General features: G+C 67.2%; 98 protein-coding genes and 1 pseudogene (2 of these 99 cut by a window edge). 55 read left to right on the top strand and 44 right to left on the bottom strand.

Annotated elements, in window-relative coordinates; genetic code table 11:
- The 7 genes in view from ACT86A_RS16155 to ACT86A_RS16125 are tightly spaced (at most 24 nt apart) and all read right to left on the bottom strand, a layout consistent with a single transcriptional unit that may run on beyond the window.
- Nucleotides 1–602, bottom strand: partial view of an aldo/keto reductase gene (locus ACT86A_RS16155; RefSeq protein WP_445092953.1) — the 5' portion only. 430 nt of this gene lie to the left of the window's left edge; 602 of the gene's 1032 nt are visible here — the first part of the coding sequence; the start codon lies at nt 600–602; its stop codon lies off the left edge, out of view.
- A gap of 24 nt (nt 603–626) precedes the next feature.
- Nucleotides 627–1892 (bottom strand): acyl-CoA dehydrogenase family protein, encoded by a 1266-nt coding sequence (locus tag ACT86A_RS16150; protein ID WP_445092952.1) that lies wholly within the window; start codon nt 1890–1892, stop codon nt 627–629.
- Nucleotides 1889–3190, bottom strand: coding sequence for an acyl-CoA dehydrogenase family protein (locus ACT86A_RS16145; RefSeq protein ID WP_445092951.1), 1302 nt, complete (start codon nt 3188–3190; stop codon nt 1889–1891). The genes ACT86A_RS16150 and ACT86A_RS16145 overlap by 4 nt, the downstream gene beginning before the upstream one ends.
- Nucleotides 3187–4854, bottom strand: a complete 1668-nt coding sequence (locus ACT86A_RS16140) for a dipeptide ABC transporter ATP-binding protein (protein ID WP_445092950.1) — start codon at nt 4852–4854, stop codon at nt 3187–3189. The genes ACT86A_RS16145 and ACT86A_RS16140 overlap by 4 nt, the downstream gene beginning before the upstream one ends.
- Nucleotides 4851–5735 carry an ABC transporter permease gene (locus ACT86A_RS16135; protein ID WP_445092949.1) on the bottom strand — a complete coding sequence of 295 codons (885 nt, stop codon included), beginning with the start codon at nt 5733–5735 and terminating at the stop codon, nt 4851–4853. Before ACT86A_RS16135 ends, ACT86A_RS16140 begins: the two co-directional genes overlap by 4 nt.
- Nucleotides 5732–6757, bottom strand: a complete 1026-nt coding sequence (locus tag ACT86A_RS16130) for an ABC transporter permease (protein ID WP_445092948.1) — start codon at nt 6755–6757, stop codon at nt 5732–5734. Before ACT86A_RS16130 ends, ACT86A_RS16135 begins: the two co-directional genes overlap by 4 nt.
- A 10-nt stretch (nt 6758–6767) precedes the next feature.
- Nucleotides 6768–8402 carry an ABC transporter substrate-binding protein gene (locus ACT86A_RS16125; RefSeq protein WP_445092947.1) on the bottom strand — a complete coding sequence of 545 codons (1635 nt, stop codon included), beginning with the start codon at nt 8400–8402 and terminating at the stop codon, nt 6768–6770.
- Nucleotides 8403–8701: 299 nt separating this feature from the next.
- On the opposite strand from ACT86A_RS16125, the gene ACT86A_RS16120 reads away from it, so the two are divergent.
- The 3 genes from ACT86A_RS16120 (at nt 8702) to ACT86A_RS16110 (ending at nt 12588) form a co-directional block, all read left to right on the top strand.
- On the top strand, nt 8702–9634 hold the full coding sequence (locus ACT86A_RS16120) for a LysR family transcriptional regulator (protein ID WP_445092946.1): 933 nt from the start codon (nt 8702–8704) through the stop codon (nt 9632–9634).
- 270 nt (nt 9635–9904) lie between these two features.
- A complete protein-coding gene (locus ACT86A_RS16115; protein ID WP_445092945.1) occupies nt 9905–11245 on the top strand; it encodes an LLM class flavin-dependent oxidoreductase in 1341 nt (446 codons plus the stop codon).
- Nucleotides 11245–12588 (top strand): NtaA/DmoA family FMN-dependent monooxygenase, encoded by a 1344-nt coding sequence (locus ACT86A_RS16110; RefSeq protein WP_445092944.1) that lies wholly within the window; start codon nt 11245–11247, stop codon nt 12586–12588. Before ACT86A_RS16115 ends, ACT86A_RS16110 begins: the two co-directional genes overlap by 1 nt.
- Before the next feature lie 216 nt (nt 12589–12804).
- Here ACT86A_RS16110 and ACT86A_RS16105 read toward each other — a convergent pair whose 3' ends face one another.
- Nucleotides 12805–13128 carry a DUF6191 domain-containing protein gene (locus ACT86A_RS16105; RefSeq protein ID WP_445092943.1) on the bottom strand — a complete coding sequence of 108 codons (324 nt, stop codon included), beginning with the start codon at nt 13126–13128 and terminating at the stop codon, nt 12805–12807.
- A gap of 500 nt (nt 13129–13628) precedes the next feature.
- Between ACT86A_RS16105 and ACT86A_RS16100 the strand changes: the two genes are divergently transcribed.
- The 3 genes from ACT86A_RS16100 (at nt 13629) to ACT86A_RS16090 (ending at nt 19694) form a co-directional block, all read left to right on the top strand.
- Nucleotides 13629–14393, top strand: coding sequence for a rhomboid-like protein (locus tag ACT86A_RS16100; RefSeq protein ID WP_445092942.1), 765 nt, complete (start codon nt 13629–13631; stop codon nt 14391–14393).
- Nucleotides 14394–14529: 136 nt separating this feature from the next.
- Entirely contained in the window at nt 14530–16548 is a 2019-nt protein-coding gene (locus ACT86A_RS16095; protein WP_445092994.1) for an ArnT family glycosyltransferase, read from the top strand.
- 365 nt (nt 16549–16913) lie between these two features.
- A complete protein-coding gene (locus ACT86A_RS16090) occupies nt 16914–19694 on the top strand; it encodes an aminotransferase class I/II-fold pyridoxal phosphate-dependent enzyme (protein WP_445092941.1) in 2781 nt (926 codons plus the stop codon).
- 57 nt (nt 19695–19751) lie between these two features.
- Here ACT86A_RS16090 and ACT86A_RS16085 read toward each other — a convergent pair whose 3' ends face one another.
- On the bottom strand, nt 19752–20360 hold the full coding sequence (locus ACT86A_RS16085; protein WP_445092940.1) for a HutD/Ves family protein: 609 nt from the start codon (nt 20358–20360) through the stop codon (nt 19752–19754).
- A 241-nt stretch (nt 20361–20601) separates the two neighbouring features.
- Here ACT86A_RS16085 and ACT86A_RS16080 point away from each other — a divergent pair, with 241 nt between their 5' ends.
- The 4 genes from ACT86A_RS16080 (at nt 20602) to ACT86A_RS16065 (ending at nt 23649) form a co-directional block, all read left to right on the top strand.
- The gene (locus ACT86A_RS16080) at nt 20602–21027 is read left to right on the top strand and encodes a hypothetical protein (protein ID WP_445092939.1); all 426 of its coding nucleotides are present in this window, start codon (nt 20602–20604) and stop codon (nt 21025–21027) included.
- Nucleotides 21028–21262: 235 nt separating this feature from the next.
- Nucleotides 21263–21562, top strand: a complete 300-nt coding sequence (locus ACT86A_RS16075; RefSeq protein WP_445092938.1) for a hypothetical protein — start codon at nt 21263–21265, stop codon at nt 21560–21562.
- A gap of 240 nt (nt 21563–21802) precedes the next feature.
- On the top strand, nt 21803–22693 hold the full coding sequence (locus tag ACT86A_RS16070; RefSeq protein WP_445092937.1) for a class I SAM-dependent methyltransferase: 891 nt from the start codon (nt 21803–21805) through the stop codon (nt 22691–22693).
- A gap of 203 nt (nt 22694–22896) precedes the next feature.
- Complete coding sequence (locus tag ACT86A_RS16065; protein ID WP_445092936.1) at nt 22897–23649, top strand: dienelactone hydrolase family protein; 753 nt, start codon at nt 22897–22899, stop codon at nt 23647–23649.
- Between the two features lie 281 nt (nt 23650–23930).
- Here the strand turns inward: ACT86A_RS16065 and ACT86A_RS16060 are convergent, their stop codons facing one another.
- Genes ACT86A_RS16060 through ACT86A_RS16050 form a run of 3 tightly spaced genes read right to left on the bottom strand, consistent with a single transcriptional unit; the run spans nt 23931 to nt 27235 of the window.
- Nucleotides 23931–25064, bottom strand: coding sequence for a hypothetical protein (locus ACT86A_RS16060; protein ID WP_445092935.1), 1134 nt, complete (start codon nt 25062–25064; stop codon nt 23931–23933).
- Entirely contained in the window at nt 25061–25648 is a 588-nt protein-coding gene (locus ACT86A_RS16055) for a hypothetical protein (protein WP_445092934.1), read from the bottom strand. Before ACT86A_RS16055 ends, ACT86A_RS16060 begins: the two co-directional genes overlap by 4 nt.
- A 9-nt stretch (nt 25649–25657) precedes the next feature.
- Nucleotides 25658–27235 carry a vWA domain-containing protein gene (locus tag ACT86A_RS16050; protein ID WP_445092933.1) on the bottom strand — a complete coding sequence of 526 codons (1578 nt, stop codon included), beginning with the start codon at nt 27233–27235 and terminating at the stop codon, nt 25658–25660.
- 343 nt (nt 27236–27578) lie between these two features.
- Between ACT86A_RS16050 and ACT86A_RS16045 the strand changes: the two genes are divergently transcribed.
- The gene (locus ACT86A_RS16045) at nt 27579–28415 is read left to right on the top strand and encodes a YybH family protein (protein ID WP_445092932.1); all 837 of its coding nucleotides are present in this window, start codon (nt 27579–27581) and stop codon (nt 28413–28415) included.
- Between the two features lie 165 nt (nt 28416–28580).
- On the opposite strand, the gene ACT86A_RS16040 is transcribed toward ACT86A_RS16045, so the two are convergent.
- Both ACT86A_RS16040 and ACT86A_RS16035 read right to left on the bottom strand, forming a co-directional pair.
- Nucleotides 28581–29954 carry a hypothetical protein gene (locus ACT86A_RS16040; protein WP_445092931.1) on the bottom strand — a complete coding sequence of 458 codons (1374 nt, stop codon included), beginning with the start codon at nt 29952–29954 and terminating at the stop codon, nt 28581–28583.
- A 189-nt stretch (nt 29955–30143) separates the two neighbouring features.
- Entirely contained in the window at nt 30144–31580 is a 1437-nt protein-coding gene (locus ACT86A_RS16035; protein ID WP_445092930.1) for an alpha/beta hydrolase, read from the bottom strand.
- Nucleotides 31581–31970: 390 nt separating this feature from the next.
- Between ACT86A_RS16035 and ACT86A_RS16030 the strand changes: the two genes are divergently transcribed.
- Together ACT86A_RS16030 and ACT86A_RS16025 are read left to right on the top strand one after the other, a co-directional pair.
- On the top strand, nt 31971–33623 hold the full coding sequence (locus tag ACT86A_RS16030; protein WP_445092929.1) for a S8 family peptidase: 1653 nt from the start codon (nt 31971–31973) through the stop codon (nt 33621–33623).
- A gap of 367 nt (nt 33624–33990) precedes the next feature.
- Nucleotides 33991–34341, top strand: coding sequence for a hypothetical protein (locus ACT86A_RS16025; protein ID WP_445092928.1), 351 nt, complete (start codon nt 33991–33993; stop codon nt 34339–34341).
- A gap of 132 nt (nt 34342–34473) precedes the next feature.
- On the opposite strand, the gene ACT86A_RS16020 is transcribed toward ACT86A_RS16025, so the two are convergent.
- Together ACT86A_RS16020 and ACT86A_RS16015 are read right to left on the bottom strand one after the other, a co-directional pair.
- The gene (locus ACT86A_RS16020; RefSeq protein ID WP_445092927.1) at nt 34474–36123 is read right to left on the bottom strand and encodes an MDR family MFS transporter; all 1650 of its coding nucleotides are present in this window, start codon (nt 36121–36123) and stop codon (nt 34474–34476) included.
- A complete protein-coding gene (locus ACT86A_RS16015) occupies nt 36116–36613 on the bottom strand; it encodes a MarR family winged helix-turn-helix transcriptional regulator (RefSeq protein WP_445092926.1) in 498 nt (165 codons plus the stop codon). The genes ACT86A_RS16020 and ACT86A_RS16015 overlap by 8 nt, the downstream gene beginning before the upstream one ends.
- A gap of 400 nt (nt 36614–37013) precedes the next feature.
- Here ACT86A_RS16015 and ACT86A_RS16010 point away from each other — a divergent pair, with 400 nt between their 5' ends.
- The gene (locus tag ACT86A_RS16010) at nt 37014–38618 is read left to right on the top strand and encodes a carboxylesterase/lipase family protein (RefSeq protein ID WP_445092925.1); all 1605 of its coding nucleotides are present in this window, start codon (nt 37014–37016) and stop codon (nt 38616–38618) included.
- Between the two features lies 1 nt (nt 38619).
- Here the strand turns inward: ACT86A_RS16010 and ACT86A_RS16005 are convergent, their stop codons facing one another.
- Nucleotides 38620–39030 carry a hypothetical protein gene (locus tag ACT86A_RS16005; RefSeq protein ID WP_445092924.1) on the bottom strand — a complete coding sequence of 137 codons (411 nt, stop codon included), beginning with the start codon at nt 39028–39030 and terminating at the stop codon, nt 38620–38622.
- 48 nt (nt 39031–39078) lie between these two features.
- Entirely contained in the window at nt 39079–39591 is a 513-nt protein-coding gene (locus ACT86A_RS16000; RefSeq protein ID WP_445092923.1) for a DUF2231 domain-containing protein, read from the bottom strand.
- 287 nt (nt 39592–39878) lie between these two features.
- Here ACT86A_RS16000 and ACT86A_RS15995 point away from each other — a divergent pair, with 287 nt between their 5' ends.
- The 3 genes from ACT86A_RS15995 (at nt 39879) to ACT86A_RS15985 (ending at nt 42924) form a co-directional block, all read left to right on the top strand.
- The gene (locus ACT86A_RS15995) at nt 39879–40565 is read left to right on the top strand and encodes a PAS and ANTAR domain-containing protein (protein WP_445092922.1); all 687 of its coding nucleotides are present in this window, start codon (nt 39879–39881) and stop codon (nt 40563–40565) included.
- Between the two features lie 523 nt (nt 40566–41088).
- Nucleotides 41089–41358, top strand: a complete 270-nt coding sequence (locus ACT86A_RS15990; RefSeq protein ID WP_445092921.1) for a hypothetical protein — start codon at nt 41089–41091, stop codon at nt 41356–41358.
- Between the two features lie 27 nt (nt 41359–41385).
- Complete coding sequence (locus ACT86A_RS15985) at nt 41386–42924, top strand: DHA2 family efflux MFS transporter permease subunit (protein WP_445092920.1); 1539 nt, start codon at nt 41386–41388, stop codon at nt 42922–42924.
- A 308-nt stretch (nt 42925–43232) separates the two neighbouring features.
- On the opposite strand, the gene ACT86A_RS15980 is transcribed toward ACT86A_RS15985, so the two are convergent.
- Complete coding sequence (locus tag ACT86A_RS15980; RefSeq protein WP_445092919.1) at nt 43233–43664, bottom strand: type II toxin-antitoxin system Rv0910 family toxin; 432 nt, start codon at nt 43662–43664, stop codon at nt 43233–43235.
- Nucleotides 43665–44192: 528 nt separating this feature from the next.
- Here ACT86A_RS15980 and ACT86A_RS15975 point away from each other — a divergent pair.
- The 11 genes from ACT86A_RS15975 (at nt 44193) to ACT86A_RS15925 (ending at nt 57106) form a co-directional block, all read left to right on the top strand.
- The gene (locus ACT86A_RS15975; protein ID WP_445092918.1) at nt 44193–45563 is read left to right on the top strand and encodes an ATP-binding protein; all 1371 of its coding nucleotides are present in this window, start codon (nt 44193–44195) and stop codon (nt 45561–45563) included.
- Nucleotides 45563–45988 (top strand): roadblock/LC7 domain-containing protein, encoded by a 426-nt coding sequence (locus tag ACT86A_RS15970; RefSeq protein ID WP_445092917.1) that lies wholly within the window; start codon nt 45563–45565, stop codon nt 45986–45988. Before ACT86A_RS15975 ends, ACT86A_RS15970 begins: the two co-directional genes overlap by 1 nt.
- Before the next feature lie 73 nt (nt 45989–46061).
- Nucleotides 46062–46412 carry a DUF742 domain-containing protein gene (locus tag ACT86A_RS15965; protein ID WP_445092916.1) on the top strand — a complete coding sequence of 117 codons (351 nt, stop codon included), beginning with the start codon at nt 46062–46064 and terminating at the stop codon, nt 46410–46412.
- Nucleotides 46387–46992, top strand: coding sequence for a GTP-binding protein (locus ACT86A_RS15960; RefSeq protein ID WP_445092915.1), 606 nt, complete (start codon nt 46387–46389; stop codon nt 46990–46992). The genes ACT86A_RS15965 and ACT86A_RS15960 overlap by 26 nt, the downstream gene beginning before the upstream one ends.
- A 35-nt stretch (nt 46993–47027) precedes the next feature.
- Nucleotides 47028–48263: a cytochrome P450 gene (locus tag ACT86A_RS15955; RefSeq protein WP_445092993.1), complete on the top strand. Its 1236-nt coding sequence runs from the start codon at nt 47028–47030 to the stop codon at nt 48261–48263.
- Nucleotides 48264–48275: 12 nt separating this feature from the next.
- A complete protein-coding gene (locus ACT86A_RS15950) occupies nt 48276–49505 on the top strand; it encodes a cytochrome P450 family protein (RefSeq protein WP_445092914.1) in 1230 nt (409 codons plus the stop codon).
- A 414-nt stretch (nt 49506–49919) separates the two neighbouring features.
- Complete coding sequence (locus ACT86A_RS15945) at nt 49920–50420, top strand: flavin reductase family protein (protein ID WP_445092913.1); 501 nt, start codon at nt 49920–49922, stop codon at nt 50418–50420.
- A gap of 255 nt (nt 50421–50675) precedes the next feature.
- On the top strand, nt 50676–52919 hold the full coding sequence (locus ACT86A_RS15940; RefSeq protein WP_445092912.1) for a hypothetical protein: 2244 nt from the start codon (nt 50676–50678) through the stop codon (nt 52917–52919).
- A 437-nt stretch (nt 52920–53356) separates the two neighbouring features.
- On the top strand, nt 53357–54538 hold the full coding sequence (locus tag ACT86A_RS15935; RefSeq protein WP_445092911.1) for a sugar ABC transporter substrate-binding protein: 1182 nt from the start codon (nt 53357–53359) through the stop codon (nt 54536–54538).
- Entirely contained in the window at nt 54531–56084 is a 1554-nt protein-coding gene (locus ACT86A_RS15930; protein WP_445092910.1) for a sugar ABC transporter ATP-binding protein, read from the top strand. The genes ACT86A_RS15935 and ACT86A_RS15930 overlap by 8 nt, the downstream gene beginning before the upstream one ends.
- Nucleotides 56081–57106 (top strand): ABC transporter permease, encoded by a 1026-nt coding sequence (locus ACT86A_RS15925; protein ID WP_445092909.1) that lies wholly within the window; start codon nt 56081–56083, stop codon nt 57104–57106. The genes ACT86A_RS15930 and ACT86A_RS15925 overlap by 4 nt, the downstream gene beginning before the upstream one ends.
- Before the next feature lie 238 nt (nt 57107–57344).
- Here the strand turns inward: ACT86A_RS15925 and ACT86A_RS15920 are convergent, their stop codons facing one another.
- Together ACT86A_RS15920 and ACT86A_RS15915 are read right to left on the bottom strand one after the other, a co-directional pair.
- Nucleotides 57345–58535, bottom strand: coding sequence for a phosphotransferase (locus tag ACT86A_RS15920; protein WP_445092908.1), 1191 nt, complete (start codon nt 58533–58535; stop codon nt 57345–57347).
- Between the two features lie 239 nt (nt 58536–58774).
- Nucleotides 58775–59707 carry an AraC family transcriptional regulator gene (locus ACT86A_RS15915; RefSeq protein ID WP_445092907.1) on the bottom strand — a complete coding sequence of 311 codons (933 nt, stop codon included), beginning with the start codon at nt 59705–59707 and terminating at the stop codon, nt 58775–58777.
- A gap of 382 nt (nt 59708–60089) precedes the next feature.
- On the opposite strand from ACT86A_RS15915, the gene ACT86A_RS15910 reads away from it, so the two are divergent.
- Together ACT86A_RS15910 and ACT86A_RS15905 are read left to right on the top strand one after the other, a co-directional pair.
- Nucleotides 60090–61346, top strand: coding sequence for a cytochrome P450 family protein (locus ACT86A_RS15910; RefSeq protein WP_445092906.1), 1257 nt, complete (start codon nt 60090–60092; stop codon nt 61344–61346).
- A 217-nt stretch (nt 61347–61563) separates the two neighbouring features.
- Nucleotides 61564–62031 (top strand): PaaI family thioesterase, encoded by a 468-nt coding sequence (locus tag ACT86A_RS15905; RefSeq protein ID WP_445092905.1) that lies wholly within the window; start codon nt 61564–61566, stop codon nt 62029–62031.
- A 56-nt stretch (nt 62032–62087) separates the two neighbouring features.
- On the opposite strand, the gene ACT86A_RS15900 is transcribed toward ACT86A_RS15905, so the two are convergent.
- Genes ACT86A_RS15900 through ACT86A_RS15875 form a run of 6 tightly spaced genes read right to left on the bottom strand, consistent with a single transcriptional unit; the run spans nt 62088 to nt 67097 of the window.
- A complete protein-coding gene (locus ACT86A_RS15900) occupies nt 62088–62930 on the bottom strand; it encodes an acyl-ACP desaturase (RefSeq protein WP_445092904.1) in 843 nt (280 codons plus the stop codon).
- Nucleotides 62931–62945: 15 nt separating this feature from the next.
- Nucleotides 62946–63794, bottom strand: a complete 849-nt coding sequence (locus ACT86A_RS15895) for an SAM-dependent methyltransferase (RefSeq protein ID WP_445092903.1) — start codon at nt 63792–63794, stop codon at nt 62946–62948.
- Nucleotides 63791–64057 (bottom strand): acyl carrier protein, encoded by a 267-nt coding sequence (locus ACT86A_RS15890; RefSeq protein WP_445092902.1) that lies wholly within the window; start codon nt 64055–64057, stop codon nt 63791–63793. Before ACT86A_RS15890 ends, ACT86A_RS15895 begins: the two co-directional genes overlap by 4 nt.
- A complete protein-coding gene (locus ACT86A_RS15885) occupies nt 64054–64629 on the bottom strand; it encodes a PaaI family thioesterase (protein ID WP_445092901.1) in 576 nt (191 codons plus the stop codon). Before ACT86A_RS15885 ends, ACT86A_RS15890 begins: the two co-directional genes overlap by 4 nt.
- A 4-nt stretch (nt 64630–64633) precedes the next feature.
- The gene (locus tag ACT86A_RS15880) at nt 64634–65422 is read right to left on the bottom strand and encodes a ferritin-like domain-containing protein (protein WP_445092900.1); all 789 of its coding nucleotides are present in this window, start codon (nt 65420–65422) and stop codon (nt 64634–64636) included.
- Nucleotides 65409–67097 carry an AMP-binding protein gene (locus ACT86A_RS15875; protein WP_445092899.1) on the bottom strand — a complete coding sequence of 563 codons (1689 nt, stop codon included), beginning with the start codon at nt 67095–67097 and terminating at the stop codon, nt 65409–65411. The genes ACT86A_RS15880 and ACT86A_RS15875 overlap by 14 nt, the downstream gene beginning before the upstream one ends.
- A gap of 241 nt (nt 67098–67338) precedes the next feature.
- Between ACT86A_RS15875 and ACT86A_RS15870 the strand changes: the two genes are divergently transcribed.
- The 4 genes from ACT86A_RS15870 (at nt 67339) to ACT86A_RS15855 (ending at nt 72607) form a co-directional block, all read left to right on the top strand.
- Nucleotides 67339–68577: a cytochrome P450 gene (locus tag ACT86A_RS15870; protein ID WP_445092898.1), complete on the top strand. Its 1239-nt coding sequence runs from the start codon at nt 67339–67341 to the stop codon at nt 68575–68577.
- A 52-nt stretch (nt 68578–68629) separates the two neighbouring features.
- Complete coding sequence (locus ACT86A_RS15865) at nt 68630–69853, top strand: cytochrome P450 (RefSeq protein WP_445092897.1); 1224 nt, start codon at nt 68630–68632, stop codon at nt 69851–69853.
- Complete coding sequence (locus ACT86A_RS15860) at nt 69850–71259, top strand: FAD-dependent oxidoreductase (protein ID WP_445092896.1); 1410 nt, start codon at nt 69850–69852, stop codon at nt 71257–71259. The genes ACT86A_RS15865 and ACT86A_RS15860 overlap by 4 nt, the downstream gene beginning before the upstream one ends.
- Nucleotides 71260–71338: 79 nt before the next feature.
- Nucleotides 71339–72607: a cytochrome P450 gene (locus ACT86A_RS15855; RefSeq protein WP_445092895.1), complete on the top strand. Its 1269-nt coding sequence runs from the start codon at nt 71339–71341 to the stop codon at nt 72605–72607.
- A gap of 75 nt (nt 72608–72682) precedes the next feature.
- Here the strand turns inward: ACT86A_RS15855 and ACT86A_RS15850 are convergent, their stop codons facing one another.
- On the bottom strand, nt 72683–73201 hold the full coding sequence (locus ACT86A_RS15850; RefSeq protein ID WP_445092894.1) for an OmpA family protein: 519 nt from the start codon (nt 73199–73201) through the stop codon (nt 72683–72685).
- A gap of 376 nt (nt 73202–73577) precedes the next feature.
- Between ACT86A_RS15850 and ACT86A_RS15845 the strand changes: the two genes are divergently transcribed.
- Entirely contained in the window at nt 73578–74153 is a 576-nt protein-coding gene (locus ACT86A_RS15845; RefSeq protein WP_445092893.1) for a potassium channel family protein, read from the top strand.
- Between the two features lie 38 nt (nt 74154–74191).
- On the opposite strand, the gene ACT86A_RS15840 is transcribed toward ACT86A_RS15845, so the two are convergent.
- Together ACT86A_RS15840 and ACT86A_RS15835 are read right to left on the bottom strand one after the other, a co-directional pair.
- On the bottom strand, nt 74192–74590 hold the full coding sequence (locus tag ACT86A_RS15840; RefSeq protein ID WP_445092892.1) for an NUDIX hydrolase: 399 nt from the start codon (nt 74588–74590) through the stop codon (nt 74192–74194).
- Nucleotides 74591–75046: 456 nt separating this feature from the next.
- Entirely contained in the window at nt 75047–75463 is a 417-nt protein-coding gene (locus tag ACT86A_RS15835; protein ID WP_445092891.1) for a hypothetical protein, read from the bottom strand.
- A 174-nt stretch (nt 75464–75637) separates the two neighbouring features.
- On the opposite strand from ACT86A_RS15835, the gene ACT86A_RS15830 reads away from it, so the two are divergent.
- Both ACT86A_RS15830 and ACT86A_RS15825 read left to right on the top strand, forming a co-directional pair.
- Nucleotides 75638–76045: a TIGR03668 family PPOX class F420-dependent oxidoreductase gene (locus ACT86A_RS15830; RefSeq protein WP_445092992.1), complete on the top strand. Its 408-nt coding sequence runs from the start codon at nt 75638–75640 to the stop codon at nt 76043–76045.
- Between the two features lie 218 nt (nt 76046–76263).
- Nucleotides 76264–76695, top strand: a complete 432-nt coding sequence (locus ACT86A_RS15825) for a nitroreductase family deazaflavin-dependent oxidoreductase (protein ID WP_445092890.1) — start codon at nt 76264–76266, stop codon at nt 76693–76695.
- A gap of 41 nt (nt 76696–76736) precedes the next feature.
- Here ACT86A_RS15825 and ACT86A_RS15820 read toward each other — a convergent pair whose 3' ends face one another.
- From ACT86A_RS15820 to ACT86A_RS15805, 4 genes and pseudogenes are all read right to left on the bottom strand, one after another.
- Nucleotides 76737–78134, bottom strand: coding sequence for an amidase (locus tag ACT86A_RS15820; RefSeq protein ID WP_445092889.1), 1398 nt, complete (start codon nt 78132–78134; stop codon nt 76737–76739).
- 193 nt (nt 78135–78327) lie between these two features.
- Nucleotides 78328–79779 (bottom strand): amino acid permease, encoded by a 1452-nt coding sequence (locus ACT86A_RS15815; RefSeq protein WP_445092888.1) that lies wholly within the window; start codon nt 79777–79779, stop codon nt 78328–78330.
- 70 nt (nt 79780–79849) lie between these two features.
- Complete coding sequence (locus ACT86A_RS15810) at nt 79850–80806, bottom strand: proline dehydrogenase family protein (RefSeq protein WP_445092887.1); 957 nt, start codon at nt 80804–80806, stop codon at nt 79850–79852.
- Nucleotides 80806–81087: pseudogene (locus ACT86A_RS15805) on the bottom strand (L-glutamate gamma-semialdehyde dehydrogenase); the annotation flags it as partial. The pseudogene ACT86A_RS15805 and the gene ACT86A_RS15810, both read right to left, overlap by 1 nt.
- A 339-nt stretch (nt 81088–81426) precedes the next feature.
- Between ACT86A_RS15805 and ACT86A_RS15800 the strand changes: the two are divergent.
- Nucleotides 81427–82713 (top strand): PucR family transcriptional regulator, encoded by a 1287-nt coding sequence (locus tag ACT86A_RS15800; protein ID WP_445092886.1) that lies wholly within the window; start codon nt 81427–81429, stop codon nt 82711–82713.
- 125 nt (nt 82714–82838) lie between these two features.
- On the opposite strand, the gene ACT86A_RS15795 is transcribed toward ACT86A_RS15800, so the two are convergent.
- The gene (locus ACT86A_RS15795; protein ID WP_445092885.1) at nt 82839–84257 is read right to left on the bottom strand and encodes a hypothetical protein; all 1419 of its coding nucleotides are present in this window, start codon (nt 84255–84257) and stop codon (nt 82839–82841) included.
- A gap of 111 nt (nt 84258–84368) precedes the next feature.
- Complete coding sequence (locus tag ACT86A_RS15790) at nt 84369–84872, bottom strand: DUF7144 family membrane protein (protein ID WP_445092884.1); 504 nt, start codon at nt 84870–84872, stop codon at nt 84369–84371.
- 409 nt (nt 84873–85281) lie between these two features.
- Here ACT86A_RS15790 and ACT86A_RS15785 point away from each other — a divergent pair, with 409 nt between their 5' ends.
- The 17 genes from ACT86A_RS15785 (at nt 85282) to ACT86A_RS15705 (ending at nt 108320) form a co-directional block, all read left to right on the top strand.
- Nucleotides 85282–86751, top strand: coding sequence for a DUF2252 domain-containing protein (locus tag ACT86A_RS15785; RefSeq protein ID WP_445092883.1), 1470 nt, complete (start codon nt 85282–85284; stop codon nt 86749–86751).
- Between the two features lie 3 nt (nt 86752–86754).
- Nucleotides 86755–88380 (top strand): MFS transporter, encoded by a 1626-nt coding sequence (locus tag ACT86A_RS15780; protein ID WP_445092882.1) that lies wholly within the window; start codon nt 86755–86757, stop codon nt 88378–88380.
- Between the two features lie 255 nt (nt 88381–88635).
- The gene (locus ACT86A_RS15775) at nt 88636–89568 is read left to right on the top strand and encodes a LysR family transcriptional regulator (RefSeq protein WP_445092881.1); all 933 of its coding nucleotides are present in this window, start codon (nt 88636–88638) and stop codon (nt 89566–89568) included.
- 88 nt (nt 89569–89656) lie between these two features.
- Nucleotides 89657–91348, top strand: a complete 1692-nt coding sequence (locus tag ACT86A_RS15770; protein ID WP_445092880.1) for an AMP-dependent synthetase/ligase — start codon at nt 89657–89659, stop codon at nt 91346–91348.
- 104 nt (nt 91349–91452) lie between these two features.
- On the top strand, nt 91453–92703 hold the full coding sequence (locus ACT86A_RS15765; RefSeq protein WP_445092879.1) for an NAD(P)/FAD-dependent oxidoreductase: 1251 nt from the start codon (nt 91453–91455) through the stop codon (nt 92701–92703).
- On the top strand, nt 92700–93305 hold the full coding sequence (locus ACT86A_RS15760; RefSeq protein ID WP_445092878.1) for an SGNH/GDSL hydrolase family protein: 606 nt from the start codon (nt 92700–92702) through the stop codon (nt 93303–93305). The genes ACT86A_RS15765 and ACT86A_RS15760 overlap by 4 nt, the downstream gene beginning before the upstream one ends.
- Nucleotides 93306–93333: 28 nt before the next feature.
- On the top strand, nt 93334–99696 hold the full coding sequence (locus tag ACT86A_RS15755; protein WP_445092877.1) for an SDR family NAD(P)-dependent oxidoreductase: 6363 nt from the start codon (nt 93334–93336) through the stop codon (nt 99694–99696).
- Nucleotides 99693–101759, top strand: a complete 2067-nt coding sequence (locus ACT86A_RS15750; protein WP_445092876.1) for a beta-hydroxydecanoyl-ACP dehydratase — start codon at nt 99693–99695, stop codon at nt 101757–101759. Before ACT86A_RS15755 ends, ACT86A_RS15750 begins: the two co-directional genes overlap by 4 nt.
- The gene (locus tag ACT86A_RS15745) at nt 101759–103327 is read left to right on the top strand and encodes a PfaD family polyunsaturated fatty acid/polyketide biosynthesis protein (RefSeq protein WP_445092875.1); all 1569 of its coding nucleotides are present in this window, start codon (nt 101759–101761) and stop codon (nt 103325–103327) included. The genes ACT86A_RS15750 and ACT86A_RS15745 overlap by 1 nt, the downstream gene beginning before the upstream one ends.
- A gap of 13 nt (nt 103328–103340) precedes the next feature.
- Nucleotides 103341–103619, top strand: a complete 279-nt coding sequence (locus ACT86A_RS15740; RefSeq protein WP_445092874.1) for a hypothetical protein — start codon at nt 103341–103343, stop codon at nt 103617–103619.
- Nucleotides 103620–103745: 126 nt separating this feature from the next.
- Complete coding sequence (locus ACT86A_RS15735; RefSeq protein ID WP_445092873.1) at nt 103746–104069, top strand: DUF6412 domain-containing protein; 324 nt, start codon at nt 103746–103748, stop codon at nt 104067–104069.
- Between the two features lie 126 nt (nt 104070–104195).
- Nucleotides 104196–105149 (top strand): membrane protein insertase YidC, encoded by a 954-nt coding sequence (gene yidC / locus ACT86A_RS15730; protein ID WP_445092872.1) that lies wholly within the window; start codon nt 104196–104198, stop codon nt 105147–105149.
- Nucleotides 105150–105701: 552 nt separating this feature from the next.
- On the top strand, nt 105702–106070 hold the full coding sequence (locus tag ACT86A_RS15725) for an NUDIX hydrolase (protein ID WP_445092871.1): 369 nt from the start codon (nt 105702–105704) through the stop codon (nt 106068–106070).
- A gap of 213 nt (nt 106071–106283) precedes the next feature.
- Nucleotides 106284–106520, top strand: a complete 237-nt coding sequence (locus ACT86A_RS15720; RefSeq protein WP_445092870.1) for a hypothetical protein — start codon at nt 106284–106286, stop codon at nt 106518–106520.
- A 96-nt stretch (nt 106521–106616) separates the two neighbouring features.
- Nucleotides 106617–106787 carry a hypothetical protein gene (locus ACT86A_RS15715; RefSeq protein ID WP_445092869.1) on the top strand — a complete coding sequence of 57 codons (171 nt, stop codon included), beginning with the start codon at nt 106617–106619 and terminating at the stop codon, nt 106785–106787.
- Nucleotides 106784–107665 (top strand): phosphotransferase enzyme family protein, encoded by an 882-nt coding sequence (locus ACT86A_RS15710; RefSeq protein ID WP_445092868.1) that lies wholly within the window; start codon nt 106784–106786, stop codon nt 107663–107665. The genes ACT86A_RS15715 and ACT86A_RS15710 overlap by 4 nt, the downstream gene beginning before the upstream one ends.
- Before the next feature lie 157 nt (nt 107666–107822).
- Nucleotides 107823–108320: a hypothetical protein gene (locus ACT86A_RS15705; protein WP_445092867.1), complete on the top strand. Its 498-nt coding sequence runs from the start codon at nt 107823–107825 to the stop codon at nt 108318–108320.
- Nucleotides 108321–108353: 33 nt separating this feature from the next.
- Here the strand turns inward: ACT86A_RS15705 and ACT86A_RS15700 are convergent, their stop codons facing one another.
- The 8 genes in view from ACT86A_RS15700 to ACT86A_RS15665 are tightly spaced (at most 35 nt apart) and all read right to left on the bottom strand, a layout consistent with a single transcriptional unit that may run on beyond the window.
- Nucleotides 108354–109166 (bottom strand): carbohydrate ABC transporter permease, encoded by an 813-nt coding sequence (locus ACT86A_RS15700; protein WP_445092866.1) that lies wholly within the window; start codon nt 109164–109166, stop codon nt 108354–108356.
- Nucleotides 109156–110106: a carbohydrate ABC transporter permease gene (locus ACT86A_RS15695; RefSeq protein WP_445092865.1), complete on the bottom strand. Its 951-nt coding sequence runs from the start codon at nt 110104–110106 to the stop codon at nt 109156–109158. The genes ACT86A_RS15700 and ACT86A_RS15695 overlap by 11 nt, the downstream gene beginning before the upstream one ends.
- 4 nt (nt 110107–110110) lie before the next feature.
- Nucleotides 110111–110968 (bottom strand): metallophosphoesterase, encoded by an 858-nt coding sequence (locus ACT86A_RS15690; protein ID WP_445092864.1) that lies wholly within the window; start codon nt 110966–110968, stop codon nt 110111–110113.
- Complete coding sequence (locus ACT86A_RS15685) at nt 110965–112338, bottom strand: ABC transporter substrate-binding protein (protein WP_445092863.1); 1374 nt, start codon at nt 112336–112338, stop codon at nt 110965–110967. The genes ACT86A_RS15690 and ACT86A_RS15685 overlap by 4 nt, the downstream gene beginning before the upstream one ends.
- Nucleotides 112339–112373: 35 nt before the next feature.
- Nucleotides 112374–113507: an ABC transporter ATP-binding protein gene (locus ACT86A_RS15680; RefSeq protein ID WP_445092862.1), complete on the bottom strand. Its 1134-nt coding sequence runs from the start codon at nt 113505–113507 to the stop codon at nt 112374–112376.
- A gap of 9 nt (nt 113508–113516) precedes the next feature.
- On the bottom strand, nt 113517–114410 hold the full coding sequence (locus ACT86A_RS15675; RefSeq protein ID WP_445092861.1) for an alpha/beta hydrolase family protein: 894 nt from the start codon (nt 114408–114410) through the stop codon (nt 113517–113519).
- Nucleotides 114407–114931 carry a YiiD C-terminal domain-containing protein gene (locus ACT86A_RS15670; RefSeq protein WP_445092860.1) on the bottom strand — a complete coding sequence of 175 codons (525 nt, stop codon included), beginning with the start codon at nt 114929–114931 and terminating at the stop codon, nt 114407–114409. The genes ACT86A_RS15675 and ACT86A_RS15670 overlap by 4 nt, the downstream gene beginning before the upstream one ends.
- 10 nt (nt 114932–114941) lie before the next feature.
- A protein-coding gene (locus ACT86A_RS15665; protein ID WP_445092859.1) for an acyl-CoA dehydrogenase family protein crosses the window boundary here: on the bottom strand, nt 114942–115343 show its final stretch. Its footprint extends 759 nt past the window's final position; only the last 402 of its 1161 coding nucleotides appear in the window; its start codon lies beyond the right edge, outside the window; the stop codon is at nt 114942–114944.

The following is a 115343-nucleotide window of genomic DNA, read 5'->3' as shown; positions in this document are numbered from 1 at the left end:
GCCTGATGGATGAGTAGTGGCACACCGGCCGCGCGCAGCTGCTCGGCGACCTCGTGGGTGCGATCGGGCAGGTAGTTGGAGATACCGATGTAGAGCGCCTTGCCCTGCTGCACCGCGCTGACCAGAGCGCCGACGGTCTCCTCCAGTGGAGTGTCGAGGTCGGGGCTGTGGTGGTAGAAGATGTCGACGTAGTCGGTGCCGAGGTCGCGCAGGCTGTGGTCGAGGGAGGCCAGGATGGACTTACGGGAGCCGCCGCGCAGGTAGGGGCTCGGGCCGATCGGATTGCCCGCCTTGGTGGACAGGATGATCTCGTCCCGGTAAGGGCCGAGGTCCTTGGCGAGCACGCGGCCGAAATTCTTCTGCGCCGCGCGGTGCGGGGGACCGTAGCGGTCGGCATTGTCGAAATGGGTGATGCCCAGATCGAAGGCGCGCAGGATGATCTCGCGCTGCGTCTGGAACGGGTAGTCGGTGCCGAACTTCTGCCACAGACCGAAGGAAAAGGCGGGCAGGTCGAGACCGGAGTTACCGGTGCGGCGGTAGGGGATCTTCTCGTAGCGTCCCTCCGCGGCGGTGTAGGTCAGGTCGTAGGCGCCGTAGCTCATCAGGTGCTTCTTTCTCTCGTCGGTTCAGAACAGGCCGGTGGTCGGGGGCTGCTCGCCCGTCAGGTGGAACGCGCCGGCGACGGCTTGCTTCCACTGGCGGGGATTGTGATTGGCCGCGGTGCGCGCATTGCGCCAGTGCCGGTCGAAGCCGAGGCCGCGGTCGGTGATCGACCCGCCGCCCACGTCGAAGACGAGTCCGGCCGCGGTCAAGGCGGATTCGATGGCGATCACGCCCGCCTGGGCGATCTCGACAGCGGCCGCGGCGGCCGCTGTCGTGGCATCCGCGCCGGTGCGCCCGCGTACGTCCTCGAGGGTTTCGGCGGCCAGCAACACTACCGCCCGCGCGGCGAGCGCACGGGCGGCGATCTCGCCGACGGTCTGGCGGACGTAGGGGTCCTCGACGCTGCTGGTCGCGCTGCTGTGCTTGATCGGGCGGGCCTTCTCGCGCACGAATGTGACCGCGTCGTCGCGCGCCCGCGCCGCGATCCCCGCTTGGATAGCGGCCAGATATAGCTGGGCGAAGGAGCCCTGCCACGGGTTGTCGGGTTCGGTCTCCGGCGCCGGGATGACCTCGTCGGCCGATACCCGCACGCCGGTGAACCGGGTGGTGCCGCTGGCGGTGAGACGCTGGCCGACCGCGTCGAAGTCATCGAGCCGCTGCACTCCGGCGCGATCCAACGGCACCGTGAACCGCAGGATCTCATCGTCCTCGGTGCGCGCCTGGGTCGAGAACCAGTGCGCGTAGAGGCCGCCGGTCGAGTAGTACTTCGCGCCGTCGATCACCCAGTCCTCGCCGTCGCGGCGGGCGGTGGCAGTGACCTCGCCGCTGGCTGCGCCGGTGCGCTCGTTGGAGGTGCCCGCGAACAGTTCCCGATTGCGCAGTCGCTGCAGGATCAGCGCCCGGTGCGGCAGGTCCGGCCTGCTCGCCACCTGGTTCGCGGTCAAAAAGCTGGCCCGGAGTGCCTGCGCCACACTGGAATCGGCGCGGGCGATCTCGATCACCAGCTCGGTGACCTCGCGCAGCGAGCCGCCTGCCCCGCCGTCGGCCACCGCGATACCGGTCAGCGTGACGCCGGCCTCCGCGAGCGCGCGCACGTCGGCGAAGGCGTAATCGCGCGTCTGCTCGCGCACTCGCGCGGTGTCGCCCAGCCTGCGCAGGATCGGCGCCGTCGCGGACCTGATCCCGGCCACGGTGACCGCCGCAGCCGTGTCGGGCTGCTCGATGCTGTTGTCGGTAGGCGATCGATCGTGATTCACGTCGCCGGACCGATCGAGGTGTGCGGTGGTCATCGCGCGCCGTCCGAGGGCGCGTCGGCGGTGCGCGTCGCGCCGGCGTCCGCCGGGCCGGTGTCGGTGTGGGAGGGTCGCTGACGGTAGTAGCCGGGCACCGGGATGTTGCCGTTGAGCACGAAGTCGCCGAGGACGCGCGGCTTGTAGACCACCGGATTGTGAGAGGCCAGGGTGCGGGCATTGCGCCAGTGCCGGTCCAGGTGGACGCTGTTGCGCACCGTGGAGGAACCGCCGGCGTCGAAAGCCCGTGTCGCGGCATCGAGTACGGCTTCGATGATGGCGATCTGGGCGGCCGAGGTGTCGAGGTAGGCGCGGGCGTAGGCGGCTTCGTCACCGGCGCGGTGAGCGGCCTCGAGCTGTTCGGCGGCGTGGCGCAGCAGTGTCTCGGCGGTGAGCCTGCGCGTCTCCAGGGTGCCGATGACGGACAGGATGTCGGGGTCCTCGGTGGCGGTCTGGGTGAGGGCGTGCAGACTCGTGCGGGTCCGGGCGCGCACGATCGCCGCGGTCTCGGCGACGATGCTGCGGGCGATTCCGGTGAGGTTGGCCAGGTGCACGATCTGGACGAAGGAATCCAGGCCGCGCAACGACTCCTTATGGCGGCCGACGTCGCCGTGCTCCGCGACGGGTACGTCCACGAAATAAGTGGTGCCGCTACCGGTCTGGCGCTGACCGATCCCGTCCCAGTCGTCGGCATGGGTGACGCCGGGGTGGCGGGCCGGAATCACCACGAAGCGGCGGTTGCCGTCGTCGTCGGCGACGGCCGTGCGGATGAAGTCGGCGAATCGCGCGCCGGTGGAGTAGAACTTCGTGCCCGAGACCACGCGCGTCCCGTCGGCACCGATGTGCTCTCGCGTGGTGATCGCTCCCCAGCGGCCGGACTCGCCCTCGGCGGGCGCGGCCGCGGCGACCAGCGCCGCGGGTTCGGACTGCGCGTTGCCGAACACCGCGCCTTCGCCGATGCGCCGGAACCAGTGCTCGCGCACCACGGGGTCGGTTTCGGCGCGCAGGATCTCGGTGGTGGTGAAGTGACCGCGCCAGATCTGCGGGATGTTGGAGTCGGCCTGGCCGGCCTCGGCGAGCACGGCGACCAGCGTCGGCAGATCGACGTCGAAACCGCCGAACTCCACCGGCACCCGCAACCGGCCGAAACCGGCGTCGGCCAGCGACCGGATCAGCTCGTCGGGGTGCTCGAAGCTGAGATCGCGCTCGCCGGTGCCCGGCGCGAACTCGGCCAGGACCGCCCGGATGCGGGCCAGCGCCTCGTCCAGGGACGCGGGGGCAGTGGTGGTAGTGGTCATGACAGTCCTCCGATGAGGTCGCGGCCGGCGATCGCGTCGAGCAGTCGAACGGTGTAATCGTCGGTGGGAGAAGAGAAGACCTGATCCACGGTGCCCTGTTCGACGATGCGGCCCTGCCGCATCACCGCCACGCGATCGGAGATCGCCCGCACCACGGCCAGATCGTGGGAAATGAAGAGGTAGGTCAAGCCTCGGTCCTGCTGCAGGCCGCGCAGTAGATCCAGGATCTGCGCCGCGACCGAGACGTCCAGCGCCGAGATGGGCTCGTCCAGCACGATCACCTTCGGCTCCACCACCAGTGCCCGGGCGATCGCCACCCGCTGACGCTGCCCGCCGGACAGTTCCCGCGGATGACGGTCGACGAAATCGGCGGGCAGCGCCGCCGCCTCGAGGGCAGCCACCACCCGATCCCGGTTCGGCCTGCCACGACGGATGCCGCGCCGCGGTTCGAACGAGCGCAGCGGCTCGTCCACCACGTCGTACACGCCGAAACGCGGATCGAACGAGGAATACGGGTTCTGATACACGATCTGTACGTCGCGGCGCAGCGGCCGGAACTCCCGGCGACCCAGCCGGGTGATATCGGTCCCGAGCAGCTGAACCCGCCCCGAATCCGCCTCGGTGAGCCCGGTCAGCACCCGCGCGGTCGTCGACTTGCCGCTGCCGGATTCGCCGACGATGGAAAAGGTTTCGCCGCGCCGCACCCGGAACGAGATATCGTCCACGGCGGGCACGCCACCGTAGTCCTTGCGTAACTGCTCGACGTCGATGACGGTCTCGTTCGTGACCGCGACCGGCGGACGGTCGCGCACCCACGGCCGCCGCGACGGCACACTGTCGAGCAGGCGCCGGGTATAGGCGTGCCGGGGCGCGGCGACCAGTTGCGCGGTCGGCCCGAATTCGACCAGCCTGCCCTGGTACAGCACCCCGATCAGATCGGAGCGGTCGGCGGCCACACCGAGATCGTGGGTCACCAGCACCACGCTGGTCCCGGTGCGCTTGCGGACCTCGTCGAGCAGGTCGAGCACCTGCTTCTGCACCGTCGCGTCCAGCGCCGAGGTCGGTTCGTCCGCGATGATCAGCTCCGGCTCCGCCGCGACGGCGGCGGCGATGAGCACGCGCTGACGCATGCCGCCGGACAGCTCGTGCGGATACTGCCGGTAGCGGCGCTCGGTATCGGTGAAGCCGACCAGTTCGAACAGTTCGTGGACCCGCTGGCGGCGGGCTTCGGTATCGAGGTCGGTGTGCAGGCGCAGAACATCCTCGACCTGGTGGCCCACGCGCCGAACGGGATCGAGCGACACCGTCGGATCCTGTGGGATGAGACTGATCGCCCGGCCGCGGACCGACCGCCAGCCTTTGGCACTGAGCTCGGTGAGGACCTGGCCGCGGAAGGTGATGGTGCCACCGGTCACCGACCCGTTGGCAGGCAGCAGCCCGAGTACCGCGTGCGCGGTGGTGGACTTGCCGGAGCCGGACTCGCCGACCAGGGCCAGCACCTGGCCTGCGGGCACCTCGAAGGAGACGCCGTGCACAGCCGGGACGAGCCGGTCACGCACTCGGTATCCGACCTCGAGGTCGGCGACCGTCAACACCGGCAAGGCGACGGATTGCACTGCCGGACTTTCTGTTGCTGGACTGTCTGTTTCAAAAGCGACGCTCATGCGGAGGTGCTCCTGGTGAGGTGACGGGACAGGCGATTGGTCGCCAGCACCACCGCGACGAGGGTGAGACCCGGCCACAGCGTCAGCCAGCCGCGGGTGGCGATGTAGTTGCGGCCGTCGGACACCAGACGGCCCCACTCCGGGTCGGGCGGTTGTGCGCCGAGACCGAGGAAACTCAGCGAGGCGATCCAGATGATCGCGATGCCGAACTGCACGGTGATCAGCGCGACCGTCGGCCCGATCGAATTGGGGATCACGTGCCGCCGCAGGATGGCGGCCGTCGACGCGCCGCTGGTGGTGGCCGCTTCGACGTAGGTACTGGTGCGGGCCTTGACCACTTCCGAACGGAGCAGCCGGGCGAAGGTCGCCGCCGAACTCAGCCCGACGGCGATACCGGCCTGCCAGACACCGAAGCCGAGGAGCACCACGATGGTGATCGCGAGCAGGAAACCGGGGATCGACAGCACCACGTCGATGAGCCGCATGACCAGGCTGTCGGGGAACCCGGCGAACCAGCCCGCCACCGCACCGAGCAGCGAACCGACGAACACGCCGACCAGCACGGCGATGGCCGAGCCGAGCAGCGAGGCACGCGCGCCGTAAACGATCCGGGCGTGCAGATCCCGGCCGAGGTGGTCGGTGCCGAACCAGTGTTCGGCCGACGGGGGTTTCAGCTTCTGCGCCGGATTCACCGCCAGCGGATCGAAACTTGTGAACAGCTGCGGAACGATCGCCCACAGCAGCACTGTGCCGACGACCACCGCCGCCAGCACCACACTCCAGTTCTTGCGGGTCCAGTGCAACGCGGACAACGTATTTCGGCTTTCGCCCGGCGGATCGGTCGGTGTGGTAACCGATTCGGGAATTTCGACCGCCGTCATGGCATCACCACCTCCGCAGGCAGGCGCCGCGGCACGGGCGCGACGATCTTCTTGCGGTGCACTACGCGGGAGCCGGTGACCCGGCGCGTGCGCCCGTCCACGAGCACCCGCGGATCGATGAACGGATAGGCCAGGTCGACCGCCAGATTCACCAGCGCGTAAGCCGCCGTCGACAGCAGCACCACCCCTTGGACAATCGGCAGGTCCTGGGTGTCGACCGCGACCACGGTCAGCTGGCCGATGCCCTGACGTGCGTACACCGATTCGGTCACGATCGAACTGGCGATGAGCTCACCGAATGCCAGGCCGAGCAGCGTGAGCACCGGCAGGGAGGAGTTGCGCAGCACGTCCTTGCGGAAGATGTAGCCCTCACCCGCACCCTTGGCCGCCACCACGTGCACGAACGGCCGCTGCCGGGTGGTGCGCACCGAGGTGGCGAACACCTGGGCCATCGGCGCGGCCACGATCAGCCCCAGGGTCGCCGCGGGTGCGAGGAGCGCGACCAGCGTGCCGTTGTCGACCGAGGGGATCAGGTGCCAGCGAAACGAAAGATATTGCAGCGCCAGGACACCCACCACGAAGGTCGGGACCGAGGCGAACAGGGCCGGCGCGGAATCGAACACCCCGCGCAGCCACGCCCACGGCGCGTAGTTGGCGGCGACCGCGACGATCCCGGCGAACACCAGTCCGAATACCAGCGCCAGGACGGTCAACGTCCACGTCGAGGGCAGGGCGTCGGCGACCGCCTGCGTCACCGGCTTTCCGGTGGTGAGTGAGAAGCCGAGGTCACCGTGCAGCAGCGCCCACAGCGCGCGCAGGTACTGCTCCCACACCGGCCGGTCGAGCCCGTAGAACTCGAGCAACTGCCGACCGGCCTCCGGCGTGATCTGCGCTTCCGGGTTCTGGATCCGGTTGGTCACCGAATCACCCGGCAGTGCACTGAGCAACAGGAACGACAGGGTGTAGGCGGCCCAGAGGACCAGTACCGCCTGCAGCAGCCGCCGTAAGACATAGTTACGCATCTGCCCGTCCCTACTTGGTGATCCAGGTGTCGTAGAGCCAGGTGCGGGCCGTGGACTCGGTGCTGAACCCGTGCACGGTCGGCGCCAGGCCGAAGACCTGGGTCTCGTCGTAGAGCGGAATCGCGTAGCCCTCGCCGAACACGCGGTCCTCGATCGCCTGCACCGCCTTGGCGCGCGCGGCCGGATCGAACTCGAAGGCCTGTGCGCGCACCAGATTGTCGAGGGTCTGGTCGGGGGCGGGTGCGAAGAACTCGTTCTGCGCGGTGCTGTCGAACGCGGTACGCAGCACATCGGCCTCGGCACGCGAGGTCTGGTTCTGCACCAGGGACCAGTTGTCGGGGCGGTTGTTGCGCAGCGAGTCGTACTCGGTCTGCGACACGCTGCGGATCACCACGTCGACGCCCGCCTTCTTCCACTGCGATTGCAGCAGCTCCAGCACCGGCTGCGACACCTGGTAGACCGGGGCCACCCACACGTCGAACTGGAGGCGCTTGCCGTCCTTGACCCGGATGCCGTCGTTGCCCTTCTTCCAGCCCGCGCCCTCGAGCAGCGAATTCGCCTTGGCCAGGTCGTAGTTCAGGTACCTGCGCGCGTCACCGCGGGATGGGGTGCCGTCGACCAGGATGGACGTCGGGATCGGGTAGCTGGGCGAGAGGACCGTCTTGTTGATCTCGGCGCGGTCGGTGGCGGCCTGCAGCGCGAGGCGAACGTCTTTCTCCCGGATCGGAGAATTCGAATCCAATTGCGCCGACAGCTTGTTCGTCTGTCCCTGAACCGGGAAGGCCACGATGCGGCCGCCGTTTGCGGTCACCGTTTCCTCGTCGTCGGGGGTGATGTTGCGGGAGATGTGCGCCTCACCCGACTGCAGTGCCCCCACGCGGGTGCCCGCCTCGTGCACCGTCTTGAACACGACCCGCTCGAGATAGGCCTTGCCTTGGTGAGCCGATCCTTCCGGCGCCCAGTTGTAATCCTCACGGCGGGTGAGGGTGATGCCGTTGTTGCCGTCGACCGACTCCACGACGAACGGACCCGATCCGATCCAGTTCTTCACTTGCCCTTGCCCGTTGAGATCCTTCTCCAGAAACGGCTTGGCCAGGATGGAACCGACCCGATAGAACGAGGCCACCTGGAGGAAGCCGGCATTGGGCTTGGTGAAGGCGACCTCGATGGTCAGCGGGTCGATCACTGTCGCGGCCTGGTAGTCGGAGAAGAACCGGTCCGGCGGGATGCCGAGGGTCTTGTCGCCGAGGGCGTGCTGGTCGTAGTTGGCCTTCACGATCGCCGCGTCGACCGGGTCGCCGTTGCTGAAGGTCACCCCTTTGCGCAGCCGGAAGGTGTACTTCAGCTTGTCGGGGCTGATCTCCCATGACTCGGCCAGCCAGGGCTTGATCTGCCCGGTCTTGGGATCTTGCCAGGTGAGGCGATCGGCGAGGTTGTTGGCGACCTGGCTGTTGGACCAGATCGAATTCGTCGGCAGCCAGGCGGTGTACTCGATCGGGTCGTAGAACCGGAGTGTGCCGCCGAACACGGGGTCGCCTGCTGCTTCTCCTGGCGCCGCCGCGCCACCGCAGGCGGCGAGCGCCGACGCGAGGGCGATGGCCACGGTGCCGGACGCCAGGAGCCTGCGGAATCGGATATTCCTCATTGCGGTGGTGGATCTTTCGTCGAAGCGGATGGTGACGGGTGTACTCCGGAGATTAGGTCCGCAACCGTCGCATTCCGCGATTTCGGATCGCCAAGAATGACTACACCGATATTGAAGTTTGTCTTAACAATCAGAGCGTTCGGAGGTGCACACAAACTGAACGTGCTCGACACGCCCGCGGGTCTCGACCCGCACCCGCATGTGGCCGTCGCCCGATCGGCACAGCGGAACTGCACAGAATCGCGCTGATCGTAAGGATTTCCTGGAATGTCGTCAGTGGCGAGTATGGGGATATCGGGATGCCAACCGATCGAAGCGAGGAATTCATGTACGACATTCGACGTCTGGTCCTGTTGCGTGATCTCGCGGAGCGAACCACCATGACCGCGGTGTCGGAATTGCATGGAATCACCACCTCGGCGGTGTCGCAACAGTTGCGCATCCTGGAGGAGGAAGTGGGCACCGTGCTCACCCGGCGCGAAGGCCGGGTGCTGCGCCTGACCCACGCGGGCCGGGTGCTGGTGGACTACACCTCGCGTGTCATCGCCGCCCTCGAGGAGGCCGAGAGCGCGGTGGCCGCGACCGCGGAGGCGATCACCGGGGTACTCACCCTGGCCACCTTCCGTACCGCGCAGACCCGCCTTGCGCTGCCCGCCGCCGCGAAGCTGATGAACGAGCATCCCGGTCTGCGGGTGCGGGTGGTGGACCTGAGGCCAGTGGATTCGGTGCCCGCGGTGCGCCAGCAGGAGGTCGATATCGCGATCACCTACTCGTATTCGTTCCGGGCTCGCGACCTGCCGCTCGGGCTGTCCTCGGAGTTCCTCTTCGATGATCCGCTGGTGTTGCTGGCCCCGCCGGGCCTGCGGGAACGGGCACGTCAGTATGGCTTGGCCGCGGTGCGCGATGCGGACTGGATCACCGCTCGCGACGGGGCGCCGTCGATCGTGTCGGTGCTGTATGCCTGCCGCCAAGCCGGTTTCGCCCCGCGTATCGAGCACCGCAGCGGCAGCTTCGCCGGGATGGCCGAGATCGTCGACCACGGGCTCGGTGTCGCGGTGGTACCGCAGATGTCGGTTCCGCCGGAGTACCGGCATTTGATCGCCTGCACCGTCACCGACGGGTCGCGGCAAGTCGGCGTGACCTACCGGCAGGCCGCGCTGGAACGGCCGGCCATCGGTGCGGCCATCCGCGCGCTGCGCGGCATCGCCGCACCCGAGCAATTGGCGTCATAGTCGTGGGCGACGTTCGGCAATGCGGGCCGCTCCGATACTGAATCGCGAATTTCTCGATAACCCCTGCACCATGCCCAGGACGCCTTTGTAGGCGGATTCCGGTGGGCGGCACAGATATACGTCCGATCGCTGACGTCGGTCGTGACGCGACCAGGAAAGTGACACCCGAATGACCACCGTGACACCAGCACAGACCGTGCCCGCCCCGGATGAGGTCGCATTCGCCGACACGCCGGCGTCGAGCGCGGGCCGCGCCGAGGAGCAACAGCCATGAACCGGCGACAGGTGCATCTCAACGTCAACATTCTCAACGCGGGAGTATTCGGCGGATCGTGGCGCTTCCCCGGCACCGATCCGGCGGCTTCTTTCACGCTCGACCACTACGTGCGCATCGCGCAGCGCGCCGAGGCGGCCACCTTCGACGCGATCTTCCTCGCCGACGGCCCCGCCATCCGGGAGGACATCCGATACCGGCCGTTCAACAGCCTCGAACCGACCGTCATCCTGGCCGCCGTCGCCGCGGCCACCGAACGCATCGGACTCATCGCCACCCTCTCGTCGAGCTACAACGACCCCTACGACGTGGCCCGCCGCTTCGCCTCGCTCGACCTGCTCAGCGGCGGTCGCACCGGCTGGAACGTCGTCACCACGGCGGGCGCCGACGCCGCCCGCAATTTCGGTTTCGACGCCGAACCGGCGCACGACGCCCGCTACGAACGCGCCGCCGAATTCGTCGAGGTGGTGCGCACGCTCTGGAACAGCTGGGAGCCCGGCGCTTTGATCGGTGACAAGGCCACCCACCGTTTCGCCGACCCGGCGCGTATCCACCGGGCCGATCACCGCGGCCCGCATTTCGACGTGGCGGGCCCGCTGAACGTGCCGCGCTCGCCGCAGGGCGAACCGGTGGTCGTGCAGGCGGGCGCGTCGAAGGACGGCCGAACACTGGCCGCCCGGGTCGGCGAGGTGATCTTCACCGCCGCCCAAACCGAGGACGAGGCGGGGGAGTACTACCGCGACGTCAAGGTCCGCGCCGCCGGATACGGTCGCCGTGCCGAGGACATCCTGGTGCTACCCGGCCTGTCCACGGTGATCGGCTCCACCGAGGCCGAAGCCGCGCAACGCAGGGAACTGCTCGCCGAACTGGTGCCCCCGGAGTACGCGCTCGACCGGTTGGCGAGCCAGCTCGGCGTCGATCGCGACAACCTGACCCTCGACGGTCCGCTGCCGTGGCACCTGCTCGCTGACCCCGACGAAGCAGGCGGCTCGCAGACGTTCTACAAGATCGCGCTCGGCCTGGCGCACCGCGAGAACCTGACCGTGCGGCAACTGCTGCGCAGGCTGGGTGGCGGCGCGGGCCACCGGATCGTCACCGGCACACCGGAACAGATCGCCGACGCGATCATCGACTGGGTCGACAAGGGCATCGCCGACGGTTTCAACCTGATGCCCGATGTGCTGCCCGGCGGTTTCGACGACTTCGTCGACGGCGTCGTGCCGATCCTGCGCGAGCGCGGGGTGTTCCGCACCGATTACGAGGCGACCACCCTGCGCGGTCACCTCGGACTGCCCATCCCCGGCTACCGGGGAACCGCCGCGGAAGGGGCTGCCTGATGGCACGCAGACTGCATTTCCTCGTCAATGTCGGCAGCGCCGGCTACCACCCGGCCGCCTGGCTCGAACCGGCCTTGCCCGCCGACGCGTTCATCCAGCTGTCGCACTATCAGCGAGTGGCCGTCGAGGCCGAACGCGGCGCCCTCGACGGGCTGCTGTTCCCCGACATCCCGGTGCAGCAGCCGGGGATCGCCCGCGCGCCCGCGGCCACCCTCGACCCGATCCTGCTCACCTCGGCGCTGGCCGTGTCGACCGAGCGCATCGGACTGATCCCCACCGCGACGACCTCGCTGAACCTGCCGTACAACCTGGCCCGAAGAATCCTGTCGCTCGACCACGTCAGCGGCGGCAGAGCGGGCTGGAACGTCGTCACCACCTTCGAGCCCGCCGCGGCACGCAACTTCGGCATCCGTGAACTACCCGAGCGCGACGAACGCTACCGGCGGGCGGGCGAGTATGTCGGCCTCACCGAGAAGCTTTGGGACAGCTGGGAATCCGATGCGGTGATCGGTGACCAGGCACTCGGCCGGTTCGCCGATGCCGACCGTGTGCACGCGGTCGAGCATCGCGGCGAGTTCTACTCGGTGGCGGGACCGCTGAACGTGCCGCGCTCGCCGCAAGGCCGCCCGGTCCTGGTGCAGGCCGGCGCCTCCCCACAGGGCCGCGCGTTCGCCGCCGCGCACGCCGAGGCGATCTACACGACCCAGCTGAGTCTGTCCGCCTCGCGTTCGTTCTCCGCCGAGATCCGCTCGGCCGCAGCGGCTTTCGGCCGCGACAAGGACGCGATCCGGATTCTGCCCGGGCTGGTCCCGGTGATCGGCGCGACCGAGGCCGAAGCCAGGGCACGCTTCGATGAGTTGCAGGGCCGCCTGCACCCCGACAGCGCGCCGGCGCGCCAGCTCGCCCGCTGGCTCGGCTACCCCGACGTGGAACTCGACCTCGACTCGCCGCTGCCACACCGGCTCACCACGCTGCCCGAAGGCCGGATCGGCCCGCAGGGCTTCTTCGCCGCGATCACCGGATACGCCCTCGAGACCGGACACACTGTGCGGCAACTGCTCACCGAATTCCTCGGCGGGCACCGCCTGGTGATCGGCACTCCGGTGACGGTGGCCGACCACATCGAGCTGTGGTTCCGCACCGGCGGCATCGACGGCTTCACTATCACCCCCGCCGTGCTGCCCGGTTATCTCACCGACTTCGTCGACCAAGTGGTGCCCGAGCTGCGCAAGCGCGGACTGTTCCGCCACGAGTACGAGCACACCACCCTGCGCGGTCACCTCGGGCTGCCCGAGCCCGCGAATTCCTTTGCCCGCGAGCCCGTCTCCGCTACCGGAATGTAGGCCGGTGCGCTGCCCTCGAGGGGGCTCGGCGTACGGCGTGATTCCCTACGGGGCGACGCCCACGCCGAGACCGCCGGCCCCGACGCTGAGCCCGCTGTCTCCGGAGTAGTTGCTCCCATCGCTGGAGTCCTGAGTCTTTCCGGTGCCGGCCCCGGGGTTGTTCGTCGATCCAGCGGCGTCGCCGCTGTCCTCGGTGGTCACCTTGCTGCCGACTCCCTATGGACGGCGGTGTCCGTCACCGGTCGCCGGCTCGGTCGGTGCGCTCTGTATCTGGATGACGCCGCGGTCGGTGTCGATGACGAACGGTGCGCCATCGGCGTTTTCGGTGCGGCGGGTCATCTGCATGCGATGTTGCTCTTCGACCAGGTGGCGGTTCGAGGGGTTGATCAAGGTTTGGGCGGCATTGAACAGTCCCGCGCCACCATTACCTCCACCCATGCGGCGCCAATGGATCCAGCCGCGGTTCTCGGCCCATACCGCCACTCGATCGAGCGCGACGAAGACTCCGACTATTCCGGCCAATCCAAGCCAAAAGCCCATTTCCGCTCCCTGACATTCCCCGATTTCGCCGCGCCCTGGCGTTCAGCGCAACATGGCCGATGCGGGCTTCCACGACACGATCCGCCCCATCCGCAGTATAGATCCTTGATAAGTCCGTGATCGATGAAAGCTATTGCGGCGGTGTCGATCAGCAGCTCTCAGCTTTCTCCCAGCCGGTGCGCAGGTTCTTTGCAGTGGCGGGGCCGATGGTTGTCGGTATGAGGAGCTTGCCGGCCACCACCGATCACCGTTTTCGTCCGATCGGTGCCGCTGCCGGGATCGCGCGGCGCGCAGCGACCGCCCGCTTCACCGACGCCCAGCATCGGATTCGGCGCTGCGGTCACCAGCGGGTCGTTGCGGCTGCCGCACCGGTGGCCGCCCACGGCCTCGCGTCACATCGAGTCGGCGGTGCTGATCGTGGCACACTTGGTGGTCACTGTCAGCCGCTTCGTCGCCTTCCGGTGGGTCCGCACCCACCCCCCGAACCGATGAGGGTCACCTTGCGCCGGATCCGAAACTACTTCGCCGCCGCCCCGGCCACACTGATCTACCTGTTCACCATCCTGGTGACCTGGTGGACGCTGCGCGGCGCCGACCAGAGGGTCGGCCACCGGCTCATCGTCAGCGCGTCGACCAACCTGCACAATCTGCGCACCGAACCGATGCAAGTGCTCGTGACCTCCGCGTTCTGGCTGGATCCTGGCAGCAATCCCACCGTGGCCGTTGTCGAATTCCTGGTGCTGATGGTCGCGGCCGAGCGCTGGCTCGGCACCCCGCGCTGGATCGCGACTTTCGCGCTCGGACACATCGGCGCGACCCTCATCGTCGCGACCGGAATCGCTTACGCCGCCGACCGCCACCTGTTGACGACCCGCGAGATCGCCCACGCCACCGACGTCGGATACAGCTACGGCTTCATGGCAGTGGCCGCGATCTTCGCCTACCGTTTCCGCGGAATCGTGCGCCTCGCCTGGGCCACCACACTTGCCGTAATCCTGGGCATCGCAGCCTGGCGGGGACAGACTTTCACCGACTACGGCCACCTCACCGCAATGACGCTCGGCCTGGCCGCCTACCCCGCCGCGAGACTGATCGCCACCGGATGGCGCCGCATCCGAATCATTCGCCGGTACTCCGCTCACGCTCGGCCGCACGTTGTCGCTACCGTTGGTACGGAATGGGCAACGCCGGCGCAGACGGTCCGAGCCGCTCCCTCGACGGTCGAGCCCGATATCGACCGCGGCGCCGGCGGCATCCCCGTCTAGAGCTCAGCGGTTGTCACAGCAACCTCACCGCTTGCTCACAGGTTGCCTTGGAGTCCGGCGTGCTGAATGGGTCATCGTGACCACATCACTCATGGACACCTCATCGGTGCTACCGCCGCAGTCCGCGGCCCCTCGCATGCCCGATAGATTCGCCGGCACCGCCGCTGAACGTGCCGGTCTGGTCGTGCTGCTGATCGCGACAGCGGTGCTGTATCTGTGGAACATCACTGTCAATGGCATGGGCAACCAGTTCTACGCCGGCGCCGCCTGGGCCGGTTCGAAGAACTGGGAGGCCCTGCTGTTCGGCTCCCTGGATCCCGCCAACTTCATCACGGTCGACAAGCCGCCGGTGTCGCAGTGGGTGATGGGTCTGTCCGGCCGCATCTTCGGCTTCTCGAGCGCCAGCATGCTGATCCCCGAGGCGCTGATGGCTGTGGCCGCGGTGGCGCTGCTGTACGGTGCGGTCCGGCGGGTGACGCGCAGTGGCTATCCGGCCCTGTTCGCCGCTGCCGCGCTGGCGTTGACGCCGGTCGCCGCACTGATGTTCCGTTTCAACAACCCGGACGCGGTCATGGTCCTGCTCATGATGGCGGCCGCCTATGCGACCGTGCGGGCCATCGAACGCGCGTCGACCACCTGGATTCTGCTGGCCGGCACGGCGCTGGGCTTCGCCTTCCTGGCGAAGATGCTCGAGGGTCTGCTGGTGCTGCCTGCACTGGGTCTGGCCTATCTCGTGGCCGCGCCCAATCCGCTGCGCAACCGCATAGTGCAACTGTTCGGCGCACTGCTCGCGATGGTGTTGTCCAGCGGTTGGTACGTGCTGGTCACCGTGCTGTGGCCGGCGTCGAGTCACCCGTATCTGGCCGGATCGACGAACAACAACTTCATGAACCTGGTGCTGGGCTACAACGGCTTTGCGCGGGTGCTCGGCCGCAATCACGGTGGCGGCGCGGGCGGACCGGCGCACGGTCCGGCCACGGCGCCGAATGCGGCGGCCGGAGCCCCGCAGATGCCGGCGGGCGGGCGCGGTGGATTCGGCGACCAGGTTCGAGGGGTGGAACGCCTGTTCACCGGCGAGTTCGGGTTCGAGATCGGCTGGCTGCTGCCCGCCGCGCTGTTGGCTGTGGTGCTGGTGCTCGTCTCCCGCGGCCGGGCGCCGCGCACCGACCTCGTGCGGGCGGCCGCGATTGTCTTCGGCGGCTGGATCATCATCGCCGGCGGTCTGCTCAGCTTTATGAAAAGCATGGTGCACCCGTATTACTGCCTGTCGATCGCTCCGGCCGTGGCCGGAATGCTTGCGGTCGGGGTCCATGAGATGTGGACCAAGCGGCACACGATCTTCGGCCGCTTCGGTCTGGCTGCCCTGGTGGCGGTCACCGGGGTGTGGAGTTTCGTGTTGCTGCACCGCAACAGCGGTTGGCATCCCGACCTGCGCTGGGCGATTGTGGCGGTGACAATCGTGGCGGCGATGCTGGTTGCGCTGCCGTGGACGCACCGCACGCATGCGCGGCTGGCGGCCGGCGTGCTGACGGTGGGCCTGATCGGCAGTCTGTCGGGTACAGCGGCCTATTCCTTCGCCACTATCGGCACCGCGCACTCGGGCGGCGGGCCGACGGTGGGACCGGCACGAGCGGCGGGCCCCGGTGGCCCCGGCGGCTTCGGACAGAACCAGGCCAACCCGCAGCTGGCGGCGCTGCTGAAGGCGACCAACTCGACGTGGGCCGCGGCGATCAACGGCTCGTCCGCCGCGGCCGGGCTGGAGTTGCAGAGCGACAAGGCGGTCATGGCCATCGGCGGCTTCTCGGGCAGCGATCCGACACCGACGCTGGCGCAGTTCCAGACCGACGTGCAGGACGGCAGGGTCAGCTACTACATCGTCCAGAACAACGGTCGCGACCGTGGTGCGAACAATGGCCAGACGAACGGTGGCGACCCGGGCGCGAACAACCGCCATGATCCAGCAACGGCACCGATTCCCGGCAGCGGGCAGCCGAACCCGCAACAAGGCGACGCCGATCCCACCGACGCTCCCGGCGGCCCAGGCGGCTTCGGCCGCAACCAGCACACCGACATCACCGACTGGGTGACCGCCCATTTCGCTCCCGAGCAGGTCGGCAACGCGACGGTTTACCACCTGACCGGCTATCACGGATAACCCTCCGGCCCGGCGGGCATTCGATTCGGTTGCCCGCCGGGCCTTTTCGGTGTCCTGGCGACGACACGGCCGATGACTCGCCACCGGAAAACCTTGGTTGCGAAGTCGGCCGAGTGCTGGAGCTTCACGGCGGCAGAGCAGGGCGAACGCAGGCAGGGTGACTGTGGTGAGTGATCGAGCGGCCCGGAGCGGGTCAGGCTCTGCGCACAAGCCGCGGATTCACCCTCCGAAGGGAAACAACATGTCCGTTGGCTAGGAATGTGATCGGCCGCGGGGCAGAATAGTTGCAGGATGATTGCTCGAGGGTGTGATCTGTCGCGTTCGACAGGTCACTTCGCCACTGATCGAGGGGCGAAACTGACGACATGCACCGAGACGGCGAGCGCCCGAAAGGGCTCAGTGTTTCCGCGCTGGCGGCGGTAGCCAATCCGTCGTACTCGCGAATCGACACCTGGAATCTGCTCGACGACGCGTGCCGCCGGCTCGCCGAGGTCAACCAGGCGGGGCTGGACACCACCCACGAAGCCGCCCAGGTTCGGCGCCTGCTCGATCGTCTCGGCGCCTACGAGCGGTACTGGCTGTACCCGGGCGCGGAAAGGCTCGCGGCGCTGCGCGGATATCTCGCCGATCTGGCGACGGTGCGGCTCACCGAGGAAGTGTCGCTGGCCGTACGCCTGCTCTCCGAGTACGGCGACCGCGCCGCTGTGTTCGACCTATCCGCGCCGTTGGCCGATCAGGAACTCGTCGCGCGGGCCAAACAGCAGCAGTTCTACACCGTTCTGCTCGGTGACGACTCCCCACCCGAGGCTCCCGAGGGCCTGGCGGAGAGTTTGCGGGCGCTGCGCGACCCCTCGGATGACGTGCAGTTCGAGCTGCTCGTCGTGGCCAGCATCGAGGACGCCATCACCGCCGTAGCGTTGAACGGCGAGATCCAGGCGGCGATCATCCGGCACGACCTGCCGCTTCGTTCCCGCGACCGGGTGCCCTTGATGACCACGTTGCTCGGCGCCAACGACGACGTGGTCGTGACCGACCGCACCGACGACTGGATCGAATGCGGCGAGTGGATCAGGAAGCTGCGGCCGCATATCGACCTGTATCTGCTCACCGACGAGTCGATCGCCGCGGAGACCGCGGACGAGCCCGACGTCTACGATCGCACGTTCTATCGGCTCAACGACGTCACCGACCTGTACAGCACGGTGCTCGCCGGCGTCCGGAGCCGGTTCGCCACCCCGTTCTTCGATGCCCTGCGTGCCTATGCGGCCGCACCGGTCGGCCAATTCCACGCCCTTCCCGTCGCGCGTGGCGCCAGCATCTTCAACTCCAAGTCGCTGCAGGACATGGGCGAATTCTATGGCCGCAACATCTTCATGGCGGAGACGTCGTCCACCTCCGGCGGGCTGGACTCACTGCTGGACCCCCAGGGCACGATCAGGGCGGCGATGGACAAAGCCGCCCGGACGTGGTGTGCCGATCAGACCTACTTCGTGACCAATGGAACATCCACCGCGAACAAGATTGTCGTGCAGGCCCTGACCCGGCCGGGCGACATCGTTCTGATCGACCGCAATTGCCATAAGTCGCACCACTACGGCCTGGTGCTCGCCGGTGCGTACCCGATGTACCTGGACGCCTACCCGCTCGAGCCGTTCGCGATCTACGGAGCCGTGTCCCTGCACACCATCAAGAAGGCGCTGCTGGACCTCGAGGCGGCGGGACAATTGGACCGGGTGCGCATGCTGCTGCTGACCAACTGCACCTTCGACGGTATCGTCTACAACCCCCGGCGCGTGATGGAGGAGGTCCTGGCGATCAAGCCGGACATCTGCTTCCTGTGGGACGAGGCGTGGTACGCGTTCGCCACCGCGGTGCCGTGGGCACGGCAGCGGACCGCGATGGTTGCCGCTCAGCAACTCGAATCGGCGTTGTCGTCGCCCGGATACGCCGAGCAGTACCGCAGGTGGCGTGCGTCGATGCAAGGAGTCGACCGTGCCGGGTGGAGCGACCGCCGGCTGCTTCCCGACCCCGAGCGTGCGCGGGTACGCGTGTACGCGACGCATTCCACGCACAAGTCGCTGTCAGCGCTTCGGCAGGCGTCGATGATCCATATCCGCGACCAGGACTTCAAAGCTCTCGTCCGCGAGGCGTTCGCGGAGGCGTTCCTGACCCATACCTCGACCTCGCCGAACCAGCAACTGCTGGCCTCGCTGGACTTGGCGCGTCGGCAGGTCGACATCGAGGGCTTCCAGCTGGTCCGGCAGGTCTACGACATGGCGCTGGTGTTCCGGCACCGCGTCCGCAAAGACCGGCTGATCGGCAAGTGGTTCCGCATCCTCGACGAGGCGGACCTGGTGCCCGACGAGTTCCGGCCCTCCGAAGTCACCTCGTACCGGCAGGTCAGGCAAGGTGGCCTGGCGGAGTGGAACGAGGCGTGGCGGTCGGATCAGTTCGTGCTCGACCCGACCCGGGTCACCCTGTTCCTCGGCAAGACCGGGATGAACGGGTACGAGTTCCGCGAGAAGATCCTGATGGACCGGTTCGGCATCCAGATCAACAAGACCTCGATCAACAGTGTGCTGCTGATCTTCACGATCGGCGTCACCTGGTCGAGCGTGCACTACCTGCTCGACGTGCTGCGTCGAGTGGCAACCGACTTCGAGAGCAGCCGCGGCGGCGACGGCAAGGCCGATCGCGCCCTGCACAAGCGCCGGGTCGACGAGATCACCAAGGAGCTGCCGGCGCTGCCCGACTTCAGCGAGTTCGACAGCGCGTTTCGTCCCGACGGCGCCAGCTCGTTCGGTGACATGCGATCGGCCTTCTACGCCGGGTACGAGGAGGCCGACCGCGAACATGTCCTGCTCGGCGACGCCGGGCGCCGGCTCGCCAAGGGAAAGCCCCTTGTGTCCGCCACCTTCGTGGTCCCTTATCCGCCCGGCTTCCCGGTGCTGGTCCCGGGGCAGGTGATTTCGACGGAGATCCTGTATTTCCTGGCCGAGGTCGACGTCAAGGAAATTCACGGTTACAACCCCGACCTCGGGTTGTCGGTCTTTACCGAGGCCGCGCTCGCGCGGCTGAACGGAGCTCGGCACGCAAGTGCCGCGGTGTTCGCAGGTGTAGATACCGCATCGAGTTCCCGATTTTGACCGGGCAGTTGCCGGCCTGGACCGCGCGGCCGGGGTCGGCGGCATCGGACGGCCGGGTCAGGTCTCTAATTCTGTTGTGGCGCTGCCGATCAGGGCTGTGGTGTCATCGAGTGCGGTGATCCGCGCGATGACGAGCCGCGCGCAACCACTGAATGTTTTCTCTCCGCCGCCAGGCCAGAGGAAGCAATCACCGGGTCCGGCCGGTTGCTCGTCGAGATATCCCGCACCGGCGGCCAGAAACAGCGCTGTCATCGAATCCGGGCTCGTACGTACGATATGCCGGTCGGCGACCTGGAGTGCATCCACTTCGGCCTTTGCGGAGTCTCTGTCGACCATCACATTGAATGCTTCGGTGGGACCCGTGACCTCGCAGAACGGAACCTGTTCGCCATGGAATGCGAATGGATGGCAGGGAAGCAGATGCTGCGAGGTGTCGGCGAATCGCAGCGTGACCGGATGTTGCCCCACTACGGTGAAGACACGGCCGATTCCCGGAAGTGGTGAAAATTGCGCATTCGCGCTCAGCTCGGCGACACTGAGGCGCCAGGTGGGCAGGCCGCTGTCCGCGATTGTGCCCCTGGCTATCTCTCCGGTGACGCCACTGCCGTTCACCCATGGTGTGATACGCCGATCGGAGGCGTGCACCGTGAATACCGTGTTGGGCAATTGATGTCCTTTGGAGTGCGAATCTTCCGACAAAGACTACTGCGGGTTCATCCGAGACTGGACCGCAGGCCCCAGAGCGTGCCCGAGTAAGCGATGTTATCGGTCATCATTTCGACGCTGACGAAAGACCGCCGTCGAGGCGTACCCGCCGCAACCGGTGAGCGGCGTTCGCGGCCACCTGGTGACCGATTCATGGCAGCCGCATGAGATCCCGCCCACGTCCTGAGGAAAGATGTTGGCTATGACCGCATCTCGACTGTTTCGTTCCTTGGTGGGTGCCGTGCCAGCGGTGCTCGCCGCCGTCAGTTTCACCGCAGCCGGAGGGGTTGCGACTGCACAGGCCGCGCCCGGTATTCCTTCGGTCCCCGGTGCCGTGCAGCGACTGCAGCTCCCAGCCGGCCAGAACCACACGGAGACCAGTGGCACCGTCGCCCAGGGCAAGTCCGACAGCTACTCCATCGCCACAGCGCCGGGGCAGCGTCTGAGCTTCGACGTCGCCTCCTCGAGCGGCAATGCCCGCGTCTCGGTGGCCCCGCTGATCGGGCCGCAGGTCGCCAACGAGGTCCCGCACGCCGATCTCGTCGCCGACGGCAACGACTACCAGATCGTCATCTCCTCCGCCGACGGCAGGCCGGTCGGCTACACCCTGACGATCACCGCCGTCTGACGCTCGATCAGTCCCGTTTCTTCCGCCGGCCTGATGGCTCCGCGCCTTCAGGCCGGCGCGTGGCCGAGCAGATGCGGTCGTTTCGCTGCCGGCCTGCGTCGTCGGGCGTACGCTCTCCGGTGCGGTATGCACGTTCTCTCCTGAGCAACCACGCAGTTTCTGCTCGATTCCGCTCGGACTCCAGGTCCGGGTGGTTACCGATCCAGATCGCACGGAACCAGGAAAGGAGATCGTCATGAAAGCCACACGCATTGCCCGGTGGGGCCTGCTCCCGTTGGTTGTTGCAGCGGCCGGTCTGCTGACCCCGGCAACCGTCTCCGCGCAGGAGATGTGGACCTACACCTGTCAGGAATCCGGGATCCTGTCCGAGGGCACGCTCGCGGCGCTGGACTGCACGGCATCGAACGGTGCACCCGAAACGGGTGAGATCACGCAACCGTTTCTCGTGCAGTCCCGCAACCAAGTGACCTGCATGGGTGGCGGGACATCACGGGCGTCGCTCCCCGACTTCGTGCGAGGGACCGGATGCCAATAGGCCGGATCCGGCCTGCGGGCGGCGGATCACCGGCTGACCGGTCACCGGTCGCCGTCGCGGAGATCGCTTCGGCACGGTCGCGCATTCCCGAACGCGCAACGCCGTGACCACGTCCCGGACCGTGTCTCGCGGGAATCGCATGCCCGCGGGACACGGTCGTGCGTTGCGATCGCGGTGACCCCATCGGATAGCGCCCGAAATGACGGCGACAACGCGACCAGATCGGTAGGTGTTTCGATGATGCGAGCTGAGGGAGACGCGTGGGACATCGTCAGCAGCGTGGGCCTCACCGCGCTGGGAGTCGCGCTCTTCCGGGCGTTGGAGGCGAACCTGCCCGATCCGCTGATCCGGGACGATTTCGCGCCGCTGTTCGTCCAGGCGTCCGGGGAACCGCATTTCACCCGGTTGTTGGCCGATCCCTCCGTGCTGGCCGGGACGCCGTTGCTGCCCGGATTCATGGGTATCCGGACGAAGTTCTTCGACGAGTTCTTCTCCTCGGCTGCCGGGGATGGCGTGCGGCAAGCCGTCATTGTCGCCGCCGGCTTGGACGCGCGGGCGTACCGTCTCGACTGGCCGGCGGGCACCACGGTGTTCGAGATCGACCAGCCGAAAGTCTTGGATTTCAAGGAGCAGGTCCTCGCCGAACACGGTGCGCGGCCGAAAGCCGACCGCCGGACGGTGGCGGTGGATTTGCGCGAGGATTGGCCGGCCGCCTTGCGAAAGGCGGGCTTCGACCCCGGCAGGCCCACCGCATGGTCGGCGGAGGGTTTGTTGCCGTATCTTCCGGGCGCGGCGCAGGACGCCTTGTTCGAGCAGATCAACCAGCTGTCGGCACCCGGTAGCCACCTCGCGGTGGAGAGCTTCGTGGCCGGAACCGACGTCGAACGTTTCGCGAGTCTGGAGGCGAAATATTTCGACAAGAGCTGGTTCGGCGGTATCGACCCCACCGAGCTGTTCTACGACGACAAACGCGCCGATCCGGCGCCATGGCTGGCGGAAACCGGCTGGGCGGTGCAGGCGTTCAGCCCAGCCGAACTGGGCCGAACCTACGGCCGACCACACCTGGACCTGCCGGACGAACTCGCCGAACTGTGGGAACAACCGAGATATCTGATCGCAGTGCGGCGGTAACGCCACGATGGTCTCCGTAGGGCGCGCTTGTCGTCCGTCGACATGAAGCCACCTCGGAGCCTCCCGGCGTTCGGCTGAGTTGATCGGCACTGGTACGGTTCGTACCGATTTGCCCAGTGGCCGTAGGTCATTGCCGGGTTGATCTTTGATCGGCCCTGGTAGCGGCTGTGCCCTGACCTCAGCCCAAGGAAGGATGATCCGCCATGCCTATCAAGACGCTGCAAATTCCCACCGCGGACGGCCAGGCCGACGCTTTCGCCGCATTCCCCGACGGTGGTGGACGGTACCCGGCGGTACTGATGTACCCGGACGCCTTCGGTGTGCGGCGGGTGTTGCGGGAGATGGCCGGCGAACTGGCCGGACACGGGTACTACGTGCTCGTCCCCAACGTCTTTTACCGGCACGGCCCGGCGCCGGTGATGGAAATTCCCGAACACATCTCAGAAGAGGTCCGGCCCGCCGTCTTCGGGCAGCTGATGCCCCTGATCAAAGCGCACACCGTCGAATGTGCCCTGCGCGACGCCGACGCCTACCTCGAGTTCCTCACCAGCCAGCCCGAAGTCAGCGCCGGACCGGTCGGCGTGATGGGCTACTGCATGGGCGCAGGATTGGCGATGCGCACCGCGACGGCCTACCCCGACAAGGTGGCCGCCGTCGCCGGATTCCATCCCAGCCCCCTGGTCACGGACGCGCCCGACAGCCCGCACCGCCTGTTCCCCAAGCTCACCGCGCAAGTCCACCTCGGCCTCGCGGAAGGCGACATCACGTCCGACGACGACATCACCCAGCTCAACCAGGCCCTGGATGGTGCCGGAGTCGGCTACAGCACCGAGGTATACCCCGGCACCACCCACGGCTTCACCATGTCCGACACCGATGCCTTCGACGCCTCCGCGCTGCAGCGTCACTGGGATCGCGTGCTCCCCCTTTTCGCTCGCACGCTGACCAACAGCTGAGGCTCCGGCTCGGAAACCGAACCTGAAGTACACGCCTCCCCGGAGCCTTCGGCTCGCCCGCCCGCCGCAACGTAGCGGCCGGGACCTGGTGACCGTGGGCCCCGGGAAGGTTCGCGGCGCCATCGACGTCAGCGAACCGGCGTGGGCGGGGTGACTGCGGCGAAGTGCCATGGCCGCAACGATCGGATTACCGAACCACAGCCCTTCCCCGTGGCTACTACCGCCGTGTGGGCAACGTCGTGGCCGGATTCGAGTCAGCCGAGTACCTCGAGGTGGTGCCGTCAGGTGCACCGATTGTCCCGCACACACGCGAGCAGGAGCTGGGTGATGTCGGCTCGCGGCGGCGTCGTGGAGCGCGGCTGGGGGGCCAGCGGGATCTGCGTGAAGTCGGCGGCATGCGCCGCGCCGAGTTGAGTGGCGGAGCGGAAACCGTAGCGGTTCCACGCGATCGCCTGGATTTTCGGATCCTGTAGGGCCGTGATCAGCTGATGAGCGGGAGCGGTGAGGGCGAGGATCGGATTGCTGTTGAAGATGGTCGGATCCGGATACAGCATCCGGGCATTCGCCAGCAGCGCCTCGGTGGCAGGACGGTTGTCGCGGTAGTCGACCAGTTGCCGCAGGATCTGGCTTTCGTATCCGGCGTAGAGCGTGGCCGCTCCTTGGATGAGCCACTCCCGGAAACCGCCGTCGGAGCTGTCGGACTGCAAGCCCTGCGCGTCGTAGAGTTCGCGTACGGCCGGCAGACCGGATCTGGCCTCGACCAGGGTGGGCGGTTGAAAGACGTCGTTCGAGGCGATGACCGTCAATTCCAGTTGCAGCAGGGTGAATCCGGAGTTCGACGATTTCGGGTCCGTGCTCGTGATGCGGATGGGACCGGCCAGGTCACGCGCTCCCAGCGATGGCCACTTCTGCTTGGGTAGCACGAAATCCAGCAGCAAGCGCTTGAAATCGACGATGTAGTAGGAATTGTCGCGCTGCGCCACGATTCCTGCGCGGACGAGCGCGTCGGTGGCTGCCACGCCGGCGTAGATCACCTCCGGAGTTTCCAGCACCGATTCGGCGCGATAGTCCGGGAAGTCACCGGTGTTGTGCGCTGCTTCGAACACGCTGCGTGCGCTCGCCGAGGACGGCCACAAGCAGTCGATCTTCTGATTGCGCAGCTGGTCGGTGGGCAGCTGTACCAAGTCATAGGAGCCGCGCTTGTCGAAGCGCACCTCGAGCCCGTAATCATCGCGCAGGATGGCGCGGACGTCGGCATCGGCCATGAGCGCGGACTTCTCGGAGCCACCGAGACAGGTGAGCGCTCGGACCGCGACCGGGGTCTCGTCCGCCTTGCGTATCACCACGACACCCACGGCGATGGCGATCACGGCGACCATGATCGCGAGGATGGCAGGGAGACGGGATCTGTTCATAGCTCCTCGCTCGAGGGCAGCTGCGGGGGATTCATGAGTTCCAGGTGCGCCAGGTCCCGGAAGAAGGACTCGAGGTTCGCCTCGCCGGCCTGTTCGGCACCGTGCGCGGCGAAGGTTTCGAATCCGGCGAGTACGCGGCGGCTACGAGCCAGCAACGCCTCGGCATCACGGTAGGACGAGCGGTGGTCCTGGATTTCCAGGTACCGCCGTAGCGCCGACTCCACACTCGCCAGATACTCGAGCAGCTTGTGCGCGGTCATGGACAGGTTTGCGGGATCGACCGTCCCGGTACGCTGCAGCAGGCGCGGAATGATGTCGCACGCCCGCAGCAGCGAGGCGCGGGTCTCGGCATCGCTGACGCGGGCTGCCAGCACCGCCACCCGCCGGTTGGTTTTCGATACTCGTCGCGCCAGTCGGCTGCCCTTGGTGGCGACGGAAACCTGCTGTCCGGCAAGAGCGGTGAGCACGGCCGCCCCCGCCGCCACCAGCATCGCGCCGATCGGTGAGCCGATCACGGCATAGAGACCGAGGAAGGCGGACACGAGTACGACCAGCGCCGCGATCAACGCGGCATTACCCGGCACCGCCGGCTCCTACCGGTATCCGGCGGCCTGGCGTAGCGCCGCGACCATATCGTCGGTGGTCAGATACGACCCGCCGGTGCGCTCGGCGATCGCCCGGAGCGCGTCGTCCTTGACGGCAGAACCGAATCCGATGGCCACGACCGGGATGCCGGTGCGGGCGATGTCATCGAGGCCGTTGCCGCCCTCGGTGTCGGCGCCGTCGGTCATGAGTACGACAAGTCGCTTGCGATCCGGGTCGGCCGAGCCGGTGAACTGTTTCGCCGCGGCACTCAGGCAGCGATAGATGCCGGTATTGCCATTCGGGTCTCGCGCGCGAATGGTGTTGCGCAAGGACTGCAAGTCCGATGCCGCATTGCCACTGGTCCACTGCGTGGTGGCGGCGGTGTTGCTGAACAGCAGCACCGCGGTCCGGTCCCGGGGACCGGTCTGCAGCAGATACTTCTTGGACTGCGCCGGATCGAACAGCAGATCCGCGGCTCGCTGCACCCCGGTCCAGCCGCCGTTGTCGGCCATGCTGCCGGAGGAATCGATGCAGTACACCAGGTCGGTGGGGGTGCGATAGACGGTCTGGTAGTTCTCCAGGGCGGCATCGATCACCGCGGCGGCCGGATACGTGATCGGCTGCTCGGTGAGCGTCGCGCGAACCCCCCAGGCCGGGTCGAAGACGTCACGCGGTGCGTCGGGCAGGGACAGTCCGATACCGGTGATCGGCCGCCGCCCCAGCCGGATCAGCCGCTGCTGGGTGTCGGCGGAGAGCAGGAAGTCCTGCAGCTTGCGGAAGTTGCTCAGCTTTTGCGGATTGTCGCCGTGCGGCAGGAATCCCAGCGGGGCATCCGAAATCGCCAGTACGCCTTTGGGGTAGATGACGTGCAGTGGTTGCTTGCCCGCGCGCACCAGTTCCTGGTTGTGTTCGATCACCAGACTTTCGTAGGTGAACAGGGTTTTGCACTGCTGCGGCGAGGCCAGGCATTCCGCCATGAGCAGTCCGGTGGACGGCGGCGTCCGTGCGAAAGCCCGGGTGAAACGGGTGATCCCGGTGCGTACCTGCTCGGAATCGAGCTGCGATCGGGTCAGCGGGACGCCGGGACCGTTGCCCGCGAAGTAGTTGAGGAAGCCCAGCAGAACGGTGGCGCCGGAATTGGACTGGGTCGGATTGGTCGTCCACACCGTCGTCTTCTTCGCCTCGGCTGCGGCCAAGATCTCCTCGATGCCCACGTCCCGCCCGGTGAACCCGAGAGCATCCAGCTCGCCGCGCGTACCGGCGAACACCAGGGGAGTGCTGAACATGGGCTGCGCCTGCTGCAGCCGGTGCCCGGTGTCGCCCAGCTGCTGGAAGACGCTGCTGGCGAACCAGAATGCGTCGTAGGGCGGGTCGCCGGCGTCCAGCAACCGAGCCTGATCCACCGACCCCAGTTCGGTCATGGTGCAGGTCAGCTTCTGCTCCCGGCACCACGGCTGCACGACCTGCTGGAATACCGCGGCGTGCTCGGATCCCGCCACGATGTTCAGCACACTCGCGTCGGGCGCGTACTCGCGGACGGGACCGGACCCGCGATTGCCTCCGCAACCCGTCAGCAGGGCACACAACGTAATCAATACTGCGACAAGCACTGTCGTGCGGCGATACGGCAATTCGCCACCTTCCCCTCGATGACGCGATGGTAATCGGCGGCGACGCGAAAGCGGTGAACAGCCGGTGATGTCTGGGCGAATCTTCGTCCGGCGCCGCGCGCCGCAACCGTGGCATCCGATCGCTGGATGCGGATGTGTCGATTGTCGTCCCCCCGCTGTGGTGCGGACGGTCGAGCTGCTCGGCGCGTATTTCGACCAATGAGCGGGACTACCGCAGGTACTGTACTCGTCAGCGGCGCAGTGGTATTCGCCGACGATCACCGCGGAACCGTCGCACATGAGCTTGTGAGGAGGCGACATGTCGCGTAAAGATCACGACCAGGACTGCCGGATCGGATTCCTGACCCGCCGGTTCAGCGAGGCGCTCAACTCCGGCGACGCCGAGGCGCTGGCGGCAGTGTTCGAATCCGACGCGCTCATCGTCACCCAGCCCGGCGTCGCGGTCCGGCCTCGTGACCAAGAGCATGGTGGAGCGGGATTCGATAGTCTCGACGCCCATCTGGGCGCGGTGTATGTCGCCGGCGACGTGGCTTTGCTGTTCGTCGAGTGGGAGGTTCATGCCTGCGACCCGGTCACCGGGCGCCGCTCGCGCAGCCGCGGCCGGTCCAGCGATGTCGGACGTCGGGGACCCGACGGTGTCTGGCGCTGCATCATCGATAACGGCGGCGGAAGCGGCCCCACGGATGCGCCAACAGCGTTGGGCCGGTCCGACGACGAGTTGGACGCACGGGTCGGCCACCTGGTCGCACATTTCCGCGACGGGGTCGCTCGCGGCGACCGCGAGGCACTCGCGAATCTCTTCGAGGCCGAGGCGGTGCACGCGACCGCGCCGGGCACGGCCGTCGCGGTGAGCTCGCATGCCGACGTGCTCGACGCTTACCTCGCCGTGGAGCACTTCCGGTCAGCCGTGCGGCATGCCTACGTGACGGACGGAGTCGCCCACCTCATCACAGACTGGGAGCTGCTGGAACGTTCATCCGAGGATGGTGGCCTCGTGCGCCGAGCAGGGGCATCCGCGGACGTGGCGCGCCTGGGGGCCGACGGTGTGTGGCGGTACGCGGTCCACAATCCTTTCGGCACCGCACCGTATCGGGATGCTCACGAGGACCTCACCGCCCCGGCGCAGGGCGCCTGACCACACGCGGTCGGTGCGGTGCGGACCCGGTCGATCGTCACCCGCGTGGGCAACGCGAGTCCGTCTGTGCCGCAGTAGGAATGACCGCGCCGATCGTCAACGGCCGCATGGCTACACAGCGCGGGGTCCGCGTGGACGATCACGCGGACCCCGGCCGGTGCTGTGCTACTGCTTGCCGCTCTTGATGACTTTCTCGAAGTACGGCGAGGGCTGGACGGTGACCCTGATGTCACGCAGCTCGTTCGCTTCGATACGGGGGCGCTTCGAGTTCGGCTCACCCCACAGAAGTGTGAGCTCGGTGCCGGGCTCGGCGTCCGCTATGTCCACGAGCGCGCTGGAGATCACCCGGCGTGCATTGGGTGTGTACGAGGCCCACTGGGAGGTGCCCACAGGTCTGCCGTCTTTGTCCAGGACGATGTCGTACTCGAATACGGCGTGCAGCAGGTTGGGGAACGCGGGGTATAGCCCGCCCCGCTCGGGGCCGAACAGCGCGGAGGTGAACACGCCGGCGACATCGTCGTTGTTCCACTCGAGGGTGACCTTCTTGCGGCGCGGGTTGTCGGCCTTCTCGCGCAGTGCGTCTCGGCCGATGAAGTTTCGATTCCAGTCGACCACAAGGCCGTAGCCGAGCTCGACCGGGTTGACGTAGTAGTCCTCGATGTTCGGGGAATCGTAGCTGCCGCCGAGTGACGCTGTCGCCTCGAAGCAGTCCCCGGGCAGCCACTCGCGAAAAGCCTTGAACGACGCGTGGGTGTAGATCGCGGGCAGGGTCTGCGGAAACCAGCCGGATTCCTGGGCCGTGATCCGGTAGGCGAGGTCCCCGACCTTACGCAGGCCGTACTTCTCTCCCGCGACCTCGAGGGCTTCGCGGACTGCCCACTGGTCGTCCCATGCTCCGGTCAGCTCGAAGCCGGCCGCGCCGGCCATGCCGTGCCGCAACGCGTGCACCGACTTGCCGGCGATCCGAATGTCTCCGATCGCGAAGAAGGGGATCTCCGGCAGGTTCCCTCCCGCGACTTCGGTGACCAGCGTCAGCGCCTTCGGCCCCTGGATCTGGATGCGGAAGACATCTCGTGGCCAACTGCCTCGTTCGTTCAGCTCGACGGTGAAGGCGTGATCGTTCTGCTCGAGGTTGAAATGCACCCAATCGTCGGCGGTCGGCGGCAGTCCGATGATTCGGTAGAAGTCGGGAGCCTCGTGGCTGATGATGCCGTCACCGATCAGATTGCCGTCCGGCGCACCGAGCACGATCTGCTTGGCCCGCCCGATGGGGAAGGGGGCGAATTTGTTCAGCGCGATGTGCTCGAGGAAGTCGATCACCCCAGGGCCGCGGAAGTGCAGCTCGGTCATGTGGTGTGAAAGCTCCAGGAGCGCAACATCATTCGCCCATGACCGGGCCTCGTCGCGCCAGTTGGTGAATTCCGACGGAGTGTGCGGAAAGGGGAAGTATCCGAGCTTCGAGCTGCGCAGGAGGGGCACAGCCCCGCCTGCGGCCTCGAGCGCGGTCTCTAATGTGGCGGGATTCGCATTCTGGGACATGGCGTTCGGTCCATTCTGGGCAACGACGGTATCACCCACTGTGTATCCAGTATCCGATTGCTCCGGTGTCAGGGTCAACCACTTACGCGGCATCGGACCGGCGGACCCGTATCTGTGCAGGCCCGCACGATCCTTATCCCGCACTCTTGTTCGGTGTGGGTGCGACGACGGTCGTCCGTGATGAGACGGTCAGCTGGTCGCCGGAACAGGCAGACCCAGGCGGCCGACGACCCACGGCAGCGACGACGTGAAAGCGGCCGAAGCGAACTGCCAGGTATGCCCACCCTCGGTGGTGTAGACGGTGCAATCGATGTCGACCGCGCGTGCCGCGTCGCAGAGTTTGCCCGCGGCGCCGACCTCACCGGAATCGGGCCCGCCGTGCCGACCGCCCACGCCCGCGTTCGCGTCGTCGGTACCCGGGGCACGCCTGTTCCCGCCGCCGGCACGCGGTGCTGGGCGGAGGTCGTCGAACAGGCCGGCGACGCCGCTGTAGGGACCGTGCCGGGCCATGACCGTCAGCGGGTCGAACGCCGCGAACGCGTCGGCGTTACCGCCGAAGAGACGAGATATGGTCTGCTCGGTGCTGCCGGAAGACGGCCGGAGGTCGCCGGCGATGTCGACGAACGTGTGCAGCAGGTCGGGATGCATGACCGCTAGGTTCACCGCGCAGGTGCCACCCATGGACCAGCCCAGCACCGCCCACAGTGCCGGATCAGCGGAGGCGCCGAATCGTGACCGGATATAGGCGGGCACGTCCTTGGTCAAATGGTCGGCGGCGTCGCCGCGCGGCCCGTCGACGCATTCGGTGTCGTTGTTGAAACTGCCGCTGGCATCGACGAAAACGAGGATCGGAGCCTGCCCACCGTTCTCCCTGGTGAAGCCGTCCAGGGCGGGCATGATCTGCCCGCTGCGGATCCAGTCCGCCGGAGTATTGAACTCGCCGCCGATCATCATCACCACCGGCAGCGCGGGCGGGTTCGGCCCGGCGAACCACGCGGGTGGCAGGTAGACGTATTCGGTGCGATGCGGGAATCCGCTGCCGGCGTCGGGAATACGCACCGGCACCAGTTTGCCGTCGGTGACGGTGGTGTTCCGCAAGGCAGGCAGCGCCGAGAGATCGGTCTGATGCGGGAGCGGGCCCGCGGTGGCCGCGCCCCACGCGGCTTGTACGGTCGGGTAGTAGCCGACCCACTGGTTCAGTACTATTCCGGTGCTCAGCAGGGTCAACGGGATGGCGAGGACCGCGATGCCGCGGCGCCACCAGCGCGCGGACGACCAACCCGCGACCGCGATCGCAGCCGCCGCGGCGACGGCGCCGACCCAGACCCACAATTGGAGGGGCGCAGGGTCGGAGGCCAGCCCCTCGTCGGCGACGTACCACCTGGCTGCCAGCGCTGCCGCGCCGCCGATCGCCACGGACACCGGCAGTTCGATCAGCCACCACCGCCTGGTTCGCCGAGCGACGGCGACCAACAGTATCGCCGCCGTGAGCAGTTCGAGGGTCAACGGCAGCCAGCCGTGCAGCAGTGAAATCCCGTGGGGGAACGCGTACTGCTGGTTCAGCGCCGGATCGACGGGAATAGTCCGCGGTGGCGCCGGAGTCGGGGGAGCGGTGAGTACGGGCACGTTCGGCATTGTCCAGGCGGTTGCTCGAGGCAGCCTGTGAATAGGCTCCAGCAATCCTGAGTGGCCGGTAAACGGCCGGATTCCGGTGTCGCCGTGCTATCGACGGCGGGAAATGCTCGGCAACACAGAGACACTGGCTGCCTGCATCGCCGTTGCCCCACTACCACTTTCGTGCGCGCCGTGCAGGCGCACCATCGCGGCACGGTCGCGTGCCTGAGCCCGCGCCCTGACACGAGAACAGCTCAACGGGCCCTTCGCTTCTCGTAGAATCTTCTCGACAGTCCCGGCAATATCGCGGCGTAGCGAGACCCGTGCGTCACCCGCGGCTGCGCTTGGCTGCAAACGAGCACGAATGGCGACTACCGCGCTACTAGGGGGAAGGAGATCGTAATGCCTACAGCCAATTTCGGCACGAAGGAAGATCCTGGTTTCGAGCTGGAGCAGAGCAGGGACCTGATCGCCGTGCGGACCCACGCGGGGCGCGGGATCCGGCGGGAATTCGGTTCGGTCCGCACGCCGCTGGCGGGTGCGCTCGATGATGCGACGTTGGTGCAGGCATACCCGGAAGCGGGGGTCGAGGTGTATCGGCTGCCCCCGGGGGCGTCGGTGGCGGAACGTAAGCCGGTGCTGAACGCCGCGCCGGAAGTGCGGTTCGCCGGGCATGTGCTGGTGGATCCCGGCACCGGGGAGCCGGTGCTCTACACGGAGAACATCTTCGTGAAGTTCGTCGACCGGGTCGATCACGAGCATTGTCTTGCCGTCCTGAGCGCGGCGGGTCTGCGGGTCAAGGAAGAGGTCGCCTACGCGACCAACGCGTATTTCACGGCCGCCGCGGAGGGGACCGGTCAGCGGGTTTTCGATATCGCGAATTCGCTGCTGAGCCGCGACGACGTCGAGTACTGCCACCCGGAGCTGATCCGGCGCCGTGCCCGCAAGGCGATCTTCCCGCAGCAGTGGCATCTGAAGAAGACCGTGATCGGTCGCGTGACCGTCGACGCCCACGCTGGGGTGGCGGCGGCCCACGCGGTCACGCGCGGCGCCGGAGTGACGATCGCCGTCATCGACGACGGTGTCGACATCGACCATCCCGAGTTCGCCGGGTCCCGCAAGGTGGTCGCACCACGCGACGTGACCCTGGAGACCAACGATCCCCGCCCGAAGGACCTGTCCGGCACCGGACCCGATCGCGGGGACAACCACGGCACGGCATGTGCTGGTGTGGCATGCGCGAACGGCGCGGCGGGGGCTTCGGGAGTGGCGCCGGAGGCCGCGCTGATGCCGATCCGGCTCGCCTCAGGTCTGGGATCGCAAGCCGAGGCGCGTGCCTTCCAGTGGGCGGCCGAGCACGGTGCGGACGTCATCTCGTGCAGTTGGGGTCCGCCCGATGGCGATTGGTTCCGGCCGAACGATGCGCTGCACGATCGGGTGGTGCAGTTGCCCGCCAGCACACGATTGGCGATCGAACACGCCGTCACCGCCGGACGCGGCGGCAAGGGTTGTGTGGTGGTGTTCGCCGCGGGCAATGGCAACGAGTCCGTCGACAACGACGGCTACGCCAGTTTCGCCAAGGTCATCGCCGTCGCGGCCTGCAACGACAGCGGGACACGCAGCGTCTACAGCGATTTCGGAAAAGCGGTGTGGTGTGCGTTCCCCAGCAGCGATTTCGAGTACGCACCCCTCGGCCATCCTGCCCCACTGACTCCGGGCATCTGGACGGTCGACCGGCGTGGCCGGGACGGTTACAACCCGGGGAAGCCCGAATCGGGCGATGAGGCAGGAAACTACACCAACGACTTCGGCGGCACCTCCAGCTCTTGTCCGGGAGTTGCCGGGGTGGCCGCACTGGTGTTGTCGGAGAACCCGGATCTGGCCTGGCATGAGGTCAAGGACCTGCTGAAAGGGGCCTGCGACCAGATCGACCCGCAGGGCGGCGGCTACGACGCGGATGGGCACAGTGCCGAGTACGGGTACGGCAGAATCAATGCGCTGAGTGCGGTTCGAGCGGCCGAAGCCGCGCAGCGCAGTCCCTTGCCGGTGCGCTGACGCGGTCGCGAACGTCGGTGACTGTCGGCCGCCGATTCCACGCTCCGGTCAGGCGGCCCATCGGGAGAACGCGAGCGCCTTGGACGAGAAGCCGACGCGCACCTGGAGAAGGTGAAGAAGCCTGCGGTCATCGGTGCGTCGGTCGCCGGTGCGTCGGATCCGGAATTCGCCGACCTGCCTGTTGCCCCCGCTGGCTCCTGGCCGGCCTCGAGACGTACACAGCGGCGGGAAGCACGGGCGTCGAGCGTCGACTCGGCACAAGCCGGATTCGGCTCGAGCGTTGCCGTGGCCGGCGTGCGATAGCGGCTCGGCACACCTCCGGCGTTTCATCTGTCTGTCCAGTCCGATTTGGGGCAGTCTGTGCGGTATGACCACCTCCAACGCCGTGGGGATGCCTCTGCTGTACCTGGTCGAGATCTCCGAGCCAGGTTGTTTCGGTCGGCCGTGGTGGAAGATCGCCAGTACGGGCGAGCCGAGCCAGGTTGTTTCCGCGCTGATCGAACTGGCGGTGCGGACCGAACGCGATATCCAGCGCAGTCGAAGCGGCGGGCGCTGCTGGTACCGCTACGACGTGCGGTGGTCCGACGGTGCCATGCTGGAGTGTTTTCAGGGCGCCATCCGGTCGGTGCTGATTCCGGGGGAGTTGCGTGGCCTGGCCGTCGCTGTCGCCTCGGCCTCGGCCGCCAACCTGCGCTCTGCCGAGTGGCCGCCGCAGTGAGGCTGGTCCGGCCTGCCACCGCGGTGCCGCGCCACTGCCGTGGTTCGGCGCAGTCTGACGTGCGGCCCGGCCGCAGCGTGGGCCGGGCGATCGATGCCGCCCGGCCTGCGAAACCCCGAGTACGCCGCGACGTCAGTCGAGCAATGCCGGTTCCCTGTCCTTGTCCCGCTGCGCAGAGCTCCCGGAACTCGGGCTCCCATTCGCCCTCTGCGCACCCGGCTGCATCGGGTCGAGAGCGGGATCGATGTCGATCGTGCGGCGTAGCGGACGATTCGGCAGTAGCGCCGTAGCGATGAGGGCGACGGCCGTCGCTGCCGCGGCGAGGAGGAAGATCCGTCCGGTCGCATCGCCGTAGGAGGCGCGCACGATCGTGGCGATGGGGGCGGGCAAGGCGCCGAGATCCAGGTTGCTGCCGCCGGAGGACATGGTCTGGACGCCGATCCTGGCGAATCCCGCCGCGGACAGCTCACTCACCCGGGTGGCGAGCACCGAGCCGAGCACCGAGACCCCGATGGCGCCGCCGAATGTGCGGAAGAAGGCAACGCTGCTCGAGGCGGCGCCGATGTCGTGCACGCTCACCGTGTTCTGCACGGCCAGAACCAAGTTCTGCATCATCATGCCGACGCCCAACCCGACGACCGTGATGTATCCACCGACCAGCCATAGGCTCGTCGCATGGTCGAGAGTGGAAAGCAGCCCGAACCCGGCCACCAGCAGGGCGGCTCCGGCGACGACGTATCCCTTCCACTTGCCGCGCCGGGTGATCAGCTGTCCGGAGCCGACCGACGCGACGAACATGCCCACGACGAGCGGAATGGTCAGCACCCCCGCCAGGGTCGGCGAGTATCCGCGCGCGGTCTGGAAGTACTGACCCAGGAAGGTTGTCGCGCCGAACATGCCGACGCCGACCGCGATCGAGGCGATGATCGCCAGACCGGTGGTCCGCTCGGTCACGATCCGCAGCGGGATGATCGGCGACGCAGCGCGGGACTCGACCCACACCGTCGCGATCAGCAGCAGCACGCCGACCGCGACATAGACCGCCGACTCGCGCGATAGCCACGCGTAATAGCCGGCTTTCCCGGCGAACGACACCCAGATCAGCAGCACCGACACACCGCCGGTCAGCAATGCGGCGCCGAGCCAGTCGATCGAGACGCCGTCCTTACGGTCGGTGGGTAGCCGCAATGTCCGCTGCAACAGCACCAGCGCGATCACCGCCAGCGGCACGCACACGAAGAAGCACCAGCGCCAGCCGAGCGGGCTGTCGACGATGACGCCGCCGAGGATGGGTCCGCCGGACATCGAAACCGCCATGACCGCGCCCATATAGCCGGAGTACCGCCCGCGTTCCCGGGGCGCGACGATGGAGCCGATGATCGCCACCGCGAGCGCGGTCAATCCGCCCATGCCGACGCCCTGGATGATCCGTGCGGCCAGCAGCAGGGCGACATTGCCCGCGAAGCCGGCGATGATCGAGCCCACGACGAAGATGACGATGGCCGATTGGACCAGCTGCTTCTTGTTGAACAGATCGGCGAGTTTGCCCCAGATCGGGGTGGCCGCTGCGTTGGCCAGCAGAGACGAGGTGATGACCCAGGCGTAGGCGGTTTGCGATCCCTGCAGATCGCCGATAATGGTGGGCAGTGCCGTGGCGACGATCGTTGTGCTGAGCAGTGCCGTGAACAATGCGGCCAGTAGACCGGTCATCGCTTCCAGGACTTCGCGGTGGGTCATCGCGACTGGATCGCGTGGCGGCACCGCCTGGACGGAACTAGACATCGACTTCCTTACTATCCATCGAAACCGGCTGGTGCGATCCCAGTGATGTGGTGTGCGCATGTGCGGTCAGTGTGTTTCTGAGCTTTTGCACGGCCAGGCACGCCTGCTCGGCTTCTTCCTCACGCCAGTCGGCGAGAACGGTCTGCAATCCCCGCGCTCGCGAGGCCTGCACGCGTTGCAGCAAATCGCGTCCTTCGTCGGTCACCCGAATCAGGGTGGCGCGGCCGTCGGTGGGGTCGGCGTGACGACTGATGTAGCCCTCGCCGGCGAGTTCGGTGACGTGCCTGCTCAGTGCGGAGGCGCTGATGCACATGTCCACTGCCAAGTCGACTTGTCGGCACGGGCCCTTGGATTCGAGGGCGCCCAGCACCCCGATGCCGCCCGGGAGTAGTTGCCCTTCCACTGGGTGTGCGAGCGCGATCCGGATCGCCCGGCCCATCAGATAGAACTCCTTGATCAGGCTCTGGGCGATATCGGGTGAGATTGCCATGGTTGCTCCGAAGCGAGATTAGTTGCTTGCGTTAAGCAACTGTATGTTAATTGCTTTCGCTAAGCAAATAAAGCGTGGGTGCACACCAAACGGGGTGCGACATGGTCGAGCTTCTCGCCGAGGCACTCGCGCTGGCTGCGGGCGCTGACCCGCTGCCCGCCGCGCGTGTCGCCGAGTAGGTGGACGCGCGGCGGTCCGCTGTAGCATCTGTCCGAACTGCCGTGTCTCGGCCCGGGTGGTCGAGGGCTTCCGGATGGCTGCGGGCGATGAGGGCGGATCACGCCGGGCGCTGCCCCGGTCGGACGGGCCGTGCGGCGGCGGTGTAGCGCCTGGGGGATGCTCGCTTGGTGAGGGTCATTGCTGCCGACCGTGGCGACCGCATCGGAGGTATTGGGCAGCAATGGTTCGCTCGATCATGCGATCCGCGATCTCGGGGATCGCGGTAATCGGCCTTTGCTTCGCGGGTGCTCCATCGCCCGCGGTCGGGTCGTCACCACCCACTGTGGTCGTGACCGGTGGCGCGATCTCCGGGCTCGCCGCCGATGGCATCGTCAAATACCTAGGTACCCCGTTTGCCGCACCCACCGGAGGTGACGCGCGATTCCGTCCCCCGCGGCCACCGGCACCCTGGCCCGGCGTCCGGCCGGCTCTCGTACACGGCCCGCTGTGTCCGCAGAACGGACATCTGTCCGGCACGCCACCCGCCGGCCCGACCAGCGAGGACTGCCTGACCATCGACCTCTACGTGCCCGACGGCGCCCGCGACAGAAGCCTGCCGGTCATGGTGTTCTTCCACGGCGGCGGCTATGACACCGGTGCCAACAGTCAATACGACGCCCCCTCCCGGATGGTCGCCGAAGGGAACGTCATCGTGGCGGTCCCCAATTACCGACTGGGGCCGTTCGGATTCATGTCGTTGCCCCAACTGGCCGCGGAGTCGGGTGGGGCCACCGGAACAGTCGGTATCCAAGACCAGCAGGCGGCCCTGCGGTGGGTGCACGACAATGCCGCTGCCTTCGGTGGCGATCCCGCCAATGTCACCATCTTCGGTGAATCCGCCGGCGGCGAAAGCGTCTGCACCCACCTGGCCGCGCCCGCCTCCGACGGCCTCTTCCACAAAGCCATCGTCCAAAGCGGATCGTGCGTACAGTCACCCTTGGTGCCCAGCAGTCGTGAGGATGCCTTCGCGCGCTCGCAGCGCTACGCGGAAAGCGTCGGATGTGTCGATCGCGCAACACAATTGGCTTGCTTGCGAGCACTACCCGAGGCGACGCTGCTGGCACCGAGCGTCCAATTCGACGGGCCTGTGCCCATCTGGGTGCCCAGCATCGACGGTGTCGTCATCACCCGCACACTCGATGCGGGACTGGAAGCAGATGACCGGAAAATTCCCCTCATCGTCGGAAGCAATGGCGACGAGGGGGCGCTGTTCGTCGCCGAATCCGACTACGCGCGCGGTCGCGCGCCGGATGCCGCGAGCTACGAACGCTATGTGCGCCAATCGTTCGGCGCCTACGCCGACCGAGTACTGGCCGAGTACCCACTCGATCGCTATCCCACCCCCGCGGCCGCGCAATCCGCGGTCATCACCGACGGCCTGTTCGCCTGTCCGGCACTGTTCACCAGCCGCGTCGCCCGCGATGCCGGACATCCCCTGTGGCAGTACGAATTCGACCAGGCGCCCTTCGGTGACGACGATCCGGTGCTGCCGGGTGCCTTCCATTCCGCCGAACTGGCCTACCTGTTCACCAGCCTGATGGGCGTGCCGATCCCGTGGACCGGCCCGTCCGATGCCTTCGCCCGGCAGCTGCAGCGATGGTGGACCCACTTCGCCCATACCGGGGACCCGAACGGGCCCGGTGTGCCCCAATGGACCGCCTGGCCGGCGCAGAACGGTCCGGGCCCGGATGGTCCGGTGGTGGTGATGCGTGCGACCGGAAGCCCGATGTCGCACGATTTCGGCGCCGGACACAAGTGTGGATTCTGGTCCGAGCGCTTTCGCTGAGTCAACCGACGCCGAGCGCGGTCAGTAGCACCAAAATGACTGTCGTGACCGCGAATACGCCGTGACCGGCGACGACCGCCACGGGAAAGTGGCGCTCAGCGGGCTGCTGCGGACCGGATGCGGCGCGGGCGCGATACCCGGGGAGCCAGCGGGCGAACATGAACAATCCGAGTAAGGCCACAGGGAGCAGAAGAACGAACGCCGTCCACGCAAGCGCGTCCTTATCGGCGAAGAGATAGATGATCCACACGATCAGACCGACGACGGCGAGGAGGAAGTGGCCGAAGACGGCCGGCGGCGGCAGCTGGGTGGAACTCGGTTGCCGCGTACCGCCTTTCGAGATCCAGGTGCCGAGCAGGACGAAACCGCCTGCCGCGGTCAACAGCCAGGTGATCAATGCCGCGATGGCCATGGGAGATTCCTTTCGAGACGAATTCCTTTCGATCCGAACGAACAGCGATCAGCGCTGGAAGCCCGCGGCCTGGCCGGCCTCATCGGCGACTCGGACGCCATATCGGTAGGCGAGCTTCCCACCGAGGTAGCCCGACACGCCCAGCACGACGAGACTCGCCGCGGACAGCAGCAGGGGGCCGGGAGCTACCGGACCGCGCGGCCCATCGCCCGCCCGGCGCCACAGGAAATCGACCGCGAAGGCGATCGTCACGGCGAGATTGAGACTCATGTGCAGCAAACCGGTCCGGAACGCCGGAGTGCCGCTCGGGATGACCAGCAGATCCAGGAATCCGATCGTGGCCGCGACCAGAGCTCCGAACAGGCCGATCACGATCAGCCACAGCGCGCCTTGGGCGAGGAAATCCGGATCGGCCACGACCCGTGAGCCGATGTCGAACACCAGACTCGCGACCCAGGCGCCGATCGGCACGGTCACCAGGATCGGATGGAACGGGTGCCCGTATGGGCCCGCCAGCAGCGCGCTGACCGGGCGCTTCGCCGGTTGTGGAGCACTGGTCACGACTACCTCCCAGCTGGGCGGAATGGTGCGTCGCCGGGTCACTGCGGCGCGGCGGGCAACATCTTGGCAATACTCATCTCGGCAGTACCCACTGCGCCTCGGATATCACGACCGGCGTCGGCTCGCCCGCGGCGACTGCGAGCAGGGAAGCGCAGCAGGCGCACTTGCCGCCGCGAGAATGCTCTCGCAGGACGCCGTCGCCGAGCGTCGGTGCCGAACCGGTGCGCAGCGCAAGCGTGTTGCGCTGCCGATGCCGGACTACAAGGAGCTAGGAGCGCAGTCAGGCGATGAGCGAATCGGGCGAACCGATCGTGGAGACGGCCGAAGGAGCGGTAGCCCAGGTGGTTGGTGCGGGCACGCCCCAGACTACGGGGAGCTTCCGGTTCTGGTTCGGTGATCAGCGGTGGGAATGGTCGGATGAAGTCGCCGCGATGCACGGCTACGCACCGGGGTCGGTGACGCCGACGACGGAGTTGTTGCTCGCGCACAAACATCCCGCGGATCGTGAGCACGTTGCCGAGGCGATCGAGAAGTCGGTGCGCAACGCCGAGCCGTTCTGCAGCCGCCACCGCATCATCGACACCGCCGGAGCGGTGCACCACGTTATCGTACTCGGCGACACGCTGACCGACCGGGACGGCGCTGTGGTCGGCACTGCGGGTTACTACATCGATCTGACCGCCACCATCGCCGAGGAACGACAGGACCTGCTCGACGATACGCTGCCGAAACTGGTCGAGTCGCGTGCGCTGATCGAGCAAGCCAAGGGTGTGCTGATGCGCGTGTACCGGATCAATGCCGATCAGGCATTTCACGTCCTGCAGTGGCGCTCGCAGGAAACCAACGTCAAGCTTCGCGACCTGGCCGCTCAGATCATCGCCGAAATCGACTGCGTGCCCCCGGCTCCACCCCAGGTGCAGACCGCCTTCGACCACCTGCTGCTGACCGTCCACGAGCGCGTTCCGAAGCGGTGACCCGCTGGGCGATGAGCCGCCGCTCGGCCCATTCTCGGTGCGGATGCCGAGCCGGTCGCAGGACGATTCCGCCTGGTCACATGGCCGGGAACGACAGGGCGTCGCCGCCCGAAAATCGGAAAGATCGGTTTTTTCGGCGTTTTGCGTGGTATTGGTTGTATATATCGGATCGACAGTGCGGTCGTCCGACACGGGCGAGGAACCCGCGCTGCTCGACGGGCAGCCGATTCGAAGCGATTCGTCGTGAACCACCGGCACCGTGCGACTACGAGGGTCCTCCGCAACACTTGAATATTCAGCGCAGAGGAACGTCATCGTGATCGAGAAGCCCAAAGCGCGCGTCCCAGACGACGAAGATCGTGACCCTATCGTTTGGCCCGACCCCAGCCCGTTGAGCGATTGGTGGGCCGAGGTCATGGCTAATCGCCGCATCATCCGACCACCGACCCCTCATCCGATCCACAACTGACCCGGTACCCGGCCCCCACGCCGAGCTGGTGCTATCCGGCTCGCGGCGGCTGCAGTGCGCAACCGGCTCGAGCTGAGTGGAGAACTTTTCCGCGTGGGCATCGTCGCGGCGTTGTTCGCGATCGAGCTGCTCACCGACCCGCCCGCCTGCTGCGGCAGCGGCGGTGCCGCCCGGGTCGGTGCGACCCGCGTCAACCGGCTGATGACCAGCGCCGCGACCTTCAGCGACGACCGGGAACCGGGACGCCGTGCCCACCGGTCGCGACCCGTCGCGTTGGATTCTGCTCAGGAATTCTTGACAAGGGCACGAAATGGACTGGTGTGAACGGCCTGGAGGTGTAAGGCTTAAGCGGTGACACAACCTCCGGATAAACCAGCGGCTGGGCTCGGTCCGACGGCCGACAAGCTGGACGCGGCCGTCTTCAAGGTCGCGGGCGTGGTCGTGCTCGGCGCGATCATGTCGATTCTCGACATCACCGTCGTCAGCGTCGCGATCCCGACCTTCCAGCGCGAGTTCGACACGAGCTACGCCATCGCGGCGTGGACGATGACCGGCTACACCCTCGCGTTGGCCACCGTGATCCCCTTGACGGGGTGGGCGGCGGACCGGTTCGGCACCAAGCGACTGTACTTGATGGCGCTCACCTTCTTCGTGCTGGGCTCGGTGCTGTGCAGCACGGCATGGAACATCGAGTCGCTCATCGCGTTCCGGGTGATCCAGGGCATCGGTGGTGGCATGCTGATGCCGCTCGGTATGACGATCATGACGCACGCGGCCGGTCCGCAGCGGATCGGCCGCGTGATGGCGGTGCTCGGCGTGCCGATGCTGCTCGGCCCGATCGCCGGCCCGATCCTGGGCGGCTGGTTGATCGAGAACTTCAGCTGGCACTGGATCTTCCTGATCAACCTGCCGATCGGCGTGGTCGCGCTGGTGCTGGCGGTCATCGTGTTGCCCGCGGACAATCCGGAGCCGTCGGAGTCCTTCGACTTCCTCGGTATGCTGCTGGCCTCGCCCGGACTCGCGCTGTTCCTGTTCGGTGTCTCCTCGATTCCCGAAGAGGGGACGGTCGCTGCGGCGAAGGTGCTGGTTCCCGCCGTCATCGGCGCACTGCTGATGGTCGCGTTCGTGTTGCACGCGCTGCGCACGGAGCATCCGCTGATCGATTTGCATCTGTTCCGCAACCGCGCGCTGACCTTCTCGGTGCTCACCATGGTCCTGTTCGCGATCGCGTTCTTCGGCGCAGCTCTGCTGCTGCCGACCTACCTGCAGCAGGTGCGTGGTGAATCGGCGTTGCAAGCCGGTCTGCTGATCGCTCCGCAGGGTATCGGCGCGGTGCTCACCATGCCGGTCGCCGGTCGCCTGGTGGACAAGATCGGCCCCGGCAAGATCGTGATGGTCGGCATCACGCTGATCACGATCGGGATGGCGTATTTTGTCCAGCTCGACGCGGACAGCTCCTATGTCACCATGATCACCGCCCTGTTCGTGATGGGCCTCGGCATGGGCTGCACGATGATGCCGATCATGACCGCGGCGATCCAAACCCTGACCCATCAGCAGGTGGCCCGCGGCTCGACGCTGATGAACATTGTCAACCAGACCGCCGGTTCGATCGGCACGGCGACGATGTCGGTGGTGCTGACCAACCTGCTGAACAACGAACCGCTCGTTCGCCCAGCGATTGCGGCCAACTTCGATCCGACGCTGGCGGGCAACCTTCCGCCGGGGACGATCGAAGTCGGCCTCCAGCGGGCAGCGGAGGCGTTCGGCCACACCTACGTAGTGGCGGTGGTGCTGATCGTGTTCACTTTGGTTCCTGCGTTCTTCCTGCCGCGGACCAAGCCGACGAACCCTGAGGTCGCCGAGGCGGCGACCACAGTGCACGTGTAGTCGAACTCGTCCCGAGATCGTCTGTCTACGAGGCGATCTCGGGACATCGCGCCGGGCGGACCGGCGCGGCCGGAACGCGGCCACGGCAAGCTCCGGCGAATCGGGCCCGAGCCGTCGGCGTCGCGACGCAGCCGATGTTTGCCGAGCGGCTGTTGGCGGCGTTGCTCCCGGGCCGGGCGACGACATGTTCGCACGAAAGGCCGGGTTGTCGGAGCCTTGCGCCGCATACCTATTCGGTCGAGGCGCGGAAACCGGTAAGACGAGATCGGAAATACCGTCTCGTTATAACAAATCTCAATGAATATCCTTCAGGTGTAGCGGGCGATGAAACGTTCGAGAGAGCGTTGGATATCCCCTTTGACGGCGCGGGCGACGCCCGCGCCGATCGGGCCGAACAGCGGTGCGCCACCGAGTTCGATATCGACGGTGACCTCCGAACCCGCCCCTTTCGGGGTGACGAGCAGTTGCAGGCCCAGTTCGGTACCGCCCTTGCCCGCGCCGGTCAGTCGCAGGCGGTGTGGCGGTTCGGTGGCTCGCACCGTCCAGGTCACCCGGTTGCGCAGGCCCTTCACCGAGACGATGCCGACCAGCTGGGTGCCCACGGTCAGCTCGGCGGGAAGGTCGCTGCGCCATGCTTCGTGCACGGTGAGCCACTTGTCGAGTTCGGCGAGGTCACTGGTGTGCGACCAGGCCTGTGCCGGGGAGATCGGCACGTCGACCGAGACCGTCAGCTTCGCCATGGGCGGCATGGTATCCGGTACCCATGGTCGGTCCGCATAGGAGGGCCTGCGTGGGATCGTGCGCGCGAACCGACGTGCCGGAGACCGCGCCGCTCGCGGCTGCCGCCGCATCCCTTCGGTGATCCTCGATAGGCGTTATCCAGGGCAGATGTGCACGGGTTACCCGGCAGTCCAACACTATTGCGCATCTGTGTCGCGATCAGCGGCACCCGTGAGCCCGGTCCGCGGAATTCGGAAAGTGGCGGAAGGATCGGCAGAGACTTCGTTGAAATGCTGCTAATGTGCGAATGGTCGGGTTCTGGTAACCGTTCGGACACGATCCGGGCGGTCGGCGATTCAGCTGTAATCGCTTGTCCCGTGGGCACTGTGCGGTAGACGCTCGAGTGAGCGTCGGTGTCGACGCGGACTTCGGTGTCCCGACGCGGACCCGGCCGACCGGTCCGTACATGGTCGGCAGGCGAGAGAAGGCGAACGAAGCAGGATGGCAGAAGGCCGACTCGTCGAGACCAGTCAACGACGAAAGAACTGATGAATCAAGATATCGCCGTGGTGCTTTCATGGATTTTCGCCGTCGCTTTGGTGATCGCCGTAGCGGGGGCGTTGTACGCAGTGCAGTATGCCAAGGCTCAACGGGCCAAGGTCGAGGCCCTCACCAGGGAACAGCGCGCAACCGAGGAGACGTTGGAGCGGTTCGTCGCCACCACGCTACCCGCGGTGGCCGACTCGATCCGCCGGTTCGAGTCGCAGGTGCCCCCGGTCGAAGTCCAGGCGGGCATGGAGAATTCGCGGCTGGCGCAATGCCTGCGCTGGATCTCCGAACGGTATGCCGACGATCTGAGCCTGATGCGTTCGCAGACAAGGGAACTGACCAACACCGAGGCACAGGAGGCGATCAAGGCCGCCGAGGAGTCCACGCGTAGCGAGGTGGCCGCCGGATCGCGCCAGGCCTCCAGCGCCGCAGTCCGTTCGTTCGGTACCTCTGTGGTCAGCCTCGGCGCCGACGTGAGCCAGGTGGTGAGTGCCGCGCTGCGCGAACACCGCGATGACCGGGTGTACGAAACCCTCACCCGCATCGACCACACCGTGCAGCAAATGATCCGTCAGGCGCAGTCCTACGTGATCGTGTGCGGTGGCCTGCCCGGCCGCCGCTGGCCCGCGCAGACGCTGACCGACGTGGTGGGCGGCGCCACCGGCCGGGTCCGGGAATACCTGCGCGTGCGGCCGGCGCAGCTCGATCGCGTGGTGATCAGCCGTGCGGTGGAACCGCTCGTGCACACGCTGGCGACCTTGCTCGACAACGCGTTGCGGTACTCCCCGCCGACGTCGCACGTGGATGTCAACTTCCAGGAGGGCCACCACGGCGTCACCGTGATCATCGATGACGCGGGCGTGCGGATGAACGCCGAGCAGATGGAAGAGGCCCGCCAGGTGCTCGCGCACGAGCGGTCGGTCGATATCCACCAGCTCGGCCCGTCGCCGAAGGTTGGCTTCCCGGGTATCGCCGCGCTGGCTCGGCGCTATGGCTTCACCGTCTACATCGACGGCCCGAACGTCTACGGCGGCATGCGCGCGATGGTCTACATCCCGGAGTCGCTGCTGGTCACCCCCCAGAACGTCCAGGAGGTCGCGCCGGTGACGGAGGCCGAACCCGAGCCCATCACGGTTCCCGCTCCGGACGCGCCGAGCGCGCAGCGCGATCACGACGAGCAGTCGCCGGCGCTACACGAGATCACCAGCGGCGGCCTGCCCAAGCGGCGCCGCCGGACGGTCGCATTGGCCCCGGTGGGGCCGCGCACCGAGCCCGGCCTCGCTCGCCCCGAGATCGCCGCAGCTTGGCAGACGGGCTCCAAGAGCGGCCGCGCAGCCGCATCCGATGACACGGAAGGGATGACATCCTGATGGCCACACCCGTGACCGACAGCAGCAACAAACTGGGCTGGCTACTCGAAGATCTCAATGTCTCGGGTGTCCGATTCGCGGTGTTGTTATCCGAGGACGGCCTGCGGATCGCGCACTCCGAGGGGATCACCCGCGACGAGGCGGAACGTTTCGCGGCCGCCGCCTCCGGCCTGCGCTCGCTCGGCAAGGCGCTGGGCGAATTCTGCGGTGACGGCGCCAACGGCGTGCGGCAGAACATGACCGAGTACGACCAGGGGATGATCCTCATCACCGCCGCGGGAGAGGGCGCGCTGATCGGTGTCGCGACCACCAACGACAGCGATGTGGCCCTTGTCGTGCACCGAATGAACGAGCTGGCCGGCCGGGTCGGACGCGAGCTGGGCAGCCAGCCACGCAGGCGCGTCGACGGCAGCGAAATGTCATGATCGAGCGCGGCGAGCGAGTCACCGGCACTGCGCCGCTGGGCATTACGGACCCGGGTAACCGAGAGGTGCCGGCATGAGCAAGCCACGGCGCGATCCGGACCTGGTCCGGGCTTACGTGCGCACGGGAGGACGTACCCGTCCTACTCGCGAGCTGGACCTGGTCACCTTGGTCTTGACCGCCAAAGATCCACTCCCCGGAGCGTCGCCTGACGCCCGCCGGGTCATGGCCCTGTGCAGCCGCAGCGGTGCGCTGTCGATCGCCGAGATCGCCGCGTACCTGGACCTGCCCCCGTCCGTCGTCATGATCGTCGTGTCCGACCTCATGGACGGCGGACATCTGGTCACCCCCACCCCGGCCGAGTCTCTGCCGGAGATCACTCTGCTGGAGGAGGTACTCAATGGGCTCCGTGCTCTCGCCGTCTGATCGCGCCGTCGATTATGTGCCCGAGACCGTGACCCGCTCGGTGAAGCTGTTGGTCGCAGGCAATTTCGGTGTCGGCAAGACCACGTTCGTGAGCAGCGTCTCGGAGATCAAGCCGCTGCGCACGGAGGAGACCATCACCGAGGCCAGTGTCGGCGTGGACGACATGGCGGGGTTACCCGGCAAGTCGCAGACAACGGTCGCGATGGATTTCGGTCGTATCACGCTCAGCCCGAAACTCGCGCTCTATCTGTTCGGCACGCCGGGCCAGCAGCGTTTCGTCCCGTTGTGGGAGGAGCTGGCCCGAGGTGCCCTCGGAGCGCTCGTACTGGTCGACACGCGCCGCATCGAGAAGTCCGACGAGGTTCTCTCGGTGCTCGAAGAACGCGGTGTTCCGTACTCGGTGGCGGTCAACCAGTTCGAAGGCGCCCGGCCATACCCGCTCGACGAGGTGCGCGATGCCCTCGACCTGGAACCCGGCACCCCACTGACCACATTGGACGCGCGTGATCGAGGCACCTGCCTGCGCTCACTGATCACGCTCGTCGAATTCTTGTTCCACCGTTTGGAGTCTCGTCTTTGACCACGCCCCAGTCCTCGTCCACGCTATCCACGCACATGTCGGCCGGTCGCTGTCCGGTGGCGCATGGATCGCCGTTCGACACCGCTGGCCCTCGCATCCCACTGCACTCAGCGGAATTCGCGGCCGATCCGCATCGGATCTACCGGGAAATGCGCAGCCGTCATGGCTCGCTGGTTCCGATCGAGCTGTCGCCCGGCGTACCCGCGACGCTGGTGATCGGATACCAGGACGCGGTGCGGATCCTCAACGATCCCGAGCACTTTCCCGCCGATCCGCGTGCCTGGCAGAAGAACATTCCCGAGGACTCACCCGTCCGCCCGATGATGGAGTGGTATCCGAACGCGCTGCGTAACAGCGGTACCGCGCATGCCCGCTACCGCAGTGCCAGCACCACGAGTATCGACGCCATCGACCTGCACGACGTGCACGCGATGGTCGAGCGCATCGCCATTCCGCTCATCAATACCTTCTGTCAGGCCGGCTCCGCCGATCTGGTGACACAATACGCGTTCCCGCTCGTCTTCGAGGTGCTCAACCGGATCGTCGGCTGTTCGCCGGAATTGGGCCAGCGCGTCGCGACCGGCATGGCAATGCTGTTCGACACGATCGAAGCCGCCAAGGGTATGCAAATGCTGTCCGAGGCGCTGCTGGAGTTGATCAGCTTGCGCCGTGCGGTACCTGGGGCCGACATCACCTCGCGACTGGCTCACCACTCGGCCGATCTCGACGACGAGGAGTTGCTCACCAATCTGATCACCTTCTACGGCGCCGGTATCGAACCGCAGCAGAATTTGATCTCCAACACGCTGCTGCTGATGCTCACCGACGACCGCTTCGCCGGCGGCCTCCTCGGTGGCAGCCTGTCGACGCGCGACGCCCTCGATGAGGTGCTGTTCAACGACCCGCCGATGGCGAACTTCTGCATCACCTACCCGCGCCAGCCCATCCTCATCGGCGACACCTGGCTGCCCGCCCATCAGCCGGTACTGATCAGTCTCGCGGCCTGTAACAACGATCCGGCGATCCGCAGCGGGGAGCGCGCCGGTAACCGCTCACATCTGGCGTGGGCAGCCGGACCGCACGCCTGCCCGGCGAAATCGGTCGCGTCCGTTGTCGTCCAGGAAGCCATCGATCAGCTCCTCGATGCGCTCCCCGACATGCGGTTGGCCGTGCCGGCGGACCAAGTGGTCTGGCGGCCCGGTCCGTTCCACCGCGCGCTGGCGGCCTTACCGGTCGTTTTCCCGAAGACCCCTCCGTTGAACTTGGTGTAAGGAGAGCGTGCGATGTCGCGAGAACCGATCGTCCTGGACATTTCCGGCACCGATATCCAAGGAGAATCCGCACGACTGCGCGAGCGTGGGCCGGTGGCCCTGGTGGAATTGCCCGGCGGTGTGACCGCGTGGTCGATCACCGACGCTGCCGTGCTGAAGAGCCTGCTGGCCGATTCACGCGTGTCCAAGGACCCACGGCAACACTGGACGGCTTTCATCAACGGCGAGATCACCGAGGCCTGGCCACTGCATCCGTGGGTGGCGGTGGACAATATGTTCTCCGCGTACGGTGCCGATCATCGTCGGCTGCGGAAGCTGGTCGCGCCCGCGTTCACACACCGGCGCACCGTCGCGTTGCGTCCGCGCATCGAGGCGATCACCGATAGTCTGCTCGACCTGCTGGCGGCGACCCCGCGCGGCGAAGCGGTCGACCTGCGCGAGAGCTACGCGTACCCCGTGCCGATCCAGGTCATCACAGAGCTGATGGGTGTGCCCGAGCACCTCGGCGCTCCGGTGCGCACCTGTGTCGACGGGTTCTTCGACACTTCGTTCGGGCCGGAGCAGGCGCAGGCCAACTATCTCGAAATGTACCGGCTCATCAGTGAACTCGTGGCGTTCCGTCGGGAGACGCCCGGCGACGACATCACCAGCTTGCTGATCGCCACCCGGGACGAGGACGACGGCTCGCAGCTGACCGAGCGGGAGCTCGTCGACACGCTGATGCTGGTCATCAACGCCGGGCACGAGACCACGGTGAACCTGCTCGACCAGGCCATCTTCGCTCTGCTGACCCATCCGGACCAGCGTGCCGACGTGGTCGAGGGACGGGCCGCCTGGTCCGACGTGGTGGAGGAGGCGCTGCGTTTCGAGGCACCGGTAGCACACCTGCCGCTGCGGTATGCCGTCGACGACATCGAGATCGCCGGGGTACGCATTCCCAAGGGCGAGGCGATCCTCGCTTCCTACGCGGCGGCCAACCGTGATCCGAAGGTGCACGGCCCCACGTCCGACGAGTTCGACGTGCGGCGCCCCAGCAAGGAGCACCTGGCCTTCGGTTACGGCGCCCACCACTGCTTGGGTGCGCCGCTGGCCCGGATGGAAGCCGAGATCGCGCTGCCCGCCATCTTCCGCCGCTTTCCGGACATGCGCCTGGCGGTCGACCCGTCCGAGGTCGGCGCCGTGCTGAGCTTGATCTCCAACGGACACTCCGAGCTTCCGGTCTTCCTGACGGCGCAGACGTAGTTCGGCATCGTCCGGCTTCGTTATCGCAGATGCGATAACGAATTCGCTCCGGACATTCGAGACCGAATCCGCGCAGCCCGGCTGGACTGCGCGGATTCAGGTTCTTCCTTACGTGCGCAATGGCGTGCCGCGTCGATTGTGCTCGGTGGGCCCAAGTGCATTCGCAATGTGGCAATCGACACTCGGCATTTTCAGGTTGGGCACGGAAGTCGTTGTGGTGGACTATCATCCACGGAACGTAGATCAGTAAGCGCTGATCTACACAACCGTCGCATGGGCGTCTCACCCTGGCCGGCGTCACCATCTCAGACGTTTTGGCGGACCGGTTATAGGGTGGGTGATGCCCGGCCCGGATGTCTGCCCGAAGATTGCGCAGGCATGCGGGGACGACGTCGCATGACGCTGGGAGGACCGATGACTACCGAAGACCGGACCGCGGTGTTCGACGCGGTGGTCGCGGCGGCGGACTATCCTGTGCTGCTCGTCACCGTTCAGGTCGATGACCGGCGCGCCGGATGCCTCGTGGGCTTCGCGACGCAGGTGAGCATCGAGCCACGCCGGTTCATGGTCGGACTGTCCAAACGCAACCACACCTACCGCGTCGCCCAGCACGCCGAGCGGCTGGCGGTGCACGTGCTCGGCAGCGAGCAGTTGTCGCTTGCACGGCTGTTCGGCGGTGAGACCGGCGACGACATCGACAAGTTCGTGCACTGCGACTGGTCCTCGGGTCCGGGCGGCGTCCCCGTGATCAGCACGGTGCCCAGCTGGTTCAGTGCCCGCATTCGTGACCGTTACGACTTCGGTGACCACGTGGGAATAGTGCTGGAACCGGAGGACGGAGCCGCGCCGCGCGATGCGGCCGAGACGCTGCACTACCACGCGGTGGCCGATCTGGCCGCCGGGCACACGGTCTGAGCTCGGCCGCGTCCGGGAGCCGAGGTCGGTTCGGGTCCGAAGCGGTTAGCGACGGTAGCCACTCATCGCGCACCTGCTTCGGGTCGCCTGTGTTCGTGCTCACCTGCGGTGTGTGACGGTTGCTCGCAGCGTTCGGCGTGAACTCACCGATGTCGAGGAAATTGGTGCAACCGCTTGTCCCGCGGGCGAAAAGTCGGACATTCCGCACGAATAGGTCGTGGATTGTTCGCGTGCCGCCAGTACACTGCGCGCCTTGTGAGAACTGCCGCGGCGCCCGGAGCGCGAACAGAGCACTACATCTGGAGCGCTGTCACTGTCATCGGGGTGATCGCCGGGTATGCGGCGGTGCTGCTCGGCGACCTCAGGCATTACTACACCGACGACACCGAGGCCCAGTACGCGCCGATGTGGGTCCGACTCGGGGAGCTCTTGCGCGACGGGCGGTTTCCCGCGCTCGTTCCGCACGAATGGATGGCGGGCAACTACACGCTGGAAGAGGCGGCGCTGCTCAATCCGCCGCAACTGCTGGTCTATCTGCTGGCACCGTCGATGGACGATCTCGCCGCCTACGCGACGGCGGTGAAGCTCGTCTTCTCGATCATCGCGGCGCTCGGTGTGTTCCGTATCTGTCTGGCCTACGGCGCCCGGCCGCGCTGGGCCGCGGTCGCGGCGATCGCGTTCCCGCTGAGTGGTTGGTTCCTGTTCTTCGATCAGGCCAGCTGGTTCACCCCGCATGTGGCGACTGCGTGGATGGTGCACGCTTGGGCGTCGGCGGTGCGGTATGCCCGCGGCAGGAGTGGGCCGTTGCCGCTGTTCGTCTTCCTGTATCTGACGCTCACGGTGCAATATGCTTTTCCGGCAGTGGAATCCGCGCTGATCATCGCCGCGGTCGCGGCCGGGGAGGTGGTTTATCAGCGACGGTGGGGGCCCACGGTACGGCTGTGCACGGCGGCGGGTTGCGCGGCACTCGCGGCGGCGATCGCGAATCTGTCGGGGATTCTCTCCTCCCAGGTGACCTGGCGGGGCAGCGTCCAGATCCATAACGACCCCTTCCTGACCGTGCCATGGTCGGAGTCGCTGAATGCCAGCTTGCCGAGCACCACACCGGCGTTCACCGCCTGGTGGGGGCATGTCCAACCGCTGCCGATGGTCTATATCGCCTGGTTCCTGGTCCCGGCGCTCGCGTTCGTCGACTGGCGGGCCGCGCGGGCAGCGGCCCGAGAGTTCAGTGGTCTCGCCTTCTTCGCCACGGCCGTGCTCATGTGGACGGCCGGGCCAGGGGCGATCGGGCCATTGCGCTGGCCGGCCCGCGTTCTGCCGATGCTGGCCGTCGTGCTGCTTGTGCTGGTGTGCGTATTGCTCAGTCGTTACGGCACCTTCGCGGCTACGCGCCGCCGCGTCACTGCCGCCGCAGCGCTGGTGGGGCTGTTGCTCGTGCGGTCGGTGTCCGCCGCGCCGGAACTGGTGCTGCGTCATCTGGTCGCGGCACTGGCGGTCTGCGCGCTCGGTGGCATCGCGGTGTGGCTGGCCCGGGACCGCGGCACCGTCGCCGTATGCGCGCTGATCATCGCTGCCATGTTTCCCATCGCCTACGTGCAGGTGCGCGGGGCGCCGACGACGCCGATGTCCTACGAATTCCCGGAGCGGCGCTCGGCGATGCGTGCGATGTTCCCCGATTTCGACGGCCTCACTCTGCAGCTGGCCGACCGCGCGGCGCTGCGCCCCGAGGACCGCAACCTCGCGGGCGCCTACGGCTCGCTGGCCATCGGCAACTACGCGAAGGCCGTCGGGCTCGACTACGTCAATGCCTATACGCCTATCGGCCATGCGGCCTTCGCGGGCATGTTGTGCATGGCCTGGGACGGCAGCACCTGCCCCGACGCCTACCGTCGCGCCTTCGCGACCGAAGCCAGCACGGGAGCGGCCATCGTCGATCTGATGAAGGTCGACCGGGTGGTATTGCATCGCGTGCAGTACCCCGACGCGCGCGAACGTCCCGCGCCTGCGGGCTGGCGGTGGGTCGACTATCCCGGACACGAAGCCCACATCTGGGTGCTGGAACGAGCCGACGGGCGTGTGTCGACCCGCAACGGCCCGATCGCCCACACTGCGGGCGTGACCGCGGTGTCGAGCGATTCGCTCGATGTCATCACGGCCCGCGCCGTGGTGAGCTCGCCGAGCGGCGGGCGCATCGTATTCGCGCGCCTGGCCTGGCCTGGTCATCGTGTCACCCTGAACGGTCAGGACTTGCCCGCTTATGCGATCGGGGGCGTGTTCTTGGCTGTCGACATCCCCGCCGGCACCGACGATGCGGAACTGGTGGTGGGCTGGCGCCCTCCCGGCAGCCGGATCGGGATCGCGACAACCGCTGCCGGACTCGTCGGGATCAGCCTGCTGCAGTGGGCTCACCACCGGACCCGGCGACGGGGGCCGGATGAGCCATCCGACACTCCGCAGAGCATGGTGACACCAGCCGAACTGGCGACCGTGCGGGCTTGATCAGCGGACCGGGCGTTCGGACCCGGATCGGCGCGGTGTTCCGCGAGGAACGCCGACATCGCCGCGGCGACTGTAGCGGGCTGGTCGCATGGAAAGAACATAGGCGTCCTCGATCTCGGTCAGCCGCGCCTCTGGGATGAGTTCGGCCGGCCGACGCCCATTTCTCCGCTCCCCCGAGGCCCTACGCGCCGCGGGCCGGATGCTGCGCGCCCGCATGGGTGAACTGCTGGCCGGGGACACATCGGTGAGCACGCAAACCGTGCCGGATCGGAATCGGTTGTTTCAGAGCTGTGAAAAATCACCAATCAGTGTGTACTGGATACAGTATCCGCGATATCCTTCGGTGTGATAGACCTCACGGAAGAGTCGGACCGATCAAGGTGGTGCTGATCGCCGCCCGTGCAGCGTCTCGGTTTCGCAAGTCGTAGGAGCAGATCATGAGCAGGGCATCGAAGGTACGACGTCTCGGATGGGCGTCCGCCATCGCGGGCGTGGCAATGTTGAGTGTCGCGGCCTGCGGCAACAGTGACATGGGCAATCAGGCGTCCGCCGCGGCCGGCGACAGCAGCAGCGGTCTGGCGACCGCTGAGGCGAATGTCAAGGCGCTGTACGGCGGCGACACTTTCAAGCAGCCTCCGGCCACCGCGCCCAGGCCGCAGCCCGGCAAGAAGATCTGGGTGATCTCGCCGGGACAAGGGTCATACGGCGGTGCCGTCTGGACTGCGGAAGCCAAGGAGGCCGGCAAGGTAATGGGTTGGGACGTGACGGTCTACGACGGCCAGTTCCAGACCGCCAAGTGGCTCGAGGGCGTCCAGCAGGCGGCCGCCGCGCACGCCGACGGCATCATTCTCTTCACCGAGGACTGTCCGACCATCAAGGCCGGCCTGCAGCAGGCCAAGGCCGCGGGCATCAAGGTCGTCGGTGCGTCAGCGGCGGACTGTAGTGACTACGACCCGAGCCAGCCCGCACTGATGGACGGTGCCGTCGAGTACTCGATGGGTGGAATGAAGGAGTACTCCGAGGCGCTCGGGAAGGCGCAAGCCGACGCCGTCACGGTGCACACCCAGGGCAAGGGCAAGATCATCAACATCACCTACGACGAGTCGCTGCAGAACAAGTGGCAGAACGGCGGCTTCACGGGCGAGCTGAAAGCCGTGTGTCCCGGGTGCTCCATTGTCCAGACCGTCAACATAGTGTCGGCTGACCTGGTCGGCACTGCCCTCCGGCAGAAGATCGAGCAGGCCTTGCTCCGTCACCCTGATGCGACAGCCCTGGTGGCGCCCTTCGATGACGTCATGACCACCAGCGGCGGAGCGGCCGCGGTCAAGAGCAGCGGGCGCAGCGGTCAGATCTACGCCATCTCGACAGTGGGTTACCCGGATGCCATCACCTCGATCCGCGAGGACACCGGACTCGACGCGACGGTCGGCACCGCGGTGGCGTGGGATAGCTGGGCGCTGATGGACAACCTCAACCGACTCTTCAACGGGCAGCCGATCGTCAACTCGGGCTCCGGGATCCAGTTGGTCGAGCGAGGACATGGCGACGGCTCCACGTCCGGCTTTGTCCCGCCGGTCGACTTCAGGGCGGCGTACACGAAGGCTTGGGCCGGTGAGTGACACCACTATGGTTCACACCGCGGCTGCTCAGCCGGCCTTGAGCATCCGCGGTGTGAGCAAGGCCTACGGAAATACTCAGGCCCTGGACAACGCCTCACTCGAGGCTCGGCGCGGGAGCATCCACGCCCTGATGGGCGGCAACGGTTCCGGCAAGTCGACCCTGATCAAGATTCTTGCCGGCGTAGTGCCAGCCGACGCCGGCACCCTCGGTTTCGCCGGAAGTACGGCTGACCTGACCAGCCACACCGCGATGAACGCGAAGGCGATGGGGCTGCGGTTCGTCCACCAGGAGAACTCGACATTCCCAGATCTGACCGTCGCAGAGAACCTCGCGGTCGGACACGGATTCGAGCTCGGCCGCCTGGGAAATATCAAATGGTCGGCACTGCGACGCCGCGCCGCCGACGTGCTCGCCCGCTTCGACATCGCCGTCCAGCCTGACGCGCGTCTCGGCACGCTGAGTGGCGCCACCCAGATGATGGTGGCGATCGCCCGCGCACTGCAGGACCAGGGACAGTCGCGCGGCAAGGTTCTCGTCCTCGACGAGCCCACCGCGAGCCTGCCCACCCATGAGGTGGACCTACTGCTCGGCGCGCTGCGCAAGTACGCCGCGAACGGACACACCATCCTCTACGTCACACACCGACTCCAGGAAGTGCTCAGCTGCGCGGACGAGGGGACGGTCTTCCGCGACGGAAGGGTCGCGGGCACGTTCGACCCCAGCCACGCGACCCACGACGATCTCGTCACCCTGATCGCCGGCAAACCCCTCGAGCGTGCGATCCCCGGCGCTCGTCAGAAGAAGCACGTAGCAGATGACAACCGGAGGGTCGTCCTTCGAGCACAGGGTCTGGGACATGGCGAGGGCAACTTCGAGCTACGTTCCGGCGAAGTCGTCGCAATCGCGGGCATCCTCGGATCCGGTCGTACCCGGCTGCTGCGACAGATCTTCGGCAGCCTTCCGCGCGCCGGCGCAACGGTCGAGGTCGATGGGCGCATGGTCACCGGCCGAGGTCCCGGTGGCGCGATGGCAAAGGGAATCGCACTCGTCCCGGAGAACCGGCACGTAGAGGCGGCCTTTCCCGATCTTTCGATCAGTGACAACCTGTCGATCGCCGCACTCGCCACCCACACGCGAGGCTGGTGGGTGAGCCGTCGCAGCGAGCGTTCCGCCGCCCGCACACTCATCTCGGACTTCTTCGTCAAGACAGCCTCGGAGACCGCGCCCCTGTCCGCCCTCTCGGGCGGAAACCAGCAGAAGGTCATCCTGGCCCGCTGGCTTCAGCGAAAGCCGAAGGTGTTGCTGCTGGATGAACCAACCCAAGGCGTGGACGTCGGCGCTCGGGCCGAGATCCACGCCTTGATCCGCTCTGCGGCCGACGCCGGTGCCGCCGTCTTGCTGGTCTCTTCCGACTTCGACGAGCTGGCCGCAGCTGCGGACCGCGTGCTGGTCCTGCACGAGGGAAGGATCGTCGCCGAGATCGACGAGACGCCCATTCGTGAATCCACCATCAACGACGTTGTCTATTTGCAGGAGGGCCGATGATCACCACTGGAACGAACAGAGAGGTCTCGGCCGAGGCGCCGGCAGCGTCCCCGACCCGTGCCACACTGACGGCTCGGCTGCGCTCGATCGCCGAGGCGTACGCGCTGCTCATCATGCTGGTGGTGATCGGTGCGCTCTTCACCGTGCTTCCCGCCACCAGCGACACCTTTCTCACCGCCGCGAACATGCGGATTCTGGTATCCAACCAGGTCGTGCCCGCCATCGTCGCCATGGCGGCCCTGCTCCCACTGACGGTGCGCGAGTTCGACATGTCGGTCGGTGCGATCGCCGGCCTGTCCGCGATCTTCGTAGCGTCCATGCTCGGCGCTTCGGTCGGCGTACCGGTGGCCGTGATCGTCGGCATCTTGCTCGGCGCGCTCGTCGGCATCATCAACGCCACGCTCGTCACCCGGGCGATGGTGAACGGCGTGATCGCCACATTGGGGACATCGGCCGTCGTCGCGGGTGCCGTCCAGCAGAAGACCGGGGGGCAGGCGGTTGCCGGAAACATGCCCGATGGTTTCACGAACTTCGGGTCGGCCAACGTCCTCGGCGTGCCGTGGGTCGCGTGGGCGCTCATCGCGATCGCGATCGTCGTCTACTTCGTGCTCGAGCACACCCCGTACGGTCGCCAGCTGCAGGCCTTCGGATCGAATCCGACCGCTGCCGGGCTGGTCGGCCTGCGCACTCGACTGCTCGTCGGGTCGGCCTTCGTCTTCGCGGCGGTGCTGGCCGGGGTCGCCGGCGTCATCCAGGTTGCGCGGGCCGGCGGTGCCGACCCGACTGTTGGTCCGAGCTTCACCCTCACCGGACTTGCCGCCGCCTTCCTCAGCGCTGCCGCTGTCCGGCCCGGCACGTTCAACGTCGGCGGCACCGTCGTCGCGGTCTTCTTCCTGGCCGTGCTCAACAACGGCCTTTCCCTCGCCGGGGCCCCGCCGCACGTCGCGAACTACGTCAACGGCGGCGCTCTGATCATCGGCGTGGCGCTGGCGACGTTCCTGTGGCGCCGCCGTTCGACCTGACCGACGACAGACAGCGTCGGCTTCGTCCATCGAAGCACCGGCCCGGATGTCCTCATCGGTGCGTACGAGCTGGTCGACACTCCGAATCGGTTGTGGCCGACCGATATCAGCGAACATCGCACCGGTCGGCGGCGGTAGGCGCAGCCACGCCCGGCAACACCGGCGGAAGGACGCCGTTCACCACGACGGCCCCTTCCCCGGAGCGCGGTCTGCCGTCAGCTCAGGTATGCGACTGCGGTCAAGCGTTGTCGACCGCTCGCAGTGCGTCCAGGTCCATGATCGCCGTGGATGTGCGGTGCACGATCGCGCGGCACACATCGTCGGGTTGGAATTTGGGCATGATGGCGCTGCGACCGATGGTGATCATCCAGGCGAAATAGGGGTAGAGGCACTGCTGTCGGTAGGCGAGCCACGCGGCTTCGAAAGACAAGGCAGGCCCTCCCGCCGCGTGCAGGCGGTCCACATAGAACTCGATGAGTTCACGCTCCCACGCCCTGCGGTCCTCCACTTCGAGCCCAGAGGTCATCGTGTAGGCCACGTCGAAAGCCCAGTTGCCGCGCAAAACCAGCTGCCAGTCGGTGAAACCCATGCGGCCGTTATCGCACACATACGCGTTCCCGATATGGGAGTCCCCGTGCAGCAGTGTCTGCGCGCCTCGCTCGGCGATCAGCAGGGACTTTTCACACGCCGCGTAGAGCTGGTCCTGTACCGGCGGCAGCGTGTCGGGGACGAGTTCGGGGGCGCGTTGGAGCCCGATGATCGCCCGCTTCTTCATGCCGAGGAGCCGGTCGAAGTTGCGGAAGTGCGCGCTCGGCGTCTTCAACCAGTCGCGCGCTTTCAGCTCCGGAGATGCCCAGTAATGACCGTGCCAGACAGCCATATTCGCCAGCAGATCTTGCATCTGCTCCCAGGTGATGGGCTCCGTCGGGGTGCAGAACCTTGCCTTCTTGGTGACGCTGATGTCCTCGAGCAGCGTCAGTGAGCGGCCGGTGCGGGTATCGGCGGCGCCGAAATATCCGTGTGGCGCCTCGATCCCCAGCTTCGGACGCAGATCCTGGAAAAATCCGGGCTCGCCGGGCAACGCGTTTGCCAAGTATTGGGTCAAACGCTGGGTGAAGGTCAAGGTCGTCTTAGCGAACAGATGCTCGGGCAACTTCGCCTGCCGACCTGCCTCGTTGTAGCTGATCGTGACCCGCCATCGGCTTGTGGTACCGGCACTGGCATCGACGATCTCGAACGACTCGACCTCCGCTCCAGGATGCTCGGCCGCCAGCACCCGGGTGAGCCATTGCGCGTTGACCTCGCGCTTCTTCATCGGGATCTCGACAACTTTGCGCCGACGGACTTTCTCCGCCAACACGTAGCCGCCGAGTCTCAGCATCCCGGGTAGCACTCCATTCGCTGGACTGCTGGTTGATGTCTCGCCCATGCCATCCCCGTCCCTAGTTCGCCGCACCGCGGCCCGGTGGATGGCAAGTATGCGTCAGCGGGAGCGGGGCCCGGCGCGGGTGGCAGGCGTGCCGAAGTGCTGCCGATCCGGCGAATCACCGCTTTCATCTGCTGATACGCCCGGTTCCTGATCAGACGGGAAACGTACAAACATGGCGCGGTTTGCGCTGTGATTGGCGCGCGGGTCCGGTGGACCACCTGTCGGCACACGGCCATCCGTCATGGCCGAGTGGTCCATCTTTGCTGGGCTCGCCGCAGTGCCCCGGTGTCGGCGTAGCCGACGCGTCTGGCCAACATTGTCGGTGAGTCGCTCGGGCTGATCTGGGAACGGTGTTCCACCAGAGCGCTGCGTGCGCGGTCGAGTTCGCGAGTCCAGGTGGTCCCCTCGTCGGCAAGCCGTCGTTGCAGACTGCGCTTGCTTGTCGCCAGGTATCGCGCGACGCGGTCGATGGTCACTCGACCGTCGCCCAGCATTGCGGTCAGTGCATGGTGCACCTTGCTGGACCACGTGACGCCGAGGCGGCGCGGTGGCGGTAGAGCTGCCGCGCACCGGCGCAGGATGTCGGCGAGTGCGGGGTCGGCTGTGCGCATCGGCAGAGCCAAATCGGCTGTGCGGAGGGTGATCCGGTCTGTCGGCGCCCCGAAATCGATCTGACGCGTGCCGAACACTTCGACGAAGCGATCGTGTCGCCGCGGCGCAGGCTGCCGGAAGCGGATCCGGATAGGGCGCACATCCCGTCCTGTGGCGTGTCGTGACCGGGCCACGACAGCCGCGAGTGCGAACTGCGTGGCCAGTTGACGTCCACGTCCGTGGCCGTTGAGCAATCGGACATCCGCGTTCGCCTGGTGCTCGGACTCGACTGAGACTGTGAATCCGACGTTGGTGGTAATGAGGCCCGTATGCTGCCCCGCGAGCGCCAGTCCTTCGCCGAGGGTCGGCGCCGTGCTGTACAGGTAGTCGTGTAAGCCGAAGCGTCCCAAGGTGTTCATTCGTCCGACCTGCAACGCCACATCCGGATCGTCCAGCTCATGTTCGACCAGTTCCCACAGATGCAACTGGCTGGTGCTGGGCACCATGGCGTCACTGCTCGCCAGCATCCACTCCGGCAGATCAGCCGCACGAGCCAGTTGCCGCCGCGACGATCCCGTCAAGCCGGCGTTGTCGAGTATGAAATTCGGAAACGCAACGCTGTCTACCGCATCCATTAGGGGCGAACACCTGGCCAGCACGAACCGAGCACTAGGAACACGCCCAAAAAGCTTACGCTCCTTGACGATAGGCGAAACCGCGGCCACACCACGAGCACCCGTCCGGGTACGGCGATCGAACGCGACGTCAGGCACATCTGGTGGCAACATTGGCGCGGTTCGCTTGCATGCTGGCACGATCAGCACTGTTCATCGGCCCGATGTGATGTCAGCATCGTTGCGCTGACGGCTTGCGTCGCCACAGCTGGCGATCGCAGATGTTTCTCGACGCGCGCAGCATGAACGAAGATTTGTCGGACGAAGCGGTTAGGACAACGATTGGCGCATGCGGAATCCTGCACAGTTGCCGCCCCATGCCCCATCCCTCCCGATCGTCCGCGACTCGCCGATCGATTCCGGCGACCTCCGGGTGTCGCTGTACTCACCGGAATTCGCCTCGGACCCGCACCATGCCTACCGTGAGATGCGAGGGCAGTTCGGTTCTTTGGTGCCGGTGGAGTTGGCGCCGGGCGTGCCGGCGACATTGGTGATCGGATATCACACCGCGGTGCGGATCCTCAACGATCCCGAGCACTTTCCAGCCGATCCGCGCAACTGGCAGAAGGACATTCCGACCGACTGCCCCGTCCTCCCGATCATGGCGTGGCGCCCCACCGCGAGCAGGAACACCGGAGCGGACTTCGTGCGCTACCGGCAGGCCATCACCGCCGGTATCGGCGACGTAGATATGTACGCTCTGCACGACACTGTGGGGAAGATCGCCACCCCACTGATCAACAGCTTGTGTCAAACCGGTAGCGCCGATCTGATCCGCCAGTACACTTTTCCGCTGACCTTCGAGGTCGTCAATGCCCTGCTCGGCTGCCCGCCGGAGATCGGACGGCGTGTCGCCACCGGGATGGCCGCGCTCGTCGAGGCCGTCGAGGCCGAGGACGGCAACAAGATGATCAGCGACGCGATGCTCGAATTGGTGACCCTCAAGCAATCCGAACCGGGCAACGACATCACGTCATCGCTACTGCGGCATCCCGCTGGACTCGACGACGAGGAGATGGTTCATCAAGTGGGGGGCCACTATGGGGCCGGGATCGAATTCCAGCAGAACCTGATCGCCAACACCTTACTGCTGATCCTCACCGATGACCGGTTCGGCGGTAGTGTCCTCGGCGGAAGCCTGTCCACCCGCGACGCCTTGGACGACGTTCTGTTCAACGACCCGCCACTGGCGAACTTCCTCACCACCTACCCTCGTCAGCCGATCCTCCTCGATGACGTCTGGCTTCCCGCGCATCAGCCGGTCGTCATCAGCATGGCCGCCTGCAATAACGACCCTGTAATCCGGGCCCAGGGTCACGCGGGTAATCGGTCGCATCTGGCGTGGGGTATCGGCCAACACGCCTGCCCCGCGCAATCAATGGCTTACCTGATCGCTCAGGACGCCATCGACCTGCTTCTCGATGCGTTGCCCGAGATGCGGCTGGCCGTACCGGCTGATGGGCTCACCTGGCGGGCCGGCCCCTTCCATCGGGCCTTGGCCGCCCTGCCGGTCACTTTTCCGCCTTCCCCGCCGGTGAGCGGGTAACCATAATTCGCGGTGATCTCTTCCCGCAGGGAATGACGGTGCCAGCCGGTGCGGACGGGTACCGATACGCTCATCTTGCACGCCGGATGTGGCGGATTCGCGACGAAAAAGTGTCCTATCAGCCGATCGAAAGTGGGAATGCAATCGGTTGCGGCCGGACGCAGTTCATCGGGCGCTGATCGAATGGCTGGGCAACGTTCGCCAGGGAGGAAAAGTCATGACCAGCATCGACACTCATGCGAACGGGACCGTCGAGTCCCGTGTCACCGAACTGACCACGGTTTTCGAGCAGGGACTTCGCGAAAACCTCGGCGTCGGCGCGTCGCTGGGCATTCGGTTGGAGACGGCGGGGGATGGATACACCCGGTACTACCTCGACCCGAACCCCGCCACGATCAACGCCATGTTCACCGTGCACGGCGGTGTCCTGGCCACCTTGATGGACACCGCGATGGGTAGCGCGGTGTTCACCAAACTCGGTGACGGCGTGGCCTATACGACGCTGGAGCTGAAGGTGAACTTCATCCGCTCGGTGACGCTGGACGGTTCCCGCCTGACGTGCGAAGCCACCGCGGTGCACGTCGGGCGGCGCACGGCCACCGCCGAGGGCCGTATCACCGACGCACGCGGCAAGCTGATCGCGCACGGCTCCACCACGATCCTGGTACTGCACTCCGAACAGTGACGTGAACGCCGAACAGCCCTGTCGCGAAACGAATTCGGCGACAGGGCTGTTCGATTTCACGCGAGCGAGCGGCACTCCTCGATGAAGCGCACCAGTTCGTCCAGGCGATCGCTGCGGGTGTCCACGGCGCGGTCGATCACCTTCACCAAGTGCTCGTAGGCCTCGGTGTGGTCATAGGATGCCACGTCGGCGATCTTCAGCGCCCACCGCCAGTAGCCGCGCATGGTGTCGGCCAACGGCATGCGGAAAGTGGCGATCACGTCGCGGATCGGCTGCACGGTCGCGTCGCCCTGAGCCCGCAGGTAGCGGGCGACGACGTCGGCCATGAAGCTGAAATGCCGTGCCTCGTCGCGGGACAGGCGCGCCAGCATCGTCGCGAGCACCGGGTCGTCCACCACGTCGCGCAGCTGCTGGTAGTACATCTGCGTCGCCTTCTCCTGTACCAGCGCGTAGGCGAAGAACTGCACGGGATGCTGATAGGGCAGGTCGAACGGCTTCTGCCCCTCGACCGCCAACTCCGCTCGCAGTGTGCCCCGTTCGGTCATCCCGGACGCTTCCTGGTAGCGGGCCAGTGCCCGAGCGTGCGTGTCCTCCTCCAGCGCCCAGCGGACGGTGAAGTGGTACAGCTCGCGGTTGTGCAGGAACGCGGCTCGGCTCACGCTGTCGTCCACCGGGAAATACCGGTGGTAGACGTCGAAATAGCCGGGCAGATGGTCCTCGATCAAGGTGACGAACCGTACTGCGGATCGCTGACCGTCGGTGAGCCTGTTCGCGTCGGCGCGGGACCAGTCGAACGCGGTTTCCACGTCCCAGGCCCGCGCGGCCGGCGACGCTGCGAGAAACCCGTCGACGGCTGTCGCCAGCTCGTCGACGGGAATCAGCGCTGATTCGATGTTCATTGCTCCTCCTCCGGATCAGCGGGCGTTACGGCAGGTCAGCGCATAATGCTTGGTCGTGTAACCCCATCCGGCGTTCGCGATCTCCAGGTAGTGCCGCAGTGTCGCGGCCAGGCCGGGGCGGTGCGCGTCGATGCGCTCGGCGGCGGCGTCGACACCCGCGATCCAGTCCTCGATGGTGCGGCGGTAGTGGTCGGTGAGATCGTCCACCGCGATGATCGAGAAACCGGCGTCCTCGGCGGCGGTCACCAGGTCCGACAGCGGCCGCAGATCACCCCATCCGAAGATGTCCTCGCGGACGAATTCGGTGCCGTCCTTGGTGTCGAACGCCATGCGCGCCGCCGCGTTGCGGAAGCAACTCTCGGAGACGTACAGCGTGCCGCCGCGGCGCAGCACCGCGCGAGCGTGCCGGAAGGTCGCGGCGAGATCGGGCATGTGCACGATCGAGCCGAGCAGCGTCACCGCGTCGAAACTGCGCGGCGGCACATCGATCCGTTCGAAATGGCCCACCCGGGTGTGCACCAGGTTCGCGACGCCACGGGCGAGCGCCTGCTCGGCGATGTACTCGTGCTGGCGTGGCGCCGGGCTGACACCCAATGTCTGGCAACTGAATTCGGCTGCCATGAACAAAATCAGCGGGCCCCAGCCACACCCGACGTCCAGCAGCCGTTCGCCGCCGGTGAGCCCGAGCCGATCGGCCACGAACCGCAGCTTGCGGCGCTGCGCCTGCTCCAGGGTGTCGGTGTCGGACGCGTAGAGCGCGGAGCTGTATTTGCGCAACGGGTCGAGAAACTGGCCGAAGATGTCCGGATCGAGGTCGTAGTGCTGGTTGGTGTCGGCGGTGACCGGCTGATCGGTGACGGTCACGACGTCGCCTCGCGCAGTGCGTTGCCGACCACCGCGGCGACGTCATCGAGAGTGGACATGCCGAAAACGTGCTCGTCCTCGAGCTCGATATCGTAGGCACGCTCGATCTTGGCGACCATGCGCAGTACGCGCACCGAATCGACGCCCGCCATCGCGCGCAGGTCGGCGTCGGGGCGCAGCTCGGCTTCCGGGATACCGGTTTCGGCAACGGCGATATCGGTGACGGTGCGCAGGATGTCGTCGGCGGTGTGGGTGCTGGTCATGACGGGACTCCGTTCGGTGTGCCGGCGGTGCTGGTGGACAGGGCATGGGACAGCGCGGCGACCTCGTCGTCACCGAGGGTGAGCTGGTCGCGCACGTCGTCGAGCGCGAACGGCTGATAGGCGGCGGTAGAACTGGCGCAGACCAGGTCGTCGGCGTCGCGGATCTCCGCGGCGGCCTGGATCGGACTGCCGCCGGTGCCGGACAGCGTCGCGACGCAGCGGTATGCACGTCCGACGAGCAGGGGCGTAAGGAATCTGGTGCGCTGTGACACGGTGAACGCGGGATGGTGGCGGGCCAGGACGATCAGGTTGCCCATCACCTCGTCGCAGATCACGCCGATCAGGCCGCCGTGGACGACGCCGGGGTAGGACTCGAACTCGCGACCGAGCCGGAATTGCGCCTGCAGGCCGTCCGGGTGCGGGGTGAAACGCAGCCGCAGCCCGGTCGTATTGTGCGGCGAGCAGCCGAAGCAGTGGTAGTCCGGGAGCACCGACCAGGGCACCCGGACGGTGTCCACCCGGCCGGGCCCGATGTCCTCGCTCGGCGCGGCGGCCGTGCTGTGGCGGTCCATGGTGTCAGGCGATCGCGTCGGCCAGGGCACGGCGGACCTTGGCGTTGCTGGACAGGTCCAGCCCGGTCATGTTGCCGAAGGTGCGCCGGACCTTGTCGTGCAACAGATCCAGCTCGCCCTCCGCGGCGACCTGCTCGAGGAACAGGTCGAACCCGGTGTCGATGGTCTCGTGCTCGCCCAGCTCGCTGATCCCGGCCTTGAAGGTGCTGACCGGGTGCTTGATCTTGGCCTCGGAGCTGTAGACGTACAGGGTCTCCAGCACCGAGGACAGTTCCTCGGGACGCTGCCGCAGCCGCTCGGTCGCGTAGTGAATGAACTCACGCGCGTGGCCGGCTTCGTCGCGACTTGCGCTGAGCAGCAGGCCTTTCAACACCGGCTCCGCGACCCAGTTCGCGACCGCGCGGTAGATGTGGTTGACGGTGAGCTCGGAGATGATGTTGGTGGCCAGCGTCGCCGAGGGCGTGGTGCCCGGCGCGTACGGCTCGCGCATCGAGTCGACGGCCTTGTCGTCCACGTTTTCGCCGAGGGCGCCCAGCCACGCACGGAACGCGTAGTGGTGTTGTACCTCTTGGTAGCCCCACACCACCGCGAAGGTCGAGAAATCGTAGTCGTCGAGGAATTCGTTCAGAAACCCGTGCACCGCGGCGATCACATTGGACTCGCCCATCGTCGCGCTCTTGGCCAACGTGATGTACTCGGCACGGACCAGGGATTTGTCGATGGCGTCGAGATCGAGGTCGGCCAGTTTCCAATGCAGGCGCTCGTAGTGGCGGAAGACGTCATAGCTGTGCACGAGGCGACTCCAGTTCGGTCGGTGTTACCGGTGTGATGAGATCGCGAGCGGCGAGCCGCTGGAGCTTGCCGCTGCTGGTTCGGGGGATGCTGCGTGGCGCGACGAGGTGGACCTCGACGGCGCTGAGGCCGAGTTCGGCGGAGATTGTGGCGCGGATTGTCTCGGCCAGTGCGTCGGCGTCGATTCCGGTGCGCTCGGATTCGGCGATCAGCGCGATCACCTCGGCGCCGTCCGGGGCGATCGCGGCGGTACAGCGGCCCTGGTACACGCCGTCGAGGACGCGCACGGCGGCTTCGACGTCCTGCGCGTAGTAGTTCATGCCGCGGACGGTGATCATGTCTTTGCACCGGCCGGTGACGAAAAGCTCGTTGCCGCGCAGATATCCGAGATCACCGGTGCGCAGCCAGCCGTCGGTGAACAGCCCGGCGACCCGTGCCGGGTCGGTGGTGAGATATCCGCCGGTGACCGCGTCGCCCTGGATGAGGATCTCGCCCACCGCGCCGTCGGGCAGGTCGTGATCGCCATCGGGCGAGACGACACGCAACCTCAACCGCTGCACGGGCGCACCCACACCCGCGATCGCTCGCGCGCCGGCGGATTCCGGCGCGACGGGTTGTGCCAGAGCATTATCGGACAGCACGGCGCGGTCGACCCACTCGAAGACCGGTTCCCGTCCGAGTGGGGGGAAGGTGACCGCCAAGGTGGCTTCGGCCATACCGTAGACGCCGAACATCGTCGTCGGGCGGAATCCCGCGGGCGCGAAACGCTCGCAGAACGCGAGCACGACATCCCGGGAAATCGGCTCCGATCCGTTGAACGCGATCCGCCAGCGACTCAGGTCGTACTCGTGCACCTGGTGTGGTGAGACGGCCGACAGCAGCGCTTCGTAGCCGAAATTGGGCATCGCGGTGATCGTCGCGCCGCTGGCGGCGAACTCGGCCAGCCAGCGGGCCGGGTCCTTGACGAACGCCAGCGGCGACCACACATGCGCGGGGATGCCCCGCAGGATCGCCGACAGCGTGCCGAACAGGCCCATGTCATGGAACAGTGGCAGCCAGAAGCCGCCCTGGTCGGCCGGGTTCAGCTGGATGCCGGTGCGGATCGACGCGAGACCGCTGAGCACGTTGTGGTGGGTCAAGCGGACGCCCTTGGGTGTCGCGGTGCTGCCCGAGGTGAACTGGACGACGGCCACATCGTCGCGGTCGAGCGCGGGCAGCGGCATCGGTATCGCGCTGTCCTCGAAAAGTGCTGTGGATTCGATGAATTCGACGTCGACGGTATCTCGCAGTGCTGCGGTGAAGTGGGCGAAGCGATGCGACACCACAATGGTGCGCAAGCCCGCCGCCGCGACGATGGCCGCCAGCTTCTGTGGGTAGCGGCTCGTGGCCCGCGCGCCCGCGGGCAGCGGCAGGGGAGTGGCCGCGCCACCCGCCGCGGCAACGCCGAACAGGCAGGTGAGGAACTCGGGCGCGTTCGGACTGAGGATGCCTACCGGTTCCCCGCGCCGAACGCCCCGGCGGACCAGTACCGCTGCGGCCGCGAGTGACCGCCGGTGCAGGTCGGCGTAAGCGACGGTCTCCGACACCGACCTGAACGTGACCGTCACCGCGGGGGCAGCGGCGGCGATCTCGGCGAGGCGACCGTGCAGGGTTTCGGCGCATTCCGCGGAATTCATATCTCGAACGACAACAGCGAATTGTGACGATGCCCTGAACTCGTTGTGAATTAACGTCTGCGATAAATAATGCCGATCAGCCGATCGTGCTGTCGGATAAGGTATTTCGACTATGGTCCGATAGAAACGGGTGATCGCCGCCGCAGCGCGCTTCCGGCACGCACAACCATGGAACACGGAAATTAATTCACAGCCGGGCTGTGGAATTCCGTGTCGCGTCCGTTCTACCCAGGAGTTTCCGGTGAGTTCCGACCATTCCGCGGTCGAGGAATTGACCCCGGTTCAGCTGGCGGTCATCGAGAGCATTGCTCCGCATATGCGGCACAACCCGTACGGCAGTTACGAGGTACTGCGGGCCGCGGGGCCGTTCGTGCCCGGCCCGCACGGCACTCACTTGGTCACCCGCCATCACGAGGCCCGAGCGATCATGCAGGACCCACGCTGGAGCCACGCCGAGGAGCCGCAGCTGTTGCACGGCGACAGCGACGTCGAACTGCCCGGGTCGTTCCTCTGGATGGAGCCGCCGGAGCACACCCGGCTGCGTGGTTTGGTGAGCCAGGCGTTCACCGCACGCACCGTCAGCGGTATGCGCGAACGTGCCGAACAGCTGGTCGACGACCTGATGTCGACAGTACTCGCCGAACGCGACGTCGATCTGATCGACGGCCTGGCCTATCCCTTGCCGCTCACCATGGTGTGCGAACTGCTCGGCGTACCGGTGGAGGCCCATGAGCACGTCCGGCAAATCTCCACCAGCATCGCGCGTGGGTTGGACCCCGATCTGCTGCTGTCGCAGCAGGAATTGGACGCGCGTACCGCCGCCGTGCACGCCTTCCTCGAGTTCTTCGGCGACCTGGTCGAACAGCGCCGCCGCGCGCCGCGTGCGGACCTGATCACCGCACTGGTGCAGGCCGACGACGCGGGCGCGCACCTGAACCGGACCGAATTGCTCGGCACGCTGCTGATCCTCGTCGTCGCGGGGCACGAGACCACGGTCAATCTGATCGGCAACGGTGTACTCGCCCTCCTCCGTCATCCAGACCAGTTCGAGCGGCTACACGCGTTCCCGGAATTGTCCGAACCCGCGGTGGACGAGGTCTTGCGCTACGACGCGCCGGTGCACCTGACCACACGTACCGCGCGCGAGGAGATCACGATCTCCGGCCGGAGCTTCGCGCCGGGCGACGCGGTGATCGTGCTGCTCGCCTCGGCCAACCGCGACCCATCGGCTTTCGCGCGGGCCGCCGAGTTCGATATCGCGCGGTACGCGCGAGGGCGAAAAGCCGAGCGGCATTTGTCCTTCGGGCTCGGCCTGCACTACTGCCTCGGCGCACCGCTGGCTCGGCTGGAAATGCAGGTGGTGCTACGGGCGATCGCCGAGCGGGTCGTGTCCATGACCCTGCTGGAGGAACCGCCGTACCGGCCGAACGTGGTCGTGCGCGGCATGTCGCGATTGCGTGTCCGGATGGAGGCGCGATGAGGGGGGATTCGCACCGGCCGGATGCGGGTGCGCGCAAGCTACAGGAGGCTCGATGAACACTGCTACGCCCACCGATCCGACTTTCGACGCCTTCGACCCGAGCGAGCGCGCCGATCCGTATCCGGCATACCGGCGCGTGCGGGACGCCGCGGCGCTGTTCCCCTACGTCTTGGGCGAGGTGCCGGTCACCTTGGTCACCCGCTACGAGGAGTGCGCCACGATCTTGACCGGCTCCGACTGGGGCCACGGGTACGCGGCGGGGATCAGCCCGTTCCGCGATACCACGGCCGCGATCCCCGGTTCGTTCGTCCGGATGGATCCCCCGGAGCACGGCCGTTACCGGAAGCTGGTCGCGAAGGCTTTCGCGCCGCGCCTGATGGCCGAGATGGTGCCGGTGGCCGGGCAGGTCGTGCGGGAGATCATCGACGCGGCGCTGGATCGCGGCGAACTGGATGTGCTCGACGATCTGGCCGTCCCGCTGGCGGTGGCGATGGTCCCGGTCCGGCTGTTGGGCGCCGACCCGGCCGACGGGGCGAAGTTCCGGGAGTGGCAGCTGGCCATCGCGCGCGGCAGCGACCCGGACTCGCTGCTCGGCCCGCAGGAGGTGGCCGCGCGCGGTGCGGCGGCGATGGAGTGCATGGGCTACTTCGCGCGGCTGGTCCAGCAGAAAAAGGCGAATCCGACGCCCGATCTGCTGAGCGCTCTGGTCGCGGCGAGCGCGGACGGTGACCAGCTGACCGATCCGGAAGTGATCGGCATGGCGCTGCTCACCCTGGTCGCCGGCATGGAGACCTCGATCAACCTGATCGGCAACGGCATGCTCGCGCTGCTGCGCAATCCGGACCAGCTCGCCCGACTGCGGGACAACCCAGAGCTGATCGCGCCCGCGCTCGACGAAATGCTGCGCTACGACGCGCCCACCCAGTTCACCATCCGCGTCGCCCTCGCCGACACCATCGTCGGCGAGCACCAGTTCCGCCGCGGCGACGGCGTCGTGGTGCTCACGGCGTCGGCCAGCAGGGACGAGCGGGTCTACCCGGACGCGGATACCTTCGACATCACGCGCTATGCCGGAAACCGTCCGGCCCGAAAGCATCTCGGCTTCAGTCTGGGCATCCACTATTGTGTGGGCGCGCCGCTGGCGCGGATCGAGGCCGAGGCAGCGGTCGGCGCGCTACTGGCGCGGGCTCCGAAGCTGAGGCCGGCGACCGGCGAGATCGAGTATCGGCCCAGCCTGATCCATCGCGGCATTGTGTCGCTGCCGGTGTCATTGTGAACGAGACACGGCATGCGGTCGTCCTCGGCGCAGGTATCGCGGGGCTGCTGGCGGCCCGTGTGCTGACAGAACACTGTGCCCAGGTCACCCTGGTAGAACGGGACGGGTTCGACGTCGAAGGGATCCGCAAAGGCGTGCCGCAGGCGCGGCATCTGCATGGGCTGCTCGACCGCGGCCGGGCCATCATCGAGGAACTCGTCCCGGGTTTCACCGCCGAGCTGGCGGCCCGCGGCGCGACCGTCGCCGAGGCGCTGGTCGACACCCGGTGGTACCTGGGCGGACTGCGGGCCGCGCCGACCTCGACCGGGCTCACCTCCCTGATAGCGACCAGGCCGCTGCTGGAATCCGTATTGCGCGAACGTGTTTCGGCGCTACCGGCAATTCGGATGGTCACCGGGACCGGGCGCGGTCTGATCGGTGACGCGCGGCGGATCCGGGCGGTCGTGATATCGGGTGCAGCAGGCGAGGAGACCCATGCCGCCGACCTCGTCGTCGACACGACCGGACGCGGTTCGCGGGCTTCGGTCTGGCTCACCGCGCTCGGCGCGCAAGCACCCGATGAGCAGCGGATCGAGGTGGATCTGGGTTACGCCTCCCGGTTCTACCGGCGCACCGAAGGACAGCTGGACGATCAGGCGTCGGTGATCATCTCCACCGGAACCGATGGTCGCGGCGGCGGCGCGATCCGGGTGGAGGGTGATCGCTGGCACGTCACCCTGGCCGGAATACTGGGTGATCACCCGCCGACCGACCCGGACGGTTTCGCACGCTTCGCGGCCTCGCTGGCCGCACCGGACATCGACGATATCGTCCGGAGTTCCGAACCGCTGGGCGATGCGGTGCCGCACCGGTTCCGCTCGCCGGTGCGCCGACGCTACTCCCGGCGCGCGGCGGTGCCAGACGGCTTCCTGATGCTCGGTGACGCACTGTGCAGCGTCAATCCGCTGTACGCCCAGGGGATGGCGGTCGCTGCCCAGCAGGCGATCGCGCTGCGTGAATGCCTGCGCGCGGATGGGCGTGGGCCCGGCTTGCCTGCGAGGTTCTACGCGGCGGCAGACAGCGCGCTCGACGTCGCCTGGCAAATGTCGACCGGTGCCGATCTCGCGCATCCGGGCGTCGCCGGACCACGCACGGCACGAACCCGCCTCACCAAGGCCTACCTGGCCCGCGTGCATCGCGCCGCGCACGTGGACCCACGGGTGGCGCGCACGTTCCTGCGGGTGGCGAACCTGGTCGAACCGCCTGCTGCACTGGTGCATCCACTGCTCGTGGGGCGGGTCTTGCTGCGCGCAAACGCATCGGCGAATGCGCCGCAATTCATTCGCCCCTCCCGTCCCGGACCCGTTCGGGCGCCGGGCCCGTCAACGCCGCCGGGCTCGCAGCATCACATCCATTCCGATCATTGACGCATTTCGAACGTTGACGCATTTCGAACGTCCTGCCGCACCGGCCGGGCGGTGCACCGCACAGGAGGGACCACTCGACATGGACTCGTCAATCGCGGGTACGGCTGTCGCGGAACAGAATTCCGCTATCCAGACAGCCATGACCCAGCTCTTCGGACCTGAAGGCCGACCCGATCCGTACACCCCGGCCCGGGTGCTGCGCGAGGCGGGCCGGCTGCACCAGACCCCACTCGGCCACTATCTGCTCACCCGCTACGACGACTGCGCTGCTGTGCTGTCGACTACTGCGTGGAGTCACGCCGAGGAAGCGGCCATGATGCATCCGACCGTAACGCCGGAAAACGCGCCCGAGGAACTGCCCACCTCGTTCCTCTGGATGGAGCCGCCGGACCACACCCGGCTGCGGAACCTGGTGACCAAGGGCTTCACTCCGCGCATGGTGACCAGGCTGCGTCCGCGGATCGAGGAGCTCACCGAGCAACTGGTCGACCAGGCGCTGGCGGCAGGCGAATTCGACCTCGTCGAGCTGATCGCCTACCCGTTGCCGCTGATCATCGCCGGCGAGCTGATCGGCGTGCCGCCGGACGCCTACGACCAGGTGCATCGCTGGTCGCAGGATCTGGCCCGCGGCTTCGACCACGACTACACGCTGCCCGAGCAAGCGCTGCAGGCGCGCAGCGCGGCCTCGCGCGGCTTCATGGCGTACTTCCGTGAGTTGCTCGACCAGCGTCGCCGCGACCCGAAGGATGACCTGCTCAGCGTGCTGTCGCAGGTGGAGGATCGCGGTGACGTGCTCACCGAGCAGGAGTTGCTGGCCACCTGCATCACCACGTTCGTAGCCGGGCACGAGACGACCGCCAACCTGATCGGCACCGGCATGCTCCAGTTGATGCGCAACCCCCAAGCGATCGACGCCCTGCGCAGACGCCCGGAGTTGACCGCGTCGGCGCCCGACGAACTCTTGCGCCTCGAGCCGTCGGTGCAGATCACCACCCGCGCCGCGACCCGCCCGATCACGCTGGCCGGACATGAGTTCGAGCCAGGCGAAGGCGTTGTGGTGCTGATCAATTCGGCCAACCGGGACGACGCCGCCTACGGGGACCCCGATCGGATCGATGTGGCCCGCTACGCCGATCCGATGAACCCGGCCAAGAAGCACCTCGGGTTCAGCCTCGGCATCCATTACTGTCTCGGCGCACCGCTCGCGCTGCTGGAGATGGAGGTGCTGCTCGACGTGTTGCTGCGGAAGGTCCGCGATATCGAATTGCTGTCGGACACACCGCCCTACAAGCCCAACGTGGTGATCCGCGGGTTGGCGGCGTTGCCGACTCGCTGCACTCCCGCATAGCGGGTGCCCGCACCGGGGCGATCTGCCGCGCCGCCCGATAGTGGTGGCGGGCACAGTCCTGGGCCGGGTCCGGACCTATTCGCCGACCACCTTGATCTGTGCCTGGTCGACCTCGAGGTCCGCCCCGGACGGGTTGCCCTCGGATTTCACGCTGATACGAGCCTTGTCGATACCTTCGGACTCGAGTTCCGCCACGATGTTGTCGCCCCGGGCGCGGGCCAACGATTTGGCCTTCGCGGCGTTCGGATCCTGGGCATAGGTCGTGATCTCTATCTTGGCGTCGTTCCCCCGCAACGGGACCGCGACCGCTTTGATGGTGGCGACGTCTGCGGCGCCGAGGTCGGAGCTACCGCTGTCGAAGGTGATCGGCGCGGTGGCCAGCGCCGCGTTGATCGCGTTCTGGATGGCCTGTTGCGCGGTGTTCAGGGCCGACCCGACGACCGAGGAAGCGGTCGCGCCGATGCTGCTGCGCATGTCGCGCGTGTGTTCGGGGGTCGGCGTCGACTCCGAGCCGTTGTCGGACCCGCACGCCGCGGTCATGAGCAGCACGACGGCCGCAGCGGCAATGGCGGTGACGCTGTTCTTGGAAATCATCGGCCTACTCCTGTAGTCGGTGAAGAATCCCGTGGTGCGTCATTGGCGTGCGATGCCTGGAATTGTCGGTACAAATTCCGCGGAAGCGAACTTCGGTGGCTGCCGGCGCGTGTATACGTCGGTCGATGGCGCCGGTGCTCCGATCCTCGCATAGATGCGTCATCCGGACTCCGTTTCGAACTCGCTCGATATCCTGACTGTGTTCGGCGGGGTATTTCGGGCGCGGGTATTGCTCGAGTCGCCATCATGGTCGCGGTGACGGCGTAGCGTCGAATGGCGGCAGGCTTGCGCTACGTTGCTCGTGATTTACGCTGCTCCTGATCCACTGGACAACCGGCTTCGAACGTGCCGGACGTCGATGCGGAGGGCACTCTCGATGTCGACAGCGAACAGTTCACCCGGGGGATCGGCCGGAGACCGGCGGTGGGTGCTCGGCCGAACGCTGCTGCCACCGATCGTCACCATCACCGCATTGCTGCTGGCGTATTTCTCGCTGCCCTTCACCCGGATCAGCGGCGTGCGCACGGTGGTGCTGCTGCTGTTCGGGCTGTTGGCGGTGTGTGCCGTGGGTGCCTGGCAGATCCGGCGGGTGCTGCGTGCGGGCGACCCGGTCGCGCAGGCGTTGCAGGCGCTGACGGCGACATTCGGCTGCTACCTCGTCGGCTACGCCACGATCTACGCCTTGCTCTCCGCTGCCACTCCCGGCGACTTCAGTGAGCCGCTGACCCGGGTCGACGCGCTCTACTTCTGCGTAACGATTTTCACCACTGTCGGTTTCGGCGACATCGTGGCCACGTCGGAGACGTCCCGTGCTGTCGTGCTCACACAGATGTTCGGCAACTTGGTCCTGATCGGCCTGGTGATCCGGCTGGTGGTGCTCTCTGTTCGTTTCCGTCGGGAACAACTGCACCGATCCGACCTATTCGCCACCGGAAACAGCCGGGAGAAGTGAAACGCCGGCCGGTGCAGGTGCGGCGGGTTTCTTGTGGGCTACCAGTCGACCACGCCGAGTTCGTGGAGCGTGCGGAAGACCATCATCGAGCCGGGCGCGACATGATCCATGGCAGCGTACTGGCGCACGGTGAAGTAGCGCAGCTCGGCGATCTCGCTGGTCGGCCGCGGTTCGCCATCGAGTTCCGCGGTGAAGCAGGTCATGTGCAGCCGGGTACCCGGCGCGTGCCCGTACGCCTCGGCGTGGAATACCCCGAGTTCGGCGCAGGAGACGACACCGACGCCGAGTTCCTCGCGCACCTCACGATGCAACGCCGCCTCCGGCGTCTCCCCGGGGTCGATCTTGCCACCGGCCATGTAGAAGACATCCTTGCCGACCGAGCGCGCCTGCAGCAGACGACGATCCCGGATGTGGGCCAGCGCCGCGGTGCGAATCACCGGCCTACTGTACTGAGTGGCCCGAACCGGGCGTCCGCCGGATTTCGGGCGCGGCGAGACGATGCGCATCGGATGGCTGCCGCGAGATCGTCCAGCAGCATGCGGCGAAGATACTTCGGCGACGCCCTCGACGGCTGACAATCGCGCTATCTCGGCATGTTCGCCTGCCGAATTTGCTGGGGTGGCGGCCCATTTCTCGACGCACGAGTGTGAAGGGTGCCGCACTGGATTTTTCAGCCCCTGTATTCGTTTATGGGCAGTTGATTCGGGTCATTGTTCGGCGACCGTCGGGGCTTCGTGGCAATCGTGCCGTCGAGCGCGCAGCGGCCGGACGCCGCGGGGTTACCTGCTCGGCAGGTGCCGGAGCGCGGTGAAATCCCGCCCCGGGGTCGGCGGTGAAGTCGGCCCACCGGATTGCCCGAGCCGGGGGCCGAATCCGAGCCGCTGGTCTGTCGATCAGAGCTGTGCGGTTTGCTCGGACGGGGGCAGGCCGTCGGCTTGACGGAGGACGTCGGCGACGGACTCCAAGTAGAGCAGGGTGCGCAACGAGACACCGTCCACGGCCCGTCCGAGCCGGCGCAAGGCCGAATTATCCAGGTGCGCAAGGACTTCCGCGTCGTCGGCCTGGCCGGGGCCCGGGTCGAAGCCGAAGTAATTGGGGTCGAGTCCGAACACGTGGGCCAGCCCGGCGCGCGCCTGTTCAGGCAGCGCGGTGTCCTGCCCCCGCCGCACCTGCGTCAGCTGGCCGGGGGCCAGGTCGTACCCAGCGGCGGTCAACCACGATGTGACCGTGTCGTCGGCCAGGGGGCGCCCGTTCGCCCGCTCCCACATCTCGAACGCTAGGTTGAGCCTGGTTGTGATATCGATGTCCACTACCGCCTTCCTTCTGGCGACAACGCCTATTGACGGGTCAAACATTGACTTGACCGTAGCGTGGTAGTGGACAATCGCCGGGATTTCACGGCAAATGTCCGGTTGTATAGGGGGTGGAACAAACTCGATCCCCGGTTAGCGGAGATGCCGATATGGAGGAGTTGTGTGTTGCGGCTGAATTCCGAACAGGCGCGCGAGCGATTTGCGGCGACTCCGGTCGCGCGGTTGGCAACCATTTCGGCGGCGGCACGTCCGCATCTGGTTCCGATCGTGTTCGTCGCCGTCGGCGACACGATCTATACCAGCGTCGACGCGAAGCCGAAGACAACTATGGCGCTGCGCCGGCTGGCCAATATCGCGGCGAACCCCGCCGTTGCCGTGCTCGTCGACCACTACAGTGATGACTGGTCCCAGCTATGGTGGGCGCGCGCCGATGGAGACGCCCGCATCGCGGACAGCGGCGAGGCCGAAGTGGCGAAACGCCGACTGGCTGCCCGCTACCCCGACTACCGAGACCAGCCACCGCCGGGACCGGTGATTGCCATCGAGGTCATACGGTGGTCGGGATGGTCGGCGCGCTGAGTGCCGCCGCCCGCCGCGGACCGTCATAGGTCACCGACAGCAGCTTCGGTCACGTTGGACGGGTGGAATCGACGACGGCTGCGGGCTGTACGGCTCGCAGCCCTCGAGCACCGGCACGGCTGGTCCCGCGCTGATTGCGTGCGTGTCCGGTACAGTCCGAGGCGCCGCTGACGGAGCCGTCGCGCCGAGCCATCCGACGAGAAGACTGCGAGGATCGCATGCCCCCGAATGTCGTGCTGAAGGCCATGAACACGATGCATCGCGCGGTGCTGAAGATCAGCTTCGGGAAGTTCGGCAACGAATTCGGGGGTATGCCGTCGCTCGAACTCACCACCACCGGCCGCAAATCCGGCCGACCGCACGCGGTCATGCTCACCGCCCCGGTCGTCGACGGCGACACCTACGTCGTTGTCGCCTCGCGCGGGGGCGACCCGGTCCATCCGGCGTGGTTTCTGAACCTGCGCGACAACCCGGATGTCGTCGTGTCGGTGCAGAGTGGCCCGAAAGTGCCGATGACTGCCCGGGTGGCGACGGCGGAGGAACGGGCGACGCTGTGGCCTAAAGTCACCGGCGTGTTTCCCGGGTACGCGCAGTACCAGACGAAGACCACGCGGGAGATTCCGCTCGTCCTGCTGACACCGAAGAACTGAGGCGCCCGCCCCACATTCCGTGCTTGCTGAAGCGTTTTCGCTCAGCTACCCGGACGAGGCTGCGGGCGTGCCTGCTCCAGTTGCGCCGCCACTGGGAGAATTGCGGTTTCACCGTTCGTGGGACCGACCAGCTGGACCGACAGTGGGAGCCCGTCCTCCCCGACACCCACGGGCACGGCGGCCGCCGGATTCCCGGCCACATTCCACAGCGCGGTGTAGGCGACCATCGGAATGGAGGCGAGCTGGGCCCGCACCGTGTTCGCGCCGTCGAGTACGCCCAGCCGTGGCGGGCGAATCGCGATGGTGGGGGTGAGCAGCAGATCGCACTCGGTGAAGATTCGATCGACTTTGCGTGTCACCACCTCGCCGCGCCGGATCGCCCATTCGATGACCGGTCTGCGCGCCCACGCGCCGAGCGCGACCGTCTGCTTGGTGCGGCGTTCCAGCAGTTCCGGATGATCCAGTCGGGGCAGCTCGGCGCGGACGCCGCCGTAGAACTGCGGAAAGAAGGCGAACGTCGTATCCGGGTAATCCGGGTCGATCTCCAGCACGGCATGGCCGAGTTCGGCGAGGAGTTTCGCGGTGTCGAGGACCGCGCGCACGTGCAGCGGATCGAGTCTGCCCAGCGGCGTAGGGGATTTCATGCTGTAGCCGATGCGCAGTGGTCGAGCGGGTGTGCGGGCCGCCGCCTCGAACGATATCGCCGGGTCGGGCGCCCGGAACCGATCGGTGGGGGTGCTGCCGCGAATGACGTCGTAGATGATGGCGGAGTCCAGCACGTCGCGGGTCAGCGGCCCGGCGGCGCCCAGCGCCCACCACAGGTGCTCGTTCGGGGCGATCGAGACCCGCCCGCGCTGCGGTTTGAGTCCGAACAAACCGCAGCACGCCGACGGAATCCGGATCGAGCCGCCGCCGTCGCCGCCGATCGCGGCGGGCACCAGCCCGGCCGCCACCGCCGCCGCGGAGCCGCCGCTCGACCCGCCGGTGGAGCGGGTGCGATCCCACGGATTGTGCGTCATCCCGAAGGTGCTGGACTCGGTGAACGGCCACTGCCCGAACTCCGGCATCGTTGTTTTGCCGATGATGATCGCCCCGGCCGCGCGCAGCCTGCGCACCATCTCGGCGTCCGCCGCGGCAGGTGTCGTGTTCGCCCGGCTGCCGAACGTGGTCACGACACCGGCGACGTGGAATTCATCCTTCACTGCGATCGGGACGCCGTGCAGCGGTCCGACCGGGTCCCCCGCGGCACGCTCGCGGTCCCGCTCGGCGGCCTCGGCCCTGGCTTCCACGCGCAGCACGCGGGTGAAGGCGCCGATATCCGCGGCCGCTTCGATCCCGTCGAGCGTCGCCTCGACGAGTTGTCGTGCCGAAACAACCCCCTGTGCCAGCAGTTCGCGCTGCTGGAGCACACCTGACGCGACGACGTCCTGGAGTTCCATCCGCTACCGCTCCTCTCGGCCCCGGTGAGCTGCCACGCATGTCCCCTGGCATCGATTCTCGACACCCCGACCGTAGGTAGTCGAGCGACCATCCCGCAAGGAATACTCGCGGCGAGTCGGTTCGGTTCACTGCGCGTTCGACGAGGTCGGGCGGGTAAACAGCCGATCCACCCGACCATTTCCGCGGCCGGCCTCAGGTCGCCTCGGTGTTTCGCGGGCCCGACCCGGTGGACCCGGCCCGCTCGAGTCCGGCATGCGTGCGCGAGTAGCCGAAATACACGATCAGGCCGACGACCAGCCAGGTCACGAAACGGACCCAGGTCTGCCACGGCAGCGACCAGATCAGGTATATCGAGAACCCGATGCCGATCAGCGGGACGACCGGCATGAACGGCAGCCGGAACTCGCGCGGCTGATCGGGTCGGGTGCGGCGCAGCACGATCACCGCGACCGACACCACGATGAACGCCATCAGGATGCCGATATTGGTCAGCTCGGCCACCACCGTGATGTCCAGCAACCCGGCCATCAGCGCCGAACCGATGCCGACGATCCAGGTCACCCGGGTGGGGACCTTCCGGACCGGATGAGTTTTGGCGAACCATTGCGGCAGCAGGCCGTCGCGGCTCATGGCGAACCACACGCGGGTCACGCCGAGCATGAAAGTGAGCACCACGGTGACGATGCCGACGATGGCGCCGACCGCGATGATGTTCGCGACTCCGGGCTGCCCGACCGATTCGAAGGCGGTGGAGAAACCGCTGGTCGGGCTGATCTCGGTGTATTTCTGCATGCCGGTCAGCACCAGCGTGGCCAGCACGTACAGCACCATGGCGATGGCCAGCGAATAGATGATCGCCTTCGGCAGGTGCTTCTTTCCGTCGGTGGACTCTTCGGCGGCGGTGCTCATCGCGTCGTAGCCGAACACGGCGAAGAAGACCGTGGCCGCGCCGGTCCACACCGCGCCCACGCCGAAGGGGAAATACGGGGTGTAGTTGGAGCTGTCGATGTGGAATACGCCGAGTACTACGATGAGCACGACCAAGGCGACCTTGATGCCGACCGCGACGGTCTCGAACCGGCCGACGCTGCGAATGCCGCGGGACAGCAGCCAGGCCGTACCGAGGCAGAACAGCATCGCGAACACATCGATCACGTGGCCATCGCCCGTGCCGGCGGCGCCCATCAGCCAATCCGGCAACGTGATGCCGACCTGCCCGAGTAAGAACTTGAAATACCCTGATACGCCGATGGCGACCACCGCCGCGACCGCGATGTACTCCAGCAGCAGGTCCCAGCCGATGAACCAGCCCGCGATTTCGCCGAGCGACACGTAGCCGTAGGTGTAGGCGGACCCGGCTTTGGGCACCATACCGGCGAATTCGGCGTAACACAGCGCGGCGGCGGCGCTGGCTACACCCGCGATGAGGAACGAGATGAGCACCGAGGGCCCGGTGACGGAATGTGCGACCGCACCGGCCAAGGTGAAAATCCCCGCGCCGATGATGCCGCCGACGCCGATCGCGGTGAGCTGCCACAAACCGAGTGACCGCGCGAGCCGCTCGTCGGCGGGAGCGGCTTCCTCCTCGATCTCGCCGAGGGGTTTGCGGCGCATCATCTGGCTGCGTAACTGCGCGAGGGACACGGATATCCTTTCGTCCACTGCGGTACGCGCAGACGCGGTAACAAACCCGCAACGCGGTAGGCGCTGCCGATCAAATACCGCGAAATGAGCGCAGGAAGAATGCGATGTTGGCCGGGCGTTCGGCCAATCGGCGCATGAAGTAGCCGTACCACTGGTCGCCGTAGGGCACGTAGACGCGAAGCGTATGGCCCGCCGCGACCAGCCGCCGCTGCTCGGCGTCCCGAATGCCGTGCAGCATCTGGAACTCGAAGTCGCTTCGGGCACGGCCGGTTTCGTGCGCATACCGCAGTGCCTCGTCGATGAGCGCGGGGTCGTGTGTGGCGACCATGGGATATCCCTTGCCTTCCATCAGGACACGCAAGCAGCGCTCATAGGATTCGTCGACCGCGGCCCGGCTCTGATATGCCACGGTCGCGGGCTCGCGATAAGCGCCCTTGCACAACCGGATCCTCGATCCCATACCGGCGAACATCCGGCAGTCTTCCTCGGTGCGTTTGAGGTAGGCCTGCAAGACCGTGCCCAGCCACGGAAAATCCACCCGCAGCTCGCGCACGATCGCCAGCGTCGAGTCGGTGGTGGTGTGGCCTTCCGCGTCGATGGTCACCGAGATGCCCGCGTCTCTCGCGGCGGTGCAGATCTGGTGCGCGTGTTCCCGGGCGATCGCGTACCCGTTCTGCGGCAGCGACTGGCCGAGCGCGGTGAGTTTGAGCGACACCTCGAGCGGGCGCACGGGGTGCTCGTCCGCGGCCCGCAATTCCGACAGCGCTGACAGCAACCGCAGATAGTGCGCGACGGTGGCGCGGGCCTGGTCGAGGTCGGTGGTGTCCTCGCCGAGATAGTCGATCGATACGCAGCGGCCGGAGTGCAACAGCGCTGCCGCCGTGGTCACCGCGGTGTCCTCGGTCTCGCCCGCGACAAAACGGTCGACCACCTTCTTGGTGGTGGGAATGCGGGTGATCGTGCGCTCGATGCGGGGCGAACGGGAGGCCGCCAGCACGGCGGGCCGCAGCAGTCCGGAGAAGGCCATCACAGCTCCTGGTGCGGGTAACGGTGGTCGGTCGCGGGGACGAAGGTTTCCTCGAGCGTGCGAGCGGAAACCCAGCGCAGCAGGTTCTGTGCCGAGCCTGCCTTGTTATTGGTGCCGGAAGCGCGCGACCCGCCGAAGGGTTGCTGCGCGACGACCGCGCCGGTCAGGCCGTACGGCGACCCCTGATCGACCAGGCCGAGCGTGGATTCGAACGCGCCCGCCCTCGAATCGTCGTAGCCGTGCACGGCCAAGATCGGGCCGAAGTATTCGGTGCGGAATGCCGCGGCGTGCCGGTGTGGCTGGACCACCTCGAGCGGTTCGCCCTGACCGCGCCGGTGCTCGCCGCCGATGACATGGTGGATTTCGGTCGGTGTGGCGGCAAGCTGGGTCGGCTTCGCCTGTCGGCGGGCGCGTTCGGTGCTGCCCGGGGCGTTGTCCATGGATTCTCCTGCTGGGTGGGGCGGCCGGCGCGCCTTCGCTCGGCTCGGGCGACGTGCGTCAGTGGCGCCTACTAAGTGGTTTTCCGGTAGGGCGAAGTCAACACCGGAAAACTGCCCGAAGAATGAGCCAGTCGGACAAAGATAGGGCGAGTGCGTTGTCGAGTTGGCCGAAGGATGGGCATGGCCGGGGATGCGGAGTTGGTCGGCACAGAGTTGGTCGGTACAGAGCTGGTCGGCACAGACGTCGATTTGTTCGGCCTGGCGCAGATGATCGCGCAGAACGCGGGCGGGATGGTGTCCATCGAGGACCCGCAGTCGCACGTGCTGGCCTACTCGGCGTCCGACGAATCCGCCGACCAGTTGCGCGTGCTGTCGATCCTGGGGCGGGAAGGGCCGCCCGAGTATCTGAGCGTGCTGCGGAAATGGGGTGTGTTCGACCGATTGCACAGCAGCGACGAGGTGATCGACGTGCCCGCGCGCGAGGAGCTGAACATCAAGCGCAGATTGGCGATCGGCATCCGGCATACCGCGGACTCGGACGCCAACGTGGTGCGCGTGCTCGGCGCGATCTGGCTGCAGCAAGGCGATCGGCCGCTCGAGCCGGACGCGGCCGAGACGCTGCGCGGCGCCGCGGCCATCGCGGGCCGCCTGATCTCCCGCAGCCTCGACGCACCGAGCACCGAGGCGCTGCTGATCCGGCGACTGTTCGGCGCGGAAGGCGGCGCGGTCGACGCGGCGGCCGTGGCGAGGGCATTGAACCTGCCGCCGAACGGGCCCGCCGCGGTGGTCGGGTTCGTCAACACAGCTACCCCGCAAGCCGCCACCGAGCCTACGGTTCTCGGCGGCATTCTTCGCCTGCGCGCCAGCTCTTTTCGCGCGGACTCGGTGATCGCTACGCTCGGTGATCGCGTTTATGTGCTGCTACCGGGTTACCGCTCCGCGCAGACGGTGACCGCCTGGACACGGCAATTGGTCGAACAGTTGGAGACGAAGCGCTCGCTGGCGCTGCGGGCCGCGATCGCCTGCCCGGTCGCCGATCTCGGCCGGGTGGCCGACGCGCGAGCCGAGGTCGATCGCGTTCTCGACAGCACCATCGCGACGAAGCGGCGGGTCACCACCCTCGCCGAGTCGCGGACGGCGGTGCTGCTCGGCGAGCTGCTCGATCTCGTCGGCTCCCGCGCCGAACTGCACGACCCACGCTTACGCGGGCTGCTCGACTACGACCGCAAACACTCCGCCAGCCTGCGCGACAGCGCGCAGAGCTATCTCCGGGAACACGGCGACGTCCGCGCCGCCGCCGCGGCACTGCGCGTGCATCCGAACACGCTGCGCTACCGCATCCGCCGAGTCGAGGAAATCCTGGGCATGAACCTCGGCGATCCGGCCGACCGGCTGTTACTGGAGATCCAGCTCGCACTGCACCGCCGCACACCCGACGATGTGACGATGGTCCGCCCGAAAGGCTGAGCACCACAACGATTTATCGCGCAAACCAGGTCCGGGGAGTTCGCGGAGGCTGCCCGAGCGGCACGGAGTCGATCGCCGGTCTGTCGAATGCCGCGTTTCGAATGACCGCTGCTATGCGTACCGGGTTACGCGCCGGCCCCAGCGGGGGTGCCGGCGTCGTTGTTGCTCTCGGGCGCAGCCTGTTGCTGCCAGGCGTGGGCGGGACGGATCAGGATTTCCAGCGCAAGCAGCGCAACTACAGTGCCGAGCGCGATCCATACCACTACGAGTCCGGTGGGGTAGCGCCAGAACACCAGTAGGAGAGCGGCGATGCCGATGATCGACCACCGTAGCGCCACGCGTGCGCGGAACGCCGACGCCTCCACCACGTTCGGCGGACGCGATCGCCGCAGGTGCTGGATCCGGTCCATACCGCGCCCGAATCCCTGGCGTATCGCGGTGGCCGAGGCCGAATCTCCCGCCAGGTAGGCCCCGAGCGCTATGGCCAAGCCGAGCACGGCGACTCCGCGCAGCGCGGTCCGCAGCGGCACCAGTACCGTGTCGGCGATCACGGTGGCCGCCTGAGTCGACAGTACGTCCGGCGGCATCTGGTCCAGATAAATCGCCCGGGCCACGATCAGCGCGATCGCTAGGATCAGCATGCCCACCACCAGCGCAAGTCCGATGAAGGACAGCGCACGGCGGCGGCGGCCTGCCGGTGCCGCCGCGATCGCGGCCACGGCGACCGCGATCGTCACCCAGGGCAGCACTGCCGCGGCTTTGTCGAGCCAGTCGACCGCTCGTTGGGCCCGGACCAGTTCCGGGGACCGGAACAAAACGAACTGTTTGTCCACGGACGGGATCTTCTCGGCGAAGGTGAAGCCGCGCTCGAGTAGTCGGGCCTTCACGTTGTCGAAGACGGTGCGCAGGGAAAGGGTCACCGTGCCGTTTTCGTCGACGGTTACCGAGGAGGGCCCGACGTGTCCGGTCGCCACCGCTACCAGCGCGGTATGGGCGGCGCGGTTGGCTTGGATCCACAGGTCCTCGAACTGCTCGCTGCGCACGAACGACAGCACGGTCTCGTTCACGAAGCCACGCGCCTGCTGGGTGATGACCGGTGCCAGGCCCTCGACCGCGCGATCCACCCGCGGTCGATTCTGCGCCGCCGGCACCGCCTCGGTCAGCGCGGCCAGCGCGTCCGCGGTCAAACCCTCGATGTCGACGCGGGCGAAGATCTCGTCGGTGACCCTATTGGCGACCTCGCTCTGCAGCACCGGATCCGAACCCAGCGGCGCCACCGTGCTGACATACCGGTTGGTGTCGAGGATCTCGCCGCGTACGAACCGTGCCGCCACCGTGGTGATCGCCAGTACCGCGACCAGCACGGTCAGGATCGCCACGGCGGTCCACCGCCACACATGCCGCGGCGGCCGCGGCGCCGATGGCGGTGCTGCGCGCACCTCCCTGCGCAGCGCGGCGACCTCCGCGCGCAACCGATCGAGCTCGGCGCGTTCACTTCTGTCGAGCCGATCGGGGGGTTTGTCCTCGGGTTTGTCGGAATCCATCGGTATCCCTCACTCCAGGAACAGGTTCTGGCAGTGCGAACGGCATCGAAACCAGCCGTGTCGGTGGTCCGCCTACTCCTTCCTTGTCCGCCGCGGGCAACAGCGGCGGCGCTAGGGTGCCGGTGGGGTGCGCGGCGTCGCCCCGGTCTCGGGGGTGGGTGGCGTTGCCCCGGTCTCGGCGGAGCGATCCGCGAGTTCGGTGGGCGCGGGATTCCAGGTCGAGATGGCCCAGATAACCACGACATCGAGGGCGATGATCAGGGTCGACCAGAGCGGGTAGTACGGCAGCCACAGGAAATTGGCGATGATCGACAGCGCCGCGATCACGATCGCCATGACACGTGCCCAGAGTGCCCCCGTGATCAGCGCGATGCCGGTGGCGACCATCACCGCCCCTATCGCGATGTGGACCCAACCCCAGGCTGTGAAGTCGAACTTGAAGGTGTACTGCTGGCCTTGGATGAACAACTCGTCCTGAGCTACGGCCGAGACTCCCTGTAAGAACTGGAGAATTCCGACTGTGGTCATGATGATCGCGGCTGCGATCGATGCTCCGGCCGCGACCCCTTGTTCGACCCTGTTTCTTTCTCGGTCGACGTGCATGTTCTCCGACATTGCGATCCCCTTTCGAAGCAGGACTTGCATGTGAAAGTATTCGGTTATTCACGCCGCGTCGAGATTAGCACCGCTGTTGCTGTGAGTCCTGAGATCATGCTCGAACCGACGCCGACCGCAGAATTTTCCGCCTACTTCGAGTGTGTAGCCGTAACAGAGTTACGACTGAATTCCTTGAAATAGGTTGACCGTGACCGAAACCGATGCCGATATGGTAGGGGCTTTTGACTGTCTCGTGACCGAATTTGCCGATGGACCGCCGAATGGATCGGCACCGCCCCTGCTGCACGACCCCGCCGAGAGCGGCATACTCCGCGTTCGGGCGCGGATCCGCGATCCCGCACACCGGCGACCGAGGTCGGCGGAGAATCGTTCATAAGCTGCTCAAACCGTAGAAAAGGGCGCGATCATGTCCGAGAATTCAGCGATCGAGAAGGGAGCCGCGGCCGGAACCGCGATCTCCGTCGCGGGACCGGATGAGCGCGCTGACGCGGCCGGTCGATGGACCAGGGCCGACCGCGCCGAATACGGTAAGGCGGTCCAGCACCGAACACCTTTCGGCGTGATAGCCGAGTATTGTCCCGCCCCTGACCGCGACCCGGTCGGTCTGCTCGAAATCCAATCGGCGACACGGATTCCCGAACTCGTCCCGGTGCGGTATGGGCGAATGGCTACTGCGCCGTTGGCCTTCTACCGCGGCGGCGCCGCGATCATGGCCGAGGATCTTTCGCACGGCCGGACCACCGGGCTGATCACCCAACTGTGCGGCGACGCGCACCTGAGCAATTTCGGGCTCTTCGCGACACCGGAACGCAAACTCACCTTCGACCTCAACGACTTCGACGAGACCTACCCCGGCCCGTTCGAATGGGATGTCAAACGACTCGTCGCAAGCCTCGCGGTCGCCGGACGCGACAACGACCACAGTGCCAAACAATGTCGCAGGTGCACTCGCGCTTGCGCCGCCGAGTATCGCGAAACCATGGCGTACCAGGCTGAACGTGGCGAGCTCGCGGTCTGGTACTCCGCGATCGACGCCGTTGCCCAGCTGGATGAGGTGCGGGAGGTTCTCGATTCCTCGACCAGGAAACGCGTCCAGAAGACGATCGACAAGTCGTGGGGCCGAGACAGCGTCCACGCGCTGTCCAAGCTGACCACCGTCGTGGACGGGCAGCCGAGAATCATCAGCATGCCGCCGCTGATCATGCCGATCGAGGAGATCTTCACCGAGACCGGCGCCGAGCAGCTGAACCGGACACTGATCGAACGGCTGGCCCACTACCGCGACACGCTGCGACCCAACTCGCGAGCCCTGTTCGATCGGTTCGAATACCTCCAAGCCGCACGCAAGGTCGTCGGCGTGGGCAGTGTGGGCACCCAGGCCTGGATCATCCTGCTGCGCGGGCCCGGCAACGACCCGCTGTTCCTGCAGGTCAAGGAAGCCCGGCCAGCGGTGCTCGCCGAGCACGTCGACGGTCCGTCGTTCCCGAACCAGGGCGAACGTGTCGTGACCGGGCAGCGGCTGCTGCAGGCCGCCAGCGATATCTTCCTGGGCTGGCAGCAAGGCCCCGGCGAAGATGGGGTGGTGCGCGACTTCTACGTCCGTCAACTCCGCGACGGCAAAGGATCCGCCGTCGTCCAGACCATGTCCCCCGAGGTCATGACTCGTTACGGCCGTTTGTGCGCACACGTGCTGGCCCACGCGCACGCACGCGCCGGCGACCGGTTCGCGATCGCCGGTTACCTCGGCACGGACGACGACTTCGATGACGCACTGTCGGCTTTCGCCGAGAATTACGCCGAGCAGAACGCACGCGACCATGCCGCGCTGCGCAAGGCGATCGACGATGGCGCGGTCACCGCCCGGCTGGGGGTATAGCCGGTGCACGGCAACAGGTCGAACTCCACCCTCGTGCTGGCGGTGCTGGCGTCGGGCCAGTTCTTGATGACTCTCGACAGTTCCGTGATGAACGTGTCGATGGCTACCGTCGCCCAGGACCTCGGCACCACGATCACCGGCATCCAGACCGCCATCACCCTGTATACGCTGGTGATGGCATCGCTGATGATCACCGGCGGCCGGGTGGGCACCATACTCGGCCGGCGCAGGGCATTCGGGTTCGGTCTCGTGATCTATGGTGCGGGCTCGTTCACCACCGGGCTGGCACCGAATCTGCCGGTTCTGCTGCTGGGTTGGTCGCTGCTCGAGGGGATCGGCGCTGCGCTGATCATGCCCGCGATCGTCTCCCTCGTCGCCGGGAATTTCGCTCCCGAGCGCCGGCCCGCGGCCTACGGACTGGTGGCGGCGGCAGGGGCGATGGCCGTCGCGGTGGGCCCACTGCTCGGTGGCGCCGTGACCACGTTCGCGTCGTGGCGGTACGTCTTCTTCGGTGAGGTGGTCGTGGTCGTGCTGATCCTGCTGGTTCTACGCCGGGTCGAGGACGCTCCAGCGAACCGGGTTCGGCTGGATCTCGTCGGATCGGTCCTGTCCGTGCTCGGGCTCGGCATGGTCGTCTACGGCGTGTTGCGGTCCAGCGAATGGGGCTGGGTGCAGACGAAGGCCAACGGCCCTACCGTGCTCGGATTGTCGCCGGTCATCTGGCTCTTGATCGGTGGCTTGCTGCTGTTGTATCTGTTCTTGCGGCGGCAGACCTATCTGGTGGAGCAGGGCCGCGACGCGCTGGTTGATCCGAGCCTGCTGGGGAACCGGCAGCTCGCCGGAGGGTTGAGCATGTTCTTCGCGCAGTTCGCGGTGCAGGCCGGGGTGTTCTTCGCGGTGCCGCTGTTTCTGTCGGTGGTGCTCGAACTCAGCGCGGTCGAGACCGGGGTGCGCATCCTTCCGCTGTCCCTCGCGCTGGTCCTGGCTGCGGCGTGCATCCCCCGGTTCCGGCCGCATGCCGATCCGCGCCGCGTTGTTCGCCTGGGTCTGTGCTCGATGATCGTCGGAGTTCTGATCCTCGCTGCCGGCATGGATCCGGGTGCCAACGCGGGCGTCGTGTCGATTCCGATGCTGTTGATGGGACTGGGCCTGGGCGCCTTGGCTTCGCAGCTGGGCGCCGTCACGGTGTCCGCCGTCCCTGATTCGCAGAGCGCCGAGGTCGGGGGATTGCAGAACACCGCCAGCACTCTGGGTGCGTCCCTGGGTACCGCGTTGATCGGGTCGATCCTGATCGCCACGCTCACGTCGTCCGTGATCGCGGGCATCGAGCACAATCCGGCTGTGCCGGCCACCGTGCAGGAGCAGGCCGGGACGGATTTGGCTGTCGGAGTGCCATTCCTGTCCAACAGTCAGTTGGCGGGTGCGCTCGACAAGGCCGGCGTCGATGCGACCACAGCTGACGCCATCCTCGCGGTCAACTCCGCCGCCCGTCTCGAGGCGCTGCAGGTGGCCTTCGCCGTAACCGCTCTGCTCGCGATCGCGGCGCTGTTCGGCACCGGTCTGCTGCCTCGCCGACCGGTCGCCCCCCAGGACACGAAGGCCCCGCGCACACCGGACGGGGCGCAATAGCGGAACGGTCGTCGCCAGTGCCGCCACAGCCCGAGGTGGCGCCGGGCCCGCAACGGATTTCGTCCGGCGTGGACTTGCTCAGCAGCATAGTTTCGGGCATGCTGTGCGGTCCGGGCACAAATAGCACACCCCCCTTCTTCTCGGGTCCAGTTCACCCAGCCGCCAAGTTGTCAGCACGCTTTGTCGGGTCGCGGTTCATCCGGGGTTATCTCCTGGCGCTACCGTTTTCGGTACGCGGAAGAAGGAGCCGGCGGCATGGAGTTCCGACATCTGGTTTCGTTCATCACAATCGCCGAAGAGCTGCATTTCGGCCGCGCAGCGCAGCGCTTACACCTGACGCAGCCCAGTCTCAGTGCCCAGCTGCAGAAGCTGGAGAAATCGCTCGGCGTGCAACTGGTCGCACGCAACTCGCATGAGGTGAAACTGACCCCGGCGGGCCGGGAGTTCGAGAATCAGGCCCGGCTCATCGTCGCGCAGCTCGACCGCGCGGCCCAGGCCGCGAAGGCGACCGCCGAGGGGCGGGCGGGCACCCTCAATATCGGCTACAACCTTCCGGCCAGCAGGCATGTGCTGCCGGACGCGTTGAGCAGGATGACCGATCGGCATCCCGACATCGTGGTCTCGCTGTGGGAGAAGCGCACCGGCCCACAGCTGGCCGCGCTCGGCGACGGTTCGTTGGATATGGCCCTCGTGTACGGACATCCGAGCACGACCGACTTCCGGTACCGGCGGCTGCTGCACCGAGTGCCGCTGGTCGCTGTGGTCGGGCGAAGGCACCGTTGGGCCGATCGGCCCGGTGTCCCGTTCTCCGAACTGGAAGGCCAGGACTGCGTACTGTTCGGTCGCGAGCAGTGTCCGGCCATGTACGACTCGATCTTCCGCGCTGCCGCGGACTCCAGGATCTCCCTCGCGATCACGCACACCGCCGACGATCCCGGCGCCACAGCGCACATGGTTTCGGTGCGCCCACTGGTCGGGTTCGCTTCGTTACCGCGCGCGATTTCGATGGGCATGGGCACGGCCGGCACCGGCTCGGTGGCGGTGAAGCTGTTCGATCCGGTGCCGACGCTGGATTTGTACGCGGTGTGGCGTGCGGACGAGGCCAATCCGGCGGTGCGTTTCTTCTTGGACTGTGTCGATTCTCCGGCACCGGCGCATATTGATATTGCCCGCGCGATGTCGGCCTGAGCACGTCGATAGGTGATGACATTCGCGCGGTAGGAACCGCGCTATCGGCAAAGCCGTAATTCGATGCCGGCGACCAGAATTAGACATTGTGAACACAGTGTCTGTCGCCGCGGTCTCGGTGAGTGAGAATGGATTCGATCTTGCCGACACCGCGAGTTTGTACTCGGTGATTTCCGGCGCTGCCGCTGATCACCCGGATCGGCTTTCGCTGTGCGATGCCGATGGAAAACAACTCACCTGCGCCGAGGTCGACCGCGCGGCCCGCGCGCTCGCCTCGGCGCTGGCCGCGCGCGGTGTCGCGGCAGGTGATCGGGTCGCCGTGCTCGGTCGCACGAATCTGGCCTGGGCGCTGCTGGATTGCGCGCTGCTGGCGCTCGGCGCGGTGGTGGTGCCGGTGTACCCCACATCCTCGCCCAGCCAGATCGAGCACATCCTGCGCGATAGCGGCAGCGGGTATTTCGCCGCCGAGAGCGCCGAAGACGCCGGACGCTTGCGGACGGCGGGAGCGGGGGAGGTCTGGACCTTCGAGCAGATCGCGGAATGGACTGCCGGAACGGTCGATCCGGGACTGGACGCCCGCATCGCGGCCGTCCAAGCGAACGACCTGGCCATGATCGTGTACACCAGCGGCACGACAGGCGTGTCCAAGGGATGCCTGATCACCCACCGCAATATGTTCGTGTCCTCGGCCAACACGGTGCGCCGGACCGGTGACCTCTTCGATGGGACGACGGTGCTGGCGTTGCCGCTGTCGCACGTGTTCGGCCAGACCATCCTGTTCGCCTGCCTGTTCGGCGGTAGCCGCACCCACCTGCTGCCGGGCATCCCGGACCTGGTGCCCGTCCTGCCGACACTGAAGCCGACCTTTTTGGCCTTGATTCCCTACGGCCTGGAGAAGATCCGCAAGTATTGCCGCACTCTGCTCTCCGAGGACGAGGAGCGGGAGGCGGTCGAGCGCGGCCTGGACCTGATGCGCGCGCAGAAGTCGCCGGAACCGGTCACGCATCCGGTGGCCGCCGCGCTCGGCGGTGAGCTGCGGTACGTCATCTCCGGCGGCGCCTCGCTGGACGACTCGACCGTCGGGTTCTACGCGGCGTTCGGTGTGCTGCTGCTGAACTGCTACGGGCTCACCGAAGCCGCCACCGCCGTCACGGTCAGCGCCCCGGAGACCAACCGGCTCGGCACGGTCGGCGCGCCGATCCCCGGCACGTCGGTGGCCATCGCTGAGGAGGACGGCGAGGTGCTGGTCGGCGGTCCCCATGTGTCACCGGGTTATTGGGGCGCGGCCGCCGACCAGTCGGCAGTGGACGCGCAAGGCTGGCTGCACACCGGTGACATCGGGGAACTCGATGACGACGGCTTTCTGCGGATCACCGGACGCAAGAAGGAGATTCTGGTGACCTCCGGCGGCAAGAACGTCGCCCCGGCACCGCTCGAGGATCGAATCCGGTTGCATCCCTTGGTGTCCAACTGCATGGTGCTCGGCGACGGCCGCGATTTCGTCGCCGCACTCGTGACGCTGGACCCGACACAAGTGCAGCGCTGGCGTGCCGCCGAACCGGACGGCGATCTCACCGCCGCCGTCCAGTCCGCCGTCGACGACGCGAATTCTCTGGTCTCCCGTGCCGAATCAATTCGGGCATTTCGGATCGTGGACGGCGATTTCACCGTCGAGGACGGATTGTCGACTTCGTCACGAAAACTGCGCCGCACCGCGATCGCGAAGGCATATGCGGCGGATATCGAACTGCTGTATTCGGCGCCACGACCCGCACGATAGCCGCGGCCGATCGGCCGATGAATCACGGCCCGCCGCGGTGGTTGTCCGGCTGCGGCGGCCACAGACTCGAAATCGGAATTCGACTACCGGAAAGTGATGCGAACATGTACGACGTCATCGTTGTCGGAACCCGGGTCGCGGGCTCCCCTCTGGCCATGCTGCTTGCCAGGAAGGGTTACAAAGTGCTCGCCGTGGACCGGGCGAGCTTCCCCAGCGACACCCCTTCGACCCACTACATCCACCAGTCCGGGCTGAACGTCCTGAAGTCGTGGGGACTGCTGGACGAGCTGCTCGCCACCGGAGTGCCGCCGATCCGGCGCCTGAACTTCTCCTACACCGGCATCGTCCTGCAGGGCTTCGCCAAATCGTCCCCCGACGTCGTCGATGCGGTGTACTGCCCGCGGCGCACGGTTCTGGACAACATCTTGGTCAAGGCCGCCGGCAACGCCGGGGCCGAAATGATCCAGGGATTCACCGTCTCCGAGCTGGTATTCGACGGTGACCGCGTCGTTGGCATCCGTGGCGCGGTCGGTGACGGCGCCGAGCAGGAGTTCCGCGCCAAGCTGGTGGTCGGCGCCGACGGCGCCAACTCGACGGTGGCCAAGGCGGTCGGCGCCGGCGTGTACGACGCCTCGCCCGCAGGGTGCTTCATCTACTACTCCTACTACGAGGGGGTGGACTGGGGGATGCAGCACCGCACCGGATTCGGGGAGCAGCAGTTCGCGTCCTGGCCCACCAACGACGGGCTCGCGCTGGTCGCGGTCATGCGCAAGCGGGACCGGTTCCGCGAATTCCGCACCGACCCGGACGCCGGCGTGCAGGAAATCGTCGACCAGGTCGATCCGGAATTCGGTGTGCGTCTGCGCGATACCGGCAAGCGGGTGGAGCAGTTCCGGCCGATGCTGTACCCGGACAACTACCGTCGGCAGTCCTACGGCCCGGGCTGGGCGCTGGTCGGCGATGCCGGCTACCACAAGGACCCGTTCACCGGCTGGGGCATCACCGACGCGTTCAAGTACGGGCAGCTGCTGGCCGATCTCGTGGATGAAGGACTGTCCGGCGCTCGTTCGATGGACGAGGCACTGGCCGAATACCAGCGCGAGCGCGACGCGCAGAGCGCCAGCGCCTACGAGATGGCGCTGGACCTCTCGGAGCTGGTGCTGACCCCCTACTACGACTCGGTGTTCCGCGCGACCGCACTGGACGCCGAGTACACCACGAACTTCTTCGGGCTGATCGGCGGAATCTACCCGCCGGAGAAGTACTTCGGCGAGCAGGAGCTGTCGGCGCTGTACGAGAAGGTGAACTTCCCGGTGGCGGACCGGCACGTCAGCAAAGACGGAGTGACGGCATGAGTGCCCCCGTCCTGACCGCGCTGGGTGACAGTTTCGTCGAGGGGCGCGGCGACGCCGCGCCCGGCGGCGGATACCGCGGCTGGGTGCCGCGGCTGGGCGGCCAGCTCGGCCTGCGGCCCGCCGCGGTGCGCAACTTCGGCGAGCACGGCGCCACGACCACGGTCGTGGTGCAACAGCAACTGCGCATGGCTGTTTCGGGCCGCGCCGGCCTCTACGGTGTCGTGGTCGGGGTGAACGACCTGGTCAGCGATTTCAACGAGGATCGGTTCGCCCGCAACCTAACTGAGCTTTTCGGCGCGCTGCGCGCCAGCGGCGCAACGGTGTTCACCGCCAGCTACCCCGACATCCCGGCGCGGCTGCCGGTGCCGGACGGATTCCGCGCGCTGCTGCGCGAGCGTTTCGTCTTCGCCAACGCGGTGCTCGCCGACGTCGTCGCCGAGACCGGCACGCTGCTGCTGGATATCGCGGCCCAGCCCGAATGGGAACGGCCGCAGATGTGGACCGCCGACGGTCTGCACCCGAGTTCGCTCGGCCACCACCAGTTCGCCGCGGGCGTGGCCGAGCTGATCGCGTCGAGTACCGCAACCACCCTGGCCGCTTGATCTACCACCCGGTTCGAGAGGAAATTTCGTGACAGACGACAGACGCCTGGCGCGCAACCCGATCGCCATCGTCGGGATGTCCGGGCTGCTGCCCAATGCGCACAACCATCGCGAGTACTGGCAGAACATTGTCGACGGCGTGGACTGCACCACCGAGGTTCCGGCGTCGCGCTGGAGCCTGGACGATTACTTCGACGCCGACCCCGCGACGCCGGACAAGACCTACTCGCGCCGGGGCGCCTTCCTGCCCGACGTCGAGTTCGACCCGCTGGAATTCGGGCTGCCGCCCAACCAGCTCGAAGTGACCAGCACGATGCAGACGCTGAGCCTCGGCGTCGCGCGTGACCTGCTGCGCGACGCGGGCGCGGTGGATTCGGGGTGGTACGACCCGAGCCGCACCGGCGTCGTGCTGGGCACCACCGGCCCCGTGCCGCTCATGCACCCGCTGGCCGCGCGGCTGTCCACGCCGGTACTGAAGGAGGCGGCGCGCTCGGTCGGCCTGTCCGACACCGACGCCGACGCCATCGCCGACCGGTTCGTCGCGGCGTTCGCGCCGTGGGAGGCGAATTCGTTCCCCGGCCTGCTGGCCAACATCACCGCGGGCCGGGTCGCCAACCGGCTCGGCCTCGGCGGCATCAACTGCACCGTCGACGCGGCGTGTGCCGCCTCGCTGGCCGCGCTGCGCACCGCCATCGCCGAACTCCAGGACGGCCGGGCCGACATGATGATCACCGGCGGCGTGGACACCGAGAACACGATCTTCATCTACCTGTGCTTCAGCAAGGTCGGCGCGCTGTCGGCCAGCGGGCAGATCAGCCCGTTCTCCGCCGACGCCAACGGCACGTTGCTCGGTGAGGGCATCACCATGCTCGCGCTGCGCAGGTTGGCGGATGCGCGCCGCGACGGCAACCGGATCTATGCCGTCATCCGCGGTCTCGGCTCCTCCAGCGATGGCCGCGCCAAGAGCATCTACGCCCCGCGTGCGGGCGGCCAGCGCGTCGCGCTGGACCGGGCCTACGCCGACGCCGAGATCTCGCCCGCCGATGTCGCGCTCATCGAGGCGCACGCCACCGGCACTCCGGTCGGCGACAAGACCGAGCTCACCGCGCTCAAGGAGCTGCTGGCCGACGCGACCTCCGAGACCGCGTTCGCCGCGCTGGGCAGCGTGAAGTCGCAGATCGGCCACACCAAGGGCGCGGCGGGTACCGCGAGCGTGATGAAATTGGCGCTGGCGCTGCACCAGAAGGTGCTACCCGGAACCATCAACGTGTCCGCGCCCAACGCCGAGATCGCAGCCACGGACGCGCCGTACTACGTGAACACCCGCACCCGTCCCTGGATCCGCGACCCGCAGCGCCCGGTGCGCCGGGCCGCGGCTTCGGCATTCGGCTTCGGCGGCACCAACTTCCACGTCGTGCTGGAAGAGGCGGACGGCGTCCGCGGCGCGAATCCGGTACTGCACCGGACCGCGCGCGCACACCTGTGGCACGCGGCGGACGTGGCCGGTCTGATCGACGCGGTGCGCAGTGTCGCGCCGAGCGACGGCGGCGATATCCCGGAGGATCACGCGCGCATCGGATTGGTCTCGGTCGACGACGAGAACGCCGCGCACCTGCGGTCGCTCGCGGTGGACGAACTGGTCCGCAACCCCGACGCGGTGGCCTGGGATCACCCGGAGGGCGTGTACTTCCGCGCCGCCGCCCTGCCCGACCGCAAGGCGGGCGCGCTGTTCGCCGGGCAGGGCAGCCAGTACGTCGACATGGGGTTGGAAGCGGCGCTGAACAATCCGGCCGTCGGCGCGGCCTTCGACGCCGCGAACGAGGCCTTCGCCGGTGCGCCGGTGCGCCTGTCGTCGGTGGTCTTCCCGCCCCCGGCGTTCGACGACACCGTGGCCGCGGATCAGGAAACGGCCTTGCGCCGCACCGAATTCGCCCAGCCCGCGATCGGGGCGCTGTCCGCCGGTCAGTTCACCGCACTGTCGGACTACGGCTTCGCCGCCGACGGGTACCTCGGCCACAGCTTCGGTGAGCTGACCGCCCTGTGGGCCTCCAGCGCGCTGGCCACCGCCGACTTCTTCGCACTGGCGCGAGCCCGCGGCGTGGCCATGACGCCCGCGCCGGGTGTCGAGGCGGGGACCATGGTGGCGCTGGGCGTTTCCAGGACCACCGCCGAGGAACTGCTCGACGGTGTCGAGGACGTCTGGATCTGCAATCACAACGCGCCCGATCAGGTCGTCGTCGGTGGTGGTGGTGAGGGGATCGCCGCCGTCGTCGCGCGCTGCGGCGAGCGCGGCGTGGCGACGCGCGCGCTGCCGGTGTCCGGCGCCTTCCACACGCCCTATGTCGGCCACGCCACCGCGGCGTTCGCCCCGGCGGTCGCCCAGGTGCACATCGGCACGCCGGACGCTCCGGTCTACGCCAACACGCCCGGTGTCGGCTACGGCGGCGATGTGGACGTCAACCGGGCCGTGCTGACCGAACAACTCGGCAAACCGGTGGAGTTCGTCGCCGCGCTCACCGCGATGCGCGCCGCAGGCTGCACGGTCTTCGTCGAGTTCGGGCCGAAGCAGGTGCTGACCTCGCTGGTGCGGCGCACCCTCGGCGACGATGTGATCGTCATCGCGACCGACTCCGGCCCGATCGGCAACAGCGATCTCGCGCTGACCCGCGCGGCGGTCCGCTTGGCGGTGCTCGGATTCGGCCTGAACGGGATCAACCGCCATGCCGCCGCCGGGCCGGAGGCCGTGGCCGCCGACCGCGCGATGACCGTGACGATGTCGGCTCCGGAGTACGTGCCCGAAACCCGGCGCACCGCCTACGCCGACGCGCTGGCCGACGAATACCGGCTCAGCGTCCTCGCGGCCGCCCCCGCCGCGGTCGCTCCGGTCGATAATCGGCCTGCGCTCGTTGCCCCTGCCGCTCCGGTCGACAGTGTGGTCGATCACCAGCCCGTCGTCGAGAACCGGGCCGTGCCAACCACATTCACCGCAGCATCGGAGACCTCCGTGTATCCCACACCGCAGCCCGGCGACGCCGGCTCGGACGCGCTGGAGAGCGCGCTCGTACAGCACCTGCACACGCACGGTCAGTTCCTGGACGGCCAGCTGGATATGGCCCGCGGCCTGGCCGGCGCACTCGGCGACGGCCGGCTCGACGCGGCCACGGCGCGCGCCATCGAGGCAGTCACCGACCACGGCGTCGCGATCAGCCACAGCCACGCGCGAGCCAGCGAGGTACTCGCCCAACTCGTCGAGCTGGAAAGCGGCTTCGCGCCCGTATCGCGGCCCTCGACTCAGGTCACTCGGCCGGCGCCCACGCCGCGCGCCGCGATCGAGCCGGCGCCCGTCCGCCGTCCGCTGGCCACCGCCCCGGACGCGCACACGCACCGGGCCGTGCCGGAAGCCGTTGCCGCACCGGTCACTACGGAGGTGACGAACGGACACGCGCCGAGCGTCCCGGTCGAGGTCCCTGAGGCTCCCGTGGCGGCTGGTCAGGTGACCGGTGATGCGTTGCGTGCCGCGCTGCGTGAGGTGGTGGCGGAGAAGACCGGTTATCCGGTCGAGATGGTGGATCCGTCGATGGATCTGGAAGCGGATCTGGGTGTGGATTCGATCAAGCGGGTGCAGGTGATCGGTGCGCTGCAGGAGCGTTTCCCGCAGTTGCCGAGCCTGGGCCCGGAGCAATTGGGCACGGTCCGCACGCTGGATCAGATCGCCGACCTGCTCGGGGCTACCGGCGCGCCGACCGCAGCCGCACCGGCCACAGGGTCGAACAGAGCCGCTCCCGTGGCCGCTGGTCTGGTGACCGGTGATGCGGTGCGTGCGGCGCTGCGTGAGGTGGTGGCGGAGAAGACCGGTTATCCGGTCGAGATGGTGGATCCGTCGATGGATCTGGAAGCCGATCTGGGTGTGGACTCGATCAAGCGTGTGCAGGTGATCGGTGCGCTGCAAGAACGCTTTCCGAACCTACCGAGCCTGGGCCCGGAGCAGCTGGGCACACTGCGCACGCTGGATCAGATCGTGGTGGAACTCGCCGGTGCGGCGGGTGGTGATGTCCACCCAAAAGCTGAGGCCGCGGCGGGAACGTCGCGGCACGCCGTCGAACTCGTCGCCCTGCCGCCACTGGATCGGGCGGTAGCGCCCTACCGCGAGGGAGCACGGGCGGTACTCGTCGATCCGACCGGCGCCCTCGGGGCCGACCGGACGCAGCTCGCCGCCGCACTGACCGAACTCGGATGGACTGTGCGCCAAATGAATTCGGTCAACGACCTCGACCCCGTGGGCGAACCTGTCGACGCGTGTGTGGTCCTGCTCGGCGGCCATGCCGACTGGGCCTCGGCCCAGCGCTACCTGACCGACGGCATTTTGGCGGCCGGACGTGCCGTGCCACTGCTGCGCGACGCGGCGGGGCGAGCGGCCTTTGTGACGGTCACACGGCTCGACGGTGCGCTCGGCTTCCTCGGCAGCGCGCAGCCGGAGCGCGCTCTGCTCGGCGGCATCGGCGGAGTGGTGAAAACCCTGGCTGCCGAACAACCCGGACTGTTCTGCCGGGCGCTGGACGTCGATCCAGCCTGCTCGGCGCGGAAATTGGCCGAGTTCGTGACCGACGAGCTGTTCGACCCGGCCCGCGACACCCTCGAGGTCGGCATCGGCGCGGCGGGTGAACGCCGCACTCCGGTGCCGAGCGGACATGCCGCCGCGCGCACGGTGACCCCGGTGCGTCCGGTCGCCGAGCAGGATGCCACGGTGCTCACCGCCGACGATGTCCTGGTGGTCACCGGTGGTGCGCGTGGTGTCACGGCCACCTGTGTGCTGGCGCTGGCCGGGCGCAGTGCGGCGCGCTTCATTTTGCTCGGGCGCTCCGATCCGGTCGCCGAACCCGGCTGGGCGGCCGGAGTTTCCGACGCGGAACTCAAGCCCGCCGCGGTGCGGGCGCTGGCCGCGACCGGCGTCACGCCGCGCGATATCGAGCGCACCGTATCCAGTGTCCGCGCCACCCGGGAGATCCGTGCGACGCTGGCCGCACTCGGCCCCCGCGCGGAGTATCTGGCGGTAGACGCCACGGATGAGCAGGCCGTCACTGCCGCCCTCGCACCGTTGCGGGACTCGATCACCGGCGTCGTGCACGGGGCGGGGGTGCTGGCCGACTCCATGATCACGGACAAGACCGCCGAATCCATCGCCCGCGTGCTCGATCCCAAGATCGCCGGACTCGCCGCCGTACTCGGCGCGCTCGGCGAACTGCGGCACCTGGTGTTGTTCACGTCGGTGGCGGGACTGTTCGGCAATGCCGGCCAAGCCGACTACGCGGCCGCGAACGAAGCGCTGGCGCGGTTCGCGGTGAGCCTGCGAAACCATCGGCCGGACTGCCATGTCACCGCGATCGACTGGGGTGCCTGGGACGGCGGCATGGTGACTCCCGCGCTGCGGGAGCACTTCCGGACCCGCGGCGTCGAGCTGCTCGACCCGCAGGTCGGCGCGGCGGCGTTCACCGAGCACTTCACCGCGGCGCGTGCCGAGGACACGGTCGTGCTCATCGGTCCCGCGAAGTCGTTGTCGGATACCGCGGGTGTAGCGCAGACGGTGCGGGCCCGGCGGACGATCACCGAAATCACTGCGGACCCGATCATCGCGGCGCACCGGATCGGTGCGCACATCGTGCTGCCCGCGACGTTCGGTCTCGGCGCGATGATCAACCTCGCCGAACGGCGTATGCCGGGGCGGACGGTGGTCGGCGTCCGGGACTTCCAGGTGCTCAAGGGGATCGTGTTCGACCATCCGGTCGATGAACTCGAACTCGAAGTGGCACCGGGAGCGGAGCCGTCCTCGGTGCGTGCCACGGTGCGTGGCGAGAACGCCGTCCGGTTCGGTGCGACTCTGGTGCTCGCCGAAGCCGCCGATCAGCCGCCGCGCAAGCAGGTTCCGGGCGGGCCGGGCAGCGACGCGAACATCTACCGCGACGCCGTCCAATTCCACGCACCGGCGTTGCAGGGGTTGCGGCGGATCCGGTCGGCCTCCGACGACGCGATCGTCTTCGAATGCCAACTGCCTGCCGCCACCGTCGCGGGTGGAGCGTACGCGGGGCGGCTGCACGATCCGGTCCTGGCCGACCTGATCCTGCAGGGACCGCCGGTGCTCGGCCACCGGCTGCTGGGCAGCGCCTGCCTGCCGCTCGGCGTGGGCCGGATCGACTACTTCCGGCCGTTGCCCGTGGGCGAGTCGTTCCTGCTCATCGTGGACAACCCGCGCGCCGGACGGGTCGACGCGCGGATCGACGCTACCGCCACCACAGCGGATGGCACTGTACTGCAACGATTTTCGGACGTCACAGTGGTGACGACACCCGATTTGACGGAGAAGTTCCAGACCTCGGTGAGGCGGTGGATGGCATGACAACGCTGGAATTCGACGGTATCGCGTTCGATCCGTTGAACGCGCCTGCCGCGGACACGCGGGGCGTATCCGGCTCGCCGGCGCCTCAGCCGGATCCCGGCGGCGCGGGTGCGCTCGAGAACCCGCCCGCTGCGAGCTCGGAGGTTTTCCGAATCAGCGGCGATCTTGTGGAATCGACGCCCGCTGCGCCGGTGGCGGGGATGGGGACGGCTGGGCGCGCCGGTACAGCCGGCCCGCTCGCGGAGATCCGCTTCGGCGTCGTCACCGCGCACCGGGCGGCTCTGACCGCGCAGTTGGCCATGCAGCGGGCGGTGTGGGCGCGCGCGCTGCGCAGCGGCGGCGCCTCACCGTCCGGTTCGCCCTTCGGTGAGGTCGTCCTCGAGGGCGGCGACGCCGCAACGATCGCCACGGCATCCGGCGCCATCGCGGCCGAGTCGGCGTTCAAACCGCTCGCCCGCACCGACCGCACTCGCCTGGACCGGGCGGCGCTGCTCGCCCTCGCCGACGGAGACCTCAGCGGCGTCTTCGGACCGGCGTACCGGCGCTCCGGAATCGCGGCGGCCGCCCGGCTGGCCGGGTCGACAGCCCTCGCGCTCACCGAGGTGACCACCATCGAGCTGTACGGCGGCACGGGCAGCGGCCGGGTCGAGGCGCGGTTCGAGGGTGACCCGCGCGCGGCCGCGATGCAGACCGCGGAGGTATTCGCGCTGTACCTCGGATTGCCGCTGGTGCTGTCGGGCAGTTCGCTCGTCGCCGAATGCGCGGGCGCGGCCGACGCGGTCGCGTCCGGCACGATCACGCTGACCGTGACCGCACTCGACCTGGTGCCTCGGCCGCATGTCATGGGCACCGCGCGCGTCGCGGGCGCGGAAGGCGCGTTCGATGTCACGGTCACCGTGGTGGAGCGTCCCGGCAGTGGAGTCGGGCCGGGTCAGGTCTCGGACAGCCTGCTGCTCAACGAGTTCCACATGGTTCACCTCGCCCGTGGCGACCAGAGCATCGCCATGGGCCCGGAGTTCGCGGAGTACACCGGCGTGCGGGCGACCCGCTTGCCGACCGGTGGCCTGCTGCTGGTCGACCGGGTGCTCGACTTCGACGGCAAGCGCGGCACCTTGGACGGCGCTTCCTACACCACCGAATACGACTCCCCGGCCGACTCCTGGTATTACGGCGACACCGCGAACGACTCCATGCCGCACTTCGTCTACATGGAGACCTCGCTGCAGGCGGCGCTGCTGATGGGCTACTACGCGGGTCCGACGCTCACCCAGCCCGGCACCACGCTGAGCCTGCGCAACCTCGGCGGCACCGCTACCGTGCTGCGTCAGGTCGACCTGCGGGACAAGACGATCCGCCAGTCCTCCCGGCTGCTGTCCACCACCATCCTGCCCGGCTCGTCGCTGCAGACCTTCGATTACACCCTCAGCGTGGACGGCGAACCGTTCTACACCGGCGAAACCATGTTCGGCTACTTCAGCGACGAGGCGCTGGCCAACCAGACCGGCCTCGACGCGGGCCGTCCCGCGCCGACCTGGCTCGCGGAAAACCCCGGCGCGGACGTGCGCGTCATCGACGTCGCCGCCCGCCGCGCCGATCCGCGAGCGCGACTGTGCGCCCGGCGCACCCTGGCGCTGATCGACCGGGTCGACGTGGTCGACGGCGCAGGCAAGTACGACGCGGGTTACCTGCACTCGCTGCGCGAGATCGACCCATCGGACTGGTACTTCGCGCGGCACTTCCACCTGGACCCGGTGATCCCGGGGTCGCTCGGGGTGGAATCGGTGATCCACGCGATCCAGGAGTGGATGCTCGACGCCGGCCTCGCCGACGCCATCGGCGATCCGGTCTTCCGCATCCCCGCCGACCGGCCGTTCAGCTGGCGCTACCGTGGGCAGTTCCTGCCCACCGACGGCACCGTCGAACTGGAAGTTCACCTCAAGGAGATCCACCGCGGATCCAGCGGCGTCACCGTCGTCGCCGATGGCTCGTTGTGGAAGCCGGGACTGCGCATCTACGAACTGAACGACCTGGCGGTCGAACTGGCCGATCGAGGGGAACGCTGATGACCACATCCGCGGCCGATGTCCTGGCGACCACCGCGGAAGACATCACCGCCGTCCTGTCCGACCTGACCCGTCCGTGCTGGATCGTGCGCCACGAGGGACGAGTGGGCGCGATATCCGACGAAAGGACCGCGGCACGCGCCGAGGTTCTCGCGGCGGTGGCCCCGCTGCCGCCGCAGCAGCTGGGCGATCGGCGGTTCGCCGCCGCCCACGGTGCGCGCGCCGCGTACGCCGCGGGCGCCATGGCGAACGGCATCGCCTCGCCCGCTCTGGTTTCGGCGATGGCTCGCGCCGGGTATCTCGCCTCCTACGGTGCGGCGGGCGTGCCACCCGCGGCGGTGGACGCGGCGTTGGCCGAGCTGAGCCGCACGCTGACCGGAAAACCCTTCGCGTGCAACCTGATCCACAGCCCTTCCGAACCCGCGCTGGAGCGCGCGATCGTCGACGCGTGCCTGCGCCACGAGGTGCGCTGCGTGGAAGCGTCGGCGTTCATGGACCTCACCGGCGAGGTCGTGCGCTACCGCGCGGCGGGGCTGGCCGTCGACCGGCAGGGCCGCGTCGAGGTGCGCAATCGCCTGATCGCGAAGGTCTCCCGGGTCGAGGTGGCCGAGCCGTTCCTGCGGCCCGCGCCCACCCGGTTGCTGCGCGCGCTGGTCGAATCCGGCGACCTGACCCCGGAGCAGGCCCGGCTCGCCGAACAGGTGCCGATGGCCGACGACATCACGGCCGAAGCCGACTCCGGCGGCCACACCGACCGCAGGCCGCTGCTGGTGCTGCTGCCGGAGTTGATCGCGGCCCGGGATCGGCTGGCCCGCACCGTGCCCGCCGCGGCGGCGGTCCGGGTCGGCGCGGCAGGCGGCATCGGCACCCCCGACGCGGCGGCCGCGGCCTTCGCGCTGGGCGCCGCCTACGTGGTGACCGGTTCGATCAATCAGGCCACCCAGGAGGCGGCCCAGTGCGACACCACCAAACAGCTGCTCACCCAGGCGGCTTTCGCCGACTGCACCATGGCGCCGTCCTCGGACATGTTCGAGCTGGGCGTCCAGGTGCAGGTACTGCGCAGGGGCACCATGTTCGCCGCCCGCGCGCAGCGGCTCTACGACACCTACCGCGCCTACGACGGCATCGATGCGATCCCGGCCGAGTCGCGTCGCGATCTGGAGGCCACGCTGTTCCAGCGGCCCCTGGAAGCCGTGTGGGACGACTGTGTCACGTTCTTCACCGAGCGTGATCCGGCCCAACTGGTGGGCGCCGAGGAGGACCCGAAACGCAAGATGGCCCTGGTGTTCCGGTGGTATCTGGGGCTGTCGTCGGGGTGGAGCATTCGCGGCGACGCCGGCCGCGTCGCCGATTACCAGATCTGGTGCGGGCCCGCGATGGGCGGGTTCAACAGCTGGGTGGCCGGAAGCTACCTGGCGGCACTGCGCAACCGGCACGTCGCCGATATCGCCGACCAGATGATGCTGGGCGCGGCCTACCTGACCCGGGTCGCCCAGTTGCGTACCGCGGGTGTGCGATTGCCCGCCGAGTGCGCCCGATTCGTGCCCCGGCCGAGTGAGCGGCGATGACGACGGGCACGGCATGCTGATCGTCGACCAGCGCATCGAGGCGCTGGTCGGCCCGGGCTCGGCGCGCCACATCGAGCCGCCCGCCACCGCGGTCGTCGATCGGTCCCCGGACCGGTGCACGGTCATCGCCCGGATATGCAGGGCACCGGCCGAGACCGGGATCCGGGGTCGCGGCGTCGCCACCACGGCCGAATCCCCGCACGACATCCTCCACCATCCCCGCTACCGCGCCGCGAACCACGGCACCGCCCTCATCGGGCCCCTCACCACGGTGTCGCGCGTCGCCTCATAAAGCCGCCGCTATCGGACGCGGTGACGGCCCGCGTCCGATAGCGGCGCATCCTCGTCGGCTCCGAACTCGCCGAGCTTCGACGCTGCTACGCCGGAAACGCGATCGCGGCTCGGTATGCTTCCTTTTGTGGCACGGGTCTGGTCGGTTCTGTCGAGGGGGCTGAGTCTTGTTCAGCTGACCTGGGTGGCCGTGCTGACCCTTGTTGTCGCGGTCTCGCTGCACGTCGACGGCCCCACCGCGGTTGTTGGTGCGGCAGTCGCATTGGTTCTGCTGCTGGCCATCACCGGGCACTCCGCACGGCCGCTGGTATTTCTGCCTACAGACTCGGCAACCGGCCCTCGGCGCGACGAACAGCGTCTGCGCGGCGCTTTCCGTCGGCAGAGCGCCCCTGACACCCCGGGACGGCCGCGCCGTCCACGAGCACCCGGACGGGTTCTGGCCGCCGTGTAGCGCCTGCAGCGCTACATCGGCTTCGGTCTTGGCCCCTGTCCATTCCGACGCGGTACTTTCCATGACCAGCGTCGCCCCCATCCGCACGAGGCCGCGTGATGCGCTCGTGCAGTTACGAGGTGCTCGGTGCTCGACTTCATCTACTATCCCGTCTCCGCCATCCTCTGGTTTTGGCACAAAGCCTTCGGCGCGATCCTCGGACCCGACAACGGATTCGCGTGGGCGCTTGCCGTGGTGTTCCTTGTGTTCACTCTTCGGCTTCTGCTGCTGCGCCCGGCGACCAAGCAGATCCGGACCGCCCGGCAAATGCAGCAACTACAGCCCCAGATCAGCGATCTGCAGAAGAAGTACGCCGGCGATCGGCAACGCCAGGCGATCGAGATGCAGAAACTGCAGAAAGAACACGGCTTCAATCCCTTGATGGGATGCCTGCCGGCCCTGGTGCAGGTCCCTGTTTTCCTCGGCCTGTACCACGTGCTGCGGTCGTTCAACCGCACCGCAACGGGGTGGGGCCAGCTGGGCATGACACCCGAGGCCAATGCCGCTACCCCGAACTATGTCTTCAGTACTACCGACGTCCAGTCGTTTCTCACCGCACGCCTGTTCGGTGCGCCGATCTCGGCAGCGATCACCACCCCGGACAAGGTGCTCGCTTCGTTCGCGCCCTACGGGGGAGTCCCGGCGGTTACCGCGATCGCCGCGGTCGCCATCTCGCTGATGCTGATCGCGGGCCTCGCGACCCACTTCAACGCCCGCGCGTCACTGGCCAGGCAGAGCCCAGAGTCCGCCACGAACCCCCAGGCGGGGCTCATGCGGAACCTGATGTTGTGGGTCTTTCCGGTGGGCGTTCTCGTCGGTGGGCCGTTCCTGATGATCGCGATCTTGTTGTACTGGGTCAGCAACAACATCTGGACATACGCTCAACAGCACCTCATCTTCGCCCGGATAGACCGAGAAGAGGCTGCCGAGCAAAAGACGATTGCCGATCGTCGCGCCGCCGCAGCCCCGAAACCTGGTGCCCGCCCAGCCGATCCGAAGAAAGCCGCAGGAAGTGAGAGACGACGCGGCAAAGCCACGTGAACCTCGAACTCGCGTTGCGGGCACTGCCCGCGCGGCAGCGCCCGCAACGTGTCAACTCGACCTCGGCAGAGGTTTCGCGATGCAGCACTTTCACCGCTCAGTGCTCCCGTGATGTGTCCGGCTTCAGGCGTCCGGCGCTGATCAGCGTTTGGCGTGCTGCCTCCTTGCGGGGGCATTCGGTTGCGCGGCAGCCTCGGTGCTGCTGCATGGTCGCGTGCGCTTCTTGGACGCTCAAGGGCCACTCGGGGGCTGCGTGAGGCCAGCTTGTGGGCCCCCGTCGGCTGGCTCGCCACTCGGCTTGGACACGATCCACGATGTCTTGGACGCTGGGTCCTCGCTCAGACGGATCGCCATCGTCGTGCCACCAATTGAAGCCCATTGCCGTATCAATCCTCATGTCATCTATGGGTTGGGAGTCGCCCGAGCCGGGGGAGCGCCCACCCCGGCTCCGGGACGTTTCTGGGGTATCCGCCCATTCACGGAGGGCGGCGAGGTAGTGCGCCAACACCGCGACGGGCAGCCGGTTCCAGGGAGCCGGCGGCCCGACGAAGGGTGTTCGGGCGCCGGGCCGACACGGGATACGAAGATGGGGCCTGGCATCTGCCGTCCAGTTACCTCGAGTCCGACGAGTCGGTCATCGATGCACTCGTGCGGGAGGCCGCCGAAGAGATCGGTGTGGTGATCGCCCCCGAAGACGTGCGATTCGCGCACGTGATGCACAATTCCAGCTCCGGCGGCCGGGTTGCCTTCTTCTTCCTGGTCAGCAGCTGGGCCGGGACTCCGATCAATCAGGAACCGGACAAGTGCGATGCGCTGGAATGGTTCGCGCCATCCGAGCTGCCCGATCGGATGATTGCGTATTGCCGTGCGGCCCTGAACTCGATCGCTGTCGGCCAGCAGTTCTCGGTGTACGGCTGGTAGGCGGTCGCCGTGTCCTCATCGAACGCCCACGGCTTATCCCGCCTCGAGCACATCCCTACCGCGTGCCGTCCGTGCAGTTCCGTCGTCTTCCAACAGCAGCCCAGACGGAATGATCAGTAGCTCGACCATGCGCCATCGACGTAGCCCGCTCCGTTTCAGGAGCGGGCCGCCGGCGTTGTCCCATCCCCAGATCGCGTAAGCCGAGGGGGCTCGATGCACGAGATGGCAGTACACACGAACGACCTACCGCAGCGAACACCCTTCCGGCACGCCGATCACGAGGTATCCGACCGTTCGCATCTTCACCTGCTCGGCATGGCGGCATACACCTCCAGCGGAATCATCGGACGCCCCTCGGCGGCGACCGACGTCAAAGGGAAGGCTGTATTGGACGCCCTGACGAAGTCGTTCGGTGAATATTTTGCGCTGATTGCAGATACGGAAGGGTAGGGCGTGTCCTCAAAGTGGTTGTGGCTGAATTGCTTTCTGTGATTCTGTGATCGCATGAGTCCAGAACTCGTACGAATTCTCGAATCTGCTTGTTCGGTGGCCGGCACCGCTGGATCCGCGACGCCGATCAAGCTCGGGAAGAACCCGATCTTCCGCCTACCGGGTGGCGTAGTCGCCCGGATCGCGCGGCTCGGCCAGCAGGACGCCGCCGACCGTGAACTACGCGAGGTCCTCACCCGCCGAACCGCAGCGAAAGCAGCACCATGACCGCCACGACGGCATCCAAGGAAGTACTGGAGGAGGCAGCCCTACAAGCCGGGCTCGAGCTGGATCAGCCGGAATCGATCCGTGAAGGATCCCATGCCATCTACCGGGTCGGTGACATCGTGGCGCGGATCGGAAGGCCGGGCAGCCTGCAGGATGCCCAGCGAGAGCTGCGAGTATCGCAGTGGCTCAACAGTTCTGGCATCCCCACGGTGGAGGTGGTAGCGGAACTGCCGCAACCGATCGTTGTCGGCGACCGACCCGTGACCTGGTGGCATCTCATTCCGGACCATCGGCCGGCGACGCCTGCCGAGCTCGGCGCCATGCTCCGTGCACTCCACTCGTTGCCACCGCCGACCGATCCGGACTTGCCGCGATACGACCCCTTCGGTGATCTACGCGCCCGGTTGGCAACGGCTGGCACGGTGAACGACGATGACCGAACGTGGCTGCTGACGCGATACGACGAACTACGCCGGCAACATGACGAGTTGCCGGATCCGGTACGGATCGCGGTGATTCATGGTGATGCGTGGCAAGGCAATCTGGTCGTGCCGCCATCAGGTGTTCCGACGGTGCTGGATCTCGACAAGTTGTCGGTCGGCCGGCCGGAATGGGACCTTGTTCAGCTCGCTGTCGACTACTCGGACTTCGCTCGGATTCCCGAGGCCGGCTACCTGTCGTTCGTAAACGCTTATGGCGGCCAGGACATCACGGGATGGCCAGACTTCAGACTCTTCGCCGATATCCAGGAGCTTCGCTGGGTGGCGTTCGCTATAGGGCAAGCCGGAGCAAGCGAGGCTGCTGCACAACAGGCAAAGCATCGGATTGCTTGCGTGCGGGGGCAAGCACCGCAACCGTGGGTATGGGAGGCCCTCTAGGCAAAGCAGGTTTATCGGCGCACCTCCTAGCGCGCAGATCCCTGCCGACGAGCCGTGTCTTCGATCTGTGTGTGGCGTACTACGCACCATTGAATTCGGCGATTATTGTCTGAATCGGTCCGCCCATCAGGGGCAGCTGAGTGGAGGGATTCGACGAATGAAGTTCGAGAAAATCACTGTTGCCGTTTTCATGGCCATTTCAGCTGTGGGTATCACTGCCGCAACCGCCCATGCAAAGCCGGCCTCGGCGGAGCAGCCTACTGCGGTGGACACAATTTCCGGTGTGGATCATGGAATCGACTACCAGATCACCGTTTCGCCAGTCGACAGGGCCATTATCACTATCGACGAGAATGGCAGGTCCGAGGCGGACGGCCGCACCCTGCCCCTGACACCGACCCCGACGGCAGAAGATACTGCGCAACTGAAGGACATCAGCTCCTACGACCGGCTCCAGGCGCAGATCAACAAGAACCTGCCCGGCGTCGTCGCCGGTGCCATCGTGGGCGGCCTCGTCGGCGGGGTGTTTCTGCCCCTGATCTGGGGGATCAGCATCCCCATGGGCGCGCTGATCGGTGGAACCGTCGGCGGATACGTCTTGGGCGGCCCGGAGTTCCTCGACGCAGTACAGGCGTTCGCCACCGGCCAGCCATGATCACGAGCAGGTGAAATAGCGGTCGGCGCCGCCCTACTTCAATCCCGACCGCACGAACGCGTTGACAATATGCCGTTGCAGCAGCAGGTACATCAGCAGGACCGGGAGGCAGGCGAGGCTGGCCACCGCCATCATCGGTCCCCACTGGTCGCCCTCGGTGCCCATGAAGCTGCGCAAGCCGAGTTGGAGCACACTGTTGGATTGCCGCAGGACGACCGCGGGCCAGAAGTATTCGTTCCACGCGTTGATGAACAGCAGGATCGCCAGTGCGGCCAGCGCGGGGCGCAAGTTCGGTACGACCACGGTCCACAGGATCGACCACGAGCGGCGGCCGTCGATCTTCGCCGCGGCCACGAGCTCCTTCGGGAAGCTCGCCATGTGCTGCCGTAGCAGCAGCACCGCGAGCGCCGAGCACAGCGTCGGAAGCACCACGCCGATCAGCGAATTGATCAGGCCGAGCCTGGTCAGCAGCACATAGTTGGGCAGCATGGTCACCTGGAACGGCACCAGCCAGGTGCCCACGAACGCCAGATACAGCACCCGCTGGAACGGGAAGGTGTACATCGCGAACGCGTACGAGGCCAGTAGCGCGACCAGCAACTGCCCCGCCGCCGACAGCACCGCGACGAAGAAGGTGTTGCCGATCAGACCCAGCACATCGACCTTCGCGGCCGCGTCGCTGTAGTTGGCGAACGAGATCGGCCAGGGGATCGGTGCCAGCGAGGTCACGTCCTCGGGCCGGCGCAACGAGGTGGCGAACAGCCAGTAGATCGGAAACGCGCACAGCACCGCGGTGACCGCGAGCAGAAGGTGGCTGCCCGCGGTGCGTAGCCGGTCAATCGTCATGAAAGGAAACCTTTTCCGAGATCCACACCAGGATTGCGGCGAGCACTCCGAATCCGGCGAACAGCAGCACACCGGCCGCGGCGCTGAGCCCGGCGTCGAAGCTGTGGAACGCGTAGTCCCACAGCAGGTAATAGATATTGGTGGTCGACTGCGCCGGTCCACCCTGTGTCATCGAGTCGATCAGGGGGAAAGTCAAAGTGGGACTGAGCAATACCGTGGTCAGCACCAAGAACAGCAGGGTGGGCAACAGCAGCGGCAAGGTGATCCACCGGCGGATCTGACTCGGGCTCGCGCCGTCCACCATGGCGGCCTCGTCGTATTCGCCGCTGATACCCGCCAGTCCGGCCCAGACCACGAGCACCGCGAATCCGAGCAGCTGCCATCCGGTGATCCCGATGATCACCTCATGCGCGGTCTGTGCGTCGTAGACCCAGTTGCGGTCCGAGCGCAGGATCTGGTCGATGAAACCACTGCCGGGGTGCAGCAGCCAGCGCCACACGGCCGCCGCCGCGACCGGCGCGACGAGGAACGGCGCGAAGACGAACGCGTGATAGACGGTGCGCGCCCGGCCGTGCACCCGCCTGCTGGCCAGCGCGATCAGCAGTGGCAGCAGCACCGTGAACGGCAGCATGCCCACGATCAGGACCCCGGTGCGGCCGATCGAGTCCCAGAAGGCCGGAAGATCGAGCAGCCGTTGGTAATTGCCGAGGCCCACCGGTTTCATCGGCGCGGTCGGCAGCAGGTTCCACGAATACGTGGACAGCTCGACCGCTTGGACCAGCGGCCGGTAGATCCACACGACGAGCAATATCAGCGCGGGCGCCAGATACAGATACGGCACGGCGAGCCGCCCCGCCCGGCGGAACCGGGCGGGGCGGCGCGACGACGCGACCGGATCGAGCGTTTCCGCGGTCAGTGCCGGGGATTCGACGACGAACATCCGGTCACCCGGCCTCCGCGGCCAGCGCAGCGAGCTGTTCGAGCACGTCCTGCTTGGGCCGGTCGTAGACGACCTCGGCGGGCGTCGCCTCGATGGCGGTGGCCACCAGCGTCGAGCCGAGCAGATCGATGCGGCTGTACCCGAAGCCGGTCAGGCCACGATGCCGGTCCACCGGCGCGATCGGATCGATCCGGTAGGACAGCGCCGGACCGATCCAAACCGGTATCCCGGCCAGCGCCGCCGCGCCGGTGAGGTGGTTGTGCCCGCAGATGATCAGCCGCACGTCCGAGCCCGCCAGCACCTCCGCCAGCCGCTCCGGCTGCTCCAGCCGCAGGTACTCGGTGGCGGCGATCGGGGAGCGGATCGGCGGGTGGTGCAGTACCAGCAGGGTGCCGTGCCGGGCGCGTTCGCGCAGCTGGTCGGCGAGCCAATCCAGTTGCCGTTCCTCCAACCGCCCATCGTGCCGTCCCGGTGTCGTGCTGTCCAGCGCGATCACCCGCACGCCCGCCACATCGACCACCTGATCGTGGGTGACGTCCGGATCGACCGATGCGGCAGCTACACCGAGCATCTCGGTGGCGAATGCGGTGCGCTCGTCATGGTTACCCATCACGTAAACCGTTTTCGCGCCGAGCTCTTCGGCTACCGGCTCGACGGCCGCGCGCAGCCGCCGATACGCCTCGGGTGACCCGGTGTCGGTCAGATCTCCCGAGAGCACCAACGCGTCGATGCGCTGTCGTGATGCCCGCAGCTGCTGCAACACATGGGTGAGGTTGGCGTAGGTGTCCACCATCCCGTGCACCAGTTGTCCGGCGGGCCGGATATGGGTGTCGGTGAGCTGGACGATCGTCGCCATGCTCATGACGGGGGAAGAAGTTTGGCGCCCTGGTCCCGGGCGGCGGTGAGGGTGGACCGCGGATCCTTGCCCTGGAACACGATGGCCTCGACCGCATCCATCATGCCGTCGCGGATCTGCAGATAGTTGGTGCCCGGCATGGAGATCCACGGCTCCATGTTTCCCAGCTGGGCGACGTTCGGCGCCAGCAGCGGGTTCTGCTTCGACCACGCCTGCAATCCGTTCGGATCGTCCATCAGGCCGGTGCGCAGCGGCAGGTAGCCGATGCCCTGCGAGATCTTGGTGTAGGCGGATTCGCTGGTCAGGAACTTGATCAGCTCCCAGGAGGCGCGCTGCTTGGCCGGGTCGTTGGACAGGATATGCAGCGAGGCACCCGAATTCGTCGGCACGGTGGGCTTGCTCGCGAAGCTCGGCATCGGCGCCGCCCGCAGGTCCCATTTGTCCTTGGCGCCCGTGACGAAGGTGCCCTGGATCGCGCTGGTCTCCAGGATCATGCCGATCTCACCGCGGGCGAACGCCTCGTAGCCCTGCTTCTGGTTGAACTTGGGCATGCCGCCGGAGTTGACCAGCTGCTGGCTCATCGCCGCGACCTCGACCGCGGGCGCGTCCGCGAAGGTGAGTTTCGTGCGGTCCTCGGAGATCACCCGGCCGCCGTTGGAACGCACCATCGACTGGAAGCACCAGTCCTTGGCGGTCTTGGTCAGGCAGTCGACGTAGACGCCGCCTTTACCGGTCTTCCCGGTGATCGCCGTGGCGGCCTCGGCGACCTGCTGCCAGGTCGTCGGGGGCTTCGCGGGATCGAGTCCCGCGTCGGCGAACAGCGAGGCGTTGTAGTACAGCACCGGAGTGGAGAACACGAACGGAACGCCGTAGGTGTGGCCGTCCCAGTCGGCCAGCGTGCGCGCCTTCGGCGCGAAGGGATGCGCGGCGCCGTCGAAGTTGCGCTGCACCTCCTGCTTGCCGACCAGGCTGTCCAGCGGCTTGGCGCCGAGCTGGTGAATGGTGAAATCCAGGTCACTGAAGCCGAGCTGCGCGACGTCCGGCGGCGCTCCCGCCACCATCTGGTTCTGGATGCTGGAGATGGTGTCGGTGGCCGGGTTGGGGCTGTTGCCCTGCGGCTTCTGCGCGGTCACCGTGATGTTCGGGTGCTTCGTGCGGAAGTCGGCGATCAGGGAGTTGAAGGTGTCGGTCCAGGCGCCGGCGAGTCCGTAGTTGTAGGACTCGAAGACGATCGACACCTGCTGATCCGGCTTCAGCTCCGGAATCAGTGCGGCGTCGGTATTCGAGTCGGTGGTGGTGCTCCCGAGTCCGCCGCAAGCGCTGAGCGCGACGGTGGTTGCGAACACCAGGCCCAGAATGGGCGCGGTGCGTTTCACGGTGTGTCTCCTCATCGAGTTGGGATGTGGGGGGTTCAGGCGACGGCTACGGGTTCGTCCGCGCTGTCGATTCGGGTGTCCTGCCGCGCTTGCTGCCAGGTCAGGCGCAGCCCGGAGGCGGCATGGAACAGGTGGATGTGCGCCGGGTCGACGCGCAGCGCGACACTGTCGTCGACCGTGACGCCCGCGGGGCGGGGCGCCCGGGCACAGAGGATGCGGTCGCCGGTGGTGAGATGGATCAGCTCTTCACTGCCCAGGTTCTCCACCATCGTGACCCGGCCGCGAATATCGGCGCCGGCCGGATCCAGCCGCAGGTGTTCCGGGCGGATACCCGCGATCACCTCGAGGTCGTCACCGAAATCCGCGGCGCTGATGGCCAATTCGGTGTCGATGCCATCGGCCACCACACGCAGTGCGCCGTCGCGCTCGGTGACGACAGCGGGGAACAGGTTCATCGGCGGCGCCCCGAGGAATCCGGCGACGAAGGTCGAGCGGGGCCGGTCGTAGAGCTCGGTCGGCGTGCCCACCTGCTCCACGCGGCCCTCGTTGAGCAGTGCGATCCGGTCGGCCATGGTCATCGCCTCGACCTGGTCGTGGGTCACGTACAGGAAGGTCGCGCCGAGCCGCTGGTGCAGCGCGATCAGTTCGGCGCGGGTCGCGCTGCGCAGCTTCGCGTCGAGGTTGGACAGCGGTTCGTCCATCAGGAACGCGCCCGGATCACGGACCATGGCGCGCGCCAGGGCCACTCGCTGCCGCTGCCCGCCCGACAGCGCTGCGGGCCGGCGCCGCAGCAGCTCGGTCAGCCCGAGTATCGCGGCCACCTCCGACACCCGCTCGGCGATCGTCGCTCGGGATACGCGCCGGGCGCGCAGGGGGAAACCGATGTTCTTCGCGACGGTCAGGTGCGGGTAGAGCGCATAGCTCTGGAACACCATGGCCAGATCCCGCCGCTGCGGCGCCTGATGGGTGATGTCCGTGTCGTCCAGCAGGATTCGGCCGCCGGTCGGGTCCTCCAGGCCGGCGACCATGCGCAGCAGCGTGGACTTGCCGCATCCGCTGGGGCCGAGCAAGACCAGGAACTCGCCGTCGGCGATGTCCAGGCTCACCTCGCGCACCGCGTAGGTCGCGCCGAATTGTTTGGATACCGCTTCGATTCGCAGTCGTGCCACCGATACTCCTCAGCTCGGCAGCTCGCCCGCGGTAACCCAGACCGCCACCCTGGCCGCGATCGCAGGCGAGTCCTTCAGCCACAGGAAGTGGTCGCGGTGCTCGACGGGTGAGTTCTCGTCGATGTGCCACTGGGTCACCCGCGCGCTGGGCATCCGGGAGACCAGGAAGTCGACGTTGGACTTCGGGCCGAGCACGTCGTCGGACAGCGAGATGGCCAGCACCGGCGCGGTCATGGTCCGCAGCAGCGTGTTGTACCGGCGAGCGCTGCCCTTCGGGCGGTAGTAGCTGGTCAGCGAATGCATCGACCAGTCGCGCATGACGCCGCCCGGCATCGGGGCCGGGATGAGCACGCCGCCGGGCCAGTGGCCCTTCCACCGGGACACCAGGCCGATCCACTGGATCTGGCTCAGCGCCTCCCACCAGCGCCGCACACCGAAAGCCCACCAGAACACGGTGCCGGTGCCGATGACGGTCACGCCGGCGATCCGTTCGGGCTCGGCGGCGGTGAACAACAGCGCCAGCTGGCCGCCGAGGCTGTGCCCGAACAGGTGGATCGGCGCGTCGGGGAAGCGTTCGCCTACCGCAGCGACCAGCGCGGGCAGGTCGGTTTCCAGCATCTCGCGGTAGCCGAAATCGCGGTGCAGTCCCAGCTCCGGCTTGGCCTCGCCGTGCGCGCGCAGATCGGTCATAGCGACCGAAAGGCCCTGGGCATGCAGCTCTTTCGCCAGCGCGAAGTAGTTCTTCGCCTTCATTGCCATGGCGGGCAGGATCAGCACGACCGGCGTGTCCGGTTTCTGCGCGGGCAGGAAGCGGACGGTGAAGACGACACCGTCAGCGGTGCTGACCTCGGTCGACTCCAGCGTGCTGAATTCCGGGCGATGCTGCGGTGCCGTGGTGGTCATCGGTCGCCCTCCGGAATGGTGACGTCGCAGACGTAGTCGAAGGTGAACTTGGCGACGGCCACGTCGCTGTCATCGAGCAGCGTCGCCTTGCCGGACAGCTCGAACCGGTTCGACGCGGTCGCGGCGAGGACGTCGGCGAGCTCGCGCTCGTCGACCGTGGCGATAGCGCGAATGCGGCCGACGGCGGGCTTGCGGTATGACGCGGTCGCGCCGCGCAGCACCAACCGTTCGACGCTGCGCAGCCGGGTGGCCGCGGCGCCGACGAACGCGGCCGCTCCGCCGATGTCGGCGGCGGTGAACAGCGCACCGGCGTGCACGGTTCCCATATGGTTGCGCACCGTGCCGGTGGCGGGGATCTCGACGACAGCCCGTTGCGGGCCGATTTCGGTGATCACCGTGCCGACCTGACGGCCGAACGGAACCAGCTCCTGCGACACGGCGCGCAGGTATTCGTAATCGACGGCAGCGCAGTCGAGTTCGGGGTAGGCCGCCGCGAATCCGGCGATTTCACGCGTGGTCATAGTGTCTCCTTCAGCGTTTGGCGCGCAGCGCGCGGCGGGCGATGGACCAGCGCAGGACCTCCGACGGTCCCTCGTAGATGCGGAAGGCCCTGGCTTCTACCAGGAATCGGGCAACCAGGTGGTCCTCGCAGACACCGAGGCCGCCATGCAGTTGCACCGCCCGGTCCAGCACCCGCCAGACCGCCTCGGAGACGAACGTCTTGGCGATCGACGCGTCGTGGCGCGCCTGCGAGGACGTCGGCCCCTGCGCGTCGATGGTCTCGGCGGCGGTGCGGATCACGCCGCGGGACGCGGCGATGTCGATCTCGTTGTCGGCGATCAGCCCCTGCGCCAACCCGTGCTCGGCGATCGGGACGCCGAACGACGTGCGCGTGCCGATGTGCTCGATGGTCAGCCGGTGCGCGCGCACGGC

This window comes from Nocardia glycosmidis, from assembly GCF_052545115.1.
Note: the sequence above shows the minus strand (reverse complement) of the source record. Positions and strands in the feature narration are given on the sequence as shown.

What these genes read in the sequence shown, in the direction of transcription:
- ACT86A_RS15875 (WP_445092899.1), bottom strand. Translation starts at nt 67,097, where the DNA reads ATGAATTCCGCGGAATGCGCCGAAACCCTGCACGGTCGCCTCGCCGAG.
- ACT86A_RS15720 (WP_445092870.1), top strand. Translation starts at nt 106,284, where the DNA reads ATGCACGAGATGGCAGTACACACGAACGACCTACCGCAGCGAACACCC.
- ACT86A_RS15810 (WP_445092887.1), bottom strand. Translation starts at nt 80,806, where the DNA reads ATGGCCTTCTCCGGACTGCTGCGGCCCGCCGTGCTGGCGGCCTCCCGT.
- ACT86A_RS15765 (WP_445092879.1), top strand. Translation starts at nt 91,453, where the DNA reads ATGTACGACGTCATCGTTGTCGGAACCCGGGTCGCGGGCTCCCCTCTG.
- ACT86A_RS15845 (WP_445092893.1), top strand. Translation starts at nt 73,578, where the DNA reads ATGTCGACAGCGAACAGTTCACCCGGGGGATCGGCCGGAGACCGGCGG.
- ACT86A_RS16065 (WP_445092936.1), top strand. Translation starts at nt 22,897, where the DNA reads ATGCCTATCAAGACGCTGCAAATTCCCACCGCGGACGGCCAGGCCGAC.
- ACT86A_RS15855 (WP_445092895.1), top strand. Translation starts at nt 71,339, where the DNA reads ATGGACTCGTCAATCGCGGGTACGGCTGTCGCGGAACAGAATTCCGCT.
- ACT86A_RS15785 (WP_445092883.1), top strand. Translation starts at nt 85,282, where the DNA reads ATGTCCGAGAATTCAGCGATCGAGAAGGGAGCCGCGGCCGGAACCGCG.
- ACT86A_RS15760 (WP_445092878.1), top strand. Translation starts at nt 92,700, where the DNA reads ATGAGTGCCCCCGTCCTGACCGCGCTGGGTGACAGTTTCGTCGAGGGG.
- ACT86A_RS15740 (WP_445092874.1), top strand. Translation starts at nt 103,341, where the DNA reads ATGCTGATCGTCGACCAGCGCATCGAGGCGCTGGTCGGCCCGGGCTCG.
- ACT86A_RS15710 (WP_445092868.1), top strand. Translation starts at nt 106,784, where the DNA reads ATGACCGCCACGACGGCATCCAAGGAAGTACTGGAGGAGGCAGCCCTA.
- ACT86A_RS16045 (WP_445092932.1), top strand. Translation starts at nt 27,579, where the DNA reads ATGTCGCGTAAAGATCACGACCAGGACTGCCGGATCGGATTCCTGACC.
- ACT86A_RS16120 (WP_445092946.1), top strand. Translation starts at nt 8,702, where the DNA reads ATGCCAACCGATCGAAGCGAGGAATTCATGTACGACATTCGACGTCTG.
- ACT86A_RS16040 (WP_445092931.1), bottom strand. Translation starts at nt 29,954, where the DNA reads ATGTCCCAGAATGCGAATCCCGCCACATTAGAGACCGCGCTCGAGGCC.
- ACT86A_RS16150 (WP_445092952.1), bottom strand. Translation starts at nt 1,892, where the DNA reads ATGACCACCGCACACCTCGATCGGTCCGGCGACGTGAATCACGATCGA.
- ACT86A_RS15705 (WP_445092867.1), top strand. Translation starts at nt 107,823, where the DNA reads ATGAAGTTCGAGAAAATCACTGTTGCCGTTTTCATGGCCATTTCAGCT.
- ACT86A_RS16010 (WP_445092925.1), top strand. Translation starts at nt 37,014, where the DNA reads ATGGTTCGCTCGATCATGCGATCCGCGATCTCGGGGATCGCGGTAATC.
- ACT86A_RS15795 (WP_445092885.1), bottom strand. Translation starts at nt 84,257, where the DNA reads ATGGATTCCGACAAACCCGAGGACAAACCCCCCGATCGGCTCGACAGA.
- ACT86A_RS16140 (WP_445092950.1), bottom strand. Translation starts at nt 4,854, where the DNA reads ATGAGCGTCGCTTTTGAAACAGACAGTCCAGCAACAGAAAGTCCGGCA.
- ACT86A_RS15790 (WP_445092884.1), bottom strand. Translation starts at nt 84,872, where the DNA reads ATGTCGGAGAACATGCACGTCGACCGAGAAAGAAACAGGGTCGAACAA.
- ACT86A_RS15670 (WP_445092860.1), bottom strand. Translation starts at nt 114,931, where the DNA reads ATGACCACGCGTGAAATCGCCGGATTCGCGGCGGCCTACCCCGAACTC.
- ACT86A_RS15750 (WP_445092876.1), top strand. Translation starts at nt 99,693, where the DNA reads ATGACAACGCTGGAATTCGACGGTATCGCGTTCGATCCGTTGAACGCG.
- ACT86A_RS15695 (WP_445092865.1), bottom strand. Translation starts at nt 110,106, where the DNA reads ATGTTCGTCGTCGAATCCCCGGCACTGACCGCGGAAACGCTCGATCCG.
- ACT86A_RS16075 (WP_445092938.1), top strand. Translation starts at nt 21,263, where the DNA reads ATGAAAGCCACACGCATTGCCCGGTGGGGCCTGCTCCCGTTGGTTGTT.
- ACT86A_RS15960 (WP_445092915.1), top strand. Translation starts at nt 46,387, where the DNA reads ATGGGCTCCGTGCTCTCGCCGTCTGATCGCGCCGTCGATTATGTGCCC.
- ACT86A_RS16015 (WP_445092926.1), bottom strand. Translation starts at nt 36,613, where the DNA reads ATGGCAATCTCACCCGATATCGCCCAGAGCCTGATCAAGGAGTTCTAT.
- ACT86A_RS15825 (WP_445092890.1), top strand. Translation starts at nt 76,264, where the DNA reads ATGCCCCCGAATGTCGTGCTGAAGGCCATGAACACGATGCATCGCGCG.
- ACT86A_RS16060 (WP_445092935.1), bottom strand. Translation starts at nt 25,064, where the DNA reads ATGAACAGATCCCGTCTCCCTGCCATCCTCGCGATCATGGTCGCCGTG.
- ACT86A_RS15950 (WP_445092914.1), top strand. Translation starts at nt 48,276, where the DNA reads ATGTCGCGAGAACCGATCGTCCTGGACATTTCCGGCACCGATATCCAA.
- ACT86A_RS15975 (WP_445092918.1), top strand. Translation starts at nt 44,193, where the DNA reads ATGAATCAAGATATCGCCGTGGTGCTTTCATGGATTTTCGCCGTCGCT.
- ACT86A_RS15965 (WP_445092916.1), top strand. Translation starts at nt 46,062, where the DNA reads ATGAGCAAGCCACGGCGCGATCCGGACCTGGTCCGGGCTTACGTGCGC.
- ACT86A_RS16030 (WP_445092929.1), top strand. Translation starts at nt 31,971, where the DNA reads ATGCCTACAGCCAATTTCGGCACGAAGGAAGATCCTGGTTTCGAGCTG.
- ACT86A_RS16080 (WP_445092939.1), top strand. Translation starts at nt 20,602, where the DNA reads ATGACCGCATCTCGACTGTTTCGTTCCTTGGTGGGTGCCGTGCCAGCG.
- ACT86A_RS15920 (WP_445092908.1), bottom strand. Translation starts at nt 58,535, where the DNA reads ATGGGCGAGACATCAACCAGCAGTCCAGCGAATGGAGTGCTACCCGGG.
- ACT86A_RS15675 (WP_445092861.1), bottom strand. Translation starts at nt 114,410, where the DNA reads ATGACCACCACGGCACCGCAGCATCGCCCGGAATTCAGCACGCTGGAG.
- ACT86A_RS15970 (WP_445092917.1), top strand. Translation starts at nt 45,563, where the DNA reads ATGGCCACACCCGTGACCGACAGCAGCAACAAACTGGGCTGGCTACTC.
- ACT86A_RS15900 (WP_445092904.1), bottom strand. Translation starts at nt 62,930, where the DNA reads ATGAACATCGAATCAGCGCTGATTCCCGTCGACGAGCTGGCGACAGCC.
- ACT86A_RS15980 (WP_445092919.1), bottom strand. Translation starts at nt 43,664, where the DNA reads ATGGCGAAGCTGACGGTCTCGGTCGACGTGCCGATCTCCCCGGCACAG.
- ACT86A_RS15890 (WP_445092902.1), bottom strand. Translation starts at nt 64,057, where the DNA reads ATGACCAGCACCCACACCGCCGACGACATCCTGCGCACCGTCACCGAT.
- ACT86A_RS15800 (WP_445092886.1), top strand. Translation starts at nt 81,427, where the DNA reads ATGGCCGGGGATGCGGAGTTGGTCGGCACAGAGTTGGTCGGTACAGAG.
- ACT86A_RS15905 (WP_445092905.1), top strand. Translation starts at nt 61,564, where the DNA reads ATGACCAGCATCGACACTCATGCGAACGGGACCGTCGAGTCCCGTGTC.
- ACT86A_RS15850 (WP_445092894.1), bottom strand. Translation starts at nt 73,201, where the DNA reads ATGATTTCCAAGAACAGCGTCACCGCCATTGCCGCTGCGGCCGTCGTG.
- ACT86A_RS15910 (WP_445092906.1), top strand. Translation starts at nt 60,090, where the DNA reads ATGCGGAATCCTGCACAGTTGCCGCCCCATGCCCCATCCCTCCCGATC.
- ACT86A_RS16105 (WP_445092943.1), bottom strand. Translation starts at nt 13,128, where the DNA reads ATGGGCTTTTGGCTTGGATTGGCCGGAATAGTCGGAGTCTTCGTCGCG.
- ACT86A_RS16125 (WP_445092947.1), bottom strand. Translation starts at nt 8,402, where the DNA reads ATGAGGAATATCCGATTCCGCAGGCTCCTGGCGTCCGGCACCGTGGCC.
- ACT86A_RS16095 (WP_445092994.1), top strand. Translation starts at nt 14,530, where the DNA reads ATGCCCGATAGATTCGCCGGCACCGCCGCTGAACGTGCCGGTCTGGTC.
- ACT86A_RS15955 (WP_445092993.1), top strand. Translation starts at nt 47,028, where the DNA reads ATGTCGGCCGGTCGCTGTCCGGTGGCGCATGGATCGCCGTTCGACACC.
- ACT86A_RS16090 (WP_445092941.1), top strand. Translation starts at nt 16,914, where the DNA reads ATGCACCGAGACGGCGAGCGCCCGAAAGGGCTCAGTGTTTCCGCGCTG.
- ACT86A_RS15820 (WP_445092889.1), bottom strand. Translation starts at nt 78,134, where the DNA reads ATGGAACTCCAGGACGTCGTCGCGTCAGGTGTGCTCCAGCAGCGCGAA.
- ACT86A_RS16130 (WP_445092948.1), bottom strand. Translation starts at nt 6,757, where the DNA reads ATGCGTAACTATGTCTTACGGCGGCTGCTGCAGGCGGTACTGGTCCTC.
- ACT86A_RS15865 (WP_445092897.1), top strand. Translation starts at nt 68,630, where the DNA reads ATGAACACTGCTACGCCCACCGATCCGACTTTCGACGCCTTCGACCCG.
- ACT86A_RS15935 (WP_445092911.1), top strand. Translation starts at nt 53,357, where the DNA reads ATGAGCAGGGCATCGAAGGTACGACGTCTCGGATGGGCGTCCGCCATC.
- ACT86A_RS16115 (WP_445092945.1), top strand. Translation starts at nt 9,905, where the DNA reads ATGAACCGGCGACAGGTGCATCTCAACGTCAACATTCTCAACGCGGGA.
- ACT86A_RS15885 (WP_445092901.1), bottom strand. Translation starts at nt 64,629, where the DNA reads ATGGACCGCCACAGCACGGCCGCCGCGCCGAGCGAGGACATCGGGCCC.
- ACT86A_RS15945 (WP_445092913.1), top strand. Translation starts at nt 49,920, where the DNA reads ATGACTACCGAAGACCGGACCGCGGTGTTCGACGCGGTGGTCGCGGCG.
- ACT86A_RS16135 (WP_445092949.1), bottom strand. Translation starts at nt 5,735, where the DNA reads ATGACGGCGGTCGAAATTCCCGAATCGGTTACCACACCGACCGATCCG.
- ACT86A_RS15995 (WP_445092922.1), top strand. Translation starts at nt 39,879, where the DNA reads ATGAGCGAATCGGGCGAACCGATCGTGGAGACGGCCGAAGGAGCGGTA.
- ACT86A_RS16145 (WP_445092951.1), bottom strand. Translation starts at nt 3,190, where the DNA reads ATGACCACTACCACCACTGCCCCCGCGTCCCTGGACGAGGCGCTGGCC.
- ACT86A_RS15690 (WP_445092864.1), bottom strand. Translation starts at nt 110,968, where the DNA reads ATGAGCATGGCGACGATCGTCCAGCTCACCGACACCCATATCCGGCCC.
- ACT86A_RS16110 (WP_445092944.1), top strand. Translation starts at nt 11,245, where the DNA reads ATGGCACGCAGACTGCATTTCCTCGTCAATGTCGGCAGCGCCGGCTAC.
- ACT86A_RS15925 (WP_445092909.1), top strand. Translation starts at nt 56,081, where the DNA reads ATGATCACCACTGGAACGAACAGAGAGGTCTCGGCCGAGGCGCCGGCA.
- ACT86A_RS16025 (WP_445092928.1), top strand. Translation starts at nt 33,991, where the DNA reads ATGACCACCTCCAACGCCGTGGGGATGCCTCTGCTGTACCTGGTCGAG.
- ACT86A_RS15775 (WP_445092881.1), top strand. Translation starts at nt 88,636, where the DNA reads ATGGAGTTCCGACATCTGGTTTCGTTCATCACAATCGCCGAAGAGCTG.
- ACT86A_RS16020 (WP_445092927.1), bottom strand. Translation starts at nt 36,123, where the DNA reads ATGTCTAGTTCCGTCCAGGCGGTGCCGCCACGCGATCCAGTCGCGATG.
- ACT86A_RS16070 (WP_445092937.1), top strand. Translation starts at nt 21,803, where the DNA reads ATGCGAGCTGAGGGAGACGCGTGGGACATCGTCAGCAGCGTGGGCCTC.
- ACT86A_RS16005 (WP_445092924.1), bottom strand. Translation starts at nt 39,030, where the DNA reads ATGGCCATCGCGGCATTGATCACCTGGCTGTTGACCGCGGCAGGCGGT.
- ACT86A_RS15700 (WP_445092866.1), bottom strand. Translation starts at nt 109,166, where the DNA reads ATGACGATTGACCGGCTACGCACCGCGGGCAGCCACCTTCTGCTCGCG.
- ACT86A_RS15745 (WP_445092875.1), top strand. Translation starts at nt 101,759, where the DNA reads ATGACCACATCCGCGGCCGATGTCCTGGCGACCACCGCGGAAGACATC.